This is a genomic window from uncultured Sulfitobacter sp. (genome assembly GCF_947500075.1).
In the GTDB taxonomy this organism is placed as follows: Bacteria; Pseudomonadota; Alphaproteobacteria; order Rhodobacterales; family Rhodobacteraceae; genus Sulfitobacter.
Window position 1 is genome coordinate 736,426 of record NZ_CANMQS010000001.1, and the last position, 112,980, is coordinate 849,405.

Annotated in this window: 112 protein-coding genes, 1 tRNA gene and 1 riboswitch (2 of these 114 cut by a window edge); of the genes, 56 read left to right on the forward strand and 57 right to left on the reverse strand. The window is 61.3% G+C overall.

From position 1 onward, the window contains the following. The 3 genes from Q1A91_RS03565 to Q1A91_RS03575 form a co-directional block, all read left to right on the forward strand. Positions 1-84: the 3' end of a hypothetical protein gene (locus tag Q1A91_RS03565; RefSeq protein WP_299872917.1), read on the forward strand. Its footprint begins 261 nt before the window's first position; the window shows 84 of its 345 coding nt (coding positions 262-345); its start codon lies off the left edge, out of view; it ends in the stop codon at positions 82-84. A gap of 72 nt (positions 85-156) precedes the next feature. Further along, entirely contained in the window at positions 157-666 is a 510-nt protein-coding gene (locus Q1A91_RS03570; RefSeq protein ID WP_299872920.1) for a hypothetical protein, read from the forward strand. Positions 667-1,020: 354 nt separating this feature from the next. Continuing rightward, complete coding sequence (locus Q1A91_RS03575; protein WP_299872923.1) at positions 1,021-2,403, forward strand: amidohydrolase family protein; 1,383 nt, start codon at positions 1,021-1,023, stop codon at positions 2,401-2,403. 302 nt (positions 2,404-2,705) lie between these two features. Here the strand turns inward: Q1A91_RS03575 and Q1A91_RS03580 are convergent. The 3 genes from Q1A91_RS03580 to Q1A91_RS03590 all read right to left on the reverse strand — a co-directional run bounded on the left by Q1A91_RS03580 (position 2,706) and on the right by Q1A91_RS03590 (position 3,596). Then, positions 2,706-2,782 (reverse strand) — tRNA-Arg (locus tag Q1A91_RS03580). A gap of 41 nt (positions 2,783-2,823) precedes the next feature. Next, positions 2,824-3,297, reverse strand: a complete 474-nt coding sequence (locus Q1A91_RS03585) for a GNAT family N-acetyltransferase (RefSeq protein WP_299872925.1) — start codon at positions 3,295-3,297, stop codon at positions 2,824-2,826. Beyond that, positions 3,285-3,596 carry an ETC complex I subunit gene (locus tag Q1A91_RS03590; protein WP_299872928.1) on the reverse strand — a complete coding sequence of 104 codons (312 nt, stop codon included), beginning with the start codon at positions 3,594-3,596 and terminating at the stop codon, positions 3,285-3,287. The genes Q1A91_RS03585 and Q1A91_RS03590 overlap by 13 nt, the downstream gene beginning before the upstream one ends. A gap of 232 nt (positions 3,597-3,828) precedes the next feature. Between Q1A91_RS03590 and uvrB the strand changes: the two genes are divergently transcribed. The 4 genes from uvrB to Q1A91_RS03610 all read left to right on the forward strand — a co-directional run bounded on the left by uvrB (position 3,829) and on the right by Q1A91_RS03610 (position 8,547). Then, complete coding sequence (gene uvrB, locus Q1A91_RS03595) at positions 3,829-6,036, forward strand: excinuclease ABC subunit UvrB (protein WP_299872930.1); 2,208 nt, start codon at positions 3,829-3,831, stop codon at positions 6,034-6,036. A gap of 127 nt (positions 6,037-6,163) precedes the next feature. Next, on the forward strand, positions 6,164-7,429 hold the full coding sequence (locus Q1A91_RS03600) for a VPLPA-CTERM sorting domain-containing protein (RefSeq protein WP_299872933.1): 1,266 nt from the start codon (positions 6,164-6,166) through the stop codon (positions 7,427-7,429). Positions 7,430-7,487: 58 nt separating this feature from the next. Next, positions 7,488-7,946 carry a hypothetical protein gene (locus Q1A91_RS03605; protein WP_299872937.1) on the forward strand — a complete coding sequence of 153 codons (459 nt, stop codon included), beginning with the start codon at positions 7,488-7,490 and terminating at the stop codon, positions 7,944-7,946. 85 nt (positions 7,947-8,031) lie between these two features. Continuing rightward, positions 8,032-8,547: a hypothetical protein gene (locus Q1A91_RS03610; RefSeq protein ID WP_299872939.1), complete on the forward strand. Its 516-nt coding sequence runs from the start codon at positions 8,032-8,034 to the stop codon at positions 8,545-8,547. Positions 8,548-8,564: 17 nt separating this feature from the next. Here the strand turns inward: Q1A91_RS03610 and Q1A91_RS03615 are convergent, their stop codons facing one another. After that, positions 8,565-8,804 carry a zf-TFIIB domain-containing protein gene (locus Q1A91_RS03615; RefSeq protein WP_299872942.1) on the reverse strand — a complete coding sequence of 80 codons (240 nt, stop codon included), beginning with the start codon at positions 8,802-8,804 and terminating at the stop codon, positions 8,565-8,567. Positions 8,805-9,063: 259 nt separating this feature from the next. On the opposite strand from Q1A91_RS03615, the gene Q1A91_RS03620 reads away from it, so the two are divergent. Further along, positions 9,064-9,735 (forward strand): hypothetical protein, encoded by a 672-nt coding sequence (locus tag Q1A91_RS03620; protein WP_299872944.1) that lies wholly within the window; start codon positions 9,064-9,066, stop codon positions 9,733-9,735. 38 nt (positions 9,736-9,773) lie between these two features. On the opposite strand, the gene Q1A91_RS03625 is transcribed toward Q1A91_RS03620, so the two are convergent. The 3 genes from Q1A91_RS03625 to Q1A91_RS03635 all read right to left on the reverse strand — a co-directional run bounded on the left by Q1A91_RS03625 (position 9,774) and on the right by Q1A91_RS03635 (position 14,910). Continuing rightward, entirely contained in the window at positions 9,774-12,062 is a 2,289-nt protein-coding gene (locus tag Q1A91_RS03625) for a glycosyl hydrolase family 28-related protein (RefSeq protein ID WP_299872946.1), read from the reverse strand. 793 nt (positions 12,063-12,855) lie between these two features. Further along, on the reverse strand, positions 12,856-13,269 hold the full coding sequence (locus Q1A91_RS03630) for a DUF4864 domain-containing protein (protein ID WP_299872947.1): 414 nt from the start codon (positions 13,267-13,269) through the stop codon (positions 12,856-12,858). 60 nt (positions 13,270-13,329) lie between these two features. Next, complete coding sequence (locus Q1A91_RS03635) at positions 13,330-14,910, reverse strand: lysine--tRNA ligase (RefSeq protein WP_299872951.1); 1,581 nt, start codon at positions 14,908-14,910, stop codon at positions 13,330-13,332. Between the two features lie 119 nt (positions 14,911-15,029). Between Q1A91_RS03635 and Q1A91_RS03640 the strand changes: the two genes are divergently transcribed. Next, a complete protein-coding gene (locus Q1A91_RS03640) occupies positions 15,030-15,452 on the forward strand; it encodes a tellurite resistance TerB family protein (RefSeq protein WP_299872954.1) in 423 nt (140 codons plus the stop codon). 3 nt (positions 15,453-15,455) lie between these two features. On the opposite strand, the gene dacB is transcribed toward Q1A91_RS03640, so the two are convergent. Beyond that, positions 15,456-16,973: a D-alanyl-D-alanine carboxypeptidase/D-alanyl-D-alanine-endopeptidase gene (dacB, locus tag Q1A91_RS03645; RefSeq protein WP_299872957.1), complete on the reverse strand. Its 1,518-nt coding sequence runs from the start codon at positions 16,971-16,973 to the stop codon at positions 15,456-15,458. Between the two features lie 85 nt (positions 16,974-17,058). Here dacB and Q1A91_RS03650 point away from each other — a divergent pair, with 85 nt between their 5' ends. After that, positions 17,059-17,883, forward strand: coding sequence for a DMT family transporter (locus tag Q1A91_RS03650; protein ID WP_299872960.1), 825 nt, complete (start codon positions 17,059-17,061; stop codon positions 17,881-17,883). Here the strand turns inward: Q1A91_RS03650 and Q1A91_RS03655 are convergent. The 3 genes from Q1A91_RS03655 to Q1A91_RS03665 form a co-directional block, all read right to left on the reverse strand. Next, positions 17,866-18,465 (reverse strand): nicotinate-nucleotide adenylyltransferase, encoded by a 600-nt coding sequence (locus Q1A91_RS03655; protein ID WP_299872963.1) that lies wholly within the window; start codon positions 18,463-18,465, stop codon positions 17,866-17,868. The two genes, Q1A91_RS03650 and Q1A91_RS03655, sit on opposite strands and share 18 nt — an antisense overlap. A gap of 67 nt (positions 18,466-18,532) precedes the next feature. Beyond that, positions 18,533-19,015: an MOSC domain-containing protein gene (locus Q1A91_RS03660; protein WP_299872966.1), complete on the reverse strand. Its 483-nt coding sequence runs from the start codon at positions 19,013-19,015 to the stop codon at positions 18,533-18,535. Beyond that, positions 19,012-20,322, reverse strand: a complete 1,311-nt coding sequence (locus Q1A91_RS03665) for an alpha/beta hydrolase (protein ID WP_299872969.1) — start codon at positions 20,320-20,322, stop codon at positions 19,012-19,014. Before Q1A91_RS03665 ends, Q1A91_RS03660 begins: the two co-directional genes overlap by 4 nt. A 51-nt stretch (positions 20,323-20,373) precedes the next feature. Between Q1A91_RS03665 and ettA the strand changes: the two genes are divergently transcribed. Further along, positions 20,374-22,029, forward strand: coding sequence for an energy-dependent translational throttle protein EttA (ettA, locus tag Q1A91_RS03670; protein WP_299872972.1), 1,656 nt, complete (start codon positions 20,374-20,376; stop codon positions 22,027-22,029). Between the two features lie 69 nt (positions 22,030-22,098). Here the strand turns inward: ettA and Q1A91_RS03675 are convergent, their stop codons facing one another. Then, entirely contained in the window at positions 22,099-22,623 is a 525-nt protein-coding gene (locus Q1A91_RS03675; RefSeq protein WP_299872975.1) for a transposase, read from the reverse strand. A gap of 94 nt (positions 22,624-22,717) precedes the next feature. On the opposite strand from Q1A91_RS03675, the gene Q1A91_RS03680 reads away from it, so the two are divergent. Next, entirely contained in the window at positions 22,718-23,152 is a 435-nt protein-coding gene (locus Q1A91_RS03680; RefSeq protein WP_299872978.1) for a hypothetical protein, read from the forward strand. Here the strand turns inward: Q1A91_RS03680 and Q1A91_RS03685 are convergent. Beyond that, a complete protein-coding gene (locus tag Q1A91_RS03685; RefSeq protein ID WP_299872981.1) occupies positions 23,149-24,126 on the reverse strand; it encodes a response regulator in 978 nt (325 codons plus the stop codon). The genes Q1A91_RS03680 and Q1A91_RS03685 overlap by 4 nt on opposite strands. Positions 24,127-24,492: 366 nt before the next feature. Here Q1A91_RS03685 and Q1A91_RS03690 point away from each other — a divergent pair, with 366 nt between their 5' ends. Both Q1A91_RS03690 and Q1A91_RS03695 read left to right on the forward strand, forming a co-directional pair. Continuing rightward, entirely contained in the window at positions 24,493-24,699 is a 207-nt protein-coding gene (locus Q1A91_RS03690; RefSeq protein WP_299872984.1) for a cold-shock protein, read from the forward strand. Positions 24,700-24,839: 140 nt separating this feature from the next. Then, a complete protein-coding gene (locus tag Q1A91_RS03695) occupies positions 24,840-25,391 on the forward strand; it encodes a L,D-transpeptidase (RefSeq protein ID WP_299872987.1) in 552 nt (183 codons plus the stop codon). 93 nt (positions 25,392-25,484) lie between these two features. On the opposite strand, the gene Q1A91_RS03700 is transcribed toward Q1A91_RS03695, so the two are convergent. After that, positions 25,485-26,510, reverse strand: coding sequence for an AraC family transcriptional regulator (locus tag Q1A91_RS03700; RefSeq protein WP_299872990.1), 1,026 nt, complete (start codon positions 26,508-26,510; stop codon positions 25,485-25,487). A 133-nt stretch (positions 26,511-26,643) separates the two neighbouring features. On the opposite strand from Q1A91_RS03700, the gene Q1A91_RS03705 reads away from it, so the two are divergent. Both Q1A91_RS03705 and Q1A91_RS03710 read left to right on the forward strand, forming a co-directional pair. Beyond that, a complete protein-coding gene (locus Q1A91_RS03705; protein WP_299872992.1) occupies positions 26,644-27,084 on the forward strand; it encodes a cupin domain-containing protein in 441 nt (146 codons plus the stop codon). A gap of 11 nt (positions 27,085-27,095) precedes the next feature. Next, complete coding sequence (locus tag Q1A91_RS03710; RefSeq protein ID WP_299872995.1) at positions 27,096-28,583, forward strand: NAD(P)/FAD-dependent oxidoreductase; 1,488 nt, start codon at positions 27,096-27,098, stop codon at positions 28,581-28,583. Between the two features lie 82 nt (positions 28,584-28,665). On the opposite strand, the gene Q1A91_RS03715 is transcribed toward Q1A91_RS03710, so the two are convergent. The 3 genes from Q1A91_RS03715 to Q1A91_RS03725 all read right to left on the reverse strand — a co-directional run bounded on the left by Q1A91_RS03715 (position 28,666) and on the right by Q1A91_RS03725 (position 32,939). Beyond that, on the reverse strand, positions 28,666-30,156 hold the full coding sequence (locus Q1A91_RS03715) for an aldehyde dehydrogenase (RefSeq protein WP_299872998.1): 1,491 nt from the start codon (positions 30,154-30,156) through the stop codon (positions 28,666-28,668). Between the two features lie 16 nt (positions 30,157-30,172). Continuing rightward, positions 30,173-31,315, reverse strand: coding sequence for an epoxide hydrolase family protein (locus Q1A91_RS03720; RefSeq protein WP_299873001.1), 1,143 nt, complete (start codon positions 31,313-31,315; stop codon positions 30,173-30,175). A 160-nt stretch (positions 31,316-31,475) separates the two neighbouring features. Next, entirely contained in the window at positions 31,476-32,939 is a 1,464-nt protein-coding gene (locus tag Q1A91_RS03725) for a PLP-dependent aminotransferase family protein (protein ID WP_299873004.1), read from the reverse strand. Between the two features lie 171 nt (positions 32,940-33,110). Between Q1A91_RS03725 and Q1A91_RS03730 the strand changes: the two genes are divergently transcribed. From Q1A91_RS03730 to Q1A91_RS03740, 3 genes are all read left to right on the forward strand, one after another. Then, positions 33,111-34,151: a TRAP transporter substrate-binding protein gene (locus Q1A91_RS03730; protein ID WP_299873007.1), complete on the forward strand. Its 1,041-nt coding sequence runs from the start codon at positions 33,111-33,113 to the stop codon at positions 34,149-34,151. Between the two features lie 98 nt (positions 34,152-34,249). After that, entirely contained in the window at positions 34,250-35,539 is a 1,290-nt protein-coding gene (locus tag Q1A91_RS03735) for a TRAP transporter large permease (protein WP_299873010.1), read from the forward strand. Between the two features lie 12 nt (positions 35,540-35,551). Next, the gene (locus tag Q1A91_RS03740; protein WP_299873012.1) at positions 35,552-36,106 is read left to right on the forward strand and encodes a TRAP transporter small permease; all 555 of its coding nucleotides are present in this window, start codon (positions 35,552-35,554) and stop codon (positions 36,104-36,106) included. A gap of 70 nt (positions 36,107-36,176) precedes the next feature. Here the strand turns inward: Q1A91_RS03740 and Q1A91_RS03745 are convergent, their stop codons facing one another. The 13 genes from Q1A91_RS03745 to Q1A91_RS03805 all read right to left on the reverse strand — a co-directional run bounded on the left by Q1A91_RS03745 (position 36,177) and on the right by Q1A91_RS03805 (position 47,161). Beyond that, complete coding sequence (locus Q1A91_RS03745) at positions 36,177-36,650, reverse strand: hypothetical protein (protein WP_299873014.1); 474 nt, start codon at positions 36,648-36,650, stop codon at positions 36,177-36,179. A gap of 127 nt (positions 36,651-36,777) precedes the next feature. Further along, positions 36,778-37,176, reverse strand: a complete 399-nt coding sequence (locus tag Q1A91_RS03750) for a GFA family protein (protein WP_299873017.1) — start codon at positions 37,174-37,176, stop codon at positions 36,778-36,780. Between the two features lie 41 nt (positions 37,177-37,217). Then, positions 37,218-37,886 (reverse strand): hypothetical protein, encoded by a 669-nt coding sequence (locus Q1A91_RS03755; protein ID WP_299873020.1) that lies wholly within the window; start codon positions 37,884-37,886, stop codon positions 37,218-37,220. Continuing rightward, positions 37,883-39,313 (reverse strand): PucC family protein, encoded by a 1,431-nt coding sequence (locus Q1A91_RS03760; protein ID WP_299873023.1) that lies wholly within the window; start codon positions 39,311-39,313, stop codon positions 37,883-37,885. Before Q1A91_RS03760 ends, Q1A91_RS03755 begins: the two co-directional genes overlap by 4 nt. A gap of 98 nt (positions 39,314-39,411) precedes the next feature. Continuing rightward, positions 39,412-39,768, reverse strand: a complete 357-nt coding sequence (locus Q1A91_RS03765) for a light-harvesting protein (protein ID WP_299873026.1) — start codon at positions 39,766-39,768, stop codon at positions 39,412-39,414. A gap of 12 nt (positions 39,769-39,780) precedes the next feature. After that, the gene (gene pufB / locus Q1A91_RS03770; RefSeq protein ID WP_299873031.1) at positions 39,781-39,933 is read right to left on the reverse strand and encodes a light-harvesting antenna LH1, beta subunit; all 153 of its coding nucleotides are present in this window, start codon (positions 39,931-39,933) and stop codon (positions 39,781-39,783) included. A 337-nt stretch (positions 39,934-40,270) separates the two neighbouring features. Then, a complete protein-coding gene (locus tag Q1A91_RS03775) occupies positions 40,271-41,260 on the reverse strand; it encodes an ABC transporter substrate-binding protein (protein ID WP_299873034.1) in 990 nt (329 codons plus the stop codon). Positions 41,261-41,295: 35 nt separating this feature from the next. Then, positions 41,296-42,135, reverse strand: a complete 840-nt coding sequence (locus tag Q1A91_RS03780; protein WP_299873037.1) for an ABC transporter permease — start codon at positions 42,133-42,135, stop codon at positions 41,296-41,298. Then, positions 42,135-42,998, reverse strand: coding sequence for an ABC transporter permease (locus Q1A91_RS03785; protein ID WP_299873040.1), 864 nt, complete (start codon positions 42,996-42,998; stop codon positions 42,135-42,137). The genes Q1A91_RS03780 and Q1A91_RS03785 overlap by 1 nt, the downstream gene beginning before the upstream one ends. Positions 42,999-43,067: 69 nt before the next feature. Further along, entirely contained in the window at positions 43,068-43,841 is a 774-nt protein-coding gene (locus Q1A91_RS03790) for an ABC transporter ATP-binding protein (protein WP_299873042.1), read from the reverse strand. A 4-nt stretch (positions 43,842-43,845) separates the two neighbouring features. Next, entirely contained in the window at positions 43,846-44,286 is a 441-nt protein-coding gene (locus tag Q1A91_RS03795; RefSeq protein ID WP_299873045.1) for a hypothetical protein, read from the reverse strand. Next, positions 44,287-45,747, reverse strand: a complete 1,461-nt coding sequence (hydA, locus tag Q1A91_RS03800) for a dihydropyrimidinase (protein WP_299873048.1) — start codon at positions 45,745-45,747, stop codon at positions 44,287-44,289. A 163-nt stretch (positions 45,748-45,910) separates the two neighbouring features. Then, the gene (locus Q1A91_RS03805; protein ID WP_299873051.1) at positions 45,911-47,161 is read right to left on the reverse strand and encodes a Zn-dependent hydrolase; all 1,251 of its coding nucleotides are present in this window, start codon (positions 47,159-47,161) and stop codon (positions 45,911-45,913) included. 222 nt (positions 47,162-47,383) lie between these two features. On the opposite strand from Q1A91_RS03805, the gene Q1A91_RS03810 reads away from it, so the two are divergent. Continuing rightward, positions 47,384-47,959, forward strand: coding sequence for a TetR family transcriptional regulator C-terminal domain-containing protein (locus Q1A91_RS03810; RefSeq protein WP_299873697.1), 576 nt, complete (start codon positions 47,384-47,386; stop codon positions 47,957-47,959). A gap of 107 nt (positions 47,960-48,066) precedes the next feature. Beyond that, positions 48,067-48,492, forward strand: a complete 426-nt coding sequence (locus Q1A91_RS03815) for a hypothetical protein (RefSeq protein ID WP_299873053.1) — start codon at positions 48,067-48,069, stop codon at positions 48,490-48,492. A gap of 19 nt (positions 48,493-48,511) precedes the next feature. Here Q1A91_RS03815 and preA read toward each other — a convergent pair whose 3' ends face one another. Both preA and Q1A91_RS03825 read right to left on the reverse strand, forming a co-directional pair. Beyond that, entirely contained in the window at positions 48,512-49,816 is a 1,305-nt protein-coding gene (preA, locus tag Q1A91_RS03820; RefSeq protein WP_299873055.1) for an NAD-dependent dihydropyrimidine dehydrogenase subunit PreA, read from the reverse strand. Positions 49,817-49,844: 28 nt separating this feature from the next. Further along, on the reverse strand, positions 49,845-51,176 hold the full coding sequence (locus Q1A91_RS03825; protein ID WP_299873057.1) for an NAD(P)-dependent oxidoreductase: 1,332 nt from the start codon (positions 51,174-51,176) through the stop codon (positions 49,845-49,847). A 286-nt stretch (positions 51,177-51,462) separates the two neighbouring features. Between Q1A91_RS03825 and Q1A91_RS03830 the strand changes: the two genes are divergently transcribed. From Q1A91_RS03830 to tdh, 5 genes are all read left to right on the forward strand, one after another. Continuing rightward, positions 51,463-51,669, forward strand: coding sequence for a cold-shock protein (locus Q1A91_RS03830; RefSeq protein WP_299873058.1), 207 nt, complete (start codon positions 51,463-51,465; stop codon positions 51,667-51,669). Positions 51,670-51,754: 85 nt separating this feature from the next. After that, a complete protein-coding gene (locus Q1A91_RS03835; RefSeq protein WP_299873061.1) occupies positions 51,755-52,348 on the forward strand; it encodes a DJ-1/PfpI family protein in 594 nt (197 codons plus the stop codon). A gap of 97 nt (positions 52,349-52,445) precedes the next feature. Further along, positions 52,446-53,012 (forward strand): helix-turn-helix domain-containing protein, encoded by a 567-nt coding sequence (locus tag Q1A91_RS03840; RefSeq protein WP_299873064.1) that lies wholly within the window; start codon positions 52,446-52,448, stop codon positions 53,010-53,012. 97 nt (positions 53,013-53,109) lie between these two features. Further along, complete coding sequence (locus Q1A91_RS03845) at positions 53,110-54,297, forward strand: glycine C-acetyltransferase (RefSeq protein ID WP_299873066.1); 1,188 nt, start codon at positions 53,110-53,112, stop codon at positions 54,295-54,297. Between the two features lie 11 nt (positions 54,298-54,308). After that, positions 54,309-55,337, forward strand: a complete 1,029-nt coding sequence (tdh, locus tag Q1A91_RS03850; protein ID WP_299873700.1) for an L-threonine 3-dehydrogenase — start codon at positions 54,309-54,311, stop codon at positions 55,335-55,337. A gap of 2 nt (positions 55,338-55,339) precedes the next feature. Here tdh and Q1A91_RS03855 read toward each other — a convergent pair whose 3' ends face one another. Next, positions 55,340-55,957 carry an SOS response-associated peptidase gene (locus Q1A91_RS03855; RefSeq protein WP_299873068.1) on the reverse strand — a complete coding sequence of 206 codons (618 nt, stop codon included), beginning with the start codon at positions 55,955-55,957 and terminating at the stop codon, positions 55,340-55,342. A gap of 3 nt (positions 55,958-55,960) precedes the next feature. Beyond that, positions 55,961-56,611 carry an arylesterase gene (locus tag Q1A91_RS03860; protein WP_299873071.1) on the reverse strand — a complete coding sequence of 217 codons (651 nt, stop codon included), beginning with the start codon at positions 56,609-56,611 and terminating at the stop codon, positions 55,961-55,963. Between the two features lie 77 nt (positions 56,612-56,688). On the opposite strand from Q1A91_RS03860, the gene Q1A91_RS03865 reads away from it, so the two are divergent. Genes Q1A91_RS03865 through Q1A91_RS03875 form a run of 3 tightly spaced genes read left to right on the forward strand, consistent with a single transcriptional unit; the run spans position 56,689 to position 60,749 of the window. Beyond that, the gene (locus Q1A91_RS03865; RefSeq protein WP_299873703.1) at positions 56,689-57,339 is read left to right on the forward strand and encodes an ABC transporter ATP-binding protein; all 651 of its coding nucleotides are present in this window, start codon (positions 56,689-56,691) and stop codon (positions 57,337-57,339) included. Beyond that, positions 57,336-59,852 carry an FtsX-like permease family protein gene (locus tag Q1A91_RS03870; protein ID WP_299873074.1) on the forward strand — a complete coding sequence of 839 codons (2,517 nt, stop codon included), beginning with the start codon at positions 57,336-57,338 and terminating at the stop codon, positions 59,850-59,852. The genes Q1A91_RS03865 and Q1A91_RS03870 overlap by 4 nt, the downstream gene beginning before the upstream one ends. Before the next feature lie 36 nt (positions 59,853-59,888). Continuing rightward, complete coding sequence (locus tag Q1A91_RS03875) at positions 59,889-60,749, forward strand: inositol monophosphatase (RefSeq protein WP_299873076.1); 861 nt, start codon at positions 59,889-59,891, stop codon at positions 60,747-60,749. A gap of 106 nt (positions 60,750-60,855) precedes the next feature. On the opposite strand, the gene gcvP is transcribed toward Q1A91_RS03875, so the two are convergent. The 4 genes from gcvP to gcvT all read right to left on the reverse strand — a co-directional run bounded on the left by gcvP (position 60,856) and on the right by gcvT (position 65,640). Beyond that, the gene (gene gcvP / locus Q1A91_RS03880; protein ID WP_299873079.1) at positions 60,856-63,702 is read right to left on the reverse strand and encodes an aminomethyl-transferring glycine dehydrogenase; all 2,847 of its coding nucleotides are present in this window, start codon (positions 63,700-63,702) and stop codon (positions 60,856-60,858) included. A 3-nt stretch (positions 63,703-63,705) separates the two neighbouring features. Beyond that, positions 63,706-64,044 (reverse strand): hypothetical protein, encoded by a 339-nt coding sequence (locus Q1A91_RS03885; protein ID WP_299873081.1) that lies wholly within the window; start codon positions 64,042-64,044, stop codon positions 63,706-63,708. Positions 64,045-64,143: 99 nt separating this feature from the next. Further along, positions 64,144-64,503 (reverse strand): glycine cleavage system protein GcvH, encoded by a 360-nt coding sequence (gcvH, locus tag Q1A91_RS03890; RefSeq protein ID WP_299873084.1) that lies wholly within the window; start codon positions 64,501-64,503, stop codon positions 64,144-64,146. 21 nt (positions 64,504-64,524) lie between these two features. Next, complete coding sequence (gene gcvT / locus Q1A91_RS03895) at positions 64,525-65,640, reverse strand: glycine cleavage system aminomethyltransferase GcvT (RefSeq protein WP_299873087.1); 1,116 nt, start codon at positions 65,638-65,640, stop codon at positions 64,525-64,527. Between the two features lie 154 nt (positions 65,641-65,794). Continuing rightward, positions 65,795-65,882: riboswitch (glycine riboswitch) on the reverse strand. Positions 65,883-65,971: 89 nt separating this feature from the next. Between gcvT and Q1A91_RS03900 the strand changes: the two genes are divergently transcribed. After that, complete coding sequence (locus tag Q1A91_RS03900) at positions 65,972-66,532, forward strand: gamma-glutamylcyclotransferase family protein (RefSeq protein WP_299873089.1); 561 nt, start codon at positions 65,972-65,974, stop codon at positions 66,530-66,532. Here the strand turns inward: Q1A91_RS03900 and gltX are convergent. Next, entirely contained in the window at positions 66,523-67,863 is a 1,341-nt protein-coding gene (gltX, locus tag Q1A91_RS03905) for a glutamate--tRNA ligase (RefSeq protein ID WP_299873092.1), read from the reverse strand. The two genes, Q1A91_RS03900 and gltX, sit on opposite strands and share 10 nt — an antisense overlap. A gap of 53 nt (positions 67,864-67,916) precedes the next feature. After that, entirely contained in the window at positions 67,917-68,303 is a 387-nt protein-coding gene (locus Q1A91_RS03910; protein WP_299873706.1) for a DUF1801 domain-containing protein, read from the reverse strand. A 155-nt stretch (positions 68,304-68,458) separates the two neighbouring features. Here Q1A91_RS03910 and Q1A91_RS03915 point away from each other — a divergent pair, with 155 nt between their 5' ends. Then, positions 68,459-69,373 carry an MBL fold metallo-hydrolase gene (locus Q1A91_RS03915; protein ID WP_299873094.1) on the forward strand — a complete coding sequence of 305 codons (915 nt, stop codon included), beginning with the start codon at positions 68,459-68,461 and terminating at the stop codon, positions 69,371-69,373. 178 nt (positions 69,374-69,551) lie between these two features. Here Q1A91_RS03915 and Q1A91_RS03920 read toward each other — a convergent pair whose 3' ends face one another. Next, positions 69,552-70,958, reverse strand: a complete 1,407-nt coding sequence (locus Q1A91_RS03920; RefSeq protein WP_299873097.1) for a 2-isopropylmalate synthase — start codon at positions 70,956-70,958, stop codon at positions 69,552-69,554. A 171-nt stretch (positions 70,959-71,129) separates the two neighbouring features. Here Q1A91_RS03920 and Q1A91_RS03925 point away from each other — a divergent pair, with 171 nt between their 5' ends. The 3 genes from Q1A91_RS03925 to Q1A91_RS03935 all read left to right on the forward strand — a co-directional run bounded on the left by Q1A91_RS03925 (position 71,130) and on the right by Q1A91_RS03935 (position 74,515). Beyond that, positions 71,130-71,543, forward strand: coding sequence for a GFA family protein (locus Q1A91_RS03925; RefSeq protein ID WP_299873100.1), 414 nt, complete (start codon positions 71,130-71,132; stop codon positions 71,541-71,543). Positions 71,544-71,632: 89 nt separating this feature from the next. Continuing rightward, on the forward strand, positions 71,633-73,291 hold the full coding sequence (locus Q1A91_RS03930; RefSeq protein ID WP_299873102.1) for an NAD+ synthase: 1,659 nt from the start codon (positions 71,633-71,635) through the stop codon (positions 73,289-73,291). Positions 73,292-73,711: 420 nt separating this feature from the next. Then, on the forward strand, positions 73,712-74,515 hold the full coding sequence (locus tag Q1A91_RS03935) for a prolyl oligopeptidase family serine peptidase (protein ID WP_299873105.1): 804 nt from the start codon (positions 73,712-73,714) through the stop codon (positions 74,513-74,515). Here the strand turns inward: Q1A91_RS03935 and Q1A91_RS03940 are convergent. Next, on the reverse strand, positions 74,512-75,192 hold the full coding sequence (locus Q1A91_RS03940; protein WP_299873108.1) for a helix-turn-helix transcriptional regulator: 681 nt from the start codon (positions 75,190-75,192) through the stop codon (positions 74,512-74,514). The genes Q1A91_RS03935 and Q1A91_RS03940 overlap by 4 nt on opposite strands. Before the next feature lie 71 nt (positions 75,193-75,263). Here Q1A91_RS03940 and Q1A91_RS03945 point away from each other — a divergent pair, with 71 nt between their 5' ends. Then, positions 75,264-75,587: an NIPSNAP family protein gene (locus Q1A91_RS03945; RefSeq protein WP_299873111.1), complete on the forward strand. Its 324-nt coding sequence runs from the start codon at positions 75,264-75,266 to the stop codon at positions 75,585-75,587. Next, complete coding sequence (locus Q1A91_RS03950) at positions 75,584-75,928, forward strand: antibiotic biosynthesis monooxygenase (RefSeq protein WP_299873114.1); 345 nt, start codon at positions 75,584-75,586, stop codon at positions 75,926-75,928. The genes Q1A91_RS03945 and Q1A91_RS03950 overlap by 4 nt, the downstream gene beginning before the upstream one ends. 27 nt (positions 75,929-75,955) lie before the next feature. On the opposite strand, the gene Q1A91_RS03955 is transcribed toward Q1A91_RS03950, so the two are convergent. Beyond that, on the reverse strand, positions 75,956-76,621 hold the full coding sequence (locus tag Q1A91_RS03955; RefSeq protein WP_299873117.1) for a hypothetical protein: 666 nt from the start codon (positions 76,619-76,621) through the stop codon (positions 75,956-75,958). Positions 76,622-76,761: 140 nt separating this feature from the next. On the opposite strand from Q1A91_RS03955, the gene Q1A91_RS03960 reads away from it, so the two are divergent. Both Q1A91_RS03960 and Q1A91_RS03965 read left to right on the forward strand, forming a co-directional pair. Further along, a complete protein-coding gene (locus Q1A91_RS03960; protein ID WP_299873121.1) occupies positions 76,762-78,105 on the forward strand; it encodes an IS1182 family transposase in 1,344 nt (447 codons plus the stop codon). Positions 78,106-78,336: 231 nt separating this feature from the next. Continuing rightward, complete coding sequence (locus Q1A91_RS03965) at positions 78,337-78,654, forward strand: Dabb family protein (protein ID WP_299873124.1); 318 nt, start codon at positions 78,337-78,339, stop codon at positions 78,652-78,654. A 12-nt stretch (positions 78,655-78,666) separates the two neighbouring features. Here Q1A91_RS03965 and Q1A91_RS03970 read toward each other — a convergent pair whose 3' ends face one another. Beyond that, entirely contained in the window at positions 78,667-79,191 is a 525-nt protein-coding gene (locus Q1A91_RS03970; protein WP_299873127.1) for an SET domain-containing protein-lysine N-methyltransferase, read from the reverse strand. 111 nt (positions 79,192-79,302) lie between these two features. Here Q1A91_RS03970 and Q1A91_RS03975 point away from each other — a divergent pair, with 111 nt between their 5' ends. Next, the gene (locus Q1A91_RS03975; RefSeq protein ID WP_299873130.1) at positions 79,303-79,713 is read left to right on the forward strand and encodes a thioesterase family protein; all 411 of its coding nucleotides are present in this window, start codon (positions 79,303-79,305) and stop codon (positions 79,711-79,713) included. 200 nt (positions 79,714-79,913) lie between these two features. Here Q1A91_RS03975 and Q1A91_RS03980 read toward each other — a convergent pair whose 3' ends face one another. Further along, positions 79,914-81,440: a cryptochrome/photolyase family protein gene (locus Q1A91_RS03980; protein WP_299873132.1), complete on the reverse strand. Its 1,527-nt coding sequence runs from the start codon at positions 81,438-81,440 to the stop codon at positions 79,914-79,916. Beyond that, positions 81,437-82,102, reverse strand: a complete 666-nt coding sequence (locus Q1A91_RS03985; protein WP_299873135.1) for an SDR family NAD(P)-dependent oxidoreductase — start codon at positions 82,100-82,102, stop codon at positions 81,437-81,439. The genes Q1A91_RS03980 and Q1A91_RS03985 overlap by 4 nt, the downstream gene beginning before the upstream one ends. Positions 82,103-82,346: 244 nt before the next feature. Here Q1A91_RS03985 and Q1A91_RS03990 point away from each other — a divergent pair, with 244 nt between their 5' ends. Beyond that, positions 82,347-83,915: a 2-isopropylmalate synthase gene (locus Q1A91_RS03990; RefSeq protein ID WP_299873138.1), complete on the forward strand. Its 1,569-nt coding sequence runs from the start codon at positions 82,347-82,349 to the stop codon at positions 83,913-83,915. An 86-nt stretch (positions 83,916-84,001) separates the two neighbouring features. Here Q1A91_RS03990 and Q1A91_RS03995 read toward each other — a convergent pair whose 3' ends face one another. Then, complete coding sequence (locus tag Q1A91_RS03995) at positions 84,002-84,586, reverse strand: VOC family protein (protein WP_299873141.1); 585 nt, start codon at positions 84,584-84,586, stop codon at positions 84,002-84,004. A 170-nt stretch (positions 84,587-84,756) separates the two neighbouring features. Between Q1A91_RS03995 and Q1A91_RS04000 the strand changes: the two genes are divergently transcribed. The 6 genes from Q1A91_RS04000 to Q1A91_RS04025 all read left to right on the forward strand — a co-directional run bounded on the left by Q1A91_RS04000 (position 84,757) and on the right by Q1A91_RS04025 (position 91,364). Further along, positions 84,757-85,803 (forward strand): rod shape-determining protein, encoded by a 1,047-nt coding sequence (locus Q1A91_RS04000; protein WP_299873144.1) that lies wholly within the window; start codon positions 84,757-84,759, stop codon positions 85,801-85,803. Positions 85,804-85,873: 70 nt separating this feature from the next. Further along, positions 85,874-86,794 (forward strand): rod shape-determining protein MreC, encoded by a 921-nt coding sequence (gene mreC, locus Q1A91_RS04005; protein ID WP_299873148.1) that lies wholly within the window; start codon positions 85,874-85,876, stop codon positions 86,792-86,794. After that, positions 86,787-87,326, forward strand: coding sequence for a rod shape-determining protein MreD (locus Q1A91_RS04010; protein WP_299873151.1), 540 nt, complete (start codon positions 86,787-86,789; stop codon positions 87,324-87,326). The genes mreC and Q1A91_RS04010 overlap by 8 nt, the downstream gene beginning before the upstream one ends. A gap of 22 nt (positions 87,327-87,348) precedes the next feature. Then, entirely contained in the window at positions 87,349-89,292 is a 1,944-nt protein-coding gene (gene mrdA, locus Q1A91_RS04015) for a penicillin-binding protein 2 (RefSeq protein WP_299873154.1), read from the forward strand. Then, positions 89,289-90,428, forward strand: coding sequence for a rod shape-determining protein RodA (gene rodA, locus Q1A91_RS04020; RefSeq protein ID WP_299873157.1), 1,140 nt, complete (start codon positions 89,289-89,291; stop codon positions 90,426-90,428). Before mrdA ends, rodA begins: the two co-directional genes overlap by 4 nt. Positions 90,429-90,431: 3 nt before the next feature. Beyond that, positions 90,432-91,364, forward strand: a complete 933-nt coding sequence (locus Q1A91_RS04025; RefSeq protein ID WP_299873160.1) for a glyoxylate/hydroxypyruvate reductase A — start codon at positions 90,432-90,434, stop codon at positions 91,362-91,364. A gap of 199 nt (positions 91,365-91,563) precedes the next feature. Here the strand turns inward: Q1A91_RS04025 and Q1A91_RS04030 are convergent, their stop codons facing one another. The 5 genes from Q1A91_RS04030 to Q1A91_RS04050 form a co-directional block, all read right to left on the reverse strand. After that, on the reverse strand, positions 91,564-93,576 hold the full coding sequence (locus Q1A91_RS04030; RefSeq protein ID WP_299873163.1) for a M3 family metallopeptidase: 2,013 nt from the start codon (positions 93,574-93,576) through the stop codon (positions 91,564-91,566). 48 nt (positions 93,577-93,624) lie between these two features. Next, positions 93,625-94,677: a molybdopterin-synthase adenylyltransferase MoeB gene (locus Q1A91_RS04035; RefSeq protein ID WP_299873166.1), complete on the reverse strand. Its 1,053-nt coding sequence runs from the start codon at positions 94,675-94,677 to the stop codon at positions 93,625-93,627. Beyond that, positions 94,677-95,129, reverse strand: coding sequence for a dUTP diphosphatase (gene dut / locus Q1A91_RS04040; RefSeq protein ID WP_299873169.1), 453 nt, complete (start codon positions 95,127-95,129; stop codon positions 94,677-94,679). The genes Q1A91_RS04035 and dut overlap by 1 nt, the downstream gene beginning before the upstream one ends. Then, the gene (gene coaBC / locus Q1A91_RS04045; protein WP_299873172.1) at positions 95,126-96,328 is read right to left on the reverse strand and encodes a bifunctional phosphopantothenoylcysteine decarboxylase/phosphopantothenate--cysteine ligase CoaBC; all 1,203 of its coding nucleotides are present in this window, start codon (positions 96,326-96,328) and stop codon (positions 95,126-95,128) included. Before coaBC ends, dut begins: the two co-directional genes overlap by 4 nt. Before the next feature lie 79 nt (positions 96,329-96,407). Further along, positions 96,408-97,286 carry an RNA polymerase factor sigma-32 gene (locus Q1A91_RS04050; protein ID WP_299873174.1) on the reverse strand — a complete coding sequence of 293 codons (879 nt, stop codon included), beginning with the start codon at positions 97,284-97,286 and terminating at the stop codon, positions 96,408-96,410. A 96-nt stretch (positions 97,287-97,382) separates the two neighbouring features. Here Q1A91_RS04050 and cobU point away from each other — a divergent pair, with 96 nt between their 5' ends. The 4 genes from cobU (at position 97,383) to Q1A91_RS04070 (ending at position 100,822) form a co-directional block, all read left to right on the forward strand. After that, on the forward strand, positions 97,383-97,901 hold the full coding sequence (gene cobU, locus Q1A91_RS04055) for a bifunctional adenosylcobinamide kinase/adenosylcobinamide-phosphate guanylyltransferase (RefSeq protein WP_299873177.1): 519 nt from the start codon (positions 97,383-97,385) through the stop codon (positions 97,899-97,901). After that, complete coding sequence (locus Q1A91_RS04060) at positions 97,898-98,479, forward strand: histidine phosphatase family protein (protein WP_299873180.1); 582 nt, start codon at positions 97,898-97,900, stop codon at positions 98,477-98,479. Before cobU ends, Q1A91_RS04060 begins: the two co-directional genes overlap by 4 nt. 60 nt (positions 98,480-98,539) lie before the next feature. After that, entirely contained in the window at positions 98,540-99,226 is a 687-nt protein-coding gene (locus tag Q1A91_RS04065) for a glutathione S-transferase (RefSeq protein WP_299873184.1), read from the forward strand. 81 nt (positions 99,227-99,307) lie between these two features. Then, complete coding sequence (locus Q1A91_RS04070) at positions 99,308-100,822, forward strand: YifB family Mg chelatase-like AAA ATPase (RefSeq protein ID WP_299873186.1); 1,515 nt, start codon at positions 99,308-99,310, stop codon at positions 100,820-100,822. Here the strand turns inward: Q1A91_RS04070 and Q1A91_RS04075 are convergent. From Q1A91_RS04075 to rsmI, 4 genes are all read right to left on the reverse strand, one after another. Further along, the gene (locus tag Q1A91_RS04075) at positions 100,788-101,714 is read right to left on the reverse strand and encodes an alpha/beta hydrolase (RefSeq protein ID WP_299873189.1); all 927 of its coding nucleotides are present in this window, start codon (positions 101,712-101,714) and stop codon (positions 100,788-100,790) included. The two genes, Q1A91_RS04070 and Q1A91_RS04075, sit on opposite strands and share 35 nt — an antisense overlap. Then, the gene (gene gshB / locus Q1A91_RS04080) at positions 101,711-102,646 is read right to left on the reverse strand and encodes a glutathione synthase (RefSeq protein WP_299873192.1); all 936 of its coding nucleotides are present in this window, start codon (positions 102,644-102,646) and stop codon (positions 101,711-101,713) included. The genes Q1A91_RS04075 and gshB overlap by 4 nt, the downstream gene beginning before the upstream one ends. Before the next feature lie 69 nt (positions 102,647-102,715). Then, positions 102,716-103,102 carry a YraN family protein gene (locus Q1A91_RS04085; RefSeq protein ID WP_299873194.1) on the reverse strand — a complete coding sequence of 129 codons (387 nt, stop codon included), beginning with the start codon at positions 103,100-103,102 and terminating at the stop codon, positions 102,716-102,718. Beyond that, on the reverse strand, positions 103,102-103,965 hold the full coding sequence (rsmI, locus tag Q1A91_RS04090) for a 16S rRNA (cytidine(1402)-2'-O)-methyltransferase (RefSeq protein ID WP_299873197.1): 864 nt from the start codon (positions 103,963-103,965) through the stop codon (positions 103,102-103,104). Before rsmI ends, Q1A91_RS04085 begins: the two co-directional genes overlap by 1 nt. Before the next feature lie 87 nt (positions 103,966-104,052). On the opposite strand from rsmI, the gene Q1A91_RS04095 reads away from it, so the two are divergent. From Q1A91_RS04095 to murJ, 3 genes are all read left to right on the forward strand, one after another. Then, complete coding sequence (locus Q1A91_RS04095; protein ID WP_299873200.1) at positions 104,053-105,237, forward strand: penicillin-binding protein activator; 1,185 nt, start codon at positions 104,053-104,055, stop codon at positions 105,235-105,237. A gap of 2 nt (positions 105,238-105,239) precedes the next feature. Then, complete coding sequence (locus tag Q1A91_RS04100; RefSeq protein ID WP_299873203.1) at positions 105,240-108,023, forward strand: [protein-PII] uridylyltransferase; 2,784 nt, start codon at positions 105,240-105,242, stop codon at positions 108,021-108,023. Between the two features lie 75 nt (positions 108,024-108,098). Next, positions 108,099-109,640, forward strand: coding sequence for a murein biosynthesis integral membrane protein MurJ (murJ, locus tag Q1A91_RS04105; RefSeq protein ID WP_299873206.1), 1,542 nt, complete (start codon positions 108,099-108,101; stop codon positions 109,638-109,640). A 280-nt stretch (positions 109,641-109,920) separates the two neighbouring features. Here the strand turns inward: murJ and Q1A91_RS04110 are convergent, their stop codons facing one another. Beyond that, the gene (locus tag Q1A91_RS04110; protein WP_299873209.1) at positions 109,921-110,607 is read right to left on the reverse strand and encodes a rhomboid family intramembrane serine protease; all 687 of its coding nucleotides are present in this window, start codon (positions 110,605-110,607) and stop codon (positions 109,921-109,923) included. A gap of 73 nt (positions 110,608-110,680) precedes the next feature. Between Q1A91_RS04110 and trpS the strand changes: the two genes are divergently transcribed. The 3 genes in view from trpS to Q1A91_RS04125 are tightly spaced (at most 10 nt apart) and all read left to right on the forward strand, a layout consistent with a single transcriptional unit that may run on beyond the window. Beyond that, positions 110,681-111,700: a tryptophan--tRNA ligase gene (trpS, locus tag Q1A91_RS04115; RefSeq protein WP_299873212.1), complete on the forward strand. Its 1,020-nt coding sequence runs from the start codon at positions 110,681-110,683 to the stop codon at positions 111,698-111,700. 10 nt (positions 111,701-111,710) lie between these two features. Beyond that, complete coding sequence (locus Q1A91_RS04120; RefSeq protein ID WP_299873215.1) at positions 111,711-112,817, forward strand: class II histone deacetylase; 1,107 nt, start codon at positions 111,711-111,713, stop codon at positions 112,815-112,817. Positions 112,818-112,823: 6 nt separating this feature from the next. Continuing rightward, positions 112,824-112,980, forward strand: the 5' end (the start) of a protein-coding gene (locus Q1A91_RS04125; RefSeq protein ID WP_299873218.1) for a nitroreductase family protein. Its footprint extends 422 nt past the window's final position; only the first 157 of its 579 coding nucleotides appear in the window; it begins with the start codon at positions 112,824-112,826; its stop codon lies off the right edge, out of view.

Here is a 112,980-nt window from a genome sequence, read left to right on the forward strand (position 1 = left end):
ACGTTAAAGGCAGAGGCTGCGCGTTTTACTGGCGCTCTTGGTCCGCTTGCAGAACCGCGCACGGAAAGGGATGCCAACCCCTGAACCAAACCTACTACGACACCTGTGCCAGACTGTATTTGCGGCACAGGTGATCCATTTTGGAGTTTTTAGAGAGTGAATTGTTACACAGTAAACCGCAACTGGTCGGACAAGTTCCTACCAGAGATCAAGGACCTCGTTGGCCGCCACCTTCTGGAAACCGCGGCAGATCCCTTCGATCAAATACAGGCAACTGATCTCATGATGCTGGAAGCCCGAGACATGCGCGTCGCGGCGCGTGTCAGGCGTCCAGGCTATGCGCTACGCTATCCCCACCAGTTCACCATCCGCTCGACCGTCAGCTCAGGCGCCCAAACAGAGCTCTCCAAGATAGTGAATGGACATGGGGATTGGATGTTCTACGGCCACTCAAACCCGTCACAGACCGGTTTAGATGCATGGTGGCTGATAGATCTCCGCGCCTTTCGAGCGGCTCTGATCAGGCATAGGACCAACTCACCACAGATCATAATGGGGGATCAGGCGAACTCGGACGGCACCCGCTTCAAGTGGTTCGATGTAAGGTCGTTTCCGGCTGAACCACCGTTGGTCGTTGCAGCCTCAAATGACGTGGCGCAGCAGTAGTGTGTCCTCAGAGAGGTCTTCAGTTCTGTCCACCCTGATTTCACAGTGGACACAAAACAAGAAAATCAGGCTGAAGAGCCTGTTTTTACAACCCTAATGCGCGTCCAATTTGGAAATGCGGCGCCTAGGGTCTGTTGTGCGAGTTGTCCGCTAAATGCATGCGCTACTGTCCACTGGCTGAGAGGGTGGACATAAATGCGGATCGTTCGATCAGACGGGTCGGTGATACAAGCCTTCCACACACTCAGGCCAGCCTACTTGGAAAGGGACACAGGCACCATCGACAACGCAGGATAGTTGTTAGGCAATGGGGCTTCGTGCATGTTGGACCAAAGGTACGTGGAAGGATGGCGTATGGATCAGACTGTGGATCTTCTAGTGCGGGCAGGTTGGATTTATCCCGTTGACGGCGCGGCGGAGTCGATCCGGGATGGGGAGGTCGCCGTCAAAGACGGAAAGATCGTCTACTGTGGGCCGCGTCGAAACCAGCCTTGGTCTGCCACTGAGGTGGTCAACGCACCGCATTCGGCGCTCATGCCCGGCTTCGTCAATTGCCATTGCCACGCGGCCTCCACAATCTTCCGCTCCCAGACAGAGGATGGCGAAGGGGGTCGGGCACTCTACACGGTTGCATTCCGGGGCGAAGGAGTCGTGGATCCTGATGACTGGGCCCGAATGGCCCTTCTGGGCACGGTCGAGATGGCGCGGGCCGGGATCACCACACTCAACGACTTCTGGTATGCGCCCGACGCCATGGGACAGGCTGCCCTGGCCACTGGATTGCGCATGCAATTGGCCACCGAGATCGTCGACGTGGATAAGGACCGTGTTGTAGATGTGGATTATACTCGTCAACCCGACATCGGAGCCCGCACGTTACGGGCGGGGGTTGCGGCAGCAGAGCGCTGGCATGAACAGAACGATGGGTTGATCACTGCACGACTTGGACCCCACGCTGTGGACACGGTGTCGGAAGGGCTTTTCCTTGAATGCGCGAGCGAGGCGCGGGCCGGAGGCTGGGGTCTTCACACCCACGCGGCCCAATCCCCTCAAGAAGTGGCAGTGATCCGAGACGCGCATGGATGCGGCCCGGTCACCTGGCTGGCCGAACTTGGTATCCTGGGCGCCGACTGGGTGTTGGCGCACCTGACATTTGCGGATTCAGGCGATCTGGATGCCGCCGCACAGTTGGATATCGGGTACGGTCATGCGGCCTCGATCTATCCCCGCCGGGGCGGCTACCCCGAATTGTCTACGATCCGGGCGCGTGGGATCCGGACTGGGCTGGCCACAGACTGGTTGCAGAATGATCCTTTTGAATCCATGCGGGTAATGCTCGGCGCGACGCGGATTAAGGCGGGCAACCATACGGCATTGACGAGTTACGAGGCCTTGGAACTGGCCACCGCTGGCGCTGCAGAAGTCATGGGGCTGGGCGACAGTATCGGACGGCTAACGCCCGGGCGGGAGGCAGATATGATCCTCGTCGATCTCAATCGCGCCCACCTGCAGCCGTTCTTCGGGACCGCGGCTTCCCTTGTCTGGCATGCCCGCGCTGATGATGTCACCCAAAGCTGGGTGCGCGGTCGTACCGTGATGAAGCACGGAGCCGTGCGCGGCATTGACGAGGCCGCCGCCTTAGCGGCTTTGCGGGTCCGCACTGATCATTTTGGTGACCAGCTGCGCGCCCTGGGTGGAACCGCACGCACGGCACCTTGTCCTTGCGGTAGCCATTGATGCTCAGCCTTGTGCTGTCTCGGTGCATCCGCAAGCGAACACCGCCCCATCAAGACTATCAAAAACCAAGGCGCAATTGGCTTTCCCAAAACCTCGGCAGAGCAAATTTGCCGCTTAGAAAGATTACAGTATAGGGAAACGACAGAGCACCCAAAATACTATGCTATTCAGCGTGTCTGCTAAGCAGGGGTCTATGACCTGTGGCTTGACCAGAATGAGGTCACATGTCCCCCATATGTCCCCCAGCGTCGATTTCGCCGCGCTATTCAGTAAGTAATTTCAAATTTTATTGTTTAAAAACATGGCGATCCCTGAAGGACTCGAACCCTCAACCTGCTGATTAGAAGTCAGCTGCTCTATCCAGTTGAGCTAAGGGACCGCTGCGCTGTTCATGCCGCAGCAAGGGCGCCCGTGCAAGTCCTAGACCAGCCGCGTCATGAAAACACTGAGCGGGTCGAGCACATAGTCGCCAAATGGCGGGCATTCCTCGAAACCATTGCGCAGGTACAGCGCGCGGGCGGGGGCGAACAAATCGATCGTGCCGGTTTCAAGGCTCACCCGTGACATCCCGTCACCACGCGCGCGGTCCAGAAGATGCGTCAAGATCGTCTGTCCGACGCCCTGCCCACGCGCCGCTTGCGCCGTGTGCATCGATTTCAGCTCTGCATGATTTGTGTCGATCTGACGGATCGCACCGACCCCCAGCAATTCCCCAGACCGGCGCGCCGTCAGCAATGTCGCCTGCGCATCCAGCAGCTCATCCGGCTCCATCACATGGCAGGAACTGATCGGAGAATTGGAGCGCATCACATCGAAATGCCGCTTCAGAAGAAGGCGCACATCCTCGGCCGAGATGTCTTCCTCGGCGACGCTCAGAGGGTTCAGTGTGTCCATGCCCCCCGGCGCCCTGTTGCAAAGTTGTCGCCATATCCGCCGGGGCGGATGTTGGGTTTGCGCTTGTTGGGGTCCTGCACCTGCGCGTCGATGCGGTTGTCGCGCGCGTATTCGATGGCATCTTCCTTGCTGTCGAACTGCAAACGCACCTGGCTTTGCGTGTCAGAGGACGACGTCCACCCCATCAGCGGGTCAATCTCCCGCGCTTCGGCCGGGGCGAATTCCAGGACCCAATGGTGGGTCTTGGCGGTGCCAGATGACATGGCAGTACGGGCAGGCTGAAAAATGCGGGCGCGCATGGGCGATCCTCTGGCTGTGGGTTGCCCTCTATATCGGTCATTCCGCCTGCTGGGGCAAGGGTGCAGACGGCGTAACATCAGCAGGTTTCAAAGCACTGTCACACCACATACTGCGATGGGATCCCCTTTCAACGGGGCACTCATGTCAATTTATGGCAGCAGCGACCGCCACACCCCTTGAACCCCCTGCCAAACGTGACACCTTTGAACGAAGCCAGCCAAGGATTCCCCAATGCCCTACGCCCAGACCGACAGCTCTGACGCCACCGCCGTTCTGGCCCACCCGGCCCCGGACGTGCGCAGCCGTCCCAAGCTGGAAGGCGGCAAGACGTTCCGCATGCAGACGGAGTTTGAACCCGCAGGCGACCAGCCCACGGCGATTGAGGAACTCTGCGCCGGTGTCCGCGACGGTGACCGCGATCAGGTGCTGCTGGGGGCGACTGGCACGGGCAAGACCTTCACCATGGCGAAGGTGATTGAGCAAACCAACCGGCCCGCCATCATTCTGGCCCCGAACAAGACCCTGGCGGCGCAATTGTATGGTGAATTCAAAGGCTTCTTTCCTGACAACGCCGTCGAATACTTCGTGTCCTATTACGACTACTACCAGCCCGAAGCCTATGTCGCGCGATCGGATACCTATATTGAGAAGGAATCCCAGATCAACGAACAGATCGACCGCATGCGCCACTCCGCCACGCGCGCACTGCTCGAACGCGACGATGTGATCATCGTGGCCTCGGTGTCCTGCATCTACGGCATCGGCTCGGTTGAGACCTATGGCGCGATGACGCAGGACCTGAAGGCCGGGCAGATGTACGACCAGCGTCAGGTGATCGCCGATCTGGTGGCCCAGCAGTACAAACGCAACGACGCCGCGTTTCAGCGCGGGTCGTTCCGCGTGCGCGGCGATGCGTTGGAGATCTTCCCCGCCCACCTCGAAGACCGTGCATGGCGGTTGAGCTTTTTCGGGGAGGAGTTGGAAAGCATCACCGAATTCGACCCCCTCACCGGGGAGAAGGTGCAGACGATGGACCAGATCCGCGTCTATGCGAACTCCCACTACGTCACACCCAAACCCACGATGCAGCAGGCCATCATCGGCATCAAGAAAGAGCTGAAAATACGCCTGGACCAGCTGGTGAACGACGGCAAACTGCTGGAGGCCCAGAGGCTGGAGCAGCGCACAAACTTCGATCTGGAAATGCTGGAGGCAACCGGCGTCTGCAACGGCATCGAAAACTACTCCCGCTACCTCACAGGCCGCGCACCGGGGGAGCCGCCCCCCACCCTGTTCGAATTCATCCCCGACAACGCAATTGTCTTTGCCGACGAAAGCCACGTCTCCGTCCCGCAGATCGGCGGCATGTACAAAGGCGACTACCGCCGCAAATTCACACTGGCCGAACACGGCTTCCGCCTGCCCTCCTGCATGGACAACCGCCCCCTCAAGTTCGAGGAATGGGATGCCATGCGCCCGCAGTCGGTTTTCGTCTCCGCCACCCCCGCCTCCTGGGAGATTGAACAAACCGGTGGTGTCTTCACCGAACAGGTCATCCGCCCCACCGGGTTGCTGGACCCGATGATCGAAATCCGCCCCGTTGAGATGCAGGTGGACGATCTGCTGGACGAGGTCCGCAAGGTCGCCGCGGATGGTTACCGGACGCTCTGCACGACGCTGACCAAACGGATGGCCGAGGACCTGACCGAATACATGCACGAACAGGGCATCCGCGTGCGCTACATGCACTCTGACATTGACACCATCGAACGCATCGAAATCCTGCGCGACCTGCGTCTGGGCGCGTTCGATGTGCTGATCGGCATCAACCTGCTGCGCGAAGGCCTGGACATCCCCGAATGTGGTCTGGTGGCCATTCTGGACGCGGACAAGGAAGGCTTCCTGCGGTCTGAGACATCTCTCATTCAAACCATCGGCCGCGCCGCGCGGAACGCTGAAGGCCGCGTGATCATGTATGCCGACCGCATCACCGGCTCGATGGAACGCGCGCTGGCCGAAACCGACCGCCGCCGCGCCAAACAGATCGCCTACAACGAAGAACACGGGATCACGCCAGAGACGGTCAAGAAGAACGTCGACGACATTCTGGCAGGGCTTTACAAAGGGGACACCGATCAGGCGCGCGTGACCACGCAGATCGACAAGAAGATGGCCGGATCGAACATGCAGGCTGTCTTGGACGGGTTGCGCACAGATATGCGCAAAGCGGCGGAGAACCTCGAATTCGAAGAAGCCGCGCGTTTGCGGGACGAGGTTAAACGGCTGGAAGCCGTTGATCTGGCAATTGCCGACGATCCAATGGCCCGGCAATACGCGGTTGAGAAGGCAGTGGATGACGCGCAGAGCAAGTCGGGGCGCAGCACCATGGGCAGGGGCGGCATGCGCGGCGGGGTGAAGCGGAAGAAGGGGCGGCGGTAGGGTTGCGTTAACCTTTGGGGAGGTCGCCCTTTCCGGGAAATTATTGAGTCGATTGGATTCTTAACTCACGACTCTGTGAGGCGAATTTGGTATTCTTTGGAAACACTTTGTTTCGATAGAGGTTCCAATGCGCCTATTTCTTTCTGCTGTTTTGATCACGCCATTCTTTGCAATTCCTGATCTAGAGGCTGCGCCGATTAACGTAGATGCCAACGGCGACGCATGGGAAGTCTTTCACTATCGCAACCGGTCCGGGCCAAACAGCGTAGGCTTCCGTCGCGAAGACCGACTGATTTTTGGCGCGGTCAACGTCGTGCCAAACGGCAAGGGGGAAGACAATAGCACCCCGGTATCTGCCACAGAGACAACAGGCGTCGCCTATCAAGGTGACGCTGAGGTCCAGTTAAGCTTCTTCCCTACCACAATCAATCCGAACCAATTTGCAGGCGGTTTCGAATTCAACGAGAGCGTTTTGGGATCCTGGGAACTGGAGTTTACGAACGGAAGCGACGTTCTGATCGTCAACACGCCGGAAGTCGGAGACGCGCCCGCCATTGATCGGGTCTCCAACATGCGGATTGTGTCGGGCGCGGACACCACGACACCTACCTTCGCATGGGATCCGGTAAATGGCGTCGATGCATACACGATCTCAATCTACGATCAGCTCAGCAGAAACGAGGCCAACTTCCCAGACCGTATCTTCGTGTCCGGGACGGGTGGTGCACAAACATTCACCCTGCCAGACGGTTTCATTACCGAAGATGGGCTCTACACGATTGAAGTGCAGACGAGGATCAGCCGAAGTGATGGCACTAATCCGTCGGGAAGCAGCCAAGCCGGCTCTGCGGTATCAATAAATCGGACGTTCTTCGACTTTACGTTGACCGACCTTCCAGACGAACAGGAGCTATTCATCCCCGAAGTTGATACGAGCACGGGTGTACCAACGTTTAACTTCGACAACCCCGTCCTCGCCGAACAAATCCAATACTACGACCCCCTCGTCGCCATCGGCTACGACTACCAGATCGGCGCGCAGGACCCCTTCTTCAATTCCTTCATCCTGCCCGAGATTGGCGACGATATGTTCTCCCTGCACCTGTGGAACGGCACCGAATATGCCTTTGAGCAGGACGTTCTGGCAGGCACCGAATACTTCCTCGGCGACGGCACGGATCGTTTCCGCATCCTTGGCATCGAAACAGGCGCGGCACTTGATCCGCTTGATCCGACGGCTTTCGTGACCGGGCTCAGCTTCGCGGAGGACGGCCGCTTCACCGGGACCATGTCCCCCATCGTTGCGAACGTGCCCCTCCCGGCGAGCCTCCTGCTGCTGGGTGGTGCGCTGGGTGGTATGGCGTTCTGTCGCCGCAGGCGACGGGCAACCTGAGACAACGCCAATCACAGGACCCTTTGACCTTACAGATCCGCGCAATACCTCTTAGCGCATGATGATGCTCCGCCTGAAATCCTCCCTGAGTGCAGCGGCAATACTGTCATGCGCACTGGCGACCCAAGCCACCGCCTGGGAATTCACGCCGGGGATGCCCTGTGTCCTGACCCATCAAAGCGGCGATGTTGCCGTCACCTTGACCTATGACCCGGTGACACCGCTTTATTCCATCTCGCTGAAGCAGACCGAAGGGTTCCCCGCCGCCCCGACGTTCGGCCTGCGCTTTGACGGGGATCTGCCGATTGCCATCGGCACCGACCGCCACCAGTTCACCGATGACCGCCGCCGCGTGACGGTTGAGGACAGCGGTTTTGGCAATGTCCTGAACGGCCTGCAGTTCAACAAACTGATGACCGCCTTTGTCGGCGCACAGGTGATTTCCGTCCCGCTCAACGGCGCTGCCGAACCGGTTGCGGCATTCCGGGCATGCGAAGCGCCGCTTCCCACCAGTTGACGCCACATAATTACCCTGCTGCGCGCCTATCCTTTGCCGCATTGGCCGTTAGAACAGGCCCACGTCTGTTTGAGAGGTCCGCACCATGCCCATCGTTATTGCAATCCTAACCGCCCTTGCCGGCGCCGTATGGTGGTGGGTCCGCCAGAACCCAAGGGAGGCCATCCACACCGCGCAGGACGTGGCCACGACGCTCAAGAACGCGCCGCGCAGGCTCGCCTTTCGGCGTCAGACAAACGCCCATCCGGTTGAAGGGATCGATGACCCGCGGATCGCCATCTGCGCGATTGCCCAGTCCTTTCTGGAGCTTGATACCCTCCCGACCATTGAGCAACGCGATCGCCTGCACATGCTCCTGCGCTCAAAACTGCGCTGCACTGAAGCGGAAGCCGAAGAGATGGAAGTGCTGGGCCGCTGGCTGGTCACCCAATGCAACGGCGCCCGCGAAGCGGTCCCCCGCCTAGGGCGCAGGTTAAGGAAAATCGACGACGGATCGGCATGGGACAGAATGCAGGATGTGCTCGCGTCACTTGTCGGGGATGATCTTTCCCCCGCTCAGGTGGACGCGGTCGATGACCTGCGGATTGCCTTCAAACGGTAACGCGGCCCTCAACCCCTTTAGAAGTCAAACAACTCCTCCAGGAACCCACCCCGCTTCTTCTTGCGGTAGCCCCCGTGATGTTGCTGCTGCTGGGGCGGTGCTGCTGCGGCAGGAGCCTGCTGGCCAAAAGACCGATCAATGATCTTGTCCAATTCCCCCCGGTCGAGCCACACGCCCCTGCACTGCGGGCAATAGTCAATTTCCACGCCACTGCGATCTGTAATGACAAGCTCGGTTCCGTCGATTGGACATTTCATCGGGGTCTCCTCAATTGGTTCCCCGAATAGATAGGTATTCCGGCCGCAATTTCACCGGGCATGGATCCGAATATCCTGCAAATTCGCGGGTTTTTGCCCAAACTGCGCTCGGTGCTGACAGACCCGCATCCGACCGCGCCACAAAATCACAACATATCTACAAAAATGCCTGCCACCACGACTGCGCTCCATGGGAAATCAGTCCCGTTAATCTTTTGTTAACCAATTACCCGCCACCGTCCTCGTCTGGAGGGTTCCCGTGCGGAAAAATCTATATGTTTCATTCTGTTTGCTCGCGCTCTCTGCCGGTTCGGCAGAGGCTGGCGCCTGGTTGCGCGAAAAGGGCAAGACGTTCAGTTCCACGGCGTTTACCATCACGGCGGATCAGGACATCGCCAACACATCATATCTGGAATACGGGCTGCGCCCTGACCTGACGCTCGGCGCGGATGTGCGCATTGCCCATGACCGATTGGGGGTGCAGGACGGCTTTGCGACCCTCTTCATGCGCCGCCCGCTGGGTGATCCCGACAAGACCAGCAAATGGGCCTATGAACTCGGCCTTGGCGCCACATGGGACGACAGCGTTGTGCAACCCCATGTGAAAATCGGGCTCTCCTGGGGTCGGGGTCTGCAATGGGGGGACCGGTACGGCTGGGTGTCGGTGGACAGTTCCTACCGCTGGGACATCACAACGTCGCAGGGCACGCTAAAGGTCGACAGCACCATCGGCATGGGGTTTACAGAAGTCACCACGGGGATGTTGCAACTCTACCTGACAGACTTTGACGGCACCGCATCCGCCAGCATCGCCCCCTCCCTCGTTCTGCAACCGCGCGGCAGGGAATACCGCATTCAAATCGGCGCCGAGACCCCGCTGGACGATACCGGCAGTACCGCCCTCAAGCTGGGCCTCTGGCGCACTTTCTGAGGCGTTTCCGGGTCTCCCCCGAAACGCGATGGAGCGCCTTAGCGCGCGTCCATCCGGACCACAGCCATCACACTGCCGCGCACATCGGAGGGCCAGACGACCTGGATGCTGCGCCTGTCCGCGCCCCGTGCCACGTCAACGTAAGGCATATCGTACTGGCGCACGTTGTTTGCATTGCGGATCCCACCCATCGGCGTGATGCTGTCCACCTTCAAGGCCTGCCCCCCGAACGGCAGATAATCCGACGCATCAATCTGCCAGGCGTTGCTCTCGGTGTTTTGCGTGAACTCGATATGCGCCGGGGTTTCGACCTGCGCGGTGACACCGTGATATGAATTCCCGGTCATCACCACGTTCTTGCACCGTGCAATATCAAGATCGGCAAAGGTGGTATCCACCCGGTCCACCCGGTCAATGGTCCCGTTGATGCTGCGGAACCGGTTGCCGGTGATCAACACGCCGCTCAGGAAATGCCCCACCCCATGCGGCTTCACCACCAGATAGCTGAACCACGGCGCGACATCACCGGACAAAAAGACATTGTCCGTGATGCTGAGTGCCGAAAAGGAGAACTCGGTGTTAAACTCAGGGGCCGGATCCTGTTCGTTGGTCCATTCGATAAAGCAGTTGTCGACGTAGTTGCCCGACACAATGGAGCTGGTGTGTTGCGCACACAGGATCAACCCGGCAGACCGGATACCGCCTGCTATCGCGTCCCCCTGAAAGAAGTGATTGCCAAGGATCAGGTTGTTCGCACCAGCCAGCAACCCAAAATGCCGGAACCGGGTGGCGCGGTTATCGCGGACTTTCACATCATTGGCATTGGTGTTGAACCCGATCGTCCGGCGGTTCGCCACAGGCAGTGCGTCCTCTGCCGACAGGAACTGACAACGGTCGATGAACATTCCCTGACACCCCGTCCCGATAGAGGTAATCCCGCGATCCGCAGGACGGCTGATGAAGCTGTCGCGCACATGGAAGGTACTGCCGGTCTGCGCCAGCATGATGCCACTGCACCGATCGTTACACTGAAACTCCATGTCTGCCATGACGAATTTGCCAAGCTGGGTGAAGCCGGAGAAGTCGATCAGATACTGGAACTTCCGGAAGGTGAAGTTCTGCGTCCCCGCCGCGTCAAACAGCGGCGCGCTCAGCGTCACTTCCTGAAGTGCAACGTTCTTGGCACGCACATATACCTCACGGCCCACCCCTGTACCCTCAACCAGCGCACCGACGGGCACATTGGCCACGTTGGTCACATTGCTCAGGGTCCGGGCATCACCGGGCGAATAGGTGGCTTGCGACGTTACCTCCTCGGTATCCCACGCGGCAGAATTTGCGGCCTCCAACTGCCCGCCCCGAACAACCCGCCGGGTGGCATAACTGGTGCGATCCGGAACAGCCGCCTGCATATCCAGCGGTGCGGTCACATTCACCTTGCGCCCCTTGAGGTCGAGCGTTTCATGATCCGAATTGTTCAGCAGCGCCTGGAACGCCTTCAGAAAGGCCAGCTCTTCATCCTCGAAGGCATCGATGTAATTGGGCAAATCAAAGTTGCAGCGCAGCAAAAGCACTGCCGCCGTCGGCATCGTCACATGGCCGACGAAACGAATGTCCGTATCAATTGTGACATCCCCGTTTAAACGAAAAACCCCGTCAGGGACGAGGATGGTCCGACCTTCTGCCGCGATGTTTGCAGCTTCGAAGGCGGCCGTGTTGTCCGTGGTCCCGTCGCCAATCGCGCCATAGTCAACCACATCGACCGTGGCCAGCACCTCTCCGCGAAACGCGGCTGTGACGTCTTCGATCACCAGATCATCAACCCGCACAATGCCTCCGTTGGGCCCTGACAGGTCGATGCCAAAGTGCCCGTAGACCGCATCTGTGCCCCAGACCATATCAACACCGTCGCGCGCCCCTGCCCCGACAATCGCGCTGATCTCAACCACCTCACCGTAGCTGGTCAGCTGGATGGGCGGCGCGTTCTGCAAGACATCCGGCACGACACTGCCGTTGCCTTGCGCCGGATACCCGGCAATGCGCACCAGCGGCAGTGTGCCACTGACCGCCTTGACCCGCGCCGTGATCCGCAGATAGCACCCCGGCTCCAGCGGCGTCTGCCCCATGAAGCGCAAGCGGGTCACGGTTTCGGATTTGAAAATCTCCAAAGCCCCGCCAAAGTCCTGATCCGCAGGCACAAAGGCAGCATTTGGTGCGCTTTGATAGGTATCTGTTCCCGGTGTGCCGTTGCCCCTTGAATAGACATCCAGACCATCGGCGTAGGGTGCAGGCATCAGGGCCGCACCGTTGATTGTCGCATTGCTCATCTCAAATCCCTTCTCCGGCACCTGCGGCCACCCCGGCCCGCAGACATCCGTCTGATTGCGCTGAAGCCCGACAGCCGTCGGGACGGAACAGGGAAATAACGGGAAGGGGTTAAGTGGGCCGCACCGCAGCGCGCGTATGCCGCGCAACACCCAATGCGCGACGGCGGCGCAGGCCAAGCAGGCTCACGCTCAGGCCCAGCACAAGCATCCCGAGCGCAGGCGGCAGTGGCACAGGTTGTACAGGCGCTCTGACGCGCACCACATGCGCAGACCCACGCCTTGTCGTGCGCTGCCAGCAGTTCCCGTTGCAAGGCGCCCACAAGATACCCTGCCTGAAGGACGTTGGCGGAACCCGAAAGACAGACTGCGCAAACACACCGCGCCTGCGGCCCCAGTGTCCTTCCACGCGCGGCAAAAGGCGCGCTCTCAGAGCCTTGCCTGTGATGTCTGTGCGCTGCGCATAGGCCGCGCAGAACGCGTCACAATGACACAAATCACCAAAGGCATCCGACCCCCTTGCATACAGCCCGCCTGAGGAAACGGACCAGTGACAATATGTTCTGCCCGGCACTTCTTGCTCCAACGGGACATCCGTCGCCTGCAAAGTCGTTGCATGGCCCGCCGCGCCAAATGCAGCGCAGACAAAAGCCGCCAAAACGATCACCATCACAGATGGAATTCTATAGCCCATGCCGTCAGGACTAGGGGCTAACCCCTTAACAAAGCGTAAAGTTTGAAAGGGATTTTAGGAGATTTGTCTTAAGTGCCGTGCCCCTGCCCGAACGGGAGCATCTCAGGCTGTCACACTCTCCGAATCCAGGATCTGCACCCCTCCGATACGCCAACCTGCATCTGTCTTGATCATCCGGTAGGCCAGCAGGTGCTTGAACCCCTTGGCATCCACGATCTGCACTTTCTGGATCAGCGCGCCGCGCTGTTCGGCCAGCTCCAGATAGGTCACCTCGGCAGGACGCCAGACCATGGGATAGCCCTGCGTCACCATGCGCTCAAAGTTCTGCGGTGTCTTGAACAGCCTCTGCAAGGTGGGCGTGGCATAGGTGAACGCCTGCTCGAAATCGTCCACTTTGAACGCTTCAAGCTGGCTGGTGATGGTGCCTTCAATCTCTGCCTGCTGCGCGGTCGCGGTGACGGCCAGAAACACCGACATCAGCAGCCCGCCAAGCATGGCAATCAAACCTTTACGCATATCCTGTCTCCCCATGTGCGATGCCATGATGGTAAGGCGCGCACAAAGGGAGGCAAGAAATCAGGTTGAGAGAAGCTCTCCGGCAAGGGCCGCATCGATGAGCGCAATCGTCTCTTCCACGCCATAAAGCGCGATAAAGCCCCCAAACCGCGGCCCCTGCGATGCGCCCAGAAGCACTTCATACAGCGCGGTAAACCAGTCGCGCAACGGCTCGAACTTCGGCTTGCCCACGGCGAAAACCATGCTCTGCAAGGCTTCGGCATCCAACCCGCCGTCCCAGGTCTTGAGATTGTCCCGCAGTTCTTCAAGCGCTTCACGTTCCAGATCACTTGGCGCCCGGAACACCTTCTGCGGCTTCACGAAGTCATTGAAATACCGCACCGCATGCCCTGCCGCCGCATCCATGCCCGGATTGGTCTCGGGTGAGGCCTCCGGCGCATATCGCTGGATGAAGCCCCAAAGCTGCGACTTGTCCTCAGCCGACGACACAGACGCCAGATTAAGCAGCATCGAAAACGGCACAACCATATCCGAGGTCGGCACATCACCACCGTGAATATGCCATACCGGGTTGTTCAGACGCGCTTTTTCGTCCTGCGTCTCATAGGCGCGCAGCTGCTGGTGATACTCATCCACAGCCTTGGGGATGACATCAAAATACATCCGCTTGGCCGTCTTGGGCTTGAGATACATGAAATAGCTCAACGATTCCGTGCTGGCGTAGGTCAGCCACTGGTCAATCGAAATGCCATTGCCGGAGGATTTGGAAATCTTCTGCCCATTCTCGTCCAAAAACAGCTCATAGCTGAAATGCTCAGGCTTCTTGCCCCCAAGGATCTCGCAAATTCGGTCATAGATCGCCGTGTTGGTGGCGTGTTCCTTGCCGTACATCTCAAAATCGACGTCCAGCGCCGCCCAGCGCGCGCCAAAGTCAGGCTTCCACTGGAGCTTCACATTACCCCCGGTCACAGGAAGGGTCATCTCAACCCCGTCTTCGGTGTCGAAGGTGATGGTCCCGTCTTTGGCATTCACCTCTTTGATCGGCACATACAACACACGGCCCGTTTCCGGGTGGATCGGCAGGAAAATCGAATAGGTCTGGCGGCGCTCTTCGCGCAATGACTTCAGCATCACGGCCATGATCTCGTCATACCGCTCTGCCGCGCGCAGCAGGATCTCGTCAAACTGCCCGCTTTCGTAGAACTCCTTGGCAGAATAGAACTCATACTCAAAGCCAAAGGTGTCCAGAAACCGACGCAGCATGGCGTTGTTATGATGGCCAAAACTCTCATGCGTGCCAAACGGGTCCGGCACGGCGGTCAAAGGCTTGTGCATATGCTCGGCCAGCATCTCCTGCTGGGGCACATTGCCCGGCACTTTGCGCATCCCGTCCAGATCGTCCGAAAAACAGACCAGCCTGGTCGGAATATCGGAAATCTCTTCAAAGGCGCGCTTGATCATCGTGGTGCGCAGCACTTCGCCAAAGGTGCCGATATGCGGCAAGCCGGACGGGCCATAGCCCGTCTCGAACAGGACATACCCCTTCTGCGGCGGTTTTGATGCGTAGCGTTTGAGGACGCGGCGCGCCTCTTCAAAAGGCCAGGCCTTGCTGCTCATCGCTGCATCGCGCGTCTCAGACATATCGGATCATCCATATTCCGCCAGGGCGCCCCATGCGCCAGACTGCCCGCGTACCTATTGCGTCACCGGGGAAGGGTCAATATTCTGCACCGCAACATCCCTCCCCCAAAGGACACCTCATGCAAGACAGCCCCTCCCTCTCGCTCAGCGCGCAAGATTGCCTTGTCGCCCTCATGGTGGCTGTTTCCGTCTCAGACGCCGATATCGGGACCGTAGAACTGCTCAAGATCCAGTCTTCGGTCAGTACATTGCCGATTTTCGCCGACTACGACGAGGACCGCCTGAGCATCGTCAGCAAAACCGTCTTTGACCTGTTTGAGCAGGAAGACGGGCTTGATGCGCTCTTTGGTCTCATCAAGGCAGCACTGCCCCAACGGCTGTTTGAAACCGGGTATGCGCTGGCCTGTGACGTGGCGGCCGCCGATGGCACGCTGGAGGAAACAGAACTGCGCCTGCTGGAAGAAATCCGGTATGAGCTTGAGATCGACCGCCTGCATGCCGCCGCAATCGAACGCGGGGCACGGGCGCGCCACCTGTCCTGATCTTTAAAGCTGCGTGGTCTGCTCGCTGCCGTAAAGCGCGGCCCAACGTTCAATGAGACCTTGCTGCACGCGCTTGGCGCGCCTGTTCCAGGTCCGTGCGCCGGGCGGGCGTTCACGATCTTCGGGGCGCACCTTGGCGCGGGCGTCCCCGTCTGCGGCAAAAATCGCAAAGGCCATCACCTGCCCGGTGGGCGCAGTGATATAGCCCGCAAGGGATGAGACGAAGTTCAGCGTTCCCGTCTTGGCATCAACGGTTATGGCCCCATCCGTCATCGGCCGCCCCTCTTTGTCGCGCAACCGGAAGGGTTTCAGGATCGGCCGCAAAGGCCCTTCCTGCACCTTGAGCAAGGCCTTGGCCATGTCCAAGGCCGTCAACCTGCTGTCATCCCCCAACCCGGAGTGATCCACCAAGGCGGGGCGCGCCATGCCCAACGTCTCAGCCGCCCAGACGTTCATTTCCGCCGCAGAGGCGCGCAATCCCGCCAATGGTCCCGCCCGCCGCGTTGACGCGGCAAGCCCGACCATTTCAGCGGTCAGATTGGTTGAATACTTCAGCATATCGCGCAGGATCCCGCGCAACGGGCCGCTTTCCCACCGCACCAGAACGTCCCCGCCCTTGGGCAAGCTGTCGATGAGTTCAGGCTGTTTCAGCCGAATACCGTGCGACCGGGCCAATGTGGCAAAGACATCGCCCGCATAAAGCCCCGGCTTGCGCACCGGCAACCAACGCGCCCCGCCTTTGCCCAGCGCGCCGCGCGCGACTGTCCAACGGTCTTTGCCGCCCTGGTTCTCATAGGTATAGACCGGCACGCTCCGGTCCTTGACCTGAATCGCAGCCATGGCCACAGCGGGACGATACTTCGCCGTCCGGGCATCCATGGTGACCCCATAGCCATTGCTTCCGCGCTTCCATTCAAAATGCACCCGGTTGTAATTTAGCGCCAGCGCCGAAACCGCAGGGTTGTAGCCAACGTGATCGGGCTGATCGGGGTCAATCTCAACCGTAACGGGCAGCGCCGCTTCGTAAATCTTGAAACCGCCTTTGACCTCGCGCACACCGGCTTCTTTCAACGCTGCCGCCATACCGGCCAGCCCGTCCGTGTCCAGTGTGGGATCACCGCCGCCGATCAGGACCAGATCGCCCTGCACCACGCCGTCGACAAGCCCCCCCAGCGCACACACCCGCGTCTCAAACCGGTGCTCCGCCCCCAAGGTGTCGAGCGCATAAAGCGCTGTTACAGCCTTTGTTACACTGGCAGGCGGCGTGCCCGCATGTTCATGGGCGCACTCCAGCCAATCCCCGCTTGCCGCATCCGCCACGGCAAAAGCCACCCGCCCGGTCAGCTTCTCGCCCCGAATAATCGCTTCTGCGTCCGGGATCGCGCGTTTGAAAAGGTCATCTGCCCGCAGCACCGGGCGCAGTGACGTATCAGGCGGCGAGGCGTAAGCCGCAGTAGGCGCGCACGCCATCAACGCCGCACCGCTGCGCAAAAATCCCCGCCGTGACATCCCTCTTCCCATGGTTCTTTTAAACCCCACAGAGGGTTTGCACACAACCGCCCACGATACACATTTTCACCAACACACCGACATGTTAGGGCGCGTCATGCAACGCGCCGTCCTGATCATGTTTGTTGCCATGTCGCTGATCCCCGCCGGGGATGCGGCAGGCAAGGTCCTGAGCTCTGAAATGGGCGTTTCCCCGGTGTTTGTCGCATGGTCCCGCTTTGCCTTCGGTGCGCTGATGGTGCTGCCCTTTCTGCCAAGCGGCACATTGGCCTTGCTGCGGGACAAGCGGGTCTGGCTCCGCGCGCTCAGCCTGACCTGCGGGCTGACGTCCATCCAGTTCGCCCTGCAAAAAGCCGAGATCGCAACCGTCTTCGCCGCCTTCTTCATCGGTCCGATGATCAGCTACATCCTTGCCGCGATCTTTCTGCGGGAACCTGTCACCTGGATACGCAGCGGCCTGATTTTAATGGGATTCATGGGCGTCTTGATGGTTGTCCGCCCCGGTATAGGCGGCGAACCGGGCGTGATCTGGGCGGTGGTTGCAGGCCTTTTCTACGGGGCCTTCCTGACCATGTCGCGCTGGTTGTCGGACGTGGGCAAGCCCATGGCCCTGACCTTCAGCCAGCTCTTCATCAGTGCGCTGGCCCTTCTTCCGTTCGGCCTCAGCACCCTGCCGCCGCTGACCACGGCAACCGCCACGCTCACCCTGACCTCCACACTGTGTTCGATGCTGGGCAATCTGCTGCTGCTCTATGCCTACCGCCTTGCGCCAGCAACACGGCTGGCACCACTCGTCTATTTCCAGCTGATTGCTGCGGTCCTGTTGGGCTGGATCGTCTTTGCCGATCTGCCGGACGTCTGGACATGGGCAGGCCTGATCGTGATCATCAGCGCAGGGCTTGCCTCAACCCGGCTCCGTTGACCAATCGCCCCGCGCCCGGATCGCGGTCGACGACGCGTCGTTCATCGGCACATTCACAAAGCACCACGCAGGTGCCTCCGCTTGCGCCAGCAGATGCCCGAACCGCCCCGGTATCCGGTACGGTGCATAGAGCGCCGCAGCCCGGCTCATCCGTGCGGAAATCCGCTGGCCGGGACGCGCCAACACGCCAATCGGCACGCTCTCCATGATCTGTCGCCAGTCCTGCCACAAATGCAGTTGCGCCATGTTATCGGCCCCCATCAACCAGACAAAACGCACATGGGGGTACAGCATCTGCAACGCTTTCAGCGTCTGCGCGGTGTAGCGGGTGCCCAGCTGCGCCTCGATCCCGGTCACTTCGACACGCGGATGCTGCATCACCGCACGCGCCCGCGCAATCCGCTTGGCCATCGGCGCAGGCCCCCGGTCTTTCAGCGGGTTGCCGGGACTGACAAGCCACCACACCCGGTCCAACCCGAACCGTTTGAGCGCCTCGCGCGTGATATGCGCATGGCCCGCATGGGCCGGATCAAACGATCCGCCCAGTAGCCCGATCACCTGACCGGGCGTGGCATATGGCATGGTATGGCGCAACTACGGGGCTCCGACTGACTTCAAAAGCCGAAAGGAGGGGGATTGCCGCCCTTTGTCAATGACCCGTCACCGGCAACGGCACCACCGCGACGCCCAGACTCACAACCCCGGTTGACACCACCGACGCACACCAGCCGCCATGCCCCCGCATCGCGGCATAGCCCCCTTGGCCCAGCGCGGTCTCCATCCGGCTGCACGGCGCACAGATTGTGCTGATCTCAAGCACAGCATCCCCGATCTGCAAGTGCCGCCCCTTGAGCGCATTCAGGTTCAAACCGGCAACAACAAAATTCCGCCGAAGGCGGGCAGGATCAACCGCCTGCTGGCCCAGCATCGCACCGATCACCGCCAGATGTTCTGCCTGTATCAACGTGACCGCGCGTTTTCCCGCACGCCCGTGATCCCCTTCCAAACCACCCTCCGTGAGCAGCGCCTGCTCCACACACACCGGCTCAATCAAACGCGCCGGGCGCAGCCAGATGCCCTGCACCACACCGGGCCGGGCATACCGATTGATCATCTCCTGAAACGCACTCACTGCCCCGGCTCGATCTCCAGATCCGGCAGCCGGTCAAGGGGGTAATTCGGCTGCAACCGCCAGAACAGATCCGCGTCTTCCTCAAGCGGGCGTAATGTGCCGCCAGGAAAGGCGCGGGTCCTGAGCGCCAACACGATATCGGACAGGACAGCCGGGTTTTGCCGGAAATACGAATGGCTGTGCGACCCGCTGGCCCCCTCCACCCGGATAAAATGCACCAGTCCTTCCTTGCGCAACTGTGCAAGCTCACCCGGACCGAAGTCCTGTTTCTCCGCGGCACCGATACGCGGGTACTTGGTCAGAAACGACGACAACCGCAGCGCGGTATCGTCGGGGTTCACATAGATATTGACCTGCTCAAATGCCTCCGACACACGCTCTGATGCGATCCGCTGGCGCGCCACACCGGTGTCCAGATCGGGAGCCGCAAGGATCAATGTGCCCGTTTTCATCGCCAGCTTTGGTGGCACACCGCGCCCCTGATGATAAATGACCGTTTCCCGCAGGGCCTGCGTCATCACACTGGTGCCGCGCGAATGGGCGACAATGTCGATGTCCTCCACCTCCGGTATCTCGGCAATCAGCCGCAGAAACTCCTTGGCGTGAAACACACTGAAATCAGCCGCCTCTCGGTCCCGGAAGTAGCCAAGCGCACCGCCATTCCCCGCAGGCCAGGTAAACGCCACAGGCGTCGACCGCCGACCGGAGAAATGCCAAAGGCTCGCCAATGTCTGGAGGGCGTTGTCAAAATCATTGCCCACGCCATGCACATAGACCAGCACCCGGCCATTGCCGGTGCGCTTCACCTCCGCCTGCACGGCCGCCTTGAACGCATCCTCCTGCGCGCCATAGGCACGCTGCGCTTCGTCGGTCACCCGCAATCCGCCGTCCGACCGCCGCATCTGCAACGGGATCAGCGGGAACCGAACGATTTCCTCAACCCGCGCCACATCCAGCCGCGACATCCGCCGACCGCGGTCCACATAGGTGCGCTCCACAAGGTCTGCCCAGCCGCCGGCCTGAAACTGCACATCTGCGCGGCCAAAGGCCATCGCATCCGACCGTCCGGCCCCATAGCCTGTCACCCGCCCCTGCCCGCCAAGGGGCATGCGATCCGTGACAAAGAACATCGGCGGATCAATAACCTGCAAAACCGCAGGCACGGCCTTGTCCGGATAGGTCCGTCCCCCCAGATACAGATTAGGCGTCTGCGACAGCCCCACCGCGGTGGAGCATCCACACAACAAGACAACGCCCAGAAGCTGCGCCACCACGGCCCAAAGAGGTCTGCGTTGATCTTGTTCCATCGCCGCGATATTGCGAGAGCCAACTCCATTTGACCAGACAGGAATCGTCCCATGGCCGCCTATCAGTTCGTTTACCACATGTCCGGTGTCTCCAAGACCTATCCGGGTGGCAAAAAACTCTTTGAAAACATTCACCTGAACTTCCTTCCCGGTGTGAAGATCGGTGTTGTGGGCGTCAACGGCGCCGGCAAATCCACGCTGCTGAAGATCATGGCGGGCATGGACAAGGACTTTCAGGGCGAAGCCTGGGCGGCTGAGGGCGCGCGGGTGGGCTACCTGCCGCAGGAACCCAAACTCGACCCGGACCTGACCGTGCGGGAGAACGTGATGCTCGGCGTGGCAGACAAGAAAGCCATCCTTGATCGCTACAATGAACTGGCCATGAACTACTCCGACGAGACGGCCGATGAGATGGCCAAACTGCAAGACGACATTGACGCGCAGAACCTCTGGGACCTGGACAGTCAGATCGACGTCTCCATGGAAGCGCTCCGCTGCCCGCCTGACGACGCCAACATCGCGGATCTGTCAGGGGGGGAAGCGCGCCGCGTGGCGCTGTGCAAGCTGCTGCTGGAAGCGCCGGATATGCTGCTGCTGGACGAACCGACCAACCACCTTGACGCCGAAACCATCGCCTGGCTGCAACAGCACCTCATTGACTACAAGGGCACAATCCTGATCGTCACCCACGACCGCTACTTCCTTGATGACATCACCGGCTGGATCCTGGAATTGGACCGGGGCCGCGGCGTGCCCTACGAAGGCAACTATTCCGCCTGGCTGGAGCAGAAAGCCAAACGGCTGGAGCAGGAAGCGCGTGAGGACAAATCCAAGCAAAAGACGCTGGAGCGTGAACTCGAATGGATGCGGCAGGGCGCCAAGGCGCGGCAGGCCAAATCCAAGGCCCGAATCAACGCCTACAACGATCTGGCCGAAACATCAGAGCGTGAAAAACTGACCCGCGCGCAGATCGTCATCCCAAACGGCCCGCGTTTGGGCAACAAGGTGATCGAAGTTGCAGGCCTCAAGAAAGCCATGGGCGACAAGCTTCTGGTGGAAGGCCTTGATTTCAACCTGCCCCCCGGCGGCATCGTCGGTGTGATCGGTCCCAACGGTGCAGGTAAATCCACGCTCTTCAAGATGCTGACCGGGCAGGAGAAACCCGACGAGGGCACGATTGAATACGGCGATACCGTTGATCTGTCCTACGTCGACCAGTCCCGTGATGATCTGAACCCCGAAGATACCGTCTGGCAAGCTGTCACCGGCGGCGCGGAACTGATCCAACTGGGCGACGCGGAAGTGAACTCCCGCGCCTATTGTTCGTCCTTCAACTTCAAGGGCGGCGACCAGCAGAAGAAAGTTGGATTGCTGTCAGGAGGGGAGCGCAACCGCGTGCACATGGCGCGGCTTCTGAAAGAAGGCGGCAACGTGCTGCTGCTGGATGAACCGACCAACGATCTGGACGTGGAAACACTGCGTGCCTTGGAAGACGCGCTGGTCGATTTCGCCGGCTGCGCGGTGGTGATCTCCCACGACCGTTTCTTCCTTGACCGGATTTGCACGCATATGCTGGCGTTTGAAGGCGACGCCCATGTGGAGTGGTTCGAGGGCGGGTTCACCGATTACGAGGAAGACAAAAAGCGCCGTCTGGGTGCCGATGCGCTGGAGCCCAAGCGGATGAAGCACAAGAAATTCGTGCGGTAAACGTAGGATGGGTGCTTGCACCCATCTTCCTTCCCGGCTGAACCAATGTGATGGGTGCAAGCACCCATCCTACGGTTCTCCAAATTCGCCTTCCGCAACTGCGCACCATTCCGGTGGCACACGACCTTCGCGCATATCCCTGTGGATCGACGAATACGGCCACGCCGCAGGCTGCGCGACCAGGCCATGTTTCACCGGATTGCCCCAGCAATACATCACATGCTTGCGAAGATCGGTCTCATCTCGGATGCGGTGCTCCCAAAACCGTCTTTGCCAGACACCCCGTTCCTGCTTTTTTCGCTGTGACGCGCCGCGTGGCCTCGAAATCCCGGTCGCCCGTGAGAACCTCGACTTGATCAAGCGCCAGCGCGTTGAAAACGCTGCATCACCGGGCGGTAAAGTCCACATTGCATGCAAATGGTCAGGCAGAATAACCGCCGCTGCGCAATGGAAGGGCCGTTCTCTCATCGTCAGCTCAAAGGCATCGCGCAGTGCATCAATCTCTCTCAACAGCAAAGAAGAAGAGCGATCCGCCAGCGCGACGGTAAAGAAGTACGTGGCACCCGATTTACGCAGGCGGCGATAGTTCGTCATATTACAAGTCTTGTCGAAGATGGTTAATGATGGGTGAAATCACCCATCCCACAGCAAACTTGCAAATCATTCGCAACAACCCCACATCTTCCCCATGAAACGCCGCACCTTCCTCACCGCCCTCGCCACGCTCACCGCATCCCCTGCCCTTCCCGCAGGCGCATTCTCCCCGACGGCGGCCAAACACCTCCCCCTCGCAACGCTCCTCGCCCGGTCACACAACCACTGCACCACCGACATGCTCGCGCGGCACCTGAAAGTCCCGCCTGACATGGCCGCGCAGGTGCATGCGCTCCTTCTGAACAAGAACATCATCACCCGGCCCATAAACGGCATCTCCATGGCCACGGCCCCCACCAACACCCATTGCGTGCCCAAACAAGCGCTCAAACCCAGCAACCTCATCCGCCGCGCCAACGATCTGCGCAGCCGCCTGCGTGATCTGTTGCAAGACGATACCCCCGAAACAGAAAAGGACGCCCCGAGGGACGTCCTTCACAACTCAGTCGAAGACGTTAAAGAACCTTAACGCTCGTCCTCAATCGCGGTTTCCAGACGGTCAAACAACGCATCTTCGTTGTCCTCCGCAGGCAAGCCGGACAGCGTATCGTTGTTCTCCAGATGCTCGCGGATCTTGTCGCTGGCCGACAGGCCCGACCACAAACGCTGCTCGGTGATCTTGTTGAGCCGCAGGACAGGCGGTTGCGGGGTGGAACTCTGCTCCACATCCCAGGTCAGCGCCAATGTCGCGTTGATCTCATCCAGAACCACATCGCGGTTGAAACGCGCGCGTCCCATCACCACGCCCACATACCGTCCGCTGCCCACATAGGCCAAACGCCACGCCCGGCCTTCCAGCCCTTCGGTTGCGGCAAGACCCACGGTTTCCAGATGATAGCGGAACGCAGAAGGACAGACCGCCTTGTGGATCCCGCGCAGCCCGACAATGTCGAGGGTGAACAGGCTCATCGCGTAACACCCGTCGGGCATCCGCAGCAGGGCATTTTCCAGCGACAGCGAGTCGCCGATCCCCGGCACGTCCAGATCAATCTCTTCGTCAAAGCGCAAACGCAGGCGTTGCGAAAGCTCTGCCAGAGTATGTTGCGCCGCGCGCTCGCGGTGCAGGCTGGCGTTTAGCATGGCAGCGGCATTGATCCGCGCCTGCAATTCAATGCCATCCAGCGGCTTGGACAGGAAATCCGTCGCACCTGCATGAAACGCGCGTTCCATCAGGTCTGCCTCACGGCTGGCGGTGATCATGATGATCGGCGTGGTGCGATAGCGCTTGCTCTGGCGGAAGTTGTCACACAGGGCAATGCCGTCAATGCCGGGAAGCATCACGTCCAGCAACAGGCAATCAAACGGCTGATCATCCGATCTTGTGATCGCCAAAGCCTCTTCGGCAGAACTGCAAACCACCAGATCAATATCCCGACCATTCGGCAGGCATTCCTCTAGCATTTCGAGAATCACCGGATCATCGTCAACTGCAAGTATACGCATCAAATTTCCTCTTCACTCTACATCCGCCTGCCGGACCCCCCTGCAAACGGCATTAAACCTCAATCGAAAAGGCATGCGCAGAAGGCGCGTTCGCGGCTGATTTGTGTCAATTTGAAGATGTACGGAAAATATTTGGCAATCATGGCAACAGCTTGCCGAACACCCCTCAATCGGCAAGCTGTTGCCTGAATTTGTGCCCTAAATGGTCCCTCTTGCCCTGAGCATCACAACCTGTCATGGCTAACAGTGCTTACGTGACTCATGGCCGACCCCTGTCTCCCTTACCGGCGCTCAGTTCGATCTTGACGAAAACGACGCCAAGCCACCGCACGACGCGGGTGGCACACTAAAACGGAGAATACGGATATGGCCACTGGCACCGTAAAATGGTTCAACGCAACAAAAGGCTTCGGCTTTATCGCACCCGATGGCGGCAGCAAGGACGTGTTTGTGCACATTTCTGCTGTTGAGCGCGCAGGCCTCACAGGTCTGGCCGACGACCAGAAAGTGACTTTCGACATCGAAGCAGGCCGTGATGGCCGCGAGAGCGCGACAAACATCGCCCTCGCCTGAAGCCACGCGCTTCAGCACTGATTACGCGAATGTGACCGACCAATGGGCAACTATTGGTCGGTTTTTCGCATCTTAGGCTTGCGACGAATCCCAATATTGGGAAAATCGCAGCGTCCTTTAGCCAATTTATGGAGCATCCAATGCGCCGCCGTACTTTCCTCGCCAGCACGCTTGCCGCGACTGCCCTGCCACAGGTTCTCTCTGCCCGGACCGCCGCCTTTGACGCCACCCCTCAGGAAGTGTCGATCAAAAGCCAGTATCAGCCCGGTCAGTTGCTGATTCTGCCACGCAGCCACTACCTCTATTTCGTCACCGCCCCCGGACGCGCGTTGCGCTACGGTGTGGGTGTTGGCAAAGCCGGCCTTGAATTCACCGGGACCGCGACCATTGACGTCAAAAAGGAATGGCCCACATGGCGCCCGACCAATGAGATGATCGAGCGTGACCCACAGGCCTACAAGCGCTTCATCGGCAACACCGACGCGCAACCCGGTGGCCCCGGCAACCCTCTGGGCGCCCGCGCGCTTTATCTGTTCCAGAACGGCAAGGACACCTACTTCCGCATCCACGGCACAACGCAGCCCAATTCCATTGGCCGCTCCGTCTCCAATGGCTGCATCCGGATGATGAATGAGCATGTCAAAGACCTGTATGAGCGGGTGCCACTTGGCACCGTGGTCACCGTACTCTGATCCGGGCTCAAACCTGAATATCAAGTGAAGGGCTGTCCTACGGGGCGGCCCTTTTTCCTTGAGGGTTGAAACAACCGGTGCTGCGCCATGTCTTCACTGCGATGGATCAGTCCTGTTCCTGCAAAACGGCCTGTGATCGCCGATGGCCTCCTCGCTCGGCAAACGGCCAAAGCGTGTCTTGTAGGCTTGCGAAAACCGCCCCAGATGGGAGAAACCGGCCTGATAGGCCGCGTCGCTGACGCTTGGCGCATCGCTCCTTACCGACAGATAGTAGTGCGCCGCATCCATCCGTGCCTCTCTCAGCACCTGCATGGGGGATTTGCCAAACGTGCGCTGGAAGCCCTTTTGCAAGGTGCGGACATTCATACCGGTATTCTCGGCGATGTCGCGTAACCTGATCGGCTCGGACAGGTTGTCATGAATGTAGGAGACAGCACGTTTGATCTCAGCAGGCAGCGCCCGCTGATCCGCCGCGTCAAGCATGTGAGAGATGTTGCTGGACTGGTGGTTCAGCAGGGTCGAAACCAGTTCCATCTCGGTCCACAGATCCTGCGCCTGCCCTGCCTTGCCAAAAAGCGCCCCCTCGCTCGCCATCTGAGCGGCGCGCGTCAGGATGCGGCGTATGTGCTGGCCGGGACCGCTGCGCAGATCAACCGCCGGGTCAAAGCGAACCGGGCCGGGCGGTGGCCGCCCCAACAGATCCTCTGCCATCCGTGCCAGAAACCCCTTATCAATCTGCAACAGCAGTTTGCGACAATCCCCGTGCCACTCCATCTGGGTCTCCCGGTCCGGGTTCAGCAGCGTCGCCTTCTGCGGCCCCGCGATGATCTCCCGGCGTCGATGCCGCACAAAGGCCGACCCGCTGAGCGGCAATTGCAGCAAATAGAAACCTTCCAGCATGCCGGGGTCGATCTTCACGTCTGCGCCGTAATGCAGGTAATTGATTGAAACGTGCTGGCCCGCGATATGGTTGTGCCGCACCGCCAGATCATCAAAGCGCGATGACTTGTCCAGCTTGTGATCACAGAATTTCTCCGTGACACGGAAACGCGCTTCGTCCAGATCATCGGTCCGCAACAGCGGATACTCCGTCAGGTATTCCGTCGTCTGCACATCCATCTGGCGTCTCCCACCGGAAATACTGGCCGATGCGGGTTTTTATTTCAAGCCTAAAGCATTTCGGTTCGTTTTTTGGATAAGCGCCCCTCGCAGCTTGGCGCAGGATGACGCGACACATCAAGGAGGACCAACAATGGAAAAAGGGATTACACCTGCATCCGAAGGAATAATCGACAAGTCATGGAACGTCGTGGGGCAAACCTACACACCCAAACTTCTCAGCAACAACGCCTTTGTCTGGCACGCCCACATCCCCGCAGACAGCTTTGTCCCCCCACATATTCACCCCACGCAGGATGAATGGATCAACGTGCTGACCGGCAATCTGGAGATCGAATTTCTGGGCGATGTCCACAAGGCAGGCCCCGGTGACCTCGTCCGGATGCCGATGGGCGAAGCGCATGGCATTTTCAACCGCTCCGGCAGCGAGGCGACCTGCGTGTTCGGCGTCGCACCTGCGCGCAAGCTGTTTGATCTTTTCACCAAACTCGATGGCGTCACCGACCCTGACGAACTGGTGCGGATCTCTGCGATGCACGAAGTCGACTTCCTCCCACCCCCGGCAGAGGCATGAGGGGCGATCAGATGGTAGCGCGCAAGAAAGTCGCCGTCATCGGCGGTGGTGTCAGCGGCCTGGCAGCGGCCAAGGTGTTTGACGAAAAGGGCCATCGCGTTTGCGGGTTTGAGCGCAGCCATGATTTTGGCGGCGTCTGGGAGCTGTCGCGCTCCTACCCCGATGTGCAGACCCAGTCGCCCAAGGATCTGTATTGCTACACCGATCATCCGATGCCGGATGACTATCCTGAGTGGCCCAAGGGGCCGCAGGTTCATGCCTATCTTCATTCCTATGCTGAAAAGCACAGACTTGCCCGGCTGTTTCGGCTGAACACAAGCGTCAAAACGATGGAACGCCGCGCGGATGGCGCCCCCGGATGGACCCTGACACTGGAAGCAGGTGACATGACCTGGACGGAGGATTTCGATTTCGTCTCAATCTGCACGGGCCAGTTTTCCGAGAAGAACATCATCACCCACCCCGGTCAGGACGCATTTATCGAACGCGGTGGCAAAGTCCTTCATTCATCCGAATACACCGATCCATCGATTTGTGCCGGCAAGGATGTTGTTGTGCTGGGTGGCTCCAAATCCGCAACAGACATCGCAGTCAACGCCGTGAAGAACGGCGCAAAGTCGGTCAAACTGGTCTATCTGGAAAACGTCTGGCGGGTGCCGTACTTCGTCGGCGGGATCAACTTCAAGCGCCTGCTCTACATGCGCGCGCAGGAACAGCAGTTCAATCAATGGGGCAAGAACCCGTTACAACGCATGATCGCCGCAGCCCTCAAACCATTGGTCTGGGCGAATTTCCGGGGGCTGGAAACCCTGCTCAAAACGCAGCTCAAACTGAAAAAACACGGCATGGTGCCCAAGACCCCGATCGAGAAAGAGGTCTCATGCTCTGTCCCCATCGTGACGCCGGGGCTGATCGAGTGTCTGGACAAGGGCCAGATCACCCCGGTGATTGGCACCTTCGACAGCTACACGGACGCGGGGCTGAAACTCTCGACCGGGGAGGTTGTGCCCTGCGATGTGGCCATCCTCGCGGTGGGCTGGAAACTTGGCGTGCCCTATCTGCCGCAGGCCTATCAGGACAAGCTGATAGAAAGCGACGGTCAATACCGCGTCTACCGGCTGGCCGTGAACCCTGATCTGCCGGACATGGGTTTCGTTGGTTTCAACTCCAGCTTCTGCACGGTGCTCTCGGCTGAGATGATCGCCAATTGGCTGGTGCGCTATGCCGACGGGCAGCTCAAGCACCAGCCGACAGCGGCAGAGATGAACGCAAACATCAATATGATGCTGAACTGGAAGCGCACAGAACGCCCGGCGGCCCAAATCTATGGCGGCCTGTGTTCGGCACCATTCCACTTCAAGCATTTCGACGAACTGCTGAGCGACATGGGCGCGTCAAAAAGGAAACGGACAAATCCGTTGGCTGAGCAGTTCTCCTATCCGAATGCTGCTGCATATGGGTCGTTCCTTGCATCCACACCGCAGTATCAGGCGGGCTAGACGCAAGACCCGCGGCCGTTCGGGTCGCGGGTGACCAACGCGCTTCGGAGGCACCTGCCCCACCCCGCACCACGCCCGCGCTTCAGGTTGGCGTTTCGATCCATATCGTCTTGGTTTGCAAGTATTGCTCCAGTGCCTCGGTTCCGTTGTCCCGCGCAAGGGAGCCGGATTGCTTGTAGCCACCGAAGGGCGTCTTGATGTCGCCTTCGGAAAACCCGTTCACCGAAACGGTGCCGCAGGGCAAAGACCGCGCCATGTGCAGCGCCCGGTCGATATCCTGGGTGAAAACACTCGCGTGCAGCCCGTAATCCGTGTCACTGGCCACCGCCAGCGCTTCTTCCACACTCTGCATCGGCATGATGCCAAGCACCGGCCCAAAAATCTCTTCGCGCGCGATCTTCATATCGGGGGTGACATTCTGAAACAGCGTGGGCTGGATGAAGTATCCCGGCAGATCGCTGTCCCCGCCCATCACCATGCCGGCACCTTCGTCGATGCCGCTTTGGATATAGCGCATGACCATTTCCTTGTGATCCTTGGTGATCATCGAGCCGATGTCCGTTGCGGGATCGAGCGGGTCGCCCAGCTTGAAGGCTTTGACCCGTTCGCAGATCCGCCCGGTAAATTCCTCAACCAGCGGCGCTGCAATCAACTGCCGCATGTTGGCCGAACAGTTCTGCCCGCCGTTCCAGAACGCCGACATGGCGGCATGTTCGATCAGGTCATCGGTCAGCCGCGCATCATCCAGAACAATAAACGGGCTCTTGCCGCCCATTTCCAGCCCCACACCTTTCAGATTGCTGTCCCCGGAATAGCGCATGAACATCCGGCCAACCTCGGTCGAGCCCGTAAAGGACACGGTGTCGATGTCGTTGTGCAGGCCAATCGCCTTGCCTGCCGTCTCACCAAAGCCCGGCACGATGTTGATCACACCCGCAGGCACCCCCGCTTCCTGCATCAGTTCCGCTAGCCGGATCGTGGTCAGGGGCGTTTGTTCCGCCGGTTTGATCACCGCCGAACACCCCACCGCAAGCGAGGGCGCGATTTTCCAGGCGGCCATGACCAGCGGGAAGTTCCACGGCAGCACGGCACCGGCAACACCTGCCGGTTCCTTGGTGATCAACGCCATTGTGCCGGGTCCGGTCGGGGCAATCTTGCCGAACGTCTTGTCCGCCAATTCGGCATACCATTGGAAGAACTTCGGAACCTCGCACCCGATCTCTTCCATGCAGTCGTTGATCGTCTTGCCGGTATCGAGGCTTTCCAGCACCGCCAGCTCATGGGTGTGCTCCCGCACCAGTTGTGCGACTTTCAGCAAGACCTCCTTGCGCTCCTCGGGTTCGGCCCGTGACCAGGTCCCTTCATTGAAAACACGCCGCGCGGCTGTCACGGCACGGTCCACATCCGCCGCTTTACAATGGGCGACCTCGGCCAGAACCTCACCGGTTGCCGGATTGACGGTCTCAAACGTCGCCCCATCCGCCGCGTCACAGAATGCGCCGTCGATATAGGCCTGACCGCCCGGTTTCAGTGTTCTGGCAAGGGCCTGATACTCGGCATGCGAAAGCGTCATTTTGGTCTCCGTTGAATTAGGTGCGCAGGCTGCGTGCGAATGCGCGAATGTCATTCAAGAGCATCTCGGGCTCTTCCATCGCGGCGAAGTGACCGCCGCGCGGCATCTCTGTCCAATGGGTGATGTTGTAGATGCGGTCGGCGTAGGATCTGGGCGGCCAGCGCAGCATTTCCGCCGGGAAAACGGCGCAGCCGGTGGGCACTTCCACACGTTTGCCTTCGGGCGACAACACGCGCCCGCCCTCCTCGCGCCGCCCATAGTAAATCCACGACGCAGAATTGAAGGTCCGCGTCACGATGTAGATCATGATATTGGTCAGCAGCTCATCCTTGCTATGCGCATCCTCAATCCGCCCGGTGGGCACATCGGACCAGTCGTGGAACTTCTCCACCAGCCATGCCGCGATCCCCACGGGGCTGTCCATCATCGCGTAGCTCAGCGTTTGGGGCCGGGTGGCCTGCTGCGTGCGATAGCCGTTCTGCATGACCTGATCCGCGTCGAACTGCGCAGCCCAGGCGACTTCCTCGGGTGTCTGCGGACCATCGGGATGGCGCATGGTAAGAACATTGATGTGAATGGCCGCACAGGCGGGTGCGTGCTCAAAGCCCAGCCAGGAACAGATCGCCCCGCCCCAGTCGCCGCCCTGCGCCAGATAGCTGTCAAAGCCCAGCGTCTGCGTCATCAGCGCGTTCAGAACACCGGCCATCTTGCGCGGTCCATAGGGCCGCGGGGGACGCCCGGAAAAACCGAAACCCGGCAAGGACGGCGCGATCACGGTGAACGCATCCTCTTCCTTGCCGCCAAAACGCTCTGGATGGGCGAGTGGCTCAATCAGATTCAGGAATTCCGCGACAGAACCGGGCCAGCCGTGGCTGATCATCAGCGGCATGGGGTTCGGGCCGCTGCCGACCTCTTGGATAAAGTGCATGTCGATGCCATCGACCTGCGCGCGAAACTGCGGAAAGGCATTCAGCCGCGCCTCTTGCGCGCGCCAGTCAAAGCCGTCGACCCAATAGGCGCACAGCTCTTTCATGTAGTCGAGGTTCGCCCCGTAGTCCCAGCCCCCATCATCCGGCATCTCATGCCAGGGAAAGGCGGCGACACGGGTGCGGATGTCTTCCAGCAGCGCATCGGGAACATGGTGGGTGAAGGTGCGCACGGTTTGATTTTGGTCCGTTCGGTCCTTCAAGATTGGATTTCCCGACATGTCATGCCTTGCGTATTGTTGCTTCCTTGCAGTGCTGACACGCTACCTGAAGTGGCCAAGCCCGGACGAGAGACAGGTCTGGCAATTCGAAGGGACAGATGCCGCAACCGCGTCACAGCAGCGCTTTCACTTCTTCTGCGATGACCCGAACGCCTGCTTCCAGCTTTGACACCGGAACATAGGCAAACCCCAATCGGAAACTGCGTTTGTCGTTCATGCCCAGATAGTAATCCTGCCCCCGGTCGACCAAGACCCCCTTTGCCCGCAGCCGCACCGCCAGTTCGGAGGCATCAAACCCCTCCGGTCCGGTCAGCCAGAACGATGTCCCCCCTTCGGAATCGGTCCGTTGCAACATGCCCAGGTGCCGGGTGATCGCATCATTCATCGCATGCCAGCGCTTGTCATACCGCCGTTCGATATTGCGCAGGTGGGAATCGTAATGCCCCAACTGAAAGAACAGCGCGACGATCTCCTGCACGATCGTCGGCGGATGCCGCATCATCACGCCACGCGCGATGCGCGCTTCGCGGATGATATCACGGTGCGCCACGATAAAACCAAGGCGAATACCGGGTGAGATGGTCTTTGACAGACTGCCGACATAGATCACCCGCCCCGTTTCATCCATCGACCGCATCGACGGCGATGATTTGGCGACATAGTTCATCTCCGCCTCGTAATCGTCCTCAATGATGAGGAAATCCTTCGCAACCGCCGCCTCCAGCAGCTCTTCCCGCCGTTTCTGGCTCATGGTGACCATGGTGGGAAACTGGTGGCTGGGGGTGGTGAAGACCAACTGACAGCCTGACGGGATGGCACTTGGGATGATGCCGTTGTCATCAATGGCAACGCCGATCAACTCGGTCCCGGCGAGACGAAAGGCATTGCGCGCCCCAAAGAAGCCCGGATCTTCGAGCGCGACAGGTTTGCCGGATTTCGCAAAGATCGTACCCAGAATATATAGTGCGTTTTGCGAGCCCAGCGTGATCAGGATTTCATCATCATCGGCATAGATGCCACGTGTGTTCAGCAGCCTCTGCCGCAATTGCTGGATCAGTTGCGGGCTGTCGCTTTCGACTGAATCACTGGCCCAGATAGGCATCTGCTTGCGCCCCAACGCCTGCCGCGTGCATTCGCGCCAGCCATCCACGGGGAACAGATCCGGGTCGATCTGGTTGTAGATGAACGGATAAGGATAGGCATTCCAGTCCAGCGGATTGACCACCGGCATCAGATTGTTCTGACCAAAGGAAACAGGGCAAGGCACAGTCCGGCGCCCCGCATCCGCGCTTGCCGATTGCGCCGCCTGCAAGGATGCTGCCTGTGGGGCCACGAAATATCCCGACCGATCCCGTGATACCAGAAGCTCCAGATCAACCAGCCGGTTGTAGGCTGCAAACACCGTGTTCCGGGACACGTCCAACTGCTCGGCCAATTCGCGGCAGGATGGCAGGGGTCTGTCGTGCGCAAGGGATTCCGACGTGATCGCGGCACTCACGACTTCGCAGATCTGATCGCGCAGGCTCAGCGGAGAATTTTCGGGCAGCTTCATGAATCTCGGGGTCACGGACGCCATTTGATCTCCTTTCCGCGCAGGGGTGCAGGTTCAAAGTTTAGGTCCTTGAAGGGCTGTCTGTCAGGTTCAAACTGATCTGTCCCCTTCTTTCAAACTATCTGTCACTTTCTTTGACCTGACCCCCGATGAAAGATGAGCCCAACCAAGAAACCATCCATGGGAGCAATACACATGAGACTGAGAACTGTTGGAAAGATGCTATGTCTGGCAAGCGCACTCGCCTTGTCAGCAGGTGCGGCCAGCGCCGAAAAAGTCCTGAAACTGGGCACCGTCGGCTTCATCGGCATGCCGATTGGCGACGCGATTGATCAGGCGCTGATCCCGACACTGGAAGAAGTGTCCGGCGGCAAGCTGAAGATCGAACCACACTACCGCCGCTCGCTGTGCAGCGAACAATCCTGCGGAGAGCAGGCCAATCAGGGGCTTCTGGCGCTCTGGACCAGTTCCACCGCGAATTTCGGCAACTTTGGCACATCACTGGCAATCTTCGATCTGCCCTACATCTTCAAGAGCATCGAGGACGCCGACCGCATCTCATCCGAATGGTTGGCCGAGATGCAGTGCGAGATCGCAGCCGAAGAGGCAGGCCATGTCTGCCTGACGGTCTATTCCTCCGGTGGCTTCCGCCAGTTGGGCAATGCGCATGGTCCCGTTCAGGTGCCCAGCGACATGGAAGGGCTGAAATGGCGCGTGACCAAAAGCCCGATTGAATACACGCTGGTGAAAAACTGGGGTGCCGTACCGGTGCCATACGACTGGGCGCAGCTCTATCAGGGTCTGCAAACCGGCGTTGTCTCCGGTCAATACGTGGCCACCCCCTGGCAGCATGTCGCCAAACTGCACGAAGTCGCCCCCTACTTCACCGAAATCGGCGGATCATGGTCCGGCAACCAGCTGTCCATCGACAAACGCCAGTACGACGCATTGAGCGATGAGGAAAAAGGCTGGTTGCGGACCGCGGCCAAGGCCTTTGGCGAAAAGGTGCAGGAACTGGACCGGGAGTGGGTCGAAGCCGGTGAAGCCGCGATCAAGGAGACCGCGAAAGACTGGTATGTCCCCAATGAGGAACAGCTGGCCCTGTGGCGTGCAGGCGCGATTGACGCATGGCTGAACGCCAAGGGCACCTATGATCCCGCTGTCGCACGCCGTGTTCTGGAAGAGCAAGGCATGACAGGCTTCATTGCCCAATTGGAAGAAGCAGGCGCGCTCTAGACGTCGGACTTCCCTAAAGACAGGATCAGGCGCGGGATGATGTTCCGCGCCTGATCGTAAAAAGACCAGATTTACATATTGGAATGGGGTTCATCTGAATGGAAAGCGTCGCGCTCCTGATCGTGCTGGTCATCCTGATCATGCTCGGCGCACCGGTTGGTTTCACGATGATCCTGATCCCGGTGATCTATATCCTGATCACCGATGCCGCCCCGATGATCCTGATCCCCAGCCAGATGTTCAGCGCCATCGACTCGGTGCCCCTGACCGCCATCCCGTTCTTCATGCTGACGGGCGAGCTGATGACATCCGCCACCATCACCGACCGGCTGGTAGACCTCAGCCAGCGGATCATCGGACGGATGCGCGGCTCCATGGCGCAGGCCAATGTGCTGGTCAGCATGTTCTTTGCCGGGATGAACGGGTCCGTCGTGGCCGACACGGCAACGGTCGGGTCACTGCTGGTGCCGGGTATGAAAAAGGCCGGTTACCCACCCGAATTCGCCGCCGCCATCACCGCTGTCAGCTCCACCATTGGCGGCATCATCCCACCGTCGATCATGATGATTGTCCTGGCCAACGCAGGCGGCATTTCCGTGGGTGCCTTGTTTGCGGGCGGCATCATCCCCGGCATGATGATCGGCGGCCTGTTGATGGTGATCAACTACATCATTGCCCGGCGCAACAACTTTGAGCGCAGCGATGAACCCTTCAGCCTCAAAGGCATCGCCGTTGCCGGATACAAATCCTCCTTCGCCCTTCTCATCCCCGCTGTGCTGGTGGGGTCGGTCGTCTTTGGCATTGCTGGCGTGGTCGAAGCAGGCGCGTTGACCGCGACCATCGCGCTTTTTGTCGGCCTCTTCGTTTACCGCACAATCACCTGGGACAATTGCCAAAGCGCCTTTGTCCGCGCCTTCCGCAACTCCGCCATGGTGTTCATCATCATCGCAGCCTCCGGTCCGTTCAGCTGGCTTCTGACCTCGCTTGGCGCCATTGGCCAGCTGGAGGAATGGCTGCTCAGCTATACCTACAACCCGCTGGTCTTCGCACTGGTGCTGGTGCTGTTCATCTGCCTTCTGGGCATGGTGATGGATTCAGCGGCCAATATCATCGTCGTCGGCCCCGTGCTGGTCGATGTCATGGTCAAGGCGGGATACGCCGACGTGCAGGCCGCGTTGGTGGTCGTCGTGGGTTTCCTGATCGGATCGGTCACCCCACCTGTCGGTGTCGCCTTTTTCACCGCCGGCGCCATCGCCGAAGTCAGGCTTGAGAAAGTCGCCATCGCCATGCTGCCCTACCTCGCGGCACTTTTTGTGCTGCTCTTCGTGCTGATCGTGGTGCCCGAATTCACCATGTTCCTGCCGCGGGCCTTGGGCTTTGCCAGTTAAGGGGACCAAGACATGATCGCTGCAATCAAATTCATCGACCGCGCCGTCAAGAAAACCCTGACCGCGTTTTGCGGTGTGTTCCTTTTGGCCATGGTTGCCTTCACCGTCTATTCGGTGGTCATGCGCTATGTCTTCAAGAACCCGCCCATCTGGGGCGATCTGCTGACCGTGCTCAGCAACATCTGGCTGGTCTTCTTTGCGCTGGCCCTGACGGTGCGGGACAAGGACCACATCGCGCTTGACCTGATCTATACAAAACTGCCGAAGAAGGCCGCCTTCGTTGTGCAACAATTCTGGACAGCGGTGATCTTCTGCCTGGGGATCGTGATGATCATCTGGGGAATTGAGGCCGTCACCACCATGGGCGGCAAGTACTGGGAGATGTGGTATTTCGCCTGGGAAGACGGCGGCATCGTGTTCAAACCCAACTACATGCCAAAGAAATACGCCATCGCCATTGTGCCGATCTCAGGATTTCTCGTCTGCGTGGCGGCGGTGGCTTCGATTATTGAGGACAGTCTGCGCTTGAAAGCAGGCACCTACGCAGCATCGAAGGAACTGGAGTAACCCCGAAAGGGACATGTTGCATGGCAGCGGCGGGCGGGGACGAACCTGCCCAACCGGGCCCACCGCAAGCCTATGCAACAAAGGTCCCAAGATACGCATCCAGCCGTTCCGCAGGACGCCCCACCCCGGACAACATCGTCCGTTGCCAGGCTGCGACTTCAAACGCCACGATCTCCATCTCCCAGACACAGCCCAGAACGTTGGGCACACCATCTTCGAACACCGAAGGCGTCTGCCACTGCGCCCGCATCTGAGGGAGACGGGCCAGCACACTCCCCCATTGCCAATAGAAGACCGGGGACACCACCGCGACCTGCGCGAAGTGAACGATCTGTACCCCGACGCCATGATTGCCCGTCTGATCCGCCAACGCACCCGGCGCTGGCAACCGGGCGCAGGCCTCCGACAGCGCAGCGGTCATGACCCCATCGTCACTCTCCCGGCCTTCGGCCAGGATCGCATAGCGCTTGAGCAGCCACCCGTTTTGCCGGGCCACCGGGAAAGCCGATATCGGGCGGGGCTTGAAAGCCTGAAGGTGGTCCATGTGACGCTCCTGCACTGCCACCTCTTGATAGCGGTAAAAGCAGCGCGCGCCATGCCCCTCTTCTCAAAAAAGCCGCGGCGGCCCCATCAATACACACTCCCGCGCTGTTCAGGGTCCGTGAGCAGGGTCAAGCCTCCGGCAACCCGTCCGCCAGATGCAGCCAGGCCACCCGTTCTGCCGCATGAAAGTGCTCTGCCGGTTCGACCGATGCAGGATCGTCCAGCAACGCGGCGTAAAAGTGCATCTCATCGGGATAGCGGTCTGACTTGAAGTAGAGCGGCGAGCCGCAGGTGCCGCAAAACCCACGGGTGTTGCCGGGACTGCTCTGGTAGCTGCGGATCTCTGGCCCCGTCAGCTCCCAAGCCCCGTTTGGCTGCCCGACCCATGTGGTGAAGGGCGAGGCTGTGGCGCGCCGACAGCTCTCACAATGACAATGGCCGACCCAGTTGTGCGGGCCGACCAGCCTGAACCGCGCGGCCCCACACAGGCAATGCCCGCGCAAGACGGATGGATGTTCCGCACCCATGGCACATACCCTATCCGACGACCCGCCAGACCTGCGGACTGCTAGCTGATCAGTTTCATGCCCATACGACGGGAGAACGGCGTACCACCGCCGGGGATCACGGATTTCCGCCGCTCCGCCGTCGACAGCAGCTTCATCGGCCAGAACATCTTTGACATATGCCGCCCGCCACTGATCACGGAGGAGGAGCGCTGTTTTTTCGACACCAGAGGCATCGGCCAGAACATCCGTGACATCCGGCGATCATGGTCCATCAGCGGCCGTTTGGTCTTGTGATCTTTCAGCAACCGCATCCCGAACATGGTGGAGACCCGGCCGGGCATCTCCATCCCCGGCAGGGTCAGGAAAAGCGGGTGGTCTTTCAGCACACTTGGCGCTTTCTCCGGCTCCCAGGCGACCTTGGCTTCTTCCACCACATCGCCCATGTCGATTGTATCGGCGTTCTCGAAAATCTCGCGGGTCAGACGGGCGACGCCAAGGGGCTTGTAGGTTGCGGCAACGGCAACAACGGCATTGCCTGCCGCCAGCTTCTTTGCATAGGGCCCCATGGCTGTTTCATGCACCCCCGCGCGCTGCATCTCCATCTCCGCCTTGTCGCCCGCCACGATGATCTGACGGTTGCGCTTGGGCAATCCCTTGAAGTCGAGCCGCTTCACCGCTTTTTCCGCTGCCGCGACATCGGGGAACACACGTGTAATGATTGTTGTCATGATGCTTCCACTCCGTTGGTGTTCGAATTGTTGATCTTTGGGTGTCTCGCGACGCGTCTTGCAATGGGCCACATCACCGCGACAGCTGCCAGCAGGCTGATCGCTTCGATGCCGAAAACAACATTGTAGGGCGTCTGCACCGCATTTCCAGTTGCCCCCTGCAGCCCCACCAGAACGTCCCGGACAATCCCGGCAAGGGCCACGCCCACGCCTGCCGCGCAGGCCTGCGCGGCGCCCCACGCGCCCAGCGCAAGTCCAATGCGTTCCTTCGGCGCGCTGCGCATGGTGGCGGTCAACGTCGCGTGTCCAAAGAGCCCGGTGCCCAGACCCACAAGGAAGATGCCTGCCAGAAAGCTCACCACACCACCGCCCATGGAGGCGAAGATGATCAGCGCAAACCCCGGTATCCCGATGGTGGCCCCGGTCAGCGCAAGATTGACAGGTACCGTGTCACCGCTCAGCAATCGCGACGCGATGCCAAAGCCCACAAGTGTGCCCGTTGCAAACAAGGCCGTCAGCTTGGTGGTGTCGGCCACCGACAGCCCCAACGCCTGTCCGCCGTAAGGCTCCAGCAGCACATCCGCCATGCCAAAGCCGAAGGTGCCCAGACAAATCACAACCAGCAACCGCATGATCCCATCGGTCTGCGCCAGCTGCGCCCATGCCTGCCTAAACGGTTGTGGCCGTGCGACTTTCATCTGCGCCGCCCGTTCGCGGCTGCGCGTCTCTTGTTTCCAGACGGCGATCAGGTTCAACGCCACGGTCACCACCGCACTGCCCTGAATGACCTGTATTAACCGACCCGGCGTGTAATTCTCCAACAACGCCCCATACACCAGCGCGCTCAAGACCATGCCCAGCAGGAGCATCACATACATCAGCCCCACGACCTTGGGCTGATCGGCCTCTTCCACCAGATCCGTCGCCAACGCCAACCCGACCGTCTGCACGATATGGACACCGGCACCCACCAGCAGGAAGGCCAGTGCAGCCGCACTCAACCCGATCCACCTGGGCGCGTCGACCGCTTCGCCATAGCCAGACAGAACCAGCAGCGCGAAGGGCATGATCGCAAAGCCACCAAACTGACACAACGTGCCTTTCCAGATGTAGGGAATGCGCCTCAGCCCAAGGGCAGAAACGTGCACATCAGACTTGTAGCCAATCAGCGTGCGGAAGGGCGCAAACACCAGCGGCAGCGCCAGCATCACCGCAACAAGGGTCGCGGGGACGTTCAACTCGACAATCATCACCCGGTTCAGCGTCCCCACCAGCATGACAAGCGCCATACCAACCGTGACCTGAAACAGCGACAGCCGGAACAACCGCGACAGCGGCACCTCTGCCGTGGCCACATCCGCAAACGGCAGATACTTCGGCCCCAGCGCAGCCAGCTTCTGCGTCGCATATTTCCGATAGTCGAACATCTAAGATTTCACGCACCGCGCGCAGGTCTGCGCAAGCGGCAACATGTCCTGAAATTTCATGGAATTGAGCCCGCGCACCGCAGCCGCAGGCTCAATCTCTATTGTGTGATCGTCGGCGGCAGATGATCTGCCTGTAACGAAACGTGCTTTTCAGGCATCTGAATGATGGCCTGCGCACTTGTCCCGTCAGGAAGGATCACTGTCACTTCGAGCCCGTCCGCTGTGGGCAGGGTGTATGACGCCGTTGCGGCTTCAACATCCGAAGGCTCAAGCACAGCTGCTGCTGCAACCCGGTCGCCTGTTCCCATAGGAACGCCTTGCAGGAAATCAGAGACCCAAGAGGTATTCTTGACCACCTGAAGGTGCACGGCAAATGAACCAACTGCGACAGCACCCAGGAAAATGGGAACGCCGACTGTTGGCGAAACAACAAGCCACATTTTTGCATTGTTCATGGTGTCTGCCCCCTATCCGAGCCACGGGGTCGCGATAGCGACCAATACGTGAGCAATGAGCGCGATCGCTCCGAAAACGCGCGTACCATCGATGAGATAGCTATGCACTTCTTCAGCTTCTTCGAGCGTCAATCCGGTAGGCCAGACTTTGTCTTCGTCTGCCATGTGAGTCCTCCTCTTCTAATTGGAGGAAGCAAACCCACAAATTGGCATCAAAATTGACTTCAACGAAACAAGTAGGATTGCTTCCTATGTGCGACATGGTGTCACTGTTACTTGACACCGTCAATGTAAATTTTTGTTGACATATTGCGCACTTCGTCTCATCGCCGCCAATCCGCGCCTTCCCGCGCAGCTGCCCAGAGGGTCGAATCGACGCCAGCACGCCGCACAGGTGCCTGACCACAACCCTCACGGCCCAACGCACCGCCAACAGAAAAGGGCCCACGCCACGGCGCAGGCCCTTTCACCCCTTCGGGTCGCGTCAAAACGTCAAAGCGCCTTAGTTCAACGCCTTGTCCGTGATCTGATGGGTCCAGGCCCCTTCGGGCGCCTTGGAGATGACCGGATCAGAACCACCCGCCAGCAGCGAAGCCACCGTGCGCTCGTAATCCGCCACGTCCAGCGCGCCATTCGACCCGGCGGTCAGTTTGGCCACTTCCCCCATCATCCGGCGCTGGTGCTTCTCGGTCTGCGCGCCGGAGGCATCGTTTTCCAGCACGATATCCGCCGCTTCGTCCGGGTTCTCCTCTGCATACTTCCAGCCCTTCATGGACGCGCGCACGAACCGCACCATCCGGTCTTCAAACGCCGGATCGGCAAGGTTCTCTTCCAGCACATAAAGACCGTCTTCCAAGGTCGCCACGCCCTGATCTTCGTATTTGAACACCTGCAGATCATCCGGGCTCAACCCCGCGTCGATCACCTGCCAGTATTCATTGTAGGTCATCGTTGACACACAGGCCGCCTGCTGCTGCAGCAAGGGGTCGACGTTGAAACCCTGCTTGAGCACCTCAACACCATCCGCACCGCCGGTTGTCGGAATGCCCAACTGCGACATCCAGCTCAGGAACGGGAATTCATTGCCAAAGAACCAGACGCCCAGTGTCTTGCCTTTGAAATCATCCGTGCTGGCAATGCCTGCGTCCTTGCGGCAGGTCAGCATCATGCCCGAGGATTTGAACGGCTGCGCGATATTGACCATGTTCAGGCCTTTCTCCCGCGCCGACAGCGCCGCTGGCATCCACTCCACAGTGACATCCGCACCGCCACCGGCCAGCACCTGTGTGGGTGCAATATCAGGCCCGCCGGGCTTGATCGTCACATCCAGCCCCTCTTCCTCGTAAAACCCCTTGTCCAGCGCCACATAGTAGCCCGCAAACTGCGCCTGCGTGACCCACTTGAGCTGCAACGTCACGTCGTCCGCTGCCTGGGCCAACGTGCCCCAGAGGCCAACGGCAACCGTCGCCGCTGCTTTTGATACAAAATTCATGGTCGTACTCCCTTCATACTTCTCTTCTTTTGTTGTTAGTGCCTCTGACTTGGATGCCAGAAGGTGACCGATCTCTCGATCAATGCCATCGCGCCATAAAAGGCAGAGCCGGTGATGGCCGCGACAACAATCTCTGCCCACACCAGATCAAGCGCAAGCTGACCCACCGATGTGGAGATCCGAAAGCCCATCCCCTTGACGGGAGAGCCGAAAAATTCAGCAACAATCGCCCCGATCAGCGCCAGCGTGGTGCCAATCTTGAGCCCGTTGAAGATAAACGGCATCGCCGCAGGCAGCCGCAGTTTGGCGAGCGTGGACCAATAGCCTGCCGCATAGGTCCGCATCAGGTCACGCTGCATGGCCGACGTGTCCTGTAACCCCTGCACAGTGTTCACCAGCATCGGAAAGAACACCATGACCACCACAACCGCCGCTTTGGATTGCCAATCAAATCCGAACCACATCACCAGTATCGGCGCCATCCCGATGACAGGCAAGGCCGCGACGAAATTCCCCACCGGCAGCAATCCGCGCCGCAGGAAATCGTAGCGATCCACCAGCAATGCCACCAGAAACGCCGCCCCACAGCCGATGATATATCCTGTCAAAGCGCCCTTGATCACCGTCTGCACGAAATCCACCCACAGGATGTCCAGCGATGCCGCAAACCGCGCTGCAATGGCAGAGGGGGCCGGCAACAGCACCTGATTGATCTCGAACCCGCGCACGATCCCTTCCCAGATCGCAATCAACGTCGCCCCAAACACAATCGGCGCGCCCAGCCCGGTCCACTTCGACGCAGGCCGCCGCGACAACCAGACATTCAGCGCCCAGCCTGCCGCCCAGACCGCGATGGCAAAGACCAGCCAGCCCATCACGCCATCCCCATCCGTCTAAGCGTGACCCGCTGCACAAACCCGATGATCCCGACCAAAGCCGCCGCCAGGGCTGCCGCCATGATCAGCGCCGACCAGATCTGAATGGTCTGCCCGTAATAACTCCCCGCCAGCAACCGCGCGCCCAATCCGGCCACAGCCCCCGTCGGCAATTCCCCCACAATCGCCCCCACAAGCGAGGCCGCCATCCCGATCTTCAGCGAGGTAAACAGATACGGCATCGACGCAGGCAGGCGCAGCTTCCAGAACATCTGGCTGCCGCTGGCATGCCAGGTCCGCATCTGGTCGAGCTGCATCTGATCCGGGCTGCGCAGCCCCTTCACCATGCCGACAACCACCGGGAAGAACGACAGATACATCGAAATCATCGCCTTGGGCAGCAGCCCCGAAATTCCCACCGCGTTCAGCACCACGATGATCATCGGCGCAATCGCCAGAATGGGAATGGTCTGACTGGCAATGACCCAGGGCATCACGCTCATGTCCATGGTGCGGTTGAAGACAATCCCCACCGCCAGCAGAATGCCCAGCGCCGTGCCCAACGCGAACCCCAACAAGGTGGCACTCAGGGTAATCCAGGAATGATAGATCAACGACCGCTTGGAGGTAATCTTCTTCTCCACCGTCGTCTTCCAGATCTCCGCCCCCACCTGATGCGGTGCCGGCAGCTTCGGCTTCTCCTGAGACCAGGTATCCTCCACAACGCGGCCAAACGTCAGCACCTCCCCCGACCTTGTCGCCTTGTCATAGGCCCAGGGCGCGTTCAGCCAAACCGCGGCGGCGTACCACAGCACAAAGATGCACCCCACAACGGTCAAGACAGGCACGACGGATGCTCTCACACACCACCCCCTGCTTCCAAATGGTTCAAAAACCTCCCCGAAGGGCCGATCCGCAAAAAGCGCCCCTCGTTACTCATCCAGATGCCCCGCCCGCAACCCTTCCCGCACCCGATGCGCCACTTCCAGAAACGCAGGTGTGTCGCGAATATCGAGCGGCCGCTCCTTGGGCAGCGGACTGTCAATCACATCCGTGATCCGTCCCGGCCGGGGTGACATGACGACAATCTTGGTGCTCAGATACACCGCCTCAGGGATCGAATGGGTGACAAAGGCAATCGTCTTCTCTGTCCGTGCCCACAGCTTCAACAACTGCTCATTGAGGTGATCGCGCACAATCTCATCCAGCGCCCCGAAAGGTTCATCCATCAGCAAGATATCCGCGTCAAACGACAACGCCCGCGCAATGCTGGCGCGCTGCTGCATGCCCCCGGACAATTGCCACGGGAATTTCTTCTCAAACCCTGCAAGCTCCACCAGTTCCAACACCCGCGCAACCCGCTCCGCCTGCTCCGCCTTGGAAATCCCCATGATTTCCAACGGCAGACGAATATTCCCCCCAATCGTCCGCCACGGATAGAGCCCCGCCGCCTGAAACACATAGCCATAGGCCCGGTTCTTCCGCGCGTCCTCAGGCGAGACCCCATTGACGGTGATCTGCCCCCCCGTCGGTTGCTCCAGATCCGCCATCACCCGCAGAAAGGTGGTTTTGCCACAGCCCGACGGGCCAATGAAGGAAACGAAGTCGCCTGCATCAATGTCGAGGGTGACGCCTTTGAGAGCGTCAACAGGACCGTCGTTCGTCTGAAACGTGAGGTCGAGATCTTTGGCCGCAATTACACTCACGTACTCAAGCCTCCACTGTGATCATGCCACGCCCCTGTGCCACGAGGCGCTCCAGACCGCTCTCGAACACCTCCGCGTAGGGACCAATGTACCGGATGCCATCCTCCTTGGTATCGCCGTCCGCAAACGGAGAGATTTTACCCACAATCTCTGACTGCCAATCGACCTCAGCGAGCCTCTCGCTTGGGGGGCAGTCCTGCATCCTGCGCAGAAACATCGCCGCATCTTCCGGCATGAAGCCCCTCAACGCCGCGTCCCCCAAGTCAAGGCATTCCGAGCAATAGAGCGGCCGCCTGCCCGCATCCGCACCAATCAGATAGCTGAGGACCGGCACCGCCCTATCCAGCTCTGTCGGGTCTTGCAGATCAAAATCCGTGTCCTCGGCCTCGATGAAGGAAACCACTGCGTCGCGGTCGACAGAGTAAAGCGTTGTTCTGATACCCACTCAAATCCCCGCCGGAATATTCAACGGATCCCGCTTGATCATCTTGGGCGAGGTCAACGCCTTCCACTTCGACAACGCCACATTCGCTGACGGGAACGCGGGCCTCGGCACAAACTTCCCCCGCCCCGGATTGGCCTGCGAATTCTGCCCCCAGGCCCAGATCACATCGCCCCGGCTCAGTGTATAGCGCGCATTCGCCGTCACCTCGAACCCCTCGAACACATTGTAATCCAATACCGAATGATGGTTCGCAGGCGAAATCGACTTGGTGATCTTCGGATCCCACACCACAATATCCGCATCCGCCCCCTCAACAATCGCCCCCTTGCGCGGATAGATGTTCAGGATCTTCGCCACATTGGTGGAGGTCGCCGCCACAAACTCATTCGGCGTCAACCGTCCCGTCTCAACCCCTTCCGTCCAGAGAACGCTCAAGCGCTCCTCCAACCCATTGGACCCATTGGGAATGATCCGAAAATCATCCCGCCCCGCCCGCTTCTGCTCGGTGGAAAACGCCGCATGATCCGTCGCCACAACCTGCAACGACCCCGCCTGCAACCCCGCCCAAAGCGAGTCCTGATGGTCCTTGGACCGAAACGGTGGCGACATGACCCTTCGCGCCGCATGGTCCCAGTCTTTGTTGAAATACTCACTCTCATCCAGTGTCAGAAACTGGATAAGCGGCTCTCCATAAACCCGCATCCCCTTCTGCCGCGCCCGCCGGATGGCCTCGTGCGTCTGCTCGCAGGACACATGCACGATGTACAAGGGCACCCCTGCGGTATCGGCAATCGTAATCGCCCTGTTCGCCGCTTCGCCCTCCAACTCAGGCGGACGGCTGTAGGCATGCCCCTCCGGCCCGGTGATCCCCTGATCCATGTACTTCTGCTGCAATTCCGCAACCAGATCGCCGTTCTCCGCATGCACCATCGGCAGCGCACCCAGCTCCGCACAGCGCTTGAAAGAGGCGAACATCTCATCATCCTCAATCATCAGCGCACCCTTGTAGGCCATGAAATGCTTGAAGGAATTGACGCCCATATCCACAGCGTCCTTCATCTCGTTGAAAACAGTCTCATCCCAGCCCGTGATCGCCATGTGGTATCCCACATCCGAACAGATCTGCGGCGCCGACTTCCGGTGCCACTCGTTGATGGCGTTCTTGATCGACCCATCTTCCCCCGGCAGACAGAAATCCACAATCATCGTGGTCCCGCCACAGGCCGCCGCCCATGTGCCACTCTCAAAGGTCTCCGCCGCCGTGGTCCCCATGAAAGGCATCTCAAGATGCGTATGCGGATCAATCCCGCCGGGGATCACATAGGCCCCCTCGGCGTCGATATATTCATCGCCCACCAGATCCTCACCAATGCGCACGATCTTCTCACCCTCAATCAGCACATCCGCTTTCCATGTCCGGTCCGCCGTACAGACCATCCCACCTTTGATCACCTTGCTCATGCCGTATCTCCCATCCGCCTATCTTTTCTCCAAAAATATCCCGGGGTCCGGGGCAGAGCCCCGAAAGAAAGCAACACTCAACTCAAGCACGTCATATCCAACCAAGCACCCCGGAATTTTTCAAAAATTCCGATCGTTTTCTTTCAAAGAAAACGCCTCCACCTCACCCGACAACCTCAGCCGTCTCCACCACCGCATGCAGCAGCACATCCGCGCCCGCCATGGCCCATTCCTTCGAAATCTCTTCCGCCTCGTTATGGCTCAAACCATCCACGCAGGGACACATCACCATCGCCGTCGGTGCCACCCTGTTGATCCAGCAGGCATCATGACCCGCCCCGGAAATCAGGTTCATGTGGGAATACCCAAGCCGCTCCGCCGCATCCCGCACGGCAGACACACAGCCCTCATCAAAGGTCACCGGATCAAACCCGCCAACCTTCTCGAACGCCACCTCAAGCCCCATTTCATCGGCAATCTTCTGCCCCTCAATGCGCAGCCGCTTCTCCATATCCTCGATCACGCTCAGATCAGGGGACCGGAAATCAACCGTGAACACCACCCGTCCGGGGATCACGTTGCGGGAGTTCGGATAGACATCAATATGCCCCGCGGCCCCCACCGCATGGGGCGCATGCCTCCAAGCGATCTCGTCCACCTTCTCCAACATCCGCGCCATGCCCAGACCGGCATTCCTGCGCATCGGCATCGGCGTGGAACCGGTATGCGAATCCCGCCCCGTCACCGTCACCTGCGTCCAGCTCAAGCCCTGCCCATGGGTCACCACGCCAACGTCAACGCCCTCGGCTTCCAAAATCGGGCCCTGCTCAATATGCAACTCAAAGAACGCATGCATCTTGCGCGCGCCCACTTCTTCTTCCCCCCGCCAGCCGATGCGTTTGAGCTCATCGCCAAAGGCCTTGCCCTCCGCATCCGTCTGCGCGTAGGCCCAATCCTGCGTGTGCACGCCCGCAAACACACCCGAAGACAGCATCGCGGGCGCGTATCTTGTCCCCTCTTCATTGGTGAAATTCGTGGCCACAATCGGGTGCCTGGTCTTGATGCCCAGATCATTCAGCGTCCGGATCAATTCCAGCCCCGCCAGCACCCCCAGCACACCGTCATATTTGCCCCCCGTCGGCTGCGTATCCAGATGCGAGCCCACATAGACCGGCAGCGCATCGGGGTCGGTGCCCTCACGACGGGCAAACATGTTGCCCATCTGATCAAGGCCCATGGAACACCCCGCCTCCTCGCACCAGCACTGAAACAACGCCCGCCCCTCGGCGTCCTCATCGGTCAACGTCTGGCGGTTGTTGCCACCGGCAACACCGGGGCCGATCTTGGCCATCTCCATCAGGCTGTCCCACAAACGGTCCGGGTTGATCTTGAGGTTCTGGCCGGGCGCGCTCATGGCTGGCTCCTTTATCAGGCTGGCGTCTTCGCAAAAAATTTTACCATTTGGTAAATACACGATTGCGGTTAGGGTTGCCTCTGTCAAGAACTGCTTTATGGCCTTCGGGCAAGCTTAACCGATCTGCCCTTTTCTGCGGCACGTGCACCGGAAAGACCCTGCGTGACCAAACAGACACCCCCGGCCAAGAAACCCAGCCGCATCCAGACGCGCAACCGCAAAATGATCCTGGACGCCGCGCTGGAGGTTTTTTCCCGCCACGGCTACCGGGGCACCACGCTGGACCAGATCGCCGCAGAGGCCGGGATCAGCAAACCCAACATCCTCTATTACTTCGACGGCAAGGAAGACATCCACGTCACCCTGCTGAACCGCCTGATGGAAAGCTGGCTGGATCCGATGATCAAGCTGGACGCCGCAGGCGATCCGCGCAGCGAAATCCTCAGTTACGTGCAGCGCAAACTGGACATGGCCCGCGACCTGCCACAGGAGAGCCGCCTGTTTGCCGGTGAGATCCTGCAAGGCGCGCCGCGCATGTCGCCGCATCTCGAACGCCACCTCAAGCCGCTGTTTGACGAAAAATGCGCACTGATCCAGCGCTGGATCGACCAGGGCGCGCTGCCGCCGCTAGACCCGCAGCACCTGATCTTCTCCATCTGGGCCACCACACAGCACTACGCCGACTTTGACGCACAGGTCCAGGTGCTGGCATCCCACGCCAGTGATACCCACGCGCAGGCCAGCGCCCACCTCGCCCAGATGTTCGGCGCACTGCTTGCGCTGCCCAAAACACCCTGAGCGTTAACCTTTTGGATCGAAGCCTGACGCGCGTTAGCACTCTGTTAACACCTCCCCCGCAAATTTGACGCGGGTGGTGGGCTCCCTCGCAATCGACAGGAGCAGACATGAGTGTACTTTTGCTGACAAATCCCTACGCCTCGCAGGCGCAACCGCCAACCCTGGGCAGCCTGTCCACCGGGTTTGAGGCGCCGGGCACCCTGACCCCGCAGGCCGTCACCCCAACCGAAAGCAGCGCGGACACCCGCAACAGCGGATCGTCCACATCCTATGACGGCAGCGGCGCCGGTGCCGGAGGGGCGGCTGCGCAACAGCCCCTGAAACAGGACGCGGCAACCGCCCGGCCCATTGATGCCACACCCCGCTCCATCGTGACCGCACAGGCCGAAAGCGCGGCACAAACAGCAGAACCCGTGCGTGCCGAACCACCCGCAGACCCGCCGGAGATCGTAGACATGGCAGAAAAGACACGTCAGCGGGCGCAGGAAATGCCCCTGCCCCTGCCCACACTGCCGTTTCTGATGCGGGCCTGATCAGACCCGCATCACAACACTACTCCGCAGCCTTCGCTGCCGGATTGTTGGGGTGGGTTGTCCAGTTGGCATACTCCGGCTGGACAACCTTGCCCGTGCGGGGATCCACCGCACCGGGCGTCATCGCCTCCATGGTGATGCAGTCCTCCACCGGGCAGACATTCACACACAAGTTACAGGCCACACATTCTTCGTCGATCACCGTAAACGTGCGGTCCTCCGACATCGCAATCGCCTGATGTGAGGTATCCTCGCAAGCCGCAAAACACCGCCCGCAGGAAATGCACAGGTCCTGATTGATCACCGCCTTGGCCACGTAATTGAGGTTCAGATACTGCCAGTCGGTGACATTGGGCACCGCAGCACCCTTGAAATCCGCAATGCTGGTGTGCCCCTTCTCATCCATCCATTCGGACAGACCGCTGATCATCTCCTGCACCACCTTGAACCCATAGGTCATCGCTGCCGTGCAGACCTGCACATTGCCGCAGCCCAGCGTGATGAACTCCGCCGCATCACGCCACGTCGTGATGCCACCAATGCCGGAGATTTCCATCCCCCGCGTGTGCTCCCCGCGCGCAATCTCCGACACCATCGACATGGCAATCGGTTTGACCGCCGGGCCGCAATAGCCGCCGTGCGAGCCCTTGCCGTCAATCGACGGCTCAGGCGACATCGTGTCGAGGTTCACGGAGGTGATCGAATTGATCGTATTGATCAGGCTCACCGCATCCGCGCCGCCCGCGCGCGCCGCTGCCGCAGGTTTGGTGATATCGGTGATGTTCGGCGTTAGCTTAACGATGACAGGTTTCGAGTAATACTGCTTGCACCACCGCGTCACCATCTCGATGTACTCGGGCACCTGCCCCACAGCAGCGCCCATCCCCCGCTCGCTCATCCCGTGCGGACAGCCAAAGTTCAGCTCAATCCCATCCGCGCCCGTGTCCTCCACCAGCGGCAGGATCGCCTTCCACGCGGCTTCCTCACAAGGCACCATGATCGATACGATCATCGCGCGGTCCGGGTAATCGGCCTTCACGCGTTTGATCTCTTCCAGATTGGTGTAGAGGTCGCGGTCAGTGATCAGCTCAATGTTGTTGAGCCCCAACAACCGCCGATCCGCCCCATAGATCGCGCCGTACCGCGGCCCGTTCACATTCACGACCGGAGGCCCCTCGGACCCCAGCGTCTTCCACACAACACCGCCCCAGCCCGCATCAAATGCGCGGCGGACGTTGTATTCCTTGTCCGTCGGCGGGGCCGAGGCCAGCCAGAACGGGTTTGGGGATTTAATGCCCAGAAAGTCAGTTGTCAGGTCAGCCATAGTGCCACTCCTCGTAGGATGGGTGATTTCACCCATCATCCCCCATCAAAACCCGGTGCATGTCTTCCGCCGCATCGCGCCCTTCGGCCACGGCCGTCACCGTCAGGTCATCACCGCCTGACGCGCAATCCCCGCCAGCCCAGACATCATCCACGGATGTCCGCCCATTGGCATCCACCTTGATCTTGCGCCCGTCCAGCACGGGCAATCCCTCACCCTCCAGCGTCTGGCCAATCGCCTTGAACACCTGATCCGCCGCCAGCTTGAGCGTCTGGCCCGTGCCCTGCATCGCATCATCGACGTACTCAAATTCAATCTCCCGCACCGCGCCATTGCCATGCACCGCAACCGGCACCGCATGGGTCACGATCCGCACGCCTTTGGAGGCCGCCAGATCCTGCTCGAACACGCTCGCATTCATCCGGTCCCGCCCGCGCCGGTAGACCAGCGTCACGTTCAGCGCGCCCAACAACTTGGCCTGCACCGCTGCATCCACCGCCGTCATGCCACCGCCGATCACCACCACATCGCGCCCAATCGGCACCTGTGCCACATCGGACGCCTGCCGCAGCTCCGCGATAAAATCCACCGCGTCGGAGACACCGTCCTTATCCTCGCCTTCGGCACCCAGCGCGTTCACACCCGCCAGACCAATCCCCAGGAACACCGCGTCATAAACCGCGCGCAGCCCGTCCAGCTTCACACCATCGCCCAGCGCCAAGCCATGTTTGATCTCGATCCCGCCGATCTTGAGCAGCCAATCCACTTCGGCCTGGGCAAACCCGTCCGGTGTCTTGTAGGCCGCGATCCCGTATTCATTCAGCCCACCGGGCTTGGGCCGCGCATCATGCACCACCACGTCATGGCCCAGCATCGCCAGCCGGTGTGCGCAGGCCAGCCCTGCGGGCCCCGCGCCAACCACGGCAATCCTCTTGCCCGTTGTCGCGCCCCGGCTGAAAGGATGGATGCCCTGCGCCTGCAAATGATCCGTCGCATAACGCTGCAACTGCCCGATCAGCACCGGCTTGCCTTCGGCCGCCTCCCGCACACAGGCTTCTTCGCATAAGGTCTCTGTCGGGCAGACGCGCGCGCACATGCCGCCCATGATGTTCTGGGTCAGGATCGTCTTGGCCGCCGCATCCGGCGTGCCCGTGGCGATCTGGCGAATGAACAGCGGAATGTCGATGTCCGTCGGACAAGCCGTGATGCAGGGCGCGTCATGGCAGAAATAGCACCGGTCTGCGGCCACCAAGGCCTCATGCCCGTCAAGCGCGGGATGCAGATCTGAAAACTGCGCCTCATACGCCGCGGCGGGCAGACGGCCCGGCATTACCCCTGGTTGAAACACATCTGACGACATCTGACGCACCCTCATGCTTGCTGGATGGTCAAACGCTCTCACGGATCAAAAATTTTATCAACTGGTAAAATTATTGCAGTTTTGCGAAGTTTGCGCTGCAAAGCGCCAATTGGGACGGTGGCGCAGGGTAAATATCTTGCGAAAAACACGCCTTTCGGCCACTATGTCGGCGCTGCACGAAAGAATTTCGACACCACCTGCCTGAGGGCCACTGGGCCGAAGACACATTCGTCCACGCCACGCTGCCGCATACTGCGGGCAGACCTAAGACAGGAGAAATGGGGTCATGGCAACTGGCACCGTGAAATGGTTCAACACGACAAAAGGCTACGGCTTTATCGCGCCCGATGGCGGCGGCAAGGATGTATTTGTCCACATCTCTGCGGTTGAACGCGCAGGTCTGACCGGGCTTGCAGACAACCAGAAGGTCACCTTCGACATCGAAGCGGGCCGGGACGGGCGCGAAAGCGCGGCGAACATCGCACTGGCCTGACACAAGGCCGACCAAAGCCTGAGTTTTTTGAGGCGGACGCTGCGGCGTCCGCTTCTGTGTCTGACACCCCCGCTGAAAGCCGCCCATGCCCAAGACCATTGCAATCGTGATTTTCGACCATGCCGAAGAGATGGATTTTGTCGGTCCCTGGGAAACGCTGGGCGCCGCCGCTGAGAAAGACCCCGACTGGCAGGTTATTCTGGTGGCCGAGACACCCGATCCCGTCACCTGCGAGAAAGGCATGTGCGTCTTTCCCACCCATACCTACGCCGACATCCCCACGCCTGATGTCATCATCGTGCCGGGGGGCGACGGGGCTAAGGAACAGCTGGAGAACCCCGCCACCGTGCAATGGCTCCAGACCGCTGCCCCCACCTGCACCTGGATCACCAGCGTCTGCACCGGCACCTTCCTGCTGGTGGGCGCGGGCCTGACAACAGGCCGACGTGTCACCACGCATCATTGGTTCCTCAAGGAGCTGCGCGACACCACCGATGCCAATGTGGTCGAAGGCGTCCGCGTCCTGCGGGATGGCAACCTTGTGACCGCAGGCGGGGTGACCTCCGGCATTGAAATGTCGCTGTGGCTGGTCGAACAGATCTGGGGCGCGGCACATCTGGACTACGTCAAAGGCTACATCGCCTATGACACCCCACCCCGCACCGTGATGGAGGTGTGAGGGGCCGCACAGGCTGCCCGCTGCCGCAATCGGTGCGCAGGGCGCCCCTCGCGCAAACCACCCTTGCAAACCCCGCAATCCTTCGTAGGTTTCCACTATGACGGAAAACACTGACAGTATCTTAAATGCCCTGCCGCGCCGGCTGAAAGAAGCCCGCAAGGCGCAAGGCCTCTCCCTTGATGCAACGGCGAACCTCAGCGGCGTGTCGCGCTCCATGGTCAGCCAGATTGAGCGGGGCGAAAGCAGCCCGACCATCGCGACCCTGTGGAACCTGACCCGCGCGCTGAACGTCGATTTTGCCGGCCTCATGGCGCAGGGCGAAAGGGGCGACAGGATTGACGTCCTACAGGCCGCAGAGGTCCCCACGATTGAGAACATGGGCAAAGGCTGCCGCATCGCGATCCTCTCTCCGCCCGAGGAGGCAGGCGGGCATGAGGTCTATGACATCTCCTTTCAGACGGGCGGTTCTCTCAGCAGCCAGCCGCATGCGCGCGGCGCGGTGGAGCAACTGACCGTGTTGGAAGGCCGCATCCGGATCATGTCCGGCACGGCGGACAGCATCCTGTCCATGGGCGACACCGCCCGCTATGCGGCGGACGTCCCCCATGAAATCACCGCCGTGGACGGCGCAGCCCGCGTGTTTCTGATCGTGAAATCAAGCTGATGGCGATTTAGCGGAAATCTGTATGTCATAACGGAATTTATCATTGCGGAAATCCATCCGTTATGACAGATACGGGGGGCGTCAGAGGAGTCGTCCCATGCCCGATCCGTTTCTTGCCCATATCAATGATACACTGGCCCAGATCACATCTGATGGCCTCCATAAACGCGAACGCCTGATCACCTCTGAACAGGCGGGCACGGTCACCGTCGGGGCGCGTGAGGTCATCAACCTGTGTGCCAACAACTACCTTGGCCTCGCCAACCACCCCGCCCTGATCACGGCGGCAAAAAACGCGATGGACGCCCATGGTTACGGCATGGCCAGCGTCCGCTTCATCTGTGGCACGCAGGACATCCACCGCGACCTCGAACAGCGCCTCGCGCGCTTTCTGGGGATGGACGACGCGATCCTCTTTGCCGCGTGCTTTGACGCCAATGGGGGGCTCTTTGAACCGCTCCTGGGCCCTGAAGATGCAATCATCTCGGACAGCCTGAACCACGCCTCGATCATTGATGGCATCCGGCTGTGCAAGGCGCAGCGCTACCGCTATGCCAACAACGATATGGCCGCACTGGAAGGCTGCCTGAAAGAGGCCAGAGCCGCCGGCGCGCGCCACATCATGATCGCCACCGACGGCGTGTTCTCAATGGATGGCACCTTGGCTGATCTGCCGGGCATACGGGCGCTGGCGGACCAATATGACGCGATTGTCATGGTGGATGACTGCCATGCCACCGGCTTCATGGGGCCGCGTGGCGCGGGAACGCCGGATCACTTCGACACCTCCGTTGATATCCTGACCGGCACGCTGGGCAAAGCCCTTGGCGGCGCGATTGGCGGCTATATCGCAGGCCCCCAGCCTGTGATTGATCTGCTGCGGCAACGCGCCCGGCCCTATCTCTTCTCAAATTCGCTGCCCCCCGCCGTGGTGGCTGCCGGAATTGAAGCCATCCAGCTGGTCGAAGACGGGGCCGCCCTGCGCGCACAGCTGTTCAAAAACACCGCCTATTGGCGCGCCGGACTGACCAAACTGGGCTTTGACCTTTTGCCGGGGGAGCATCCGATTGTGCCGGTGATGCTGGGCGATGCCAATCTGGCGCAGGACATGGCCGCCAAGCTGTTTGAGGAAGGCGTGCTTGTCTCCGGTTTCTTCTTTCCGGTTGTCCCCCATGGTCAGGCCCGCATCCGTACCCAGATGAACGCGCGTCTCAGCACCGCTGACCTCGACCACGCGCTGGCGGCTTTCGGCAAAGCGGGCCGTGCCTTGGAGCTGATTCCATGATCCCCAACACCATGACCGCGCTGGCCAAAACGAAACCTGCCGAAGGGCTGTGGCAGATCAACGCCCCGGTGCCGGAAATCGGGCCGGAGGACGTGCTGATCAGCATCAACATGACCGGGATTTGCGGCACCGACATTCACATCTGGAACTGGGACGACTGGGCCGCCGCCACCGTCCCGGTGCCCATGATCACCGGCCATGAATTCGCCGGAGAGATCGTGGACATGGGCCGCAACGTGACCGGCCTGACGCGCGGCCAGCGCTGCTCGGGCGAAGGGCACCTGATCGGCACGGAAAGCCGCCAGTCACGGGCCGGCAAGTTCCACCTGGATCCCGGCACGCGCGGGATCGGCGTGAATGAACAGGGCGCCTTTGCCCAATATCTCAGGCTGCCCGCGTTCAATGTGGTGCCCCTGCCGGATGATATCCCCGATGAGATCGGCGCCATCCTCGACCCGCTCGGCAACGCGGTGCACACAGCGCTCAGCTTTGACTTGCTGAGCGAGGATGTCCTGATCACCGGCGCAGGCCCCATCGGCATCATGGCCGCAGCCGTCGCCCGCCATGCCGGGGCGCGCAATGTCGTGCTGACCGACATCAACGCAGACCGCCTGACGCTGGCCGAACATGTGGTGCCCAGCGTGCGCACCGTGAACGTGGCTGAGGAAGACCTCAACGACGTCGCCCATCAGCTTGGCCTGACCGAAGGCTTTGACGTCGGGCTTGAAATGTCCGGCAGTCAGGCAGCACTCGACCAGATGGTCGAAGCGCTGGTGATGGGCGGCAAGATCGCCCTGCTGGGCATTCCGCCCGGTCAATCTCCCGTCAACTGGAGCAGCATCGTCTTCAAGGCGATCACCATCAAAGGCGTCTACGGTCGGGAGATGTTTGAAACCTGGTACAAGATGATTGCCATGCTGCAAAACGGGTTGGACGTCAGCCGTGTGATCACCCATCGCTACGACGTGGCCGATTTCGCCGAAGGGTTCGCGCAGATGAAATCAGGCCGCTCCGGCAAGGTGGTGCTGAACTGGCGCTAGGGTCACGGCCCGTCCCAATCCACCCCAACCGCCTCTTCCACCGCCAGACGCCCGTCGGGCCAGGGCCGCATCAACGGTGTGACCGTCTCCACATCGCCGTCCAGCCACAGCGGGACATCAGCCACCTCAAGAAACACGCCCATCCGGTGATGGATGTCCACCACATCCGCACTCGGCGGGCAGGTCACCGTCGCCACCTGCGGCACTTCAATGCCGCCGGGGCCTTTCCAGACATCCGTGATCGCCGCGAACCACAACAGCCCCCCGCCTTTGGGCGCGATGCGCCAGGCGGTCTTGCTCCGCTTCTCTCCGGTCCATTCATACCAGCCATTGGCAGGCACCACCGCGCGGCCCGTGCCCTCATAGGCGGATTTGTCAAACACCGTTTCCGAGCGTGCATTGACCAGCGTCTCCATCACCGGGCGACCCCGCGCGTTCACGCGCCCCACCGGGATGATGCCCCAACGCATATGGCCAAACCCGCCGGGCCCGAAGGTCACGATCTGCTGGCCGGGGGCGATGTTGTGGCGGGCCGGTTCATTGCCCAGCGCCCCGGCGTCCACACCCAACGCGGCCGCCACCTCCCGCATCGGCGTGGTGAGGAAAAACCGCCCCGGCATCGCTCACTCCGCCCCGATCGTGTCGATCAACACCAGCACCTCTGGCCCGATCCCTTCGACGATCCTGGCAACCCCTGCTGCATTCGGGTGAATGCCGTCTGATTGAAACCACTGCTGCAAGGCAGCCGGGTTCATATCCTCTCCCTCGGCCACCAAGCCTGTGAAAAAGCTCTCCAGAAACCCGGTGCCATAGGTGCCCGCCAGTTCCGGATAAAGCGCATCGAACTGCGCCTTGTAGTCCGGCCCGTAATTCCCCGGCGCCTCCATCCCGATCAGAAGCACCTCAACCTCCGCCGCATCCGCCGCCTGAAGAATCCCCTCGATGTTCCCCCGCGCCTCCGCCGGATCGAGCCCACGCAGCAGGTCATTGCCGCCCAGCGCCACGATCATGCCGTCCACCTCCGGCGTCAGGGTCCAGCCGACACGGGCCAAACCGCCCGCAGTCGTATCCCCCGACACCCCCGCATTGATCAACCGCACATCAGCGCCCTGCGCGTCCAGCCAACGCTGCAACTGCGGAACAAACCCCTCCTCCACTGGCAGGCCATATCCTTGCGTCAGACTATCGCCCAGTGCCGCAATGACCACGTCATCGGCCTGTGCCGCGCCTGCCATCAGCACCATAATCGCACCCAGCGCCTTGCACCTGATCATAAGAACTCCATATCCAGACGGGACAGGGACAAGGGCCACCATCCGTGACAGAACCAACGTTTGAACTTGAAGATGTGATGCTTTCCCTCAAGGGCAATGCCGGACCCGTCGATATCCTGCGCGGCATTTCGCTGAACGTCCAGCCGGGAGAGACCTTGGCCCTGACCGGCCCCTCGGGTTCCGGCAAATCCTCGCTGCTGATGGTCATGGGCGGGTTGGAGCAAGCCACGGGCGGCCATGTGCTCGCATTGGGTCAGGACCTGACAACCATGAACGAAGACGCGCTGGCCCGTTTCCGACGTGGGGATGCGGCGCGCGGGCGCATGGGCATCGTGTTCCAGTCCTTCCACCTGATCCCGACCATGACCGCGTTGGAGAACGTCGCGACCCCCATGGAGCTTGCAGGGGCCGAAGACGCCTTTGAGCGCGCGGCAGAGGCGCTGGAAACCGTGGGCCTTGGCCACCGCACCGGGCACTATCCGGCACAAATGTCGGGGGGCGAACAACAGCGTGTGGCCCTCGCCCGTGCCACGGCCCCAAACCCCGCCATCCTGCTGGCCGATGAACCCACCGGCAACCTCGACAGCGCCAATGGCGAAGCGATCATGGATCTGCTCTTTGCCCTGCGCGACGCCCATGGATCGACGCTGGTGCTGGTCACCCACGATCCGACGCTGGCCGAACGCTGTGACCGCGTGGTGCGGCTGGCTGACGGAAAACTTGTATGAGCCTCGCGCAAGCCAGCCGCTTTGCCCGCCGCGAAATGCGCGGGGGGCTGCGGGGCTTTCGCCTGTTCCTCGCCTGTCTCGCCCTCGGTGTCGCCGCCATCGCCGCGGTCGGTTCCGTCCGCGCCGCGATTGAAGCAGGCCTTGAACGCGAAGGCGCAGCCTTGCTGGGCGGTGCGGCCGAGCTTGATTTCACCTACCGCTTCGCCACGCCCGAAGAGCGCGTCTGGATGGCCGCCCGCGCGCAGGACATCTCCGAAATCGTTGAATTCCGCTCCATGGCCGTGGTCGGCGACGCGCGCGCTTTGACCCAGGTCAAAGGCGTCGATGAGGCTTATCCGCTGGTGGGCGACATGGTGCTCGCCCCCGATATCCCCTTGGCAGAAGCACTGGAAGGCACCGCCGCCGCCCCCGGCGCTGTGATGGAACGCGCCCTGTCTGATCGCCTCGGCCTGCAACCCGGTGACACCTTCGACCTTGGCACCAAGACCTTCACCCTCACCGCCCTCATTGAACGCGAACCAGACAGCGCCGCCAGCGGCTTCGCCCTCGGCCCCCGCACGCTCCTCAAGCGCGCGGACCTCGAAGGCGCTGGCCTCCTCGCCCCCGGCACGCTCTTCAACAGCAAATACCGCCTTACGGTCCGCCCCGGCACCGACCTGCAAGTGCTGGAGGACGAAGCCGCAGAAACCTTCGCCAATGCCGGCATGCGCTGGACCGATGCCCGCAACGGCGCGCCGGGCGTGGCGCAATTCGTTGACCGTCTCAGCGCGTTCCTTGTGCTTGTGGGCCTCTCCGGCCTTACGGTGGGCGGCGTCGGTGTCTCCGCCGCTGTCCGCGCCTACCTCGCCAATAAAACCGGCACCATCGCGACCCTGCGCGCACTGGGCGCAGACCGCGCAACGGTCTTCCAGACCTACTTCCTCCAGATCGGCGCCCTCAGCCTGCTGGGTGTCTTCATCGGCGTCCTGCTGGGTGGCCTCGCCCCGCTCCTGCTCGCCCCGCTGATCGAAGCCCGCCTGCCCGTGCCCGCCGCCTTCTCCCTCTACCCCGCGCCGCTGTTCGAAGCCTCCCTCTATGGCCTGCTCACCGCCCTCGCCTTCACCCTCTGGCCACTGGCCCGCAGCGAGGACGTGCGCGCGGCAACCCTCTTCCGCGACGCATGGGCCGGTGCCAAAACCCTGCCCGCCCCGAAGTACATCCTCGCCGTCGTCGCCGTCGCCGCCGCCCTGATCGCCACTGCCGGCTGGTTCAACGGCTCATGGATGCTGACCCTCTGGACGCTGGGCGGGATCGCAGGGGCACTCCTGATCCTCGCCCTCGCCGCGTTGCTGCTGCGCATGATCGCACGGCAACTCGCCCACCGCACCCGCGGCTATCCCCGCCTGCGATGGGCCATGGCCGCGATCAGCGGACCGGGCGAAGGCGCAGGCGCCGTGGTGCTGTCGCTCGGCCTCGGCCTGTCGGTCCTGGCCGCCGTGGGGCAAATCGACGGCAATCTCAGACAAGCCATCTCCGGCAACCTCCCCGACGTCGCCCCGTCGTATTTCTTCATCGACATCCAGAAGGACCAGATGGCAGGCTATACCGAGCGGCTGGAGAACGACCCCGCCGTCAGCAAGATCGACAGCGCGCCCATGCTGCGCGGCGTGATCACCCAGATCAACGGTGGCCCCGCCAAAGACACCGCAGGCGATCACTGGGTCCTGAACGGCGACCGGGGCGTGACCTATGCCGCCACGCCGGATGCCGATACCAATCTGACCGCCGGGGAATGGTGGCCCACCGATTACACCGGCCCCACCCAGATCAGCTTCGCCGCTGAGGAAGCCGAAGAAATGGGCCTCACCCTTGGCGACACCCTCACCGTCAACATCCTCGGCCGCGACATCACCGGAGAAATCACCAGCTTTCAGGAGGTCGACTTCTCCACCGCCGGGATCGGCTTCATCCTCACCATGAACCCATCGGCGCTGGAAGCCGCCCCCCATACCTTCATCTCCACCGTCTACGCCACGCCCGAAGCCGAAGCCGCGATCCTGCGCGATCTGGCCAGCGCGTACCCCAACATCACCGCCGTCCGCGTGCGCGACGCCATCGACCGTGTGGCCTCCGTCCTCGCCGGTCTGGCGGCCGCCACCTCCTACGGGGCCCTCGCCACGCTGTTGACCGGCTTCATCGTCCTGATCGGTGCCGCCGCCGCAGGCACTTCCGCCCGCACCTATGAAGCGGCCTTGCTGAAAACCCTCGGCGCCTCCCGCCGCATGATCGCCACCAGTTTCGTGCTGCGCGCGATGCTGCTGGGCCTCTTTGCCGGGGTGGTTGCATTGGCGGCTGGCATACTTGGCGGCTGGGCTGTCAGCCGATATGTGATGGAGACGGAATTTAGAATCATCTGGCCCTCGGCACTGATGATCGTCAGCGGCGGGGTGCTGGCGACAGTGCTGTCAGGGCTGGGCTTTGCCCTTGGCGCTCTGGGCGCACGACCCGCACAGGTCCTGCGTGCCCGCGAATGAAGGCAGGCCACCACATATGAACAACAAAGGCGCGACATGACCGACACCCTCCCAGCCACGCTGCCCCGCGCGGTGACGCCCGCCCAGCAGCAACAGATCATCAACATCGTCCGCCGCGCCGCCCGTGCTGAGATCACCTCCCGTTTCGGCATTCTGGAACCCGATGAGGTCTTCACCAAAACCCGCAGCGATGACCTTGTGACCATCGCAGACCTCGCGGCAGAGGCGATGATGACCCGCGCCCTGCAAATCGCCTTCCCCCATGCGCTGATCGTGGGAGAGGAAGCCGCCGCCAAGAACCCGGCCATCGTGGAAGAGATCGCCGATGCGCCGCTGGCTTTCGTCCTCGACCCCATCGACGGCACATGGAACTTCGCCAACGGTCTGGCGGTCTTTGGCACGATCCTGGCCGTAACCCAGTTTGGCCGCCCCGCCTTCGGCCTGATCTATGATCCCGTCTCGGATGACTGGGCCATCGCCGATGACGAAAGCGCCGCCCGCATCGACCGCCCCAGCGGGGTGGAAACCCCGCTCAAAGCCTCCATGGGCAAACAGCTGGAAAACCTGACAGGCTTCATCGGCTATGACATGTTCCCCGCCGACAAGCGCGCAGAACTGCTGGCCACCTTCCCCTCGCTCGGCCGCACCCACGCCCTGCGTTGCTCGGCCCACGAATACCGCATGATCGCGCAAGGCCGCGCCGACTTCCTGCTGTCGGCTGAGCTGAAACCCTGGGACCATCTGGCAGGCGCTTTGATCTGCGAACGCGCCGGCTGCCATGTGGAAATGCTCGACGGCGGCCCCTACGACGCCAGCCGCACCGACGGCCACCTGCTCGTGGCCCCCGATCGGCCGACGTGGAACCGGCTGAAGAAGGTGTTTTCGTTTTTGACGTGATGTGGGTTTCACCCACCCTACAGCCCGATACCAACGGCGCGCAATCAATGCGCACCCGACGGCCCGTAGGATGGGTGCTTGCACCCATCACGCCAGCCGCAAATCCCTACTCCGCCGCTTCCACATATTCCTCCATCGGCGGACAGGTGCATACCAGATTCCGGTCGCCATGCACATTGTCCACGCGGTTCACCGGCGGCCAATACTTGTCGATCCGGTAGGCGCCGGGCGGGAAACAGCCCTGCTCGCGGGTATAGGGCCGCTCGCCCCATTCCAGCACCAGATCCTCCACCGTATGCGGCGCGTTCTTCAGCGGGTTGTTCTGCGGATCAATCTCGCCCTTCTCAATCGCCGCGATCTCCTCCCGGATGGCCAGCATCGCGTCACAGAACCGGTCCAGCTCCGCCTTCGTCTCACTCTCTGTCGGCTCCACCATCAGCGTGCCTGCCACCGGCCATGACATCGTCGGCGCGTGGAAGCCACAGTCAATCAACCGCTTGGCAATGTCATCCACCGTCACGCCCGCACTTTCCTCAAAGGGGCGCACATCAAGAATGCACTCATGCGCCACGCGGCCTGTGGGACCGCGATAGAGCACGTCAAACGCCCCCTCCAACCGCTTGGCGATATAGTTGGCGTTCAAAATCGCCACCCGCGTCGCCTGCGTCAAACCCTCTCCGCCCATCATCAGGCAATAGGCCCATGAGATCGGCAACAGGGAAGGCGAGCCAAAGGCCGCCGCCGACACCGCATTGCCCCCCGCATTGGGGTCGCCCGGCAGATGCGGCACCAGATGCGCCTTCACGCCAATCGGCCCCATGCCGGGCCCGCCGCCACCGTGGGGAATGCAGAAGGTCTTGTGCAGGTTCAGATGGCTCACGTCCCCACCCAGATCACCGGGCCGGGACAATCCAACCATGGCGTTCATGTTGGCCCCGTCAATATAGACCTGCCCGCCGTGATCATGGGTGATCCTGGTAACTTCCGTCACCGTCTCCTCAAACACACCGTGCGTGGACGGATAGGTGATCATGCAGCCCGCGAGGTTCTCGCTGTGCGCTTCCGCCTTGGCGCGGAAATCCTCCAGATCAATGTCGCCATTCTCTGCCGACTTCACCGCAACGACTTTCCAGCCGACCATCTGGGCGCTCGCCGGATTGGTCCCATGCGCGCTCATCGGAATGAGGCAAATGTTGCGATGCCCCTCTCCCCGCGCCCGGTGATAGCCCGCAATCGTCAAGAGCCCCGCATACTCCCCCTGCGCGCCCGAATTGGGCTGCATCGAAATCGCATCATAACCAGTGATGTCACAGAGCTTCGCCGACAGATCGTCGATCATATGGGCATACCCCTCGGCCTGATCGGCCGGCGCATAAGGGTGCATCAACGAAAACTCCCGCCAGCTGACCGGCATCATCTCCGCGGCTGAATTCAGCTTCATCGTGCAGGATCCCAGGGGGATCATCGCCCGGTCCAGCGCCAGATCACGGTCGGCCAGACGGCGCATATAGCGCATCATCTCTGTCTCGGCCCGGTTCATGTGGAAAATCGGATGGGTCAGATAGGTGGTCTCACGAATGAGCTTTTCGGGCATATGATAATGCGGCGTATAATCCTTGTCCGCCTTGTCAATCCCGAACGCCCGCCACACCGCTTCAATCGTCGCAGGTTTGGAACGTTCATCCAGCGTGATCCCGACCTTTGTCTCACCAACAGCGCGCAGGTTGATCCCCTCATCCACCGCTGACTTCAGAACAGCGGACTGCAACGGCCCGACCTCGACGGTAATCGTGTCAAAGAAAGTCGCAGGCCGCACGTCAAAGCCCGCCATCTTCAGCCCCTCGGCCAGCCGCACCGTCTTGCGATGGATCCGCTGCGCAATCGCCTTCAGCCCCTCCGGGCCATGGAACACCGCATACATGCTGGCCATCACCGCCAACAACGCCTGCGCCGTGCAGACGTTCGAGGTCGCCTTCTCCCGCCGGATATGCTGCTCGCGGGTCTGCAAAGACAACCGGTACGCCCGGTTGCCGTGCGCATCAATCGACACGCCCACAATCCGCCCGGGCATCGAGCGTTTATAGGCATCCTTGCACGCCATATAGGCCGCATGTGGCCCGCCATAGCCCTCCGGCACGCCAAACCGCTGGGTCGAGCCCACCGCGATATCCGCCCCCATGGCACCCGGTTCCTTCAGCACCGTCAGCGCCAGCGGATCAGCAGACATGACCGCCACGCCCTTATGCGCATGCAATGCCGCAATCACCGGCGTGAAATCCCGCACATGCCCATGCGTCCCCGGATACTGGAAAATCGCCCCGAAGACGGCGCTCGCATCCATCTCCGACGGATCACCGACAACAACCTCAATCCCCAAAGGCACCGCCCGCGTCCGCATCACCGCAATGTTCTGCGGATGGCAATCCTGATCCACAAAGAACGCCGTGCACTTCGACTTCGACACCCTTTGCGCCATCGTCATCGCCTCGGCACAAGCCGTCGCCTCATCCAGCAACGACGCATTCGCTACCGGCAACCCGGTCAGATCACAGACCATCGTCTGGAAATTCAGCAAAGCCTCCAGCCGCCCCTGCGAAATCTCCGGCTGATAGGGCGTATAGGCGGTATACCACGCCGGGTTTTCCAGAATGTTCCGCTGGATCGCGGGCGGCGTCACCGTCCCGTGATACCCCTGCCCGATCAGCGAGGTCAGAACCTTGTTCTTGGACGCCACCTTGCGCATGTGCTCCAGCACCTCGCGCTCCGACATCGCCCGGCCAAAATCGAGGCTCCCTTCCATCCGGATCGCAGGCGGCAGCGTATCATCCATCAACGCGGCCAATGACTTGGCCCCCACCACCTTCAACATATCCGACATCTCCGCCGGCGACGGCCCGATGTGCCGCCGATTGGCAAAATCATACGGCAAATACTCTGTTGGCTTGAATGTCATTTTTCACCTCTTTGGGTCTGCGTAACGCGCTGTAATTTTGAGACTCAATCCATTGTCCGGATCAGCTGCGAAGTCTTTGAACCTGAAAACCCCGACATACCCATCGCGAGCGAGCGTTTCGGGATCTTTGTCTCGCTGCATGACTACTAAGTCGTATTTTTTTAGAGCCGAAATGAGGTTCTGAACTTTAAAACTCTCAAAATCAGCCTTCAAGAACGGGTGCCTGTAAGAGCCATCGGGCCTGTAGAAGGTTTGATGAATGACCCCCAACTGGCAGCCGTCAACATCAGCCGTATAGCTGCCAATGGATCCCACAATCTTTACCAGTTTGGGCTTACTCATCCCGTTTTTCCTGCTTCCAAATGGTTCAAAAAACCCTGCCAGAGGCCTGAAATCTGTTTTGGTGAAACAGATGCAAAACCCCCGACAGTCCTGTTCATCTCACCCGATAAACTTCTGATACCCGGCTTCATCCATGAACTCGTCCATCTGGGACGCGTCACTCACCGTCATCCTGAAGAACCACGCCTCGCCTTGCGGGTCGTCATTTACCATGCCCGGATTGTCCGCCAATGCGCTGTTCACTTCCGTGATTTCCCCGTCGATCGGCGCCAGAATGTCCGAGGCCGCCTTGACGCTTTCAATCACCACCACTTCGTCATCCTTGCTGACTGTGGTGCCCTCGTCGGGCAGTTCCACAAACACCACATCGCCCAGCTGCTCTGCCGCGTGGGCTGTGATGCCCACCACAACTTCATCGCCCTCAACGCGCAGCCACTCATGTTCTTCAGTAAATTTCATCTGTCTTTCCCTGTCTTGAAGTTATCTTTTGAAACCTGCTGCCACGAAGGGCAGCGGTGCTGTGGCAACCGGCAACCGCTTGCCGCGTACCTCACCCCAGAGCGGTTGATCCACGGCGGCCGCATCCAGCATGGCCATCGCCACAGGCCGCTCCACCGAGGGGCCAAACCCGCCCGAGGTCACAACCCCGACCTGCGCACCGCCCTCTGCCGCGTCAAACAATGCCACCCCTTCGCGCATCGGCGCACGGCCCTCAGGCAGCAACCCGACGCGCTTGCGTGCCGCACCATCCGCCAGCTGCGCCAACACCACATCCGCACCCGGAAACCCGCCAGCCCGCGCACCGCCCGTGCGGCGCACCTTCTGGATGGCCCAGTTCAGGGCCGCTTCTGTCGGTGTCGTCTCCGCATCCATGTCATGCCCATACAGGCACAACCCGGCTTCCAGCCGCAGGCTGTCCCGCGCCCCCAGACCAATGGGCGCCACTTCCGCATGATCCAGCAGCGCCTTTGTCAAACCTTCAACCGCCTGCGCAGGCACCGACAACTCATAGCCATCCTCACCGGTGTATCCCGACCGCGAGGCCCAGACCGCCACGCCGCCCAGATCCAGATCGCGCACATCCATGAACCGCATCTCCGCCGCCGCGGCATCCATGCCCGACAGCACCGCTTCCGCCCCCGGCCCCTGCACTGCAATCAACGCGCGATCCTCAATCAACTCGACCGTCACGCCCGGCTCCAGTGCCGCCCGCATCCGCGCCACATCCGCGTCCTTGCAGGCCGCATTCACCACGACAAACAACGCATCCCCGCGCCGCGCGAACATCAGATCATCCTCGATCCCGCCCGCCGCGTTGGTGAAAAACCCATAGCGCTGACGCCCATCGGCCAGCCCCAGCACGTCCTGCGGCACCATCGCTTCAAACGCCAGCGCCACTGCGTCCCAGGACGCACCCGTCAGCATCACCTGGCCCATGTGGCTCACATCAAACAGCCCGGCCTTTTGCCGCGTCTGCACATGCTCCGCCATCACGCCTTCAAACTGCACGGGCATGGAATAGCCCGCAAAAGGCACCATGCGCGCACCAAGGGCCACATGCAGATCATAAAGCGGTGTCCGTTTGAGATCACTCATCGCGTCCCTGTCCCTTCCAAAGGCCGGGCGCATCCCTGCGGGAACCGGCATCATCAGACCGCGTGATTGCGGTCCCATAATGCCCCCTCTGTCCTTTCGCCTGAGATCGTTATCCCTTCGGCGGGCGCCTCACGCGCCACTCTCCAGAGCTGTCCTGCCCGTTACGGTCCTTTGGCCTGAGAGTTTCCGGGGCGGTTGCTCCTTCGGCATCGGCGTGCAACCGATTCTCCCATAACGGTGCCTATTGGTATGCGCGGGTATACGACCACGTCAAGCACACTTGTGCATAGTCCCCTCACATGGTTGTTTGCCCCAAAACGGAGCCACCGGCATGACACCCTATTTCTTTGGCTACGGCAGCCTTGTGAACCGCCAGACCCACGCCTACCCCGATGCGCATCCCGCGCAACTGAACGGCTGGCACCGCGCATGGGTCCGCTGTGCCGGACGCGACACCGTTTTCCTCAGCGTTGTGCCCGATACAACCACCACCATCGACGGTCTGATCGCCGCTGTGCCGCAGAACGACTGGGCCGCCCTCGATGCGCGCGAAAGCGGCTATACCCGCATCGGTTCAGGCGATGCGGTTGCCCACCCGCTGACGCTGCAACCCTTGGTCGCCCACTATCAGGTGCCCGAAGACACCCATGTGGACACCGGCGATCACGTGATCCTGCTCAGCTATCTCGACGTGGTGGTACAGGGCTTCCTGCGCGAGTTCGGAGAGGTCGGCGTCACCCGATTTTTTGAGACCACCGCAGGCTGGGAAACACCCGTCCTGAATGACCGCGCGGCCCCGCAATATCCCCGCGCCCAAAGCCTCAGCAAAGACGAAACCGATCTGGTCAACGACCACCTGAGCACGCAAAAAGCGACCCTGGTTCAGCCCTGACGCGCGCGCACCTTCTGCAACAACGGCATCACCGCCGCCATCTCCGGTCCGCTCTCCTGCCCCGTCAAGGCCAGCCGCAGCGGCCGGAACAACCCGCGCCCCTTGCGCCCCGTTGCCTCCTTCACGGCTGCGGTCCACATGCCCCAGGTGCCTTCGTCAAAGGGCATCGCCGGCAACATCTCCATGGCCTGTGCCACAAACGCGGCATCCTCATCCGCAATCACCGGCGCGGCCCCATCGCGGAACATCGCCCACCAGCCGTCCAGATCGTGCAACGTCTCGATGTTCTCCCGCGTCACCGCCCAGAACTGCGCCGCCTTGTCGGCAGGCACGCCCAGATCGGCAATCTTGTCCGCAACATCCGCTGCCTCAAGCGTCTGCAAAAACCGCCCTGTCAGCGGGAACAGATCCTTCACATCGAACTTCGTGGGGGCAGAGCCAAAGCGCTCAATATCAAACCCGTCAATCAATTCCGCCATATCCGTGCGCAGCTCCACCGGGTCCGACGACCCCAGCCGCGCCATCAGGCTCAACAACGCAAAGGGATGCACCCCCTGCGCCCGCAAATCGCGCAGCGCCAGCGTGCCCAGACGTTTCGACAACGCCTCCCCCTGCGGCCCGGTCAGCAACGAATGATGCGCAAACGACGGCACCGCACCTCCGCCCAGCGCTTCCATGATCTGGATCTGCGTCGCGGTGTTGGTCACATGGTCCGAGCCGCGCACAACATGGGTCACCCCCATCTCCGTATCATCCACGACTGAGGCCAGCGTATAGAGGATCTGCCCATCGCCCCGGATCAGCACCGGATCCGATACCGAATTGGAATCAATGGAGATATCCCCCAGGATACCATCCACCCACTCGGTCCGCTGATTGTCCAGCTTGAACCGCCAGACCCCATCGCCCCGCTCCGCGCGCAGCGCATCCTTCTCCGCATCCGACAACGCCAAAGCAGCCCGATCATAGACCGGCGGCTTGCCCATATTCAGCTGCTTCTTGCGCTTCAGATCCAGTTCCGTCGGCGTCTCGAACGCCTCGTAGAACCGCCCGATCTCGCGCAGCTTGTCTGCTGCTGCATGGTACTTTTCCAACCGCTCCGACTGCCGCTCGACCCGGTCCCAATGCAGCCCCAGCCAGGTCAGGTCTTCCTTGATCCCGTCAACATATTCTTCCTTGCTGCGCTCAGGGTCCGTGTCGTCAATCCGCAGGATGAACGTGCCGCCCGCCTTGCGCGCGATGAGGTAGTTCATCAACGCCGTGCGCAGGTTGCCCACATGGATGAAACCGGTGGGGGACGGGGCAAAACGGGTGACGGTCGGGCTGGACATCGGTAGGGCTCCTTTTGCCGCGTGGCTTGTCACAGCGCGCCCAAATTGTCCAGTTAGCTGGGGTGCACCGGCCAATGGGTCGCCAGATCATCCAGCCCTGCGCGAATGAGCGCTGCCAGAACGTCCTCATCCGCATCCGCCAGCTTGTTGAGATACAGACACGACTTGCCTTTGGTGTGTTTGCCCAGCCGCGCCAGAATGCCACCGAAATCGGCATAGCCCGGCATAATGTAAATGCTCAGCTTCGCCTTGCGCGGCGCAAAGCCGGTGACAAACCACGTGCCGGTCCGCCCCGACTTATAGGTGTAATCATAGCTGCCATAACCCAGCATCGCACCCGACCACAGCACCGGCTGCCAGCCCGTAACCCGCTGAAACAACGCATCCAACCGGGCCGCCTCCCCGTGACGCCGCGCAGGGCTCACCTCCTGAACATCCATCACACCACCCTCCCTTTGCCCCAGTATACAGCAAATCGCACCGGCTTGCGGCCCCCCGTCTCACGATAAAATGAACGCGGATCCCGGTCGCAAACTTGGCCCGACGCGCCGCCGCACTAGCTCTTTGGGATCAAGCCCAACCAAAGGAGCCCCCCATGACCCTCACCCGCCGTCAAACCCTGCTCACCGCCGCCGCCCTGCCCCTTGCCGCCACCAGCGCGACAATCGCCCGTGCCGGCGCGCCGATGATGGGCGTGTCTCCCGCCCCGTTCAACCGCGTGAAGCTCGGCGGGTTTGAAGTGACAACCCTGCTCGCTGGCACCCGCTCCGTGCCCGATCCGCAAAACATCTTCGGCATGAACGTCGATGCAGACACCTTCGCTGCCGCCTCCGCTGCGGCCAATCTGCCCACCGATGCCGCGCAGTTCTTCTTCACGCCGACGCTGGTCAACACCGGTGCCGAACTGGTGCTCTTTGACACGGGCCTCTCTGCCGCTGGCACCCTCGCAGCGGTCACCGCCGCTGGCTACACCGCCGATCAGGTCGACATCGTGGTGATCACCCACATGCACGGCGACCACATCGGCGGCATGATGAACGACGGCGCGGCCACCTATCCCAACGCCCGCTATGTCACCGGTCAGGTCGAATACGACACATGGGCAAAGGCAGAGAACGAGAACTTCGACAACAACATGCGCCCCATGGCCGAGATGACAACCTTCCTCGACGCAGGCCAGGACGTGGTCACCGGCATCACCTCCGTCGGCGCCTTCGGCCACACGCCGGGCCACATGACCTACCGCCTGACGTCAGAGGGCAAATCCATGCTGCTGGGTGCCGATTTCGCCAACCACTACGTCTGGTCCCTGGCCCATCCCGACTGGGAAGTGAAATTCGACATGGACAAATCCGCCGCCGCCGAGACCCGCCGCGCGCTGCTGTCGATGATGGCGGCCGAAAAGATGCCCTTCGTCGGCTACCACATGCCCTGGCCCGGCATCGGCTATGTCGAAACCCGTGGCGACGGCTTCCACTACGTCCCCCACAGCTACCAGCTGATGCTCTGAACCAAGCGCGGGCTGTCTCCTCAAAGGACAGCCCCCTCTTCCAAATGGTTTCAAAAACCCCCGCGGAGCGTTAAAATCTCTGTCGGCGCACCAAAAGAGATTTCAGACCTCCGGTGGGGTTTTTTAGACCATTTGGAAGACCAGAATGGCGCAGGCGTCTGCACATCCAAAGCAGAGGTCACCCACCTTGCTGCAACGCCCCGTTGTCCCACTGGCCCGAGGCCTCTTCCCCCGTCGCATAGCGCATCGTACCGGCCCCCTGTCGTTTGCCGCCCGTGAACGCGCCCTCATAGACGTCGCCATTGGCGTAGGTGGCGATACCGTTGCCCTCAATCGCGCCGCGCTCCCACTGGCCTACATAGGTGAAACCGCTTGGCATGGTGATCTTGCCCTCGCCATGGCGCTGGCCCGCCTCGAACTGGCCCTCGTAGATCGTGCCATCAGGGTAGGTTGCAATCCCGGTGCCAGCGCGTTCGCCCTCTGCCCATTCCCCCTCATAGCGGTAGCCATCCGCATAGGTCATCACCCCCTGCCCATGGTTGCGGGCGTTTTTGAACCCGCCCTCATAGACCACGCCATTGGCGTAGGTGGCGCGGCCTTCCCCCTCGATCACGCCAGCGGCCCAGCCGCCTTCATAGGTCGCGCCATCGGGGTAGGTGATCTTGCCCTGCCCGTCAGCCAGATCGTTGCGGAAACTGCCCAGGTAGACCGATCCGTCGGGATAAGTCACCTGTCCCTGCCCCTCGATCTGGCCTGCCACCCATGAGCCGGTGTAGACATAGCCATCCACCCCGGTAAACGTGCCCTGCCCGTCGCGGCGGTCATCGCGGAAATCACCCTCATAGGTGTCGCCATTGGCATAGGTGACCTTGCCCTTGCCCTCGCGCCGCCCGGCGGCCAGCTGGCCTTCGTAGACATCGCCATTGGGTTGGGTCAGCGTGCCCGTGCCGTCAATCTGGCCATCCTTCCACAGCCCCACATAGGTCAGCCCGTCCGGCATGGTCAGCGTGCCTTGCCCGGCGCGTTTGCCCACGACAATCTCCCCCTCATAGACCGCGCCATCGGGATAGGTGATCACACCCGCCCCCTGTTTGATCCCGTCAATCCAGTCGCCCTTGTATTCATAGCCGCCGGGGCTCTGCATCACGCCTTTGCCGTGGTGTTTGGCATTGCGGAACGTCCCCTCGTAGCGCACCCCGTTGGCATAGAGCGCCACCCCCTGTCCGATGATCGCGCCGCCCTGCCAGTCGCCTTCATAGGTGCCGCCATCGGCAAAGGTGATCTTGCCAAACCCATCCGGCTTCCCCTTGGAGAAATTCCCCTGATAGACCGACCCGTTGGGAAAGCGCGCAACGCCTTCGCCCCTGATCTCACCATCCACCCACTGGCCGGTGTACTCATAGCCGTTGGGCAGCTTGTAGGTGCCTTCCCCGTGCTGCAAACCGCCCTTGAAGGTGCCCTCATAGACCCCGCCATCGTCATATTGCTTGGTGATCACCTGCCCCTCGTCCTGCGCAGTGGCGGGCAAGGCAATGAGGGCAAGCAAAACAGATACAGCAGATGTCAGGCGCGTCAGGGGTGTCATATCTCTACCATTGTTGCCGCGCGCGGGGGAGGACCGCGCAGGGAGGGTCACCATTTGGGGGCAAGCCTAAGCAAGGACGCCATGGGGGGCAATCCACTTTTGCCCCCCTCTCGCCTTGCTGTGGCCATGACCCCTGCCTACAGTCATCACGAATGCGAACAGGAGACCCTGATGCCCACACCCACGGATCTTACCGGGCGCTGCTATTGCGGTGCCTTGCAATATGCGGCCACCGGCCCGGTGCAGCTCAAGGCGCAATGCCACTGCCGGGAATGCCAGTATATCTCCGGTGGCGGGCCGAACTACTTCATGATCCTGCCGCGCGACGGCTTCACCTGGACCAAAGGCACGCCCCAAACCTTCACCCGCAGCGATCTGGACAGCCCCGTCACCCGCTGCTTCTGCGGCACCTGCGGCACCCATATCACCACCGAACTCACCGATGGGGAACGCATCGTGCTCAAAGTCGGCACGCTGAATGACCCGCTGGCCTATGGCGGGCCGAAAATCGCCATCTACACCTGTGACGAACAGCCCTTCCACGTCACCCCCGGCAACATCGCGCGGTTCGAACGCCTGCCCTGAACCGCCACCCGCTGCGCCAAAATGCCGTTGCGGGGTTTAACCCCCGGTTTGATCTGCTACATCAACGCCCGTAACCAAAGGGCATCACCATGGCAGACCGTTTTCGCATCACTCTGGGCCAGCTCAATCCAACCGTTGGCGATCTGGCCGGCAACGCCGCCCTGGCGCGGGAAGCCTGGGCGCAGGGCAAGGACGCAGGCGCCGATCTGGTCGCCCTGCCCGAGATGTTCATCGCAGGTTACAACGCGCAGGATCTGGTGATGAAACCCGCCTTCCAGCGGGACGCCATGTCCCATATCGAAGCGCTTGCAGCGGATTGCGCGGACGGCCCCGCACTGGCCATCGGTGCGCCCGTGGCGGAGGAGGACAAGCTCTACAACGCCTATCTGATCCTCAAAGGCGGCAAGATCGCCTCCCGCAGCCTCAAACACGAACTGCCCAATGAGACGGTGTTTGACGAGGTCCGCATCTTTGACGCAGGCCCCCTTGGCGGGCCGTACTCCGTTGGCAACACCCGCGTGGGCTCGCCCGTCTGCGAAGACGCATGGCACCCCGATGTGGCCGAAACACTGGCTGAAACCGGGGCGGAATTCCTGCTGGTGCCCAATGGCTCGCCCTATAACCGCAACAGGCTGGAAACCCGGCTGAACGTGATCGTCGCGCGGGTGGTGGAGACCGGCCTGCCGCTCATCTACCTCAACATGGTGGGGGGGCAGGACGACCAGATCTTTGACGGGGCCTCCTTTGCGCTGAACCCCGGTGGGGAACTGGCCATCCAGCTGCCCGCCTTTGACGAAACCATCACCCATGTGGATCTGGAGCGCGGCCCCGAAGGCTGGCGCGTGGTGCCGCAGACACCCGCCCTTTATCCCGATGAATGGGAAGCCGACTATCGCGTCTGCGTGCAGGGCCTGCGCGATTACATGGCCAAGACCGGCTTCAGGAAAGTGCTGCTGGGTCTCTCCGGCGGCATTGACAGCGCCATCGTCGCCACCATCGCAGCGGATGCGCTGGGGCCGGAGAACGTGCGCTGCGTGATGCTGCCCTCCGAATACACCTCGCAAAACTCCCTGGATGATGCCGAAGCCGTGGCGCAGGCGCTGGGGTGCCGCTACGACTATGTGCCGATCAAGGAAGGTCGTGAGGCGATCACCAACACGCTCGCCCCGCTCTTTGAAGGCACCGAAGAGGGCCTGACCGAGGAAAACATCCAGTCCCGCCTGCGCGGTCTGCTGTTGATGGCGCTCAGCAACAAGTTCGGCGAAATGCTTCTGACCACCGGCAACAAATCCGAAGTGGCGGTGGGCTATGCCACGATCTACGGCGACATGTCGGGCGGCTATAACCCGATCAAGGACATGTACAAAACCCGCGTGTTCGAGACCTGTCGCTGGCGCAACGAAAACCACCGCGACTGGATGATGGCGCCCGCAGGCACCATGATCCCCGAGACGATCATCACCAAACCGCCCACCGCAGAACTGCGGGAGGATCAAAGGGACAGCGACAGCCTGCCGGATTATCCGGTGCTGGATGCGCTCCTCGATATTCTCGTCGATCAGGACGGGTCGATCGCCGATTGCGTCGCGGCAGGATATGATCGGGAGATGGCCAGGAAAGTCGAACATCTGATCTATGTCTCTGAATATAAACGGTTTCAGTCTGCACCGGGGCCACGTCTGACCACGGGCGCGTTCTGGCTGGATCGGCGGTATCCGATTGTGAACAGGTGGCGGGATCCGTCCTAAACCTTTTCTGTCAGGTTTGGGGCAAGCGGAGCACTGGGATATTTAGGGTTAGGACCCATTCATCCTGCTCCATTGGTTTGACAGATTTTTTCTCTGGCAAGGCGCGTCTGCGCAGGAATAGTGGTTCTATTTCAAGCAGATGCAACGCAGCCAGAGGGAAAATCCGTCAAATCCGCAGGACGCTGTTTTTGCTCCATCACAGCGTCTTGGCGGGCTTGCCCGTAAAATGACTATGACCTGCGCCCACCAAACCACTGTGATTTTGCAAAAACGAGCGCCAATGGGGCAGGATGAATGGGTCCTAACCCTACGGCCAAAAAGAGGGGCCACGTGGGCGTTCATTCAGCCGCCTTGGCGATTGATGTGAGCGGGCACAGGCTTGTGAATTGACGCGGGCGCGCAGCACGCCATGTTGGGCCTATGAGATATCTGATCAGCTTGTTTTTCCTGCTCACCGCCCCTGCCGCTTTTGCCTGTGGCGCGGACAGCAATTGCCCTGTGGGTGATCGTCATTACCGCATCGTGATGCCGGAAGGGCATGATGGCAGCACGCCGGTGGGCGCGTTGATCTGGTCGCATGGCTACAAGGGGTCCGCTGCTGGGGTGATGCGCAACAATGGGTTGCGCCGCATGGTGTCGGATGCGGGGCTGGCGCTCATTGCCGCGCAAGGCGTGAATGGGACCTGGGATTTGCCCTATGGCCCGCGCACCTTTGACAGCACCGGGGCGGCGGAATTTGCCTATTTCGACGCGGTGATTGCGGATGCAACCGCGCACCACCACATTGACCCCGACCGCATCATCGCAAGCGGGTTTTCCGCCGGCGGCATGATGGTCTGGAACCTCGCCTGTTCGCACCCCGAGCGCTTTGCGGGGTTCATCCCGATCTCCGGCACCTTCTGGCTGAAACCACCTGAGACCTGCGCATCGCCTGTGCAAAGCATCGTGCATATCCACGGGGATCGCGACCGCACCGTGCCGCTGACAGGCCGCCCCATCGGGGAGACCAAACAGGGAGAGGTGCAGGAGGCTTTGGCGCTCTATCAGACATTTGGTGGTTTTGGCGATGCACGCGCGGCGCAGACAGATACCCTCGCCTGCGAAAACCGCGCGAACCCCACAGGGGACGTGCTGGAGTTCTGCCTTTTCGAAGGTGGCCATTCCTTCTCGACCCGCCATCTCGCCTATGGCATCCAGCGCCTCAAGGACGCAGGCCAGATCTAGCCGCCAAACGTCTCTTCAAACGCCCGCGCGCCCGTGTCTGAAAACCGCACGACCCGCGTGCCTTCAACCCGCGCCGCCCAGCCCTTCGCGATGATCTCCGCCAGCACCGCGCGGCCCACGGAGCCCGCCAGATGCGTCTGCCGTGCGCTCCAATCGAGGCAGGTCCGGCACAGCGGTGTCTTGCCGCGCCGGAGCGTTGCAATATCCACACCAAACCCGGTCAGAAACGCAGCACCTGCGTCGGTCAGCGCCACGTCATCCCCGCTCTCACGCAGCGCCCCGCGCCGCAGCAATCCCTGATAGAGCGCGATCCCCCGCGCCCCCGCCAGATGGCTGTAACACACCCGCGCCTCCCGGAGCGCCGCATCCTTCGGCCCCGTGCGCGTGCGCAAATGCCCGGCCCCCGCCGCCAGCCCCATCAGCGCCTCCAGCGCATGGCCCACATCATCACCTGCCAGATTGAAATACTTGTGCCGCCCGGATTTGCGACAGCGGATCAGCTCCCCCGCTTCCAGCTTGCCCAGATGCGCGCTGGCTGTCTGCACGGTCACGCCGGCCTCCGCCGCCAGCTCCGTCGCCGTCAGCGCCTTGCCCGCCATCAGCGCCGTCAGGATGTTGGCGCGCGCCGGGTCTCCAATCAAAGCGGCAATCCGCGATATGTCTGGCCCTTCTTTCATACTTCGACCGTAGCCGAAGCATTCATCCCGCGCAATCCGCTATCACCAGATCAGCAACGAAAGGACCCACCATGCTCACCTGCATCATCCGCTACCAGATCGACCCGACCAAGACGGACGCCTTCCGCCACTACGCCCGCACCTGGGGCACCGCGATCCCCCGCTGTGGCGCGGATCTGATCGGCTACTATGCCCCGCACGAAGGATCGTCGACCCTCGCCTATGGCATCTACAACGTGCCCTCGCTGGCCGCATACGAAGCCTACCGCGCCCGCCTCGCCGAGGATCCGCTGGGCCGCGAAAACTACGCCTTTGCCCAGTCCGAGAAATTCATCTTGCGCGAGGACCGCACCTGGCTCACCCTCGCCTCTGCCCCCCATGGAGAGCCCATATGATCGCCGTTATTTTCGAAGTCATGCCCCACCCCGACCGCAAGGCCGAATACCTCGACATCGCCGCCGCCATGCGCCCCATGGTGGAGGAAGTCGAAGGGTTTATCTCCGTCGAACGGTTCCAGAGCCTCACCAACCCCGACAAACTCCTGTCCCTGTCGTTTTTCGAGGACGAAGACGCCGTCACCCGCTGGCGTCACCTTGCGGCGCACCGGGGGGCGCAGGCCAAGGGGCGCGGTGGGATATTCACCGATTACCACCTGCGGATTGCCCATGTGATCCGGGATTACGGGATGTTTGATAGGGAGGAAGCGCCGGAGGACAGCAAGGCCGTGCATGGGTAGGTGCCGCAACCAGTGGCACACCCCCCGTCAGGGCAATTCGAACGGCGTCTGGTAATGTTCGATCCGGACCAGCGTGCCCTCGTCAAAGAACAATTTGACCAAAGAGGTATGCGGCTCCCTGAAGAAGCGGTACCAAACGGCATCTTTTAGGCCCCGAAATGCCCAACCAGATTTACCGAACACAAAGTCAGCGTATCCTTGATCAACTTCCCTTTCGGCAAAAGGCAAGTCTCTAAATCGCCTTTCCCCGGCGACATGCCCACGGACAGCGGTGCCGATTTCTTGTCCGCTTTGCGCCACGCTTCTAAAGACGTTCTCACGCGACATCCCAATTGCAATTCTATCCTGAAAAGCAAGTATCGCTTCCTCCGCCTCATCGTATCCGGGATTTGGGTTCGACCATGTCTTTGGCGTCTCAACCGGCCAATAGGCGACGAGCGTGTCTCCTTCGAACTCCAACCGGGTCGGAAAGCTACTGGCAACGCCAAAACCAACCATGATCCCCTCATCCGCGCCAAAAACACGCTCAAGTTCAGCGAAATCTGGGGAGTCCAGCCATGGACGGTGCGGCGCAATCGCCCTCGGCGGCCAAAGACCCAACTGCCGCAGGGTCTGCGCGGAAACAGCCTTATCCTCACCAATGGTGAAGGGACCATGTGAACCCCGCTCGACAACCTTTGTGGTGCCAAGCACGATGTAAACAAACACACCGAACAAAGTTGCACAAACGACCGATATCGGTGAAAAACTCTTGCCACTAGATGTTGTGGTTTCATCCTTGTTTTGCGCTCAAGCCTCTGATTCTGTTTGATTAACAGACGGAGGTACGGGCGATGATGGGACGACAGCAGCCAGGCGAAGCGCTATTTTACGAGTTCCGGCTTGAGGATCACGTTCCAGCCGACCACCCGCTTCGCAAGATTGACCGGCTGCTCGACTTCACCGAGCTCCGCGCGGGGCTTCAGGACCTTTACAGCCATACTGGACGGCCCTCGATCGACCCGGAGCTGATGATCCGCATGCTGCTTGTCGGGTATCTCTATGGCATCCGGTCTGAAACGCGGCTCTGCCAGGAGGTGCATCTCAACCTGGCGTACCGGTGGTTCTGCAAGCTCGGCCTCGACGGCCGTGTGCCTGAGCGCTCGACTTTCTCCAAGAACCGATATGGCCGTTTTGCCGAAGGTGATGTGCTCCGCAGTGTCTTCGAGTTGGTTGTCGAGCAGTGTATGAACGCCGGGATCGTCGGTGGGGTCGGTGCGCTCGTTGACGGCAGTACGGTCGAAGCCGATGCCAACTGGACGCGGCGGGACAGCCCGGACAAGATCAAGGATACGTGGGACAAGTCGGAACGGATCTCGCGGCCTGTGCAGACCTACCTCGACGCCCTCGATGCCGCAGGTCCGCCAAAGCCGGACGGCAACGGCAGAATACCAAAAGGGCCCAAATACATCTCCGAGACCGATCCACAAGCGGCATGGTCGCTCAAGGATGGGCCAGGCCGCTTCTCCTACGAGACCAATTATCTGGTCGACGACTTGAACGGCGTGATCATGGATGTGGAGGCAACGCCCGCCCGGCTCAGCCAAGAGATCGTCGCGGCCAAGGCCATGATTGAACGCAGCAAGGGGTATGGGTTCACGCCAAAGAGCCTCGCCGCCGACAAAGCTTACGGTACCAGCCCGTTCTTGAGCTGGCTCGAAGAGCGGAAGATCACACAGTACATCCCCGTGCTGGACCGGACAAAACAAACGGATGGGAAGCTGACCCGCGAGGCCTTCACCTACGACGCCGAGCGCGACGTGTTCGTCTGCCCTCACGGGCACAACCTGAAACTGCGCGCTGAAATGCCGGAACGCCGGCAGAAGCGGTATCAGGGCAACACGAAGACCTGTGGTGCTTGCCCGATCAAAGCGTCCTGCACCGATGCGCCATCCCGCAGCCTTGCCGTTTCAACGGACGAGCCGCTCCGCGAAAAAGTCCGCGCCATCGCCGAGACAGACGCTTATCAAGATGCCCGACGAAGACGAAAAAAGGTCGAGATGCTCTTCGCCCACCTGAAACGACATCTCGGCCTCAAGCGTCTCCGGCTCCGGGGCCTGTCAGGAGCAAGAGAAGAATTCCTCCTCGCCGCCACCGCCCAGAACCTCAAACGCCTCGCCAAACTCGTACCGACCTGACGAGCAATCAAACTCCAGGAAAAATCAACGCGCTCAACGGGCGAGATGGCACAACGGGCGCAAAAACAAGATTTGGTGGTCGGAGTTTTTCACCGGTATCGACCAATACTGCCAGAACGTATTTCATAATCAGCTGTTTCGATCCTCTGGGTAGAAGATCGGTCGATAGTGCGTGTTTTTCAATGGTTGCATCTGCTTTTGCGGCCAAAAGCGCCCCCAAAGGAACCCATGATGATCCGCCACATCGTCCTCACCAAATTCCCGCGCGACACCCCGGAACCCCGCATCGCCGACATCTACGCCGCCCTCGCCAGCCTCACCTCAAAACTCCCCGGCGCCCATGCCTTCACCGCAGGCCCTTCCAAAAGCCCCGAAAACCTCGAACGCGGCTACTCCCACGGCTTCACCATCGACTTCGACAGCTGGGCAGACCTTGAGACCTACGCCACCCACCCCGACCACAAGGAGCTTGGCGCACAGCTTGTGGCGCTGGCCGAGGGCGGGACCGACGGGCTGCTTGTATTGGACCTCGAAGTGACCGCAACCTAGGTCGTGTTGACCCTAATCCCCGTCCAGATAGGCCGCGTCCACCCCATACTGCGTGCACAGCCGAAGGTAGAACGGCGGATCGAAGATGTCCTTGCTGTAATTCGCCGTCAGTTCCTCCCCCGCGCCGATATCGCGGGTCGCGATCATCGCAAACCTGTCTCCCAGCAACGCCCGCGCCACGTCATCAACGCCGGACACGTCCCGATAGTCCTGCAACCCGCAGTCAAAATGCGTGGCAAGGGTCCCCTGCTGCGCGTGATTGATCAAAACGCCATCATCCAGAATCCGCACAAGGCAGGACGGGAAATCTGCAAACGCAAAGACATGCGTCAGCTCATAGGCAACCTCATCATGGCCCATCGGCCCAATCGCCGCCAAAAACCCCGTTTCGTCATAAACCCGGTAACATCCTTCGGTGAACCGCCACACAATGCTGCCTTCGGCAATCGCCTGCCGCGCAAACACGCCGCGCCCCATGCCCGGCACATCGCGCACGTCAACATCGACACAAAAGCCGCTGTCTGCTGGCTCATCCACAATGGCGTCTCCCTTCGCAATTGCCCGACATACGCCACACCGTAACACCCCTACCCAATCCCCCCAACACCCGCTAAACGAGGCGCATCCGTCACCAGATGAGCACCCACCATGCCCAAAACCTTCACCACCAACCGTGAACTCCGCTTCGGCGATTGTGACATCTCCGGCACCGCCTATTTCCCAGCCTACCTCGACATCCTCAATGGCGTGAACGAGGAATTCTGGACCCACATCGGTTACCCCTGGCATGAGATCATCTGGAAAGACCGCTGGGGCACCCCCACCGTGCACCTGACCTGCGACTTCTCCATTCCCTCGCTCTTTGGCGAAACCCTGACGTTTGAATTGCAGGTGGTGCGCGTGGGCCGGTCCTCCGTCACGCTCAAACACCAGATCCTTTGTGGGGAGGAAACCCGCTGGAACTCCATCCAGGTCCTCGCCGCCTCCGATCTGGACAAACACACCTCCGTCCCCTGGCCCGATGAGGTCAAAGCCACCCTGGATGAATGGTGCACGTAGGGTGGGTGCAACCCACCCAACCCGTTAACAAAACCCGAACACCCCACCGCACGCCCCGTTAACCACGCCGTCGGTGCCTGAAACGGTGTACAGCTTGTGTACGCCTCGTGTACGGACCGTGCCCCGCCCAAACCCCACAAAACAAGGCCGTTAACCCCGATTCGCCCAAAACGATCCCTAACGCGCTGTTAACCGTTGCGTCAGACCACCTCCCCCGCGTCCAGCTTCGCCAAAAACGCTGCCGCATCCGCCAAGACCGTCTCCCGCCGCGCCGCATCCATCCGGTCCCAGGTCCGGTACATATTCCCCATCCGCGCGTTGTTCGAAAACCGCTCCCGATGCCGGTCCAGAAAGTGCCAGTAGAGCAGGTTGAACGGGCAGGCCTCCTCCCCCGTTTTCACGCTCACCTTATAGGCGCAGCCCTTGCAGTAATCTGACATGCGATTGATGTAAGCCCCTGAAGACACGTAAGGTTTTGACGCGATAATGCCCCCGTCCGCGAACTGCGACATGCCCACGGTATTGGGGCTTTCCACCCACTCAAAGGCATCCGCATAAACCGCCAGATACCACTCATGCACCTCGCCTGGATCAATCCCCGCCAGCAGCGCGAAATTGCCTGTCACCATCAGCCGCTGGATATGATGGGCATAGGCCTGCGTCTTCGTCTGCCCCACCGCATGGGCGATGCAGTTCATCCGGGTCTCCGCCCCCCAGTAAAACGCCGGTAACGCCCTGTTATGTTTGAGAACATTCCGCGCCGGATAGGCCGGCCCTTCCAGGAAATAGATCCCCCTGACATACTCCCGCCAGCCGATGATCTGCCGGATAAACCCCTCCGCCGCGTTGATCGGCACGCAGCCCTTTTCCCAAGCCTTTTCAACAGCCTGACAGACCTCCAACGGCCCCAGCAACCCGATGTTCAGATAGGGCGAGACCACCGCGTGATACAGAAACGAGTGCCCCTCCAGCATCGCATCCTGATAGTCCCCGAACCGCGCCAAAGCATGCGCCACAAAGTGCTCCAACGCCTCCAAAGCCTGCGCCCGCGTGGTGGCAAATCCAAAGGGCCGCAGGTCCCCGAAATGCCCCTCAAACCGCGCCTCCACCAGCGCCAGAACCTCCGCGACCTCATCGTCCGGCTCGAACCACAAAGGCCCCTCTACGGTCACGTCATCCGGGGCGGCCTTGCGGTTGTCATGGTCGTAGTTCCACTTGTCCCCGGCGGGTTTATCCCCTTCCATCAACAGCCCCGTCTTGCGCCGCATATCGCGGTAAAAATACTCCATTCTCAGGGCCTTACGCCCCTCCGCCCAATCCTCGAACTCCTTATGGGAAGCGATAAATCGGTCATCCTGAAGGATATGCGTCTTGATCGGCGCATGCTTGATCTTCTCGATCAGCCGCCACTCACCGGGTTCTGTCACCAGCACCTCCGACGCCCCCGTTTCCGCCGCCCGCCGCAGCAACTCCCCCACGATTGAACCTGCATTCTCCGTGTCGTCCAACTGCGTGTACCGCACGTCCCAACCGGCCTCCCGCAAGGCACCCGCGAACTTGCGCATCGCGGCAAAGATCAGCGCGATTTTCTTCGGATGGTGGCCCACATATCCGGCCTCTTCATCCACCTCCGCCATGACCACGACATCGGCGTTCTTGTCCGCTTGGGTCAGCGCCGAAAGCCCCTCCGACAGCTGATCCCCCAACACCAGAACAAGCCGCGTCACCACGCCACCTCCTTGCCTGCCCAATCGTAGAAACTGCCAGTATTTTCAGGCACTAACCCATCCATCACCCGCAACAAATTCTCCGCCGCCTCGCCCGCAGACACCGCCGGATGCCGCCCCACATACTTCTGCGTAAACGGTGTCTGCACAGTCCCCGGATGCAGCGCCACCAGCACGTTGTCCTTATGCGTCCGCGCCAGTTCAATCGCCGCCGTATGCACCACCTGATTGACCGCCGCCTTGGCGCTGCGGTAGCTGATCCAGCCGCCCATCCGGTTGTCCCCGATCGACCCCACGCGCGCCGACAGAACCGCCATCACCGACCGCCCCTTGCGCGGCAGCAACCGCTGCGCCTGGGCCAGCACCAGCGCAGGCCCCACCGCATTCAGCGCGAACTGATCCATCATCGCCTGAGCGCGGATTGCCTTGATGGATTTCTCCGGCTCAGCCCCGCCAATCTCCAACGCGCCCGTCGCCACAACCACCCGGTCAAAGGGCCACTCCAGCCGTCCCAGATGGTCCGAAACGGAATTTTCATCCGTAATATCAAACCCATCCACGGAGCGCGACAGCCCCACCACGTCTTCACCACGCGCCCTGCAGGCCGCGGCCAAAGCCGCGCCAATCCCGCCAGACGCCCCCAATATCAATGTCTTTGTCATCCACAGGGACCTAGGTCTGCCTGCGCCAAATCAAGAAACTCCCCTCTTCCCATTTGAAAATCCCCCGGTATAAAAGGTCGCATGACACACGCAGCCCATACCTCGACCCTGCCACGCCGTCCGGCGTGCGCCCTGCGTGCCACCCTGCTGCTGCTATCCCGCCTCTGAGCGTGCCATCCCGGCGCGCCCGCTCAGAGGGAACGCCGCGCGCCACGGATTTACAGCAGACAAGAAAGACACCGACATGACAAACCCATCTGAACAAGACCGCGTCTTGATCTTTGACACCACCTTGCGCGACGGCGAACAGTCGCCGGGCGCCACCATGACCCACGCCGAAAAGCTTGAAATTGCAGGGCTTTTGGACGAAATGGGCGTTGATATTATCGAAGCCGGCTTCCCCATCGCCTCTGAGGGTGACTTCGCCGCCGTGTCCGAGATTGCACGTCAATCAAAGAACGCCGTCATCTGCGGCCTCGCCCGCGCACAGCTGCCCGACATCGACCGCTGCTGGGAAGCGGTCAAGAACGCCGCCCAACCGCGCATCCACACCTTCATCGGCACATCGCCGCTGCACCGGGCCATTCCGAACCTCACCAAGGACGAAATGGCAGAGCGGATCCATGACACCGTGACCCACGCCCGGAACCTGTGTGACAATGTGCAATGGTCGCCCATGGATGCCACGCGCACCGAACTCGACTATCTCTACCGCGTGGTCGAAATCGCCATCAAAGCAGGCGCCACCACCATCAACATCCCTGACACGGTGGGCTACACCGCCCCCCGCGAAAGCGCTGATTTGATTGCGAAATTGCTCGAAAACGTGCCCGGCGCGGATGAGATAACTTTTGCCACCCACTGCCACAATGACCTTGGCATGGCGACGGCAAACAGCCTTGCCGCAGTGGAGGCTGGTGCGCGCCAGATCGAATGCACAATCAACGGCTTGGGTGAACGCGCGGGCAATACCGCCCTCGAAGAAGTCGTCATGGCCATGAAGGTCCGCAACGACATCATGCCCTACCAGACGCAAATCGACAGCACCAAGATCATGAACATCTCCCGCCGGGTGTCAGCGGTGTCAGGCTTCCTCGTGCAGCCCAACAAAGCCATCGTCGGCAAGAACGCCTTTGCGCACGAAAGCGGCATCCACCAGGACGGCATGCTCAAGAACGCGGAGACTTTTGAGATCATGCGCCCCGAAGACGTCGGCCTGACGGAGACGAACATCGTCATGGGCAAACATTCAGGCCGCGCCGCCCTGCGCTCCAAGCTGGAGGAATTGGGGTTCGAGTTGGGCGACAACCAGCTCAAGGATGTCTTCGTCCGTTTCAAGGAACTCGCTGATCGCAAAAAGGAAATCTACGAAGATGACCTGATCGCACTGATGCGCACCACCACCGACCCGGAGGAGGACCGCATCAAGCTGACCTCCATGCACGTGGTCTGCGGCACCGATGGCCCGAACGAGGCGCGGATGACGTTGGAGGTCGATGGGGAGACCCAGCAAACCGAACAATCCGGCGACGGTCCGGTAGATGCCGCGTTCAAATGCGTGAAGTCCCTCGTGCCGCACGATGCGCGTCTGCAACTCTATCAGGTGCATGCCGTCACCGAAGGCACCGATGCGCAGGCAACGGTATCTGTGCGCATGGAGGAAGACGGCCGCATCGTCACCGGCCAGTCAGCGGATACGGATACGGTGGTGGCCTCCGTTCGCGCCTATATCCACGCGCTCAACCGCCTGCTGGTGCGCCGCGAAAAGGGCGGCAGCGACAAGCGTGAAGTCAGCTACAAGGACGTGAGCTGACCCGTAGGGTGCGCATTTACTGCGCACCACTCCGACCGATGCCATTTCGCGAAACATAACAAGAAGGTGCGCAGTAAATGCGCACCCTACGTATACGGGTTCTTGGCTCCGCGATCATCGCTCAAGGACGCCTGAGACCGCTCCACGATCAGCAACACCGCATCCGCCAGATGCTCCCGCTCAATCGCATGCGCCCCCCGCGCCACCCGCAGCTTATGCGCCTCCAGCATGACCTCAGCGTGGCTTGATCCACGCGGCGGAATGAAGGTGTAGCAGGCCAGTTCAATCAGCAACCCCAGCGGATCGGTGAAATAGACCGAGTGCATGAACCCCCGGTCCTTCACACCCGAATGCCCAATCCCCCGCGCCTCCAACCGCTCCGGCACTTGATCAAACATCGCCCGGTCCACTTCAAAGGCCACGTGATGCACACATCCCGGCTCTGTCGGCGTGCGGTCCGGCGTGCCCTTGCGCCCCTCATTGGTGAAGATCGTGATCAGCCGCCCGTCGCCAGGATCAAAGTACAGATGCCCTTCGTCTGGGTCATCCAGATTGGGCTGGTCAAAGATAAACGGCATGCCCAGCACCCCTTCCCAGAAGTCAATGCTGGTTTGCCGGTCCGCCCCCGTCAGCGTGATGTGATGCACGCCCAGACTTTGAATTTTCTTCATTGTCCCGTTCCCTTCAGAATCTGCCTCAAAGAACCCTACGGCACAGGCGGCAAGATGCCGAGGGCTGCGCGCTTCTCCCCTTTCACCTGCCCCCCGCGCAGCCTATAAGACCCACGCCTGCCACTGATAGAGTCGCGGGCCAAAGCGGTTATTGGCAAGGACCATCTGACATGAGCATCTTCGGAAACCTCAGGGGCCTCTTTTCCTCTGACATGGCGATTGATCTGGGCACGGCAAACACGCTGGTCTACGTCAAAGGCAAGGGGATCATCCTGTCGGAGCCATCCGTGGTGGCCTATCACGTCAAGGATGGCGTCAAAAAGGTGCTGGCTGTGGGCGAGGACGCCAAGCTGATGCTGGGCCGCACACCCGGTTCCATCGAAGCGATCCGGCCCATGCGCGAAGGGGTGATCGCAGACTTTGATACCGCCGAGGAGATGATCAAACACTTCATCCGCAAGGTGCACAAACGCTCCACCTTTTCCAAACCCAAGATCGTGGTGTGCGTGCCCCATGGGGCGACACCGGTTGAAAAACGCGCCATTCGCGATTCCGTGCTGAAAGCGGGTGCGCGCCGTGCCGGTCTGATCGCCGAACCCATTGCGGCGGCCATTGGGGCAGGCATGCCCATCACCGATCCCACAGGCAACATGGTTGTGGACATCGGCGGCGGTACAACGGAAGTGGCCGTGCTGAGCCTTGGTGACATCGTTTATGCCCGCTCCGTCCGCGTCGGTGGGGACCGCATGGACGAAGCCATCGTCAGCTACCTGCGACGCCAGCAAAACCTGCTGGTGGGGGATACCACAGCGGAGCGGATCAAGACCTCCATCGGCACGGCACGGATGCCCGACGATGGCCGTGGCACCTCCATGCAGATCCGGGGTCGTGACCTCTTGAACGGTGTGCCCAAGGAAATCGAAGTCACACAGGCGCAGATCGCCGAAGCGCTGGCCGAACCCGTGCAGCAGATCTGCGAAGCGGTGATGACCGCGCTTGAAACCACACCACCCGATCTGGCCGCTGACATCGTCGACCGGGGCGTGATGCTCACCGGGGGCGGCGCGCTTTTGGGCGATCTGGATCTGGCGTTGCGCGAACAGACGGGGCTCGCCGTCTCCATCGCGGACGAGTCGCTCAACTGCGTGGCATTGGGCACCGGCAAGGCGCTGGAGTATGAAAAACAGCTGCGCCACGCCATCGACTATGACAGCTAAATCCTGCTAAACATAAGCGAAACCCGGCCCTTGCCGCTCAGGCCAATCCGGGCAGGAGCGCAGCCTACCCATGGCCAGAGACAGATCACTCGCAACAACAGATTACACCGGCCCGCTGCGCCGGTTGTTGCTGGCTGTGCTGGTCATCATCCTTGGGGCAACCTTCCTCCTGTGGCGCATCGACAGCCCGCGCGTCGAACGTTTCCGCGCGCAGGTCACGGACCGGCTGGTCCCCAACTTTGACTGGGCCATGGCACCTGTCACTGGCACCATCAATCTGCTGCGGGACTTTCAAAGTTATCAGAGGCTGTCAGAGCAAAACCAGGAACTGCGCAGCGAACTCAGGCAGATGCAGGCATGGAAAGAAGCCGCCCTGCAGTTGGAGCAGGAAAACGCCCGGCTCCTGGATCTGAACAAGGTGCGGCTTGATCCGCGCCTGACGTTCATCACCGGCGTTGTGCTGGCCGACAGCGGATCGCCGTTTCGGCAATCGGTGCTGCTGAACGTCGGCGCACGCGACGGGCTGCTGGATGGCTGGGCCACGATGGACGGCATCGGGCTTGTCGGACGTATCTCCGGCCTTGGCGAAAACACCGCCCGCGTGATCCTGCTCACCGATGCCTCCAGCCGCATCCCGGCGACCATCCAGCCCTCCGGCCAGCGCGCGATCGTGGCAGGCGACAATTCCGCCGCTCCCTTCATCGACTTCATCGAAAGCCCTGATCTGGTGCGCCCCGGCGACCGGGTGATCAGTTCCGGCGACGGCGGTGTGTTCCCTGCGGGCCTGCTGATCGGCCAGGTCGCGGCGGACCCCGGTGGGCGTTTGCGGGTGCGTTTGGCCGCCGACTATGAGCGCCTCAAATTCCTCCGCGTGCTGCGCCACTACGGCACCGAAGCGGTCACCGACACCGCACAGGTCATCGCCCCCTCCGGCCCGTTGATCCCGCAGGACGACATCCTGCCTGACACCCCTGCCGTTGCAAATGAGTGATCTGTCCCCCACCCGCCTGTGGATCATGCGCGCCGGTTTCGTGTTGCTGGCGATGGTGATCCTGTTCTTCCAACTGCTGCCGCTGGAGACAACGCCGCGCTGGTTTGCCGGACCAAACCTGCTGCTTGCCTTTGCCTGCGCTTGGTGCCTGCGCCGCCCGGACTATGTGCCCATGCCGATCCTTGCGGTCCTGTTCTTTCTGGCAGACCTGCTGCTGCAACGCCCGCCGGGTCTGTGGGCATTGCTGGCCTTGATCGGCTGTGAAAACCTCAAGAACCAGGGCCGCAGCCTGCGCGATTCCAACTTCCTTGCCGAATGGATCAGCGTGACGCTGATCATCATCGGGATCATGCTGGCCAACCGCATCATTCTGGCCATCGTACTGGTTGATTTGCCCGGCTGGGGGCTTAGCCTTTCCGAAGCGGGCATGACCCTGCTAATCTACCCCTTGGTCGTCGCTGTCAGCCATTGGCTGATGGGGGTCCGCAAAATGGCCCCCGGAGAGATGGACGCATTGGGGCAACGCGCCTGACGGAGGAGACAAACGCACCGCCATGAAACGCAACCGCGCAGAAAACGAAGCCAGCCACGCCAAGCTGACCCGCCGCGCTGCCCTGCTGGGCGGGGTGCAGTTGCTGTTTGTGGGCGGGCTGGCCGCGCGGATGCGGTATCTGCAAGTGGATCAGGCCGATCAATTCCGTCTGCTGGCCGAAGAAAACCGCATCAACATCCGCCTGATCCCCCCCGCCCGCGGCGAGATTTTCGACCGCAACGGTGTGCGTCTGGCCCAGAACGTCCCCTCCTACCGGATCGTCATGGTCCGCGAGGATGCAGGCGATGTCGACAAGGTGATGCAGCGGCTTGCCCAGATTATCGAGATTGACCCCGATACCCTGACCCGCGCCGTGGCTGAAGTGAAACGCTCCGCCCCGTTTCTGCCGGTCACCATCGTGGATGACGTCAGCTGGGAAGACGTGAGCAAAGTCAGCGTGAACGCGCCTGCCCTGCCCGGCATCACACCCGAAGTCGGTCTGACCCGCGTCTATCCGCGCGGATCGGACTTTGCCCATGTTGTGGGCCGCGTGGGCCGGGTCAGCCAGGCCGACCTTGACGCGCTGGAAACACCCGACCAGCTGCTGCGCATCCCGCGCTTCCAGATTGGCAAGATCAACGTGGAGGCCCGACAGGAAGCCGTCCTGCGCGGCTCCGCCGGCACCAAGCAGGTCGAAGTCAACGCCACAGGCCGGGTGATGCGCGAATTGTCCCGCAGGGAAGGACAATCAGGGCTGGATGTGCAGCTGACACTGGACGCTGAACTGCAACGCTATGTGCAGGCGCGCCTGACCGGTGAAAGTGCCGCCGTGGTCGTGATGGACTGCGAAACCGGCGATCTGGTCGCCAATGCCTCCGCCCCCAGCTACGACCCGAACCTCTTTATCGGCGGCATTTCCTCCAGGGATTATGACCCGCTGCTGAACTCGAAGTACCGCCCGCTGGTCAACAAGACCGTGCAGGGCACCTATCCCCCCGGCTCGACCTTCAAGATGATCGTGGCCATGGCCGCGCTGGAAGAAGGGCTGACCGGCCCCGAAGAAATCACCTGGTGCCCCGGCCATCTGGAAGTCGGGGGCCGACGGTTTCACTGCTGGAAACGGGTGGGGCATGGCTGGATGGACCTCAAGAACTCCATCAAGCAATCCTGTGACGTCTATTACTATGATCTCGCCCTGAAAGTCGGGATTGAGAAGATCACCGCCATGGCGAACCGCTTTGGGCTGGGTGTCAAACATGAGCTGTCCCTGTCCTCTGTCGCGGCTGGCCTGACGCCGACAAAGGACTGGAAACAGCGCACCCGTGGCGACGAATGGGTGATTGGCGACAGCGTCAACGCCTCTATCGGGCAGGGGTTTATGCTGGCCTCTCCGATGCAGCTGGCGGTGATGACTGCGCGGCTCGCCACGGGCAGGCTACTCTCCCCGCGCCTGATCAAGACCATCGACGGCGTGGAACAGGAAATGCCCGATATCACCGGTCTGGACATGAACGAAAACAACCTGCGCCAGATGCGCACCGGCATGTATCAGGTCGTCAACGAACGGCGCGGAACGGCCTACAGCTCCCGGATCATTGCCGACGGCATGCGCATGGCTGGCAAGACCGGCACCTCTCAGGTCCGCAACATCACCGCCGCCGAACGCGCGCGCGGCGTGACCCGCAACGCCGACCTGCCATGGGAACGGCGCGACCACGCGCTGTTCGTGGGCTATGCGCCTTATGAGGCCCCCCGCTACGCAATCTCTGTTCTGGTTGAGCATGGCGGCGGCGGGTCCTCTGCCGCGGCCCCCATTGCGCGTGACGTGATGCTGCAAGCCCTCTACGCAGGCGAGCCGCCGCTTGAAGCCTATCCGACCCGCGACCGGGACCGGATCGAAACCCAGCAGCGCAAGCTGCGCGAGATGCAGCCGCAGGCCGCCATTCAGGGAAGCGATCAGGCATGAGTTATCTTGAGGGTACGGTCAAATCTACGCCGGTTGGGCTGCGCAAGATCCTGTTCCTGAACTGGCCGCTGGTGCTGCTTTTGGGATCTGTCTGTGGCATCGGTTTCCTGATGCTCTACTCCGTTGCGGGCGGATCCTTCAGCCCCTGGGCAGAACCGCAGATGAAACGTTTCGCGATGGGGCTTACGTTGCTGTTTGTGGTCGCCATGATCCCGATCTGGCTCTGGCGTAACCTGTCGGGTCTTGCCTATGCGGTGTCCTTGCTGCTGCTGGTCGCAGTGGCGCTGATCGGGGATGAGCGCAAAGGCTCGCAACGGTGGATTGATCTGGGCTTCATGGATTTGCAGCCCTCGGAACTGATGAAGATCACGCTGGTGATGTTTCTGGCCGCCTATTACGACTGGCTGCCTGCCAAGAAAGTGTCAAAGCCCCTTTGGGTGCTGCTGCCGGTGCTGATTATTCTTGTGCCAACCGCGCTTGTCCTGCGCCAGCCGGACCTCGGCACTTCGCTGTTGTTGCTGACCGCAGGCGGCGGGCTGATGTTTCTGGCAGGGGTGCACTGGGCCTATTTCGCCGCTGTCATTGCCTCTGGCCTTGGCTTGATCACGGCGGTGTTTCAATCCCGCGGCACCGGCTGGCAATTGCTGAACGACTACCAATACCGGCGTGTGGATACCTTCCTTGATCCTGCCGCAGACCCATTGGGCGCAGGCTACCACATCACCCAATCCAAGATCGCGCTGGGATCAGGGGGATGGACCGGACGCGGGTTCATGCAGGGCACGCAATCACGGCTGAACTTCCTGCCGGAAAAACACACCGATTTCATCTTCACCACCCTGGCGGAGGAATTCGGATTTCTCGGCGCAGTCTCCCTTCTGGGGCTTTATGCGCTGATTATCCTGTTCTGCGTGGTCACCGCGCTGCTCAACAAGGACCGCTTCTCCTCCCTGCTCACCCTTGGCATTGCGCTGAACTTCTTTCTGTTCTTCGCGGTGAACATGTCGATGGTCATGGGGCTCGCCCCGGTTGTGGGGGTCCCGCTGCCGCTGGTCAGCTATGGCGGGTCAGCGATGCTGGTGTTGATGCTGGCTTTCGGGCTGGTGCAATCCGCCCATGTCCACAGACCGAGGTAACCCATGCCCGTGAATGTCCTTTTTGCCGCCAAGACTGAGCGTTGGACGGTGTATGAAGCGCCCCTGCGCGCCGCTTTTGCCCAAGCCGGGATCGAGGTGCATCTGGCCATGGACATCCCCCCGGCGGAGGTGGACTACATCATCTATGCCCCCAACAGCGATCTACAGGACTTCACCCCCTACACCCGCGCAAAGGCGGTGCTGAACCTCTGGGCCGGTGTCGAAGCGATCACGGGCAACAAAACCCTGCACATTCCGCTGGCGCGGATGGTGGATCCGGGGCTGACAAAAGGCATGGTCGAATGGGTCACCGGCCATGTGCTGCGTTATCATCTGGACATGGACACTGATGTTTTGCGCACGGATGCCAAATGGGAGCCCCGCGAGGTGCCGCTGGCGCAGGAACGGTCCGTGGTCATGCTGGGGCTTGGCGCACTGGGGGCTGCCGCAGCCCGGACGCTGGTGCAGCTTGGCTTCAACGTCACCGGCTGGTCACGCAGCCCCAAAGAGGTCGCGGGCGTCGACTGCCTGCACGGGCCGGAGGGACTGAAAGAGGCGCTGCACCGGGCCGAGATTGCCGTGCTCCTGCTGCCCGACACGCCCGCCACCACCAACACGCTGAATGCTGAGACGCTGGCGCTGATGCCCAAAGGCGCGCGGATCATCAATCCGGGGCGCGGGCCGTTGATCGAGGATGCAGCGCTGTTGGATGCACTGGATACAGGCCACATCGCCCACGCCACGCTCGATGTGTTCCGCGAGGAACCCCTACCGCCGGAGAACCCCTATTGGGCGCATCCGAATGTCACCGTCACCCCACACATCGCGGCGGAGACACGGGCGGGAACGGCGTCACAGGTCATTGCAGAGAACGTGCGCCGGGGCGAGGCGGGGGAGCCGTTTATCAATCTCGTGGACCGCGCATTGGGATACTGACGTAGGGTGCGCATTTACTGCGCACCACCGCGCCGGTTGCCAATGGAGTACGGTGCGCAGTGAATGCGCACCCTACGGACAACAGGGCGTTGCCTCGTACAGAATTAACCTTAAGACACACCGCCAACCCCCTGTTTCCGTGATGGTAACAAAAGGTTAATGCCTGTCCCCGCGGGGACAAATGCGTCCCTGCGCCGTTCTAGGCCGCCAGTCCGCGCCCTTTCAAAAGGGCCTCCACCCCCGGCAAACGCCCCCGGAACGCCACATAAAGTTCTGCCGCATCCTGTGATCCGCCGGTGGAGAGAATATGCTCCTCCAGCGCCCTTGCCCGTTCCGGATCAAAAGCACCACCTGCTTCCTCAAAGGCTTCAAACGCATCGGCGTCCATCACCTCGGACCACATGTAGCTGTAATAGCCGCTGGAATATCCGTCCCCTGCAAACACATGGGCAAACTGCGGCGTTGCATGGCGCATCCGGATCGCCTCCGGCATGCCGATCTCACTCAGCACTTCCACCTGACGCGCCATCGGATCAGCAGGGGCCGCACCGTCGTGGAATGACAGATCAACCAGCGCGGAGGCCACATATTCCACCGTCTGGAACCCCATATCAAAGGTCGCGGCCCCCAGCACCTTGTCGAGCATCTCTTTCGGCATCGCCTCACCCGTCTCTGCATGGGTCGCAAATTCTGCCAAGACCTCCGGCACTTCCAGCCAGTGTTCATAAAGCTGGCTCGGCAATTCGACAAAATCCCGCGCGACGGAGGTGCCCGACACGCTTTCATAGGTCACGTCAGACAGCATCTGGTGCAGCGCATGGCCAAACTCATGGAACAGCGTCCGCGCGTCGTCATAGGACAACAGCGCCGGATCGGATTTGGCGAAGTTGCACACGTTGATCACCACCGGGCTTTGCACCTGCGGGAACTTCGCCTGCGCGCGCATCGCAGAACACCACGCGCCCGACCGTTTGGACCCGCGTGCGAAGTAATCCCCGATGAACACCGCCACATGCTTGCCGTCCCGCGTCACATTCCACGCCCGGCAATCGGGGTGATACAGCGGCACGTCCAGCGGTGCGAATTCCAGACCAAACAGGCGGTGCGCACAGGCAAAAGACGCCTCGATCATGCGGTCCAGTTGGAAGTAGGGCTTCAACGCCGCTTCATCCAGATCATGCTCCGCCGCGCGCCGCTTTTCAGCGTAATAGCGCCAGTCCCAGGGTGCCAGCGCTTCGTTTATGCCGTCGGCGTGCATCATCTCGGTCAGCACAGCGGCATCCACTTCGGCCTGCGCTTTGGCGGGTTTCCAGACATCCATCAACAGCCTGCGCACCGCGTCGGGTGTCTTGGCCATTTCGGTTTCCAGCTTGTAGTCCGCGAAGGTCGCATAGCCCAACAGCTTCGCACGTTCTTCCCGCAGGGCCAGCGTTTCTGCCGCGATGGCGCGGTTGTCCGTCTCGCCGCCATTTGCCCCACGCGCTTCCCACGCGCGGAACGCCTTTTCGCGCAGATCGCGCCGGGGGGAGAATTGCAGAAACGGCACAATCAGCGATCGTGAGAGGGTGACAACAGGGCCATCCGCCCCCTTCTCTTCCCCCGCTGCACGGGCCGCCGCGACGACAAAGTCGGGCAAACCGTCCAGATCATCCTCGGCCAGTTCCATGAACCACGCCCGCTCATCCGCCAGCAGGTTCTGCGTAAAGGACGTGCCCAGCACCGCCAGCCGCGCCTTGATCTCTTTCATCCGCACCTCTGCCGCGCCTTCCAGTGCGGCACCCGCCCGCACAAAGCCGCGATGGGTCAGCATCAGCACCCGCGCCTGTTCCGCGCTCAGCGTCAGGGCATCACGGCTTTCCCAAACCGCGTTCACCCGCGCAAACAACGCCTTGTTGCCGGAGATTTCAGAGAAATGCGCGGCGAGCTTGGGGGAAAACGCCCGCTGCAAATCCTCCCGCGCGGGATTGCTGTCAGCACCCGCGACGGTGAAAAACACGCCCAGCACCTTGTCCAACCCGGTGCCCGCAGCTTCCAGCGCTTCCACGGTGTTCGCGAAAGTCGGCGCATCCGGGGTGTCAGCAATCGCGGCGATCTCTGCCAGATGCGCCGCCAGCGCCTCCTCCAGAGCGGGCGCAAAATCATCGTCAGACACCTGATCAAAGGGCGCGATCCCAAAAGGCGTGGTCCAGTCTTGCAGCAGCGGGTTTGTCATGCGGTTCTCCTTTGAAGGTCAGGTAAGGGCGCGGGGGCGGCGTTACAATCAGGCGCGATTGCCGCAGACCGGGCAATCGGCGCGGGGGCCGAGCGCAATCTGACGGCTTTCGCCATAAAGCGCGTCATAGATCATCATCTGACACCGCAGGGGCGTGCCCGCCCCGGTGATCATCTTGATCGCCTCCACCGCCATCATGGCGCCAACCACACCGGGCAGCGGCCCGATCACGCCCGCCTCTGCACAACTGGGGGCCAGATGCGGTGCGGGGGCGGTGGGGAAGATACATTCGTAGCAAGGCCCGTTGGTGGCTGGATCAAACACGCTCAACTGCCCCTCCCACTGGCTGAGCGCGCCGGAAATCATCGGCACCTTCCCGGCCACGCAGGTCGCGTTGACCAGATATCGCGTCTCAAAGTTATCGCAGCCGTCCAGCACCAGATCATATTCCGCCACCAGCTCTGCCGCGATGTCGTCGGTAAAGCGCCGGTTGTAGGGGCGCACGGTCACGTAAGGGTTCTGCGCTTCCATCTCTTTCTGGGCAGAGAACACCTTGGGCATCCCGATGGCGCTGTCCTTGTGGATGACCTGCCGTTGCAGATTGGCGTTTTCCACCGTGTCATCGTCAATCACACCAATGGTCCCAACCCCTGCTGCCGCAAGGTATTGCAACGCGGGCGCGCCAAGGCCGCCTGCGCCAATGACCAGCACTTTCGCGTCTCTCAACGCCTTTTGCCCAGCGCCGCCGACTTCGCGCAGCACGATATGGCGGGCGTAGCGATTCAGCTCTGTCTCGCTCAGCGTTTTGGGTTTCTCGGCGTCCATCAAAGGGGCCGCTGCAATGCCCGTGACCCGGCTTCGGAGCTGACGCAACACCGCGCGGTAGCCGATGAAAAGCGCAACAAATCCGCCCAGGATCAGCCAAAGTGCTGCACTGCCCCCGGTGGCCTGCACCAGCGGATGGCCTGCGGGAAACGCCACCTGAATGCCCAGCACCGCCACATAAAGAAGGCTGAGCAAAATCAGCCGCGCCTGTCGCGGCGCATCCATCAGTGCGCCACCGAACCAGATTGCAGCAGCCATTGCAAAAACCAGTATCATCAGCCTACCCCGGTCGACCCAAACCCGCCCTGCCCCCGCGCTGTGGCGGACAAGACATCTGAGACCTCGAACCTAGCCTGCGTGACCGGCGCGACCACCATTTGCGCGATGCGCATGCCGTGGGTGACCTCAAACGCCTGTTCCCCGGCATTCAACAGGATCACCCCCACCACACCGCGATAGTCGCTGTCGATGGTGCCGGGGCTGTTGGGCAGCGTAATCCCGTGTTTCAGCGCGAGCCCCGACCGTGGGCGCACCTGCACTTCAAACCCCAAAGGGATTTCCATGTGCAGTCCGGTTGAAATCAGCGCCCGCGCCCCGGACGCGATCTGCACCGGACCACCCCGCAGGTTGGCGCGCAGATCCGCCCCAGCCGCACCCGGCGTTTCATAGGCAGGCAGGCCAAGCGATGGATCTGCGCCCTCGGCCCAGACCAGCCGGATCACCGTCACGGAGCACGCCCCAAAGCGTCGGCAATCCGCTGGGCCAGTTGCGCAGCCACCGCGTCCTTGCCCATGCGCGGCCAGCTTTCTGATCCGCTGTCGCTGATCAGGGTCACAGCGTTTTCCGCGCCCCCCATGATGCCCGTTTCAGGAGAGACATCATTGGCCACGATCCAGTCGCACCCCTTGCGCGCACGCTTGGCTGTGGCATTGGCCAGAACATCGTCCGTCTCTGCCGCGAAGCCGACGACAAGGGCGGGACGGCCCTTTGTCATCTGCGCGACGGTATGCAGGATGTCGGGGTTCTCCGCAAAGGTGAGCGCGGGCAATCCATCTTTGGTTTTCTTGAGCTTGCTGTCACTGGCCGATGCCACGCGCCAGTCTGCAACAGCAGCAGCAAAGACCGCCGCATCGCAGGGCAAGGCCGCCTGTACCGCGTCCAGCATCTGATGGGCCGTCTCGACCCGGATGACATGCACGCCAGAGGGCGGCGGCACATCAGCAGGCCCGGTGACAAACACCACCTCAGCGCCAAGTGCTGCCAGCGCGGTCGCGATGGCTGTTCCCTGCGCCCCGGAGGATCGGTTCGCAATGTAGCGCACCGGATCAATCGGCTCATGCGTGGGTCCCGACGTGATCAGCACGCGCTTGCCCGTGAGCGGCCCCTGCCCCAGTTGCGCGTCGATTGCGGCCATGATTTCAGCAGGTTCCGCCATCCGACCGGGCCCATATTCACCGCAGGCCATGTCCCCTGCATTGGGGCCAACGACGGCGATGCCGTCCCCCTGCAAGGTTGCAAGGTTGCGCTGTGTCGCGGCGTGTTCCCACATCCGCACATTCATCGCAGGGGCCATCAGCACGGGTGTATCCGTCGCCAACAGCAGCGTAGAGGCCAGATCACTTGCCAGCCCGGATGCCATCTTGGCCATCAGATCTGCTGTAACCGGGGCCACCACCACCAGATCCGCAACGCGGCTCAGCTGGATGTGCCCCATCTCGGCTTCATCGCCCAGATCAAACAGGTCGCTGTAGACCTTGCTTCCTGCAAGGGCGGAAATCGACAAGGGCGTGACAAACTCGGACCCGGCTTTGGTCAGCACGGGTGTCACCTGCGCACCCGCCGTGCGCAGCAACCGGATCAGCTCCAGCGATTTATAGGCGGCGATACCGCCCCCGATGATCAGCAGAATATGTTTGCCCGCCAGCATGGGTTGTCCTCTCACCGCGTTAACGGGGGGACCATAGGCCGGGTCAGCGTGATCTGCCAGCCCTCAGCGGGTCGACCGTTCAGTTGAGGAAATGCATCACTTCCTGGGATTGCCCCTGAAGCGATTTGCGCATCTTGATGAAGGCCGCAGCCTCCAGCTGACGCACCCGCTCTTTCGACAGGCTCAGCTCTGTGCCGAGGCTCTCAAGCGTGCGGGGCTGGTCGCGCAGCTTGCGCTCCCGCACGATGAACTGCTCCCGGTCGTTCAGCTCGCCCATGGCGGTGACCAGCCAGTTGCGCAGCTGTTGGTTGTCGTGGCTTTCTTCAACCTGCTCAGCCGCCTGTGCGCTGTCGTCAACCAGCGCATCGATCCACTCACGGCCCTCATCCTCAGCCGACTGCGTGGCGTTCAGGGAATAGTCAGAACCGGACAATCGCCCTTCCATCATCTCCACATCATGCAGCGGCACGCCAATCTCTGTTGAGATCATCTGGCGCAGCTGGTGGCGATCAAGCGTCTCACCCGCAGCGGCCGCTTCGCGCTCCAACCGGGCCTGCACGCGGCGCATGTTGAAAAAGAGGGATTTCTGCGAGGACGTGGACCCGGTGCGCACCATCGACCAGTTGCGCATCACGTGGTCCTGAATGGAGGCTTTGATCCACCACACCGCATAGGTGGAGAACCGCACACCGCGGTCGGGATCAAACTTGTCCGCCGCCTTCATCAGGCCCAGACCCGCCTCTTGGATAAGGTCATTCATCGGCGCGCCATAGCGTTTGAACTTGCCCGCCATGGAGATCGCCAGCCGCATGTATGCGGTGATCAACCGGTGAAGCGCCGCTTCATCGCGGTCATCGCGCCAGGCATAGGCCAACCGCAATTCCGTCTCCGCATCCAGCAATTCTGCCTTCATCGCGGTACGTGCTAAAGAAAACTCACGCGCCGTGTGCACCGTCATTCATCATTCTCCCTATCACGCGGCATGCCTTGTGGCGCACCTTTGTTATGTCTACGCATGACCCTGCCGATTGGTTCCAAATTGGAGAGAAAAAAGTTGCAAAATGGTGTATTTGTGCTCGGCGGAGCGGCTTCCGGCAAATCGGAATGGGCCGAGAAAATGACCGAAAGCTACGGTCGGCCAATGACTTACATTGCGACGGGTCAAATCTTCGACGCGGAAACAGAGAAACGTGTAAAAGTCCATCAAATGCGCCGGGATGCGCGGTGGACCACCTGTGAATCTCCGCTGGATCCTGCCGATACCCTCCGCACCCTTGCACCTGACACGGTGGTGCTGATCGACTGCGCAACCATGTGGCTGAACAACCATATGATGGCCGGATCGGATCTGGATCGCGCGCAGGATGCCCTGCTGTCCGGCCTGCACCATTGCCCGGCGCCGTGGATCATCGTCTCCAACGAGGTCGGGCATGGCATTGTCCCGCAAAACGCACTGGCCCGGCAGTTTCGCAATGCTCAGGGTCGCCTGAACATTGCCCTGGCCGCGCAGGCCGATGTGGTTGTGAACGTGATCGCCGGATTGCCACTGGTGCTGAAGGGGACATTGCCATGACAACCTGGCACTGGGTGCGCCATGGGCCGACCCATGCGAAGACCTTTGTGGGCTGGCGGGATATTCCTGCGGATCTGTCGGATACCGCAACCCTTGCACGCCTCGATGCGCATTTGCCCCAAGACGCGCTGATGATCTCCTCAGACCTGTCGCGGTGCGTGGCCACCGCTGACGTATTGGGCAGTGCCAGACGTCGGCGATTGCCCCATGACGCGGGCCTGCGGGAACTGCACTTTGGCGTCTGGGACGGGATGCACTTCACCGAGGTCGCCAAGCGCGATCCCGAACTCAGCCGCGCCTACTGGGAAACCCCCGGCACCATCCGCGCCCCCGGTGGCGAAAGCTGGAACGAAGCCGCCGCACGGATCGACGCCGTTGTGGACCGGATGAACATGGCGCACCCGGAGGCCCATATCATTGCCGTTGCCCATTTCGGCGCGATCCTGACGCAGGTCCAGCGCGCGCTGGAAGTCTCCGCCTATGAGGCGATGGCGCATAAGATCGACAACCTATCCGTCACGCAGATCACCCATGTTGAGGGCAGATGGCAGGTGCAGGGGATCAATCACACTCCGTGATGCACCCCGTCACACAATAGCGTTTGGCACCATGACCGCGCGGCGATTAGCCTGCCCGACATGACATATGACCTCTATATCGGTGATCGCACCTTCTCCAGTTGGTCCTTGCGGGGCTGGCTGATGTTGGAAAAATTCAACCTGCCGTTCAACTGCCATCTGGTCGGGCTCTATGCCAAGACGATGGACGTTGATTTGGCGCATCTGAAACCGGCCAGACTGGTCCCCACATTGCGGACACCCGAAGGCACCGTTGTGGGTGAAACGCTGGCGATGGCCGAAACGCTGGCGGAACGTCATCCGGACGTTGACATGTGGCCGCAGGATCCTGCGGACCGCGCAACGGCACGGTGGCTGTCTGCTGCCATGACCGCTGGATTTGCCACCCTGCGCGATGAATGCCCGATGCAGTTGCAACATGTGAACAAAGGGTTTCCCCCATCCGATGCCCTGCGCGGTGATCTGAAACGGCTTGAAGAGCTTTGGGATCACGCCCGCGCGACACGCAAGACAGAGGGGCCATGGCTTTTTGGCGCATACAGTCTGGCGGATGTCTTCTACGCCCCGGTCACCGCGCGGATCGTCGGATACGACCTGCCGGTTTCAGCCTCTGCACGCGCCTATTGTGACACCACCATCGCAGACCCGGCGTTCAAGGCATGGCGGGCCGAAGGGCTGAAGGTCACATATGACCCCTTCCCCTACGACATGGGCGTGCCAACAGCACCCTGGCCGGAAAGCGACTGAGCGCGGGGCAGACCACTCGTTGTTAATCATTCGTAAACCAAGCCGCCTTACCCCTTAACCAAGTTTAAGGAGAAAGGTCGCTTGGTTGCACGCGCCTATACAGTTGCCTTCCAGGGGATCGAGGCGCGGATGGTTGAGGTGCAATGCGCCGTGACCGCAGGTCTGCCGGCGTTCTCTATCGTTGGTCTGCCGGACAAGGCGGTGTCAGAAGCGCGCGACCGCGTGCGCACGGCGCTGACATCCATGGCCATTGCCCTGCCTTCCAAACGCATCACCATCAACCTCAGCCCGGCGGACCTGCCCAAGGAAGGCAGCCATTTCGATCTGCCCATCGCCATGGCGCTGCTCGCGGCCCTCGACATCCTGCCGGATGATGTAACCCAGAATACTGTGGCCTTGGGGGAGCTTTCCCTCGATGGCACCTTGGTGCCTGTCGTCGGTGCCTTGCCTGCCGCAATGGCCGCTGCCGAACACAACCGGGGGCTTCTGTGTCCCCTGGGATCGGGTGCCGAGGCGGCCTGGGTCGGGGAAGCGCAGGTGATTGCAGCGGCCTCACTGGGCGATGTGGTGCGCCACTATACCGGTCAGGCCCCGCTCAGCCCTGCCGAACCCGGACAGGTGGCAGCCCCTCCGACGGGCCGTGACCTGAGGGAAGTCAAAGGTCAGGAGCGGGCCAAACGGGCGTTAGAGATTGCCGCTGCCGGGCGGCACCACCTGATGTTTGTCGGCACCCCCGGTTCAGGAAAAAGCATGCTGGCCGCCCGCCTGCCTTCCATCCTGCCCCCGCTCAGCGCGGCAGAAGCGCTGGATACCTCCATGATCCACTCCCTTGCCGGTCTGCTCGACGAAGGGGGGATCACCAGCGCGCGCCCTTTCCGTGAACCGCACCACACCGCCTCGATGGCTGCGATTATCGGCGGCGGACGCCGCGCGCAGCCCGGTGAAGTCAGTCTTGCCCACAATGGCGTGCTGTTCATGGACGAATTCCCTGAATTTCCACGCACCGTGCTGGAAACCCTCCGCCAACCGATCGAGAATGGCGAGGTGATGATCGCCCGCGCCAATGCGCATGTGAAATACCCCTGCAAATTCATGCTGGTGGCCGCGGCCAACCCCTGCAAATGCGGATATCTGTCGGATCCTGAGCGCGCCTGCGCGCGCGTACCGCAATGCGGAGAGGACTATCTGGGCCGCATCTCAGGGCCGCTGATGGACCGGTTCGACCTGCGCGTGGATGTCCCACCGGTGGCTTTTACCGATCTGGGCCTGCCTGCAAGCGGGGACAGTTCCGCCGTGGTGGCGGACAGAGTCGCCGTGGCGCGACAGGTCCAGGCCACCCGCTTTGCGGCGCATCCGGAACTGCGCGTCAATGCCGATGCCACGGGCGACCTGCTCGAAGAGATCACCCAACCCGATGCCGAGGCCCAGGCTCTACTGGCGCGGGTGGCAGAGAAGTTTCATCTGTCTGCGCGGGGGTATCACCGCATCCTGCGGGTCGCCCGCACCATTGCCGATCTGGACGGCGCAGATGTCCTGCACAAACGCCACATCGCAGAAGCGGTCAGCTTCCGGCTGGCCAGCCCGGTTGACGCCTGATCCAGGCCGCGACCTGATCCAGCGTTTCGCGCCCTTCCGGCAGGATGTTGTGCAGCAAGGGCCAGACATGCGGCAGGTCGTGGCGTTCCTCAAACGTCACCGGCACGCCCTGCTCTTCCAGCCTGCGCACCATGCGCCGGCTGTCATCGCGCAGGATCTCCGTATCGCCGACAGTGAGCCACACCGGACAGGCCCCGGCGAACTCTGCAAAGAGCGGGCTCACATCTGGCCGGTCCGCGGCAAGCGCGCCCAGATACATCTCGGACAGCTCAAAGGCACGGCTGGCGGCAAGCAGCGCCTCACGTTCCGCGTTCTGATGAAAGCTCTCCCCGCTGTAGGTGAGATCGGTGAGCGGGGATAAACAGAACACACCTGCGGGTTGCGCACCGTCCTCTGCACAAATTCCTGCCAGCAAGCCGAGCGCCAATGCGCCGCCCGCGCTGTCTCCACCGATGATGATCTGATCCGCTGGAACGCCCTGCGCCAGCAACGCATCCCAAGCGGTGCGCACATCCGCAGGCGCCGCCGGAAAGGGCGCTTCCGGCGCAAGACGGTACTTCGGCAGGACAACCCGTGCGCCTAACCGCGCCCCCAGCGCCGCAGCCATGGCAGCATGGGTGCGTGGACTGCCAAAAACGAATGCGCCGCCATGGATGTAGAGCACAACCCCGTCACTGCGCAGGTCGCGCGGCACAATCTCAAGGGCATCCAGCCGCCGCTGGCCTGCTTCCAACACCTGCCACTGCATCTGGCTGCCGCGCGGCGCGCGAAAGAAAAGCCGGGCCTGCCGTTCCAACCCTTCCCGCAGATCTTCAGGCCGCTCCGCCCGTGCCAGACGCGGTTTCTCAACCCGGCGCAGCCAGGTGTTGATCAAGCGCGCGCGCAGGCTCACCCCAGCCGCGCCTCGATTGCATCCCAGATCTGTCCGGCGATGTTCACCCCGTCAAACCGCTCCAGCTCCTGAATGCCGGTGGGAGAGGTCACGTTGATCTCTGTCAGATAATCGCCAATCACGTCGATCCCGACAAAGACCTGACCCTTCTCGCGCAGAAGCGGCCCGATCCGCGCGCAAATCTCAAGATCGCGTTCCGTCAGGCCGATTTTTTCCGGACGGCCACCCACGTGCATGTTGGACCGTGTCTCCCCCTCTGCGGGGACGCGGTTGATGGCGCCGACGGCTTCCCCATCCACAAGGATCACCCGCTTGTCGCCTTTGGAGACGGCGGGCAAGAACTTTTGCACAATCAACGGCTCACGGGAGAAACCGGTGAACAGCTCATGCAGGGAGGTCAGGTTACGGTCACCGCGGTCCAGCCGGAACACGCCTGCGCCGCCGTTGCCGTAGAGCGGTTTGAGGATCACATCGCCATGTTCCTCCTTGAAGGCCTTGATGGTATCGAGATTGCGCGCAATCGTTGTGGGCGGCGTCAGGTCAGGAAAGTCCAGAACCAACAGTTTTTCCGGGAAGTTGCGCACCCAGAAGGGGTCGTTGACAACAAGGGTGGTGTCTTTCAGCCGGTCCAGCAAATGGGTGGATGTGATGTAGTGCATGTCAAATGGCGGGTCCTGACGCAGCCAGACCACATCGAAACCTGCCAGATCCACATCCCGTACCGGACCAAGCTGCGCATGATCCCCCTGCACGCGCTGGACGGTAAAATCCTGCCCCCGCGCCGTGATCTTGCCCTCGCGGTACGCCAGATCATCGGGCGTGTAAAAGAACAGGGTATGCCCCCGCGCTTGCGCCTCTTCCGCAAGACGAAAGCTGCTGTCGGCATTGATGTCCACGGCCCCGATCGGGTCCATCTGAAAGGCAATCTTCATGGGTCTGTCCTTGCATACTGCGGGTCACGCCGTTTCTAGATGGCGTAGCAGAGGGACAGGTGCAATGGGTCAGCCGTGACCAAAGGCGTTTTCGATGATCCGCGTTTCCCCGCGACCGTTCACAAGGGCGACATCAAAACGAACCTCTGTCAGGCTGCCAGCGGGTTCCGATCCAAGAAATTCCTCGGCCGCACCATAGAGCCTGCGCATCTGGCGGGCGGAAAGGCTTTCAGCGGCGCGGTCGAAATCACGGGCCTGCTTGACCTCAACAAAAATGAGCCCGGCCCCATCGCGCAGGATCAGATCAATTTCACCCGCTTTGCCGCGCCAGCGTGCGCGGGCCAGTGCAAATCCGCGTCGCGCGTAGTCCTGAGCAATGCGCTGTTCCGCAGCGAGACCTGCATGGTACGCGGTCTGTCCCCTTTTGCGGCGGTGATCGACAAGGGCTGGTTGCATCAGTTGTCATCCTTTCCAAGCGCGAGCGCTGCTTGATACACCTTGCGGCGTGGCAATCCATGTGCGGCGGTCACGGCATCCACCGCATCCCGCATCGACATCGTTTCCAACGCCAGCCGCAAGGCCGAGGGTAAATCAACTTCCCTAACAGTTTCTAAACGTCCCCGGTCGATCAGAACAACGATCTCCCCTTTTGGTGCTTTTTCCGCATATCGCGCGGCGAGTTCCGCCAGCGTGCCGCGCTGCACCTCTTCGAACCGTTTGGTCAGTTCCCGGCAGACAGCAGCCTCGCGCCCTTCGCCCAGCACCTGTGCTGCGTCGCGCAGCATCGCACCCAACCGTTTGGGGGATTCGTAGCACACCAAAGTGCCTGCGACCTCTGCCAGCCCCTCCAAAGCGCGGCACCGGGCGGCTTTCGCATTCGGCAGGAAGCCTGCAAAAAAGAACGCATCTGTCGGCAGCCCGCCCAGCGCAAGCGCTGTCAGCACGGCGGACGGCCCCGGTGCGCAGGTCAGCGGCAACCCGGCGGCACGGGCCGCGCGGGCCAGTTCAAATCCGGGATCTGCGATCAATGGCATCCCCGCCTCGGACGCATAGGCAACGGCTTTGCCGTCTTTCACTGCCGCCAGCAACTGGTCCTGGACCCGCACCGCACTGTGATCATGCAGGGCGATCACCCGGCGGTCGCCCAGCGGCACACCATGGATGTCCATCAGCCGACGCAGGCTGCGGGTGTCTTCGGCCGCCAGTACATCGGCAGATGCCAGCACATCAAGCGCCCTCAGCGTGATATCCCGCGCCGTCCCGATGGGCACACCGACAAGGTAGAAACCCGCCGGCAGGGTGGTCTTTTGATAATTCAAGCTGGACCCGCCTTTCGCACTCTCTATGATCGCGACCGATGTAATCGGCGCGGGGGCGCCATGCCACCACTGGGGGAGTACCATTAAATGATTGCCTTTGTCGAAGCCCGTCGCATGCAGCTGCGGATGATCCTGATGTCTTTTTGCGCGGTCCTTCTGGCCGCCTGTGAACCCATCGCCCTTGGCGGCATCGGCAGCGCGAATGCGCCCGACATTGACACCTCCGCCCCCATCCCCGTGGCCCTGCTGGTGCCCAGCGGCGGATCAGGCAGTGACGATCTGTTGGCCCAGAACCTTGAAAACGCTGCCCGTCTGGCAATCCGGGATCTGGACGGTGTGCAGGTTGATTTGCGGGTCTATTCAACGGCAGGCAATGCAGGCACAGCCGCCAACGTGGCGGCGCAAGCTGTCAATGAAGGGGCAAAGATCATTCTGGGACCCGTCTACGGCGAAGCGGCCAATGCCGCTGGCGTGGCCGTTGCCCCGGCAGGGGTGAACGTCCTGTCGTTTTCCAACAACCCCTCCATCGCGGGCGGCAATGTCTTTGTGATGGGGCCGACATTCACCAATACAGCCAATCGGCTTGTCGGCTTTGCCCGCCGCAATGGCCGGGACAAGATCGTCATTCTGCACGCCGATGATGTCGCAGGCCAACTGGGCCGCGCAGCCATCACGCAGGCCGCAGCCAACAACCGCGCCACGATCACCGGCTCCGTCAGCTATGCGCTGAGCCAGGAAGCGGTGACCGCCGCTGTGCCACGGGTCAAGGCGACAATGGACCAGACAGGCGCCAATGCGCTCTTTCTGACCACCTCTTCCGCCAGCGCACTGCCCTTGTTTGCGCAATTGCTGCCAGAGGCAGGCGTCTCCGCACCCGGCGCGCAATACATCGGCCTGACCCGCTGGGATATCCCGCCGCAAACGCTTGATCTGCCTGGCGTGCAAGGCGGCTGGTTTGCGCTACCGGACCCGACTGCCTCCGGCGCGTTCCGCGCGCGCTATACCGAAGCCTACAGCACAAATCCGCATCCGCTGGCGGGCCTCGCCTTTGACGGCATTGCAGCCGTCGGCGCGCTTGCGAAATCCGGCAAGTCTGACGCCTTGTCCGCGCGCGCCCTCACCCAGAACGCCGGGTTCCGCGGGGCCAGCGGCATCTTCCGCCTGCGCGGTGACGGCACCAATGAACGGGGCCTTGCCATCGCAACCGTGCGGGACCGGGGTGTCGTGGTGCTTGAACCCGCGCCAACCGCCTTCGGCGGCGCCGGTTTCTAGAGTTGTCAGACACCACCGCCCAAACCCCTCCATCAGGCGCCGCCCCCGAGCGGCGCCTGATTGCCGAACCGCGAGACCTGTTTGATACATCGGCCATCCGGTCTGCCCTCGATGCGGCCTGCACCGATCCGGACGAAGGCGCGCCGCGGCAGGCGGCCGTGAAGGCCCTGGCGCGGGCGCAAAAAGACGCACGGGCCCTGATTGCCGAACGCTTTGCGGCGCACCCTTTTGATGCGCGTCCGATGACACGGTCCTATACCTATCTGACAGACAATCTGGTGCAGATGGCCCTCTATGTGGCCACAACCCACTTGCACCCCAATCCGAATCCGACCGAGGGGGAGCGCCTGTCGGTGATGGCGGTCGGAGGATACGGACGGGGCGAAATGGCCCCTTTCTCTGACGTCGATCTGCTGTTTGTGATCCCCTACAAGGCCACCGCCTGGAGCGAGAGCGTGATCGAAAGCATGCTCTACATGCTGTGGGATCTGAAACTGAAAGTTGGCCACGCCACCCGCACGATCAAGGAATGCGTCCGCCTGGGTGGGGAGGATTTCACCATTCAGACCGCCCTGCTGGAACAACGCCATATCGCAGGCGACCCGGAACTCGCTGAGCAGCTCAAAACCACCCTGCGCCATGACCTGTTCGCAGGCACCGGCCGCCCGTTCATCGAAGCCAAGCTGGAGGAGCGCGACAACCGCCATACCCGGCAGGGGCAACGCTATGTGGTGGAGCCGAACGTCAAGGAAGGTAAAGGCGGGCTGCGCGACCTGCATTCCCTGTTCTGGATCGCCAAGCACATCTACGGGGTCGAACGGGTCTCTGACCTCCAGAAAACCGGCGTGTTCCGCGTCGATGAATACGAGACGTTCCGCGCCGCCGAGGATTTCCTCTGGGCGGTGCGTGGCCATCTGCACCTGCTGACCCGCCGCGCCACCGAACAGCTGACCTTTGACATGCAGGTGCAGGTGGCCGAAGCGATGCAGTATGAGGACACTGGCGGCAGACGCGCCGTTGAAATCTTCATGCAGGATTTCTTTCGCCATGCGACCGCCGTTGGCGATCTGACCCGCATCTTCCTGACCAACCTCGAAGCCGTGCACCTCAAGGCCGAACCCCTGCTTGAACGCATCTTTCGCCGCAAACCACGGGTCAAGAAGGGATACAAGGTCGTCCACAACCGCCTCGCCATTGAGGACGAGGAGGCGTTCCTGTCCAACAAGATCAACATTCTGCGCATTTTCGAGGAAGCCCTGCGCACCGGCATGCTCATCCATCCCAACGCCATGCGTCTGATCAAGGCCAACCTGCACCTGATCGACGACGCCATGCGCGCCGACCCTGAAGCGACACGGCTGTTCCACGATCTGCTGCTCAAACACGGCAATCCCGAACGCGCCCTGCGCCGGATGAACGAATTGGGTGTGCTGAGCGCCTTTATCCCCGAATTCGAACCCATCGTCGCGATGATGCAGTTCAACATGTATCACAGCTACACGGTTGATGAGCATACCATCCAGTGCATCGCCAACCTTGCCCGGATCGAACGCGGGGAGCTTGAGGAAGAACTCCCTGTCGCCTCCTCCATCCTCGCCAAGGGGGTCAACCGCAAGGTGCTTTATACCGCGCTGCTGCTGCATGACATCGGCAAGGGGCGGCCAGAAGACCATTCCATCCTTGGCGCCAAAATGGTGCGCAAGATCGCGCCACGGCTGGGGCTGAAGCAGGACGAGGTCGACACTGCCGAATGGCTGGTGCGCTATCATCTGTTGATGTCGGACATGGCGCAGAAGCGCGACATCGCGGACCCACGCACGGTACGGGACTTTGCCAAGGCGGTGCAAACGGTCAAACGGCTCGACCTGCTTTGCGTGCTGACGGTCTGCGACATTCGCGGGGTTGGCCCGGACACCTGGAACAACTGGAAAGCCGTGTTGATCCGCGCGCTGTATCGGCAGACCGAACGCGCGCTTGAAACCGGGCTTGAGGACCTCAACCGCGCAAACCGCGGCGCGGAGGCCAAGAAGGCTCTGCGCGAAGCGCTGTCAGACTGGCCGCGCAAGGCGCTTCAGGAAGAAACAGCGCGGCACTACGATCCCTATTGGCAGGGTCTGCATGTCACGGCGCATGTGGCCTTTGCGAACCTGTTGCGGGATATAGAAGATGAGGAAATCCGCGTTGATCTGCACCCGGATGAGGACCGCGACGCCACCCGCGCCTGTTTTGTGATGTCCGACCATCCGGGCATCTTCGCACGGCTGGCAGGTGCGCTGGCGCTGGTCGGTGCCAATGTGGTCGATGCGCGCAGCTACACCACCCGAGACGGGCATGTGACCGATGCCTTCTGGATTCAGGACGCGGACGGCAACGCGTATGAAGCCGACCGCCTGCCCCGCCTGCGCAAGATGATCGAAAAGATCCTGCGCGGCGAAGTGGTGACGCGCGATGCGCTGAAGTCTCGCGATAAGGTCAAAAAGCGCGAGAAAGCCTTTCGGGTGCCCACGCATATCACTTTCGACAACGAAGGGTCTGAGATTTACACGATCATCGAAGTGGACACCCGCGACCGTCCCGGACTGCTCTATGATCTGGCGCGGACGCTGGCGGATTCAAACGTCTATGTGGCCAATGCGGTCATTGCGACCTATGGCGAACAGGTGGTCGATACTTTCTACGTCAAAGACATGTTCGGGCTGAAGTACTACGCTGAAAGCAAGCAGAAGACGCTTGAAAAGCGGCTTCGGACGGCCATCACGGAAGGGGTGGAGCGGGCTGAAGGGTAAATGCCCGCCTTGCAGATTGCGCCCACCCCGCGGCCAAGTTAAGGCTGGAGAACCGCAGCGCAGCAAAGGCCCTCCATGAAACCCATCCGCCTGATGACCGGCTTTTTCACCGTGGGGGTGTGGACCTTGCTCAGCCGTGTGCTGGGGTTCATCCGCGAGGTGCTGCTGCTGTCTCTGATCGGGCCCGGACCGGTGATGGACGCCTTTGTTGCGGCGTTCCGGCTGCCCAATATGTTCCGCCGGTTCTTTGCCGAAGGGGCGTTCAACGCAGCCTTCGTGCCGATGTTTGCAAAGAAACTGGAAGGCGAGGAAGACGCCCAGCGTTTTGCCCGCGATGCCTTCAACGGTCTTGGGCTGGTGGTGCTGGTGCTGACCGGGCTGGGGATGGTGTTCATGCCGGCCCTGGTCTGGGCCACGGCAGAGGGGTTTGTGGGCGACGAACGCTTTGACATGACCGTGGGTTACGGCCGTATCGTCTTTCCCTACATCCTGTGCATGTCGCTGGCGGCGCTGTTTTCAGGCGTTCTGAATGCCACGGGCCGGTTTGCCGTTGCGGCGGCAGCACCGGTGCTTTTGAACATCTTCGTCATTGCCGCCATGACCATTGGCGCGCTCACGGGCGGCGCTGTGGTGACCTGGCTTGTCTGGGCCATCCCGCTGGCCGGTGTCGCACAGCTGGCGCTGACTTGGCGGGCGGCGGCGGATGCGGGATTTGCCCTGAAACCCGGACGGCCCCGCTGGACCAAGGACATGCGCGCAATGATCGTTATCGCCCTGCCTGCCGCGATGGCGTCGGGTGTGATGCAGATCAACCTTGTCGTGGGCCAGCTTGTCGCCAGCCAATACGACAGTGCGGTGAGTTGGCTCTTTGCCGCTGACCGGCTGTATCAACTGCCGCTCGGTGTTGTCGGGATCGCTGTAGGCGTGGTGCTGCTGCCTGACTTGTCCCGCCGCCTGCGGGCGGGTGACACGCAGGGCGCACACCATACCCTGAGCCGCGCTGCCGAAGTCTCGCTTGCGCTTACCTTACCATCAGCCGTGGCGTTGACGGTTGTCCCGCTGGCATTGGTCACCGTGTTGTTTGAGCGCGGCGCGTCAGACGTGGACGACAGCGCGGCGATTGCGACAGCCGTCACCATCTACGGCCTTGGCCTGCCTGCCTTCGTGCTCCAGAAGATCCTGCAACCGGTGTATTTCGCCCGCGAAGACACCAAACGCCCGTTCTACTTCGCCCTTGTGGCAATGGTCGTGAACGCGGCCCTCGCCATTGGGCTTGCGCCCTTTGTGGGCTGGATCGCACCTGCGCTGGCCACAACCCTTGCGGGCTGGGTGATGTTTGCCTGTCTCGCCATTGGCGCGCGACGGTTTGGCGATGCCGCCCGGTTCGACGCGCGCTTTCACAAGCGCATCTGGCGGATCATCGCTGCATCCGTGGTCATGGGCGTTGCGCTGATGGCGACAAATGTCGCACTCCAGCCGTTCATCGGATTGCCCTGGTGGCGCGGGCTGGCGTTGCTTGTCTTGCTCAGCGTCGGCGCTGCCAGCTTCTTTGGCATCGGCCAGCTGATCGGCGCGTTCAAAATCTCTGAATTCCGCAGTGCGGTGCGCCGCGGCTAGAGCAACCAACCCAAAGCCTGAAGCACTCAGCCAAACAGAATTTTCCCAAGACCAAGCGTCGCGGCGCAGCCTGGGCTGGTTGCCCCTGCAAGATGCGACGCGCCGGGATTGGGGAAATTCTGTTTGGCCCTTCGGGTTGCGCGGAAAGGCCCCGCCTCCGGGCGGTACCGGCTTGACCGGGCAACCAGCCCGCGCTGCGCCGGAACACACCCGTATCCGGGGCCTTTCTGCGCAACTGAGGACCTCAGGTTTTGGGTTGGTTGCTCTAGGTGTCCTGGCCCTAATCCCGCCTGATCCGGTTCTTCAATCGGAACCATTCCCCCGGCCCGACCACAAAGCTCAGCAAAAAGCCGCAGATGAACCCGGCCAGATCCGCCACCCAGAGCATCCCCACCGTCGCAAATATCCCGAACACCAGTTGCAGCCCCATCAACACCCCAATGAGCGAGAACGCCCGCAATTGATGCGCGCCCTGCTGCTCCAGATGCCGCCACATGACATAGGAATATCCACCAATCAGCCCAAAGACCGCAGGAAACGCGCCGGTCAGCCAGATCTGTTCATCCAGCAGCAGGCCATAGGTCAGCGCCCCCACGATGGCGGAGGAAAAGAACAACACGAGGAACGCCAGCTGCCCCATGACCTCAGCCACCATCTTGCCCAGCGCCAGCAACAGCACCACACCAAAAATCGCAGAGGTGAAGGACTGGTGAATGAACGGATAGCTCACAAACCGCACCAGCCCCTGCCAGGGCCAGACACCCTGCGCCAGCATCTGGTTGAACACCTGATCGGAGAACCCGTAGTCCCTGATCTGTGCCAGCCGCCATCCAACCGCGCCCGGTCCGCCCACAAGACCTGCTTCGCCCAGCGACAGAACGGCTTCGACCGCTGTGATCACCATAAAGATCAGCACCACCGCTGCGGGGATCGGGTTCACGGGGGGCTGGATATCGGGGTCTTCCATGGGCGCTCCTTGACGGGGTCTGCGCCCACCAGTAAGCCCTGCACACTGCCAAATCCACCCCAGAGGAAACCCCATGTCCGAGACATCCTTCACCCCGCGCGTCTTTTCCGGCATCCAGCCGTCCGGTGGTCTGACGCTTGGCAACTATCTGGGCGCAATCAAACGCTTCGTATCGATGCAGGATGAGGATTTTGAAACGGTCTATTGCATGGTTGATCTGCATGCGATCACAGCCAAGCTGATTGATCCGGCTGAGCTGCGGCACAATACCCGCGAACTGGCGGCAGGTTTCATTGCATCGGGCATCTCGCCCGAAAAATCCATCCTGATCAACCAGAGCCAAGTACCGGAGCACGCGCAGCTGGCGTGGATCTTCAACTGCATCGCACGCATGGGCTGGATGGGGCGCATGACCCAGTGGAAAGACAAGGCAGGCAAAAATGCCGAAGCCGCGTCGCTTGGCCTCTTTGCCTATCCGGCGCTGATGGCGGCGGACATCCTGATCTACCATGCCACCCACGTGCCCGTGGGCGAGGACCAGAAACAGCACCTTGAACTGACCCGCGACATCGCCGCGAAGTTCAACCACGACTACGGCGAAGATTTCTTTCCCATCACCGAGCCGGTGATCGAAGGCGCAGCAACCCGCGTGATGTCCCTGCGTGATGGCGCCAAGAAGATGTCAAAGTCCGACCCGTCAGACGCCAGCCGCATCAACATGACCGATGACGCCGACACGATTGCCAGGAAGATCCGCAAGGCCAAGACCGACCCGGATGCGCTGCCTTCTGAGCTGGCAGGCCTTGATGACCGCCCCGAGGCGCGCAATCTGGTCAACATCTATGCCGCGCTGAACGATCAGAGCCTTGAAGACGTCCTCAAAGACGTCGGCGGCCAGCAGTTTGGCACCTTCAAACCTGCCCTTGCAGAGCTTGCGGTTGAGAAACTGGCCCCCATCTCTTCTGAAATGGCACGGCTGATGGCTGACACGGATGAGATTGACCGCATCCTTGCCAAAGGCGCGGAACAGGCGCGGGTAATCACCGCGCCGATCCTCAAGCGCACATATGAGATCATAGGGATGGTCAGCTAGGGAGGCCGCGATGGCGACAGGGTTTTACTGGGACGAAAAGTGCTTTTGGCACGGCGGCGGCGATTATGCCCTGACCTTTCCCCTGGGCGGGAATGTGCAACCTCTCGTCTCCGGCGGATTGCCGGAGAGCCCGGAGACAAAGCGGCGTCTGAAAAACCTCATGGATGTGACGGGATTGCTGTCCGAACTGGACGTGCGCACCGCCGCGGAGGCCAGCCGCAGCGATCTGGAGCGGGTGCATCCGGCCTCCTACCTCGACGCATTCAAATCCCTTTCTGACGACAAGGGGGGCGAGCTTGGCCATCATGCGCCGTTTCTGCATGGGGGTTACGAGATCGCGGCCCTGTCTGCGGGCATGGCGCTTGCTGCGGTTGAGGCGGTGGCGACGGGCGCGTTGGACAACGCCTATTCGCTCAGCCGCCCGCCCGGCCACCACTGCCTGCCCAACGATCCCAACGGCTTTTGCCTGTTCAACAACATCGCCGTGGCGATTGAGGCCGCGCAGGCCAAGGGGTTGGTGAAGCGCGTCGCCGTGCTGGACTGGGATGTGCACCACGGCAATGGCACCGAAGCGATCTACTACGACCGCGACGACGTGCTGACCATCTCTGTCCATCAGGACCGCAACTACCCGCTCGACACCGGGGCGATTGCCGACCGTGGGCGCGGCGCGGGCGCAGGCTACAACATCAATGTGCCGCTGCCCGCCGGGTCGGGCCATACCGCATACATGCACGTGATGGAGCGGATCGTGACGCCCGCGCTCAATGCGTTCAAACCCGATATGATCATCGTGGCCTGCGGGTTCGATGCCGCCATGTTCGACCCCTTGTCGAGCATGATGGCCACCGCCAGGACCTTCAAAGAGATGACTGCACACATCAAGGCAGATGCACAGCGCCTGTGCGATGGTAAACTGGTGCTCACCCACGAAGGCGGGTATTCAGAAGCCTATGTGCCGTTCTGCGGCCACGCGACCATAGCCACCCTTGCAGGCAGCCAGACAGACGCCCCCGACCCCGTCGCGGAGGTTGTCGCCCACCGTCAGCCAGCGGGTGAGATGGACGCGTTCCTGCGCGCCTCCATTGACCGGATGGCGGCGCAACTGGAGCTTTGAAAGCCAATGCCTGACCCCAACCCCGATGCCCTCCACTTCCTGCAAACCCGTCGGTCCCGCCCCGCCAAAACCCTGCGCGGCCCCTGGCCCGACCGCGATGTCCTGATGCCATTGCTTGTCGCCGCCGCGCGCACGCCGGATCATGGCAAACTTGAACCCTGGC

Coding starts and splice junctions, on each gene's coding strand:
- Q1A91_RS03575 (WP_299872923.1), top strand. CDS start 1,021: ATGGATCAGACTGTGGATCTTCTAGTGCGGGCAGGTTGGATTTATCCC.
- Q1A91_RS03585 (WP_299872925.1), bottom strand. CDS start 3,297: ATGGACACACTGAACCCTCTGAGCGTCGCCGAGGAAGACATCTCGGCC.
- Q1A91_RS03590 (WP_299872928.1), bottom strand. CDS start 3,596: ATGCGCGCCCGCATTTTTCAGCCTGCCCGTACTGCCATGTCATCTGGC.
- uvrB (WP_299872930.1), top strand. CDS start 3,829: ATGCCCTACGCCCAGACCGACAGCTCTGACGCCACCGCCGTTCTGGCC.
- Q1A91_RS03600 (WP_299872933.1), top strand. CDS start 6,164: ATGCGCCTATTTCTTTCTGCTGTTTTGATCACGCCATTCTTTGCAATT.
- Q1A91_RS03605 (WP_299872937.1), top strand. CDS start 7,488: ATGATGATGCTCCGCCTGAAATCCTCCCTGAGTGCAGCGGCAATACTG.
- Q1A91_RS03610 (WP_299872939.1), top strand. CDS start 8,032: ATGCCCATCGTTATTGCAATCCTAACCGCCCTTGCCGGCGCCGTATGG.
- Q1A91_RS03615 (WP_299872942.1), bottom strand. CDS start 8,804: ATGAAATGTCCAATCGACGGAACCGAGCTTGTCATTACAGATCGCAGT.
- Q1A91_RS03625 (WP_299872946.1), bottom strand. CDS start 12,062: ATGAGCAATGCGACAATCAACGGTGCGGCCCTGATGCCTGCACCCTAC.
- Q1A91_RS03630 (WP_299872947.1), bottom strand. CDS start 13,269: ATGCGTAAAGGTTTGATTGCCATGCTTGGCGGGCTGCTGATGTCGGTG.
- Q1A91_RS03635 (WP_299872951.1), bottom strand. CDS start 14,910: ATGTCTGAGACGCGCGATGCAGCGATGAGCAGCAAGGCCTGGCCTTTT.
- Q1A91_RS03640 (WP_299872954.1), top strand. CDS start 15,030: ATGCAAGACAGCCCCTCCCTCTCGCTCAGCGCGCAAGATTGCCTTGTC.
- dacB (WP_299872957.1), bottom strand. CDS start 16,973: ATGGGAAGAGGGATGTCACGGCGGGGATTTTTGCGCAGCGGTGCGGCG.
- Q1A91_RS03650 (WP_299872960.1), top strand. CDS start 17,059: ATGCAACGCGCCGTCCTGATCATGTTTGTTGCCATGTCGCTGATCCCC.
- Q1A91_RS03655 (WP_299872963.1), bottom strand. CDS start 18,465: ATGCCATATGCCACGCCCGGTCAGGTGATCGGGCTACTGGGCGGATCG.
- Q1A91_RS03665 (WP_299872969.1), bottom strand. CDS start 20,322: ATGGAACAAGATCAACGCAGACCTCTTTGGGCCGTGGTGGCGCAGCTT.
- ettA (WP_299872972.1), top strand. CDS start 20,374: ATGGCCGCCTATCAGTTCGTTTACCACATGTCCGGTGTCTCCAAGACC.
- Q1A91_RS03675 (WP_299872975.1), bottom strand. CDS start 22,623: ATGACGAACTATCGCCGCCTGCGTAAATCGGGTGCCACGTACTTCTTT.
- Q1A91_RS03680 (WP_299872978.1), top strand. CDS start 22,718: ATGAAACGCCGCACCTTCCTCACCGCCCTCGCCACGCTCACCGCATCC.
- Q1A91_RS03685 (WP_299872981.1), bottom strand. CDS start 24,126: ATGCGTATACTTGCAGTTGACGATGATCCGGTGATTCTCGAAATGCTA.
- Q1A91_RS03690 (WP_299872984.1), top strand. CDS start 24,493: ATGGCCACTGGCACCGTAAAATGGTTCAACGCAACAAAAGGCTTCGGC.
- Q1A91_RS03695 (WP_299872987.1), top strand. CDS start 24,840: ATGCGCCGCCGTACTTTCCTCGCCAGCACGCTTGCCGCGACTGCCCTG.
- Q1A91_RS03700 (WP_299872990.1), bottom strand. CDS start 26,510: ATGGATGTGCAGACGACGGAATACCTGACGGAGTATCCGCTGTTGCGG.
- Q1A91_RS03705 (WP_299872992.1), top strand. CDS start 26,644: ATGGAAAAAGGGATTACACCTGCATCCGAAGGAATAATCGACAAGTCA.
- Q1A91_RS03710 (WP_299872995.1), top strand. CDS start 27,096: ATGGTAGCGCGCAAGAAAGTCGCCGTCATCGGCGGTGGTGTCAGCGGC.
- Q1A91_RS03715 (WP_299872998.1), bottom strand. CDS start 30,156: ATGACGCTTTCGCATGCCGAGTATCAGGCCCTTGCCAGAACACTGAAA.
- Q1A91_RS03725 (WP_299873004.1), bottom strand. CDS start 32,939: ATGGCGTCCGTGACCCCGAGATTCATGAAGCTGCCCGAAAATTCTCCG.
- Q1A91_RS03730 (WP_299873007.1), top strand. CDS start 33,111: ATGAGACTGAGAACTGTTGGAAAGATGCTATGTCTGGCAAGCGCACTC.
- Q1A91_RS03735 (WP_299873010.1), top strand. CDS start 34,250: ATGGAAAGCGTCGCGCTCCTGATCGTGCTGGTCATCCTGATCATGCTC.
- Q1A91_RS03740 (WP_299873012.1), top strand. CDS start 35,552: ATGATCGCTGCAATCAAATTCATCGACCGCGCCGTCAAGAAAACCCTG.
- Q1A91_RS03745 (WP_299873014.1), bottom strand. CDS start 36,650: ATGGACCACCTTCAGGCTTTCAAGCCCCGCCCGATATCGGCTTTCCCG.
- Q1A91_RS03750 (WP_299873017.1), bottom strand. CDS start 37,176: ATGGGTGCGGAACATCCATCCGTCTTGCGCGGGCATTGCCTGTGTGGG.
- Q1A91_RS03755 (WP_299873020.1), bottom strand. CDS start 37,886: ATGACAACAATCATTACACGTGTGTTCCCCGATGTCGCGGCAGCGGAA.
- Q1A91_RS03760 (WP_299873023.1), bottom strand. CDS start 39,313: ATGTTCGACTATCGGAAATATGCGACGCAGAAGCTGGCTGCGCTGGGG.
- Q1A91_RS03765 (WP_299873026.1), bottom strand. CDS start 39,768: ATGAACAATGCAAAAATGTGGCTTGTTGTTTCGCCAACAGTCGGCGTT.
- pufB (WP_299873031.1), bottom strand. CDS start 39,933: ATGGCAGACGAAGACAAAGTCTGGCCTACCGGATTGACGCTCGAAGAA.
- Q1A91_RS03775 (WP_299873034.1), bottom strand. CDS start 41,260: ATGAATTTTGTATCAAAAGCAGCGGCGACGGTTGCCGTTGGCCTCTGG.
- Q1A91_RS03780 (WP_299873037.1), bottom strand. CDS start 42,135: ATGGGCTGGCTGGTCTTTGCCATCGCGGTCTGGGCGGCAGGCTGGGCG.
- hydA (WP_299873048.1), bottom strand. CDS start 45,747: ATGAGCAAGGTGATCAAAGGTGGGATGGTCTGTACGGCGGACCGGACA.
- Q1A91_RS03805 (WP_299873051.1), bottom strand. CDS start 47,161: ATGAGCGCGCCCGGCCAGAACCTCAAGATCAACCCGGACCGTTTGTGG.
- Q1A91_RS03810 (WP_299873697.1), top strand. CDS start 47,384: ATGATCCTGGACGCCGCGCTGGAGGTTTTTTCCCGCCACGGCTACCGG.
- Q1A91_RS03815 (WP_299873053.1), top strand. CDS start 48,067: ATGAGTGTACTTTTGCTGACAAATCCCTACGCCTCGCAGGCGCAACCG.
- preA (WP_299873055.1), bottom strand. CDS start 49,816: ATGGCTGACCTGACAACTGACTTTCTGGGCATTAAATCCCCAAACCCG.
- Q1A91_RS03825 (WP_299873057.1), bottom strand. CDS start 51,176: ATGTCGTCAGATGTGTTTCAACCAGGGGTAATGCCGGGCCGTCTGCCC.
- Q1A91_RS03830 (WP_299873058.1), top strand. CDS start 51,463: ATGGCAACTGGCACCGTGAAATGGTTCAACACGACAAAAGGCTACGGC.
- Q1A91_RS03835 (WP_299873061.1), top strand. CDS start 51,755: ATGCCCAAGACCATTGCAATCGTGATTTTCGACCATGCCGAAGAGATG.
- Q1A91_RS03840 (WP_299873064.1), top strand. CDS start 52,446: ATGACGGAAAACACTGACAGTATCTTAAATGCCCTGCCGCGCCGGCTG.
- Q1A91_RS03845 (WP_299873066.1), top strand. CDS start 53,110: ATGCCCGATCCGTTTCTTGCCCATATCAATGATACACTGGCCCAGATC.
- tdh (WP_299873700.1), top strand. CDS start 54,309: ATGACCGCGCTGGCCAAAACGAAACCTGCCGAAGGGCTGTGGCAGATC.
- Q1A91_RS03855 (WP_299873068.1), bottom strand. CDS start 55,957: ATGCCGGGGCGGTTTTTCCTCACCACGCCGATGCGGGAGGTGGCGGCC.
- Q1A91_RS03860 (WP_299873071.1), bottom strand. CDS start 56,611: ATGATCAGGTGCAAGGCGCTGGGTGCGATTATGGTGCTGATGGCAGGC.
- Q1A91_RS03865 (WP_299873703.1), top strand. CDS start 56,689: ATGCTTTCCCTCAAGGGCAATGCCGGACCCGTCGATATCCTGCGCGGC.
- Q1A91_RS03870 (WP_299873074.1), top strand. CDS start 57,336: ATGAGCCTCGCGCAAGCCAGCCGCTTTGCCCGCCGCGAAATGCGCGGG.
- Q1A91_RS03875 (WP_299873076.1), top strand. CDS start 59,889: ATGACCGACACCCTCCCAGCCACGCTGCCCCGCGCGGTGACGCCCGCC.
- gcvP (WP_299873079.1), bottom strand. CDS start 63,702: ATGACATTCAAGCCAACAGAGTATTTGCCGTATGATTTTGCCAATCGG.
- Q1A91_RS03885 (WP_299873081.1), bottom strand. CDS start 64,044: ATGAGTAAGCCCAAACTGGTAAAGATTGTGGGATCCATTGGCAGCTAT.
- gcvH (WP_299873084.1), bottom strand. CDS start 64,503: ATGAAATTTACTGAAGAACATGAGTGGCTGCGCGTTGAGGGCGATGAA.
- gcvT (WP_299873087.1), bottom strand. CDS start 65,640: ATGAGTGATCTCAAACGGACACCGCTTTATGATCTGCATGTGGCCCTT.
- Q1A91_RS03900 (WP_299873089.1), top strand. CDS start 65,972: ATGACACCCTATTTCTTTGGCTACGGCAGCCTTGTGAACCGCCAGACC.
- gltX (WP_299873092.1), bottom strand. CDS start 67,863: ATGTCCAGCCCGACCGTCACCCGTTTTGCCCCGTCCCCCACCGGTTTC.
- Q1A91_RS03910 (WP_299873706.1), bottom strand. CDS start 68,303: ATGGATGTTCAGGAGGTGAGCCCTGCGCGGCGTCACGGGGAGGCGGCC.
- Q1A91_RS03915 (WP_299873094.1), top strand. CDS start 68,459: ATGACCCTCACCCGCCGTCAAACCCTGCTCACCGCCGCCGCCCTGCCC.
- Q1A91_RS03920 (WP_299873097.1), bottom strand. CDS start 70,958: ATGACACCCCTGACGCGCCTGACATCTGCTGTATCTGTTTTGCTTGCC.
- Q1A91_RS03925 (WP_299873100.1), top strand. CDS start 71,130: ATGCCCACACCCACGGATCTTACCGGGCGCTGCTATTGCGGTGCCTTG.
- Q1A91_RS03930 (WP_299873102.1), top strand. CDS start 71,633: ATGGCAGACCGTTTTCGCATCACTCTGGGCCAGCTCAATCCAACCGTT.
- Q1A91_RS03935 (WP_299873105.1), top strand. CDS start 73,712: ATGAGATATCTGATCAGCTTGTTTTTCCTGCTCACCGCCCCTGCCGCT.
- Q1A91_RS03940 (WP_299873108.1), bottom strand. CDS start 75,192: ATGAAAGAAGGGCCAGACATATCGCGGATTGCCGCTTTGATTGGAGAC.
- Q1A91_RS03945 (WP_299873111.1), top strand. CDS start 75,264: ATGCTCACCTGCATCATCCGCTACCAGATCGACCCGACCAAGACGGAC.
- Q1A91_RS03950 (WP_299873114.1), top strand. CDS start 75,584: ATGATCGCCGTTATTTTCGAAGTCATGCCCCACCCCGACCGCAAGGCC.
- Q1A91_RS03960 (WP_299873121.1), top strand. CDS start 76,762: ATGATGGGACGACAGCAGCCAGGCGAAGCGCTATTTTACGAGTTCCGG.
- Q1A91_RS03965 (WP_299873124.1), top strand. CDS start 78,337: ATGATCCGCCACATCGTCCTCACCAAATTCCCGCGCGACACCCCGGAA.
- Q1A91_RS03975 (WP_299873130.1), top strand. CDS start 79,303: ATGCCCAAAACCTTCACCACCAACCGTGAACTCCGCTTCGGCGATTGT.
- Q1A91_RS03985 (WP_299873135.1), bottom strand. CDS start 82,102: ATGACAAAGACATTGATATTGGGGGCGTCTGGCGGGATTGGCGCGGCT.
- Q1A91_RS03990 (WP_299873138.1), top strand. CDS start 82,347: ATGACAAACCCATCTGAACAAGACCGCGTCTTGATCTTTGACACCACC.
- Q1A91_RS03995 (WP_299873141.1), bottom strand. CDS start 84,586: ATGAAGAAAATTCAAAGTCTGGGCGTGCATCACATCACGCTGACGGGG.
- Q1A91_RS04000 (WP_299873144.1), top strand. CDS start 84,757: ATGAGCATCTTCGGAAACCTCAGGGGCCTCTTTTCCTCTGACATGGCG.
- mreC (WP_299873148.1), top strand. CDS start 85,874: ATGGCCAGAGACAGATCACTCGCAACAACAGATTACACCGGCCCGCTG.
- Q1A91_RS04010 (WP_299873151.1), top strand. CDS start 86,787: ATGAGTGATCTGTCCCCCACCCGCCTGTGGATCATGCGCGCCGGTTTC.
- mrdA (WP_299873154.1), top strand. CDS start 87,349: ATGAAACGCAACCGCGCAGAAAACGAAGCCAGCCACGCCAAGCTGACC.
- rodA (WP_299873157.1), top strand. CDS start 89,289: ATGAGTTATCTTGAGGGTACGGTCAAATCTACGCCGGTTGGGCTGCGC.
- Q1A91_RS04025 (WP_299873160.1), top strand. CDS start 90,432: ATGCCCGTGAATGTCCTTTTTGCCGCCAAGACTGAGCGTTGGACGGTG.
- Q1A91_RS04030 (WP_299873163.1), bottom strand. CDS start 93,576: ATGACAAACCCGCTGCTGCAAGACTGGACCACGCCTTTTGGGATCGCG.
- Q1A91_RS04035 (WP_299873166.1), bottom strand. CDS start 94,677: ATGATACTGGTTTTTGCAATGGCTGCTGCAATCTGGTTCGGTGGCGCA.
- coaBC (WP_299873172.1), bottom strand. CDS start 96,328: ATGCTGGCGGGCAAACATATTCTGCTGATCATCGGGGGCGGTATCGCC.
- Q1A91_RS04050 (WP_299873174.1), bottom strand. CDS start 97,286: ATGACGGTGCACACGGCGCGTGAGTTTTCTTTAGCACGTACCGCGATG.
- Q1A91_RS04060 (WP_299873180.1), top strand. CDS start 97,898: ATGACAACCTGGCACTGGGTGCGCCATGGGCCGACCCATGCGAAGACC.
- Q1A91_RS04065 (WP_299873184.1), top strand. CDS start 98,540: ATGACATATGACCTCTATATCGGTGATCGCACCTTCTCCAGTTGGTCC.
- gshB (WP_299873192.1), bottom strand. CDS start 102,646: ATGAAGATTGCCTTTCAGATGGACCCGATCGGGGCCGTGGACATCAAT.
- Q1A91_RS04085 (WP_299873194.1), bottom strand. CDS start 103,102: ATGCAACCAGCCCTTGTCGATCACCGCCGCAAAAGGGGACAGACCGCG.
- Q1A91_RS04095 (WP_299873200.1), top strand. CDS start 104,053: ATGATTGCCTTTGTCGAAGCCCGTCGCATGCAGCTGCGGATGATCCTG.
- murJ (WP_299873206.1), top strand. CDS start 108,099: ATGAAACCCATCCGCCTGATGACCGGCTTTTTCACCGTGGGGGTGTGG.
- Q1A91_RS04110 (WP_299873209.1), bottom strand. CDS start 110,607: ATGGAAGACCCCGATATCCAGCCCCCCGTGAACCCGATCCCCGCAGCG.
- trpS (WP_299873212.1), top strand. CDS start 110,681: ATGTCCGAGACATCCTTCACCCCGCGCGTCTTTTCCGGCATCCAGCCG.
- Q1A91_RS04120 (WP_299873215.1), top strand. CDS start 111,711: ATGGCGACAGGGTTTTACTGGGACGAAAAGTGCTTTTGGCACGGCGGC.